This is a genomic window from Pseudomonas sp. FG1 (assembly GCF_034313875.1).
GTDB classification, from domain to species: Bacteria; Pseudomonadota; Gammaproteobacteria; order Pseudomonadales; family Pseudomonadaceae; genus Aquipseudomonas; species Aquipseudomonas veronii.
This window is the reverse complement of the sequence record NZ_JAVIWP010000003.1, coordinates 1-114,322: the sequence shown is the minus strand read 5'-3', so window position 1 is coordinate 114,322 and position 114,322 is coordinate 1. Positions and strand designations below refer to the sequence as shown.

General features: G+C 56.6%; 111 protein-coding genes and 15 pseudogenes (1 of these 126 cut by a window edge). 82 read left to right on the top strand and 44 right to left on the bottom strand.

Annotated elements, in window-relative coordinates; translation table 11 throughout:
• Positions 1-735, bottom strand: the 5' portion of a protein-coding gene (locus tag RGV59_RS31480; protein ID WP_011154372.1) for a replication initiation protein. Its footprint begins 132 nt before the window's first position; 735 of the gene's 867 nt are visible here — the first part of the coding sequence; the start codon lies at positions 733-735; its stop codon lies beyond the left edge, outside the window.
• Between the two features lie 1,046 nt (positions 736-1,781).
• On the opposite strand from RGV59_RS31480, the gene RGV59_RS31475 reads away from it, so the two are divergent.
• The 4 genes from RGV59_RS31475 to RGV59_RS31460 all read left to right on the top strand — a co-directional run bounded on the left by RGV59_RS31475 (position 1,782) and on the right by RGV59_RS31460 (position 5,476).
• Positions 1,782-2,261, top strand: coding sequence for a hypothetical protein (locus RGV59_RS31475; RefSeq protein WP_011600724.1), 480 nt, complete (start codon positions 1,782-1,784; stop codon positions 2,259-2,261).
• A 209-nt stretch (positions 2,262-2,470) separates the two neighbouring features.
• Entirely contained in the window at positions 2,471-3,604 is a 1,134-nt protein-coding gene (locus RGV59_RS31470) for a ParA family protein (protein WP_011600725.1), read from the top strand.
• Between the two features lie 155 nt (positions 3,605-3,759).
• The gene (locus RGV59_RS31465; protein WP_011600726.1) at positions 3,760-4,776 is read left to right on the top strand and encodes a ParB/RepB/Spo0J family partition protein; all 1,017 of its coding nucleotides are present in this window, start codon (positions 3,760-3,762) and stop codon (positions 4,774-4,776) included.
• A gap of 394 nt (positions 4,777-5,170) precedes the next feature.
• Entirely contained in the window at positions 5,171-5,476 is a 306-nt protein-coding gene (locus RGV59_RS31460) for a hypothetical protein (protein WP_011600727.1), read from the top strand.
• Between the two features lie 1,011 nt (positions 5,477-6,487).
• Here the strand turns inward: RGV59_RS31460 and istB are convergent.
• Positions 6,488-7,291, bottom strand: coding sequence for an IS21-like element ISPst3 family helper ATPase IstB (gene istB / locus RGV59_RS31455; RefSeq protein WP_029309271.1), 804 nt, complete (start codon positions 7,289-7,291; stop codon positions 6,488-6,490).
• Positions 7,284-8,783, bottom strand: a complete 1,500-nt coding sequence (gene istA, locus RGV59_RS31450) for an IS21 family transposase (protein WP_102053904.1) — start codon at positions 8,781-8,783, stop codon at positions 7,284-7,286. Before istA ends, istB begins: the two co-directional genes overlap by 8 nt.
• A gap of 176 nt (positions 8,784-8,959) precedes the next feature.
• Between istA and RGV59_RS31445 the strand changes: the two genes are divergently transcribed.
• From RGV59_RS31445 to RGV59_RS31430, 4 genes are all read left to right on the top strand, one after another.
• Entirely contained in the window at positions 8,960-9,865 is a 906-nt protein-coding gene (locus tag RGV59_RS31445) for a TrbC family F-type conjugative pilus assembly protein (RefSeq protein ID WP_322247160.1), read from the top strand.
• 34 nt (positions 9,866-9,899) lie between these two features.
• Entirely contained in the window at positions 9,900-10,904 is a 1,005-nt protein-coding gene (locus RGV59_RS31440; RefSeq protein WP_033050424.1) for a TraU family protein, read from the top strand.
• Between the two features lie 323 nt (positions 10,905-11,227).
• Complete coding sequence (gene iscB / locus RGV59_RS31435) at positions 11,228-12,568, top strand: RNA-guided endonuclease IscB (RefSeq protein WP_322148908.1); 1,341 nt, start codon at positions 11,228-11,230, stop codon at positions 12,566-12,568.
• 52 nt (positions 12,569-12,620) lie between these two features.
• Positions 12,621-13,340, top strand: a complete 720-nt coding sequence (locus RGV59_RS31430) for a nuclease-related domain-containing protein (RefSeq protein WP_231980890.1) — start codon at positions 12,621-12,623, stop codon at positions 13,338-13,340.
• A 232-nt stretch (positions 13,341-13,572) separates the two neighbouring features.
• On the opposite strand, the gene RGV59_RS31425 is transcribed toward RGV59_RS31430, so the two are convergent.
• Positions 13,573-14,259 carry a hypothetical protein gene (locus RGV59_RS31425; RefSeq protein ID WP_013100915.1) on the bottom strand — a complete coding sequence of 229 codons (687 nt, stop codon included), beginning with the start codon at positions 14,257-14,259 and terminating at the stop codon, positions 13,573-13,575.
• A gap of 409 nt (positions 14,260-14,668) precedes the next feature.
• On the opposite strand from RGV59_RS31425, the gene RGV59_RS31420 reads away from it, so the two are divergent.
• From RGV59_RS31420 to RGV59_RS31395, 6 genes are all read left to right on the top strand, one after another.
• The gene (locus tag RGV59_RS31420; protein ID WP_033050417.1) at positions 14,669-14,977 is read left to right on the top strand and encodes a hypothetical protein; all 309 of its coding nucleotides are present in this window, start codon (positions 14,669-14,671) and stop codon (positions 14,975-14,977) included.
• Positions 14,974-15,597, top strand: coding sequence for a hypothetical protein (locus RGV59_RS31415; RefSeq protein ID WP_028621620.1), 624 nt, complete (start codon positions 14,974-14,976; stop codon positions 15,595-15,597). Before RGV59_RS31420 ends, RGV59_RS31415 begins: the two co-directional genes overlap by 4 nt.
• Before the next feature lie 47 nt (positions 15,598-15,644).
• The gene (locus RGV59_RS31410) at positions 15,645-16,760 is read left to right on the top strand and encodes a toprim domain-containing protein (RefSeq protein WP_047297007.1); all 1,116 of its coding nucleotides are present in this window, start codon (positions 15,645-15,647) and stop codon (positions 16,758-16,760) included.
• A 118-nt stretch (positions 16,761-16,878) separates the two neighbouring features.
• Positions 16,879-17,904, top strand: coding sequence for a conjugal transfer protein TraF (gene traF, locus RGV59_RS31405; RefSeq protein WP_047297005.1), 1,026 nt, complete (start codon positions 16,879-16,881; stop codon positions 17,902-17,904).
• Positions 17,901-19,301 carry a conjugal transfer protein TraH gene (locus RGV59_RS31400; RefSeq protein WP_047297003.1) on the top strand — a complete coding sequence of 467 codons (1,401 nt, stop codon included), beginning with the start codon at positions 17,901-17,903 and terminating at the stop codon, positions 19,299-19,301. The genes traF and RGV59_RS31400 overlap by 4 nt, the downstream gene beginning before the upstream one ends.
• A gap of 11 nt (positions 19,302-19,312) precedes the next feature.
• Positions 19,313-22,471, top strand: a complete 3,159-nt coding sequence (locus RGV59_RS31395) for a conjugal transfer protein TraG N-terminal domain-containing protein (RefSeq protein WP_047297001.1) — start codon at positions 19,313-19,315, stop codon at positions 22,469-22,471.
• Between the two features lie 27 nt (positions 22,472-22,498).
• Here RGV59_RS31395 and RGV59_RS31390 read toward each other — a convergent pair whose 3' ends face one another.
• The 7 genes from RGV59_RS31390 to RGV59_RS31360 form a co-directional block, all read right to left on the bottom strand.
• Positions 22,499-22,804, bottom strand: coding sequence for a hypothetical protein (locus tag RGV59_RS31390; protein WP_043859881.1), 306 nt, complete (start codon positions 22,802-22,804; stop codon positions 22,499-22,501).
• Positions 22,805-22,988: 184 nt separating this feature from the next.
• Entirely contained in the window at positions 22,989-23,360 is a 372-nt protein-coding gene (locus tag RGV59_RS31385; protein ID WP_169715582.1) for a hypothetical protein, read from the bottom strand.
• A gap of 18 nt (positions 23,361-23,378) precedes the next feature.
• Positions 23,379-24,680: an RNA-guided endonuclease InsQ/TnpB family protein gene (locus RGV59_RS31380; RefSeq protein ID WP_028621615.1), complete on the bottom strand. Its 1,302-nt coding sequence runs from the start codon at positions 24,678-24,680 to the stop codon at positions 23,379-23,381.
• A gap of 82 nt (positions 24,681-24,762) precedes the next feature.
• Entirely contained in the window at positions 24,763-25,797 is a 1,035-nt protein-coding gene (locus RGV59_RS31375; RefSeq protein WP_013100922.1) for a hypothetical protein, read from the bottom strand.
• 10 nt (positions 25,798-25,807) lie between these two features.
• Positions 25,808-26,377, bottom strand: coding sequence for a transglycosylase SLT domain-containing protein (locus RGV59_RS31370; RefSeq protein ID WP_013100924.1), 570 nt, complete (start codon positions 26,375-26,377; stop codon positions 25,808-25,810).
• Positions 26,370-26,642: a hypothetical protein gene (locus RGV59_RS31365; RefSeq protein WP_080922816.1), complete on the bottom strand. Its 273-nt coding sequence runs from the start codon at positions 26,640-26,642 to the stop codon at positions 26,370-26,372. The genes RGV59_RS31370 and RGV59_RS31365 overlap by 8 nt, the downstream gene beginning before the upstream one ends.
• A 36-nt stretch (positions 26,643-26,678) precedes the next feature.
• Positions 26,679-27,659 (bottom strand): ParM/StbA family protein, encoded by a 981-nt coding sequence (locus RGV59_RS31360; protein ID WP_028621613.1) that lies wholly within the window; start codon positions 27,657-27,659, stop codon positions 26,679-26,681.
• A gap of 260 nt (positions 27,660-27,919) precedes the next feature.
• On the opposite strand from RGV59_RS31360, the gene mobI reads away from it, so the two are divergent.
• Entirely contained in the window at positions 27,920-28,414 is a 495-nt protein-coding gene (gene mobI / locus RGV59_RS31355) for a conjugative transfer protein MobI(A/C) (protein WP_013100926.1), read from the top strand.
• A 782-nt stretch (positions 28,415-29,196) separates the two neighbouring features.
• On the opposite strand, the gene RGV59_RS31350 is transcribed toward mobI, so the two are convergent.
• Positions 29,197-29,457 (bottom strand): hypothetical protein, encoded by a 261-nt coding sequence (locus tag RGV59_RS31350; protein ID WP_169870527.1) that lies wholly within the window; start codon positions 29,455-29,457, stop codon positions 29,197-29,199.
• 555 nt (positions 29,458-30,012) lie between these two features.
• Here RGV59_RS31350 and RGV59_RS31345 point away from each other — a divergent pair.
• From RGV59_RS31345 to RGV59_RS31300, 10 genes are all read left to right on the top strand, one after another.
• Entirely contained in the window at positions 30,013-30,489 is a 477-nt protein-coding gene (locus RGV59_RS31345) for a hypothetical protein (protein WP_028619965.1), read from the top strand.
• Positions 30,490-30,518: 29 nt separating this feature from the next.
• Positions 30,519-31,220, top strand: a complete 702-nt coding sequence (locus RGV59_RS31340; RefSeq protein ID WP_013100929.1) for a DUF2786 domain-containing protein — start codon at positions 30,519-30,521, stop codon at positions 31,218-31,220.
• 373 nt (positions 31,221-31,593) lie between these two features.
• Positions 31,594-32,652: an RNA-guided endonuclease InsQ/TnpB family protein gene (locus RGV59_RS31335; protein ID WP_261754840.1), complete on the top strand. Its 1,059-nt coding sequence runs from the start codon at positions 31,594-31,596 to the stop codon at positions 32,650-32,652.
• A gap of 64 nt (positions 32,653-32,716) precedes the next feature.
• Positions 32,717-33,346, top strand: coding sequence for a hypothetical protein (locus tag RGV59_RS31330; RefSeq protein ID WP_261754841.1), 630 nt, complete (start codon positions 32,717-32,719; stop codon positions 33,344-33,346).
• A 73-nt stretch (positions 33,347-33,419) separates the two neighbouring features.
• The gene (locus tag RGV59_RS31325) at positions 33,420-33,632 is read left to right on the top strand and encodes an exodeoxyribonuclease VII small subunit (protein ID WP_011078018.1); all 213 of its coding nucleotides are present in this window, start codon (positions 33,420-33,422) and stop codon (positions 33,630-33,632) included.
• Complete coding sequence (xseA, locus tag RGV59_RS31320) at positions 33,619-35,010, top strand: exodeoxyribonuclease VII large subunit (RefSeq protein WP_261754842.1); 1,392 nt, start codon at positions 33,619-33,621, stop codon at positions 35,008-35,010. The genes RGV59_RS31325 and xseA overlap by 14 nt, the downstream gene beginning before the upstream one ends.
• 2 nt (positions 35,011-35,012) lie before the next feature.
• Positions 35,013-35,243, top strand: coding sequence for a hypothetical protein (locus RGV59_RS31315; RefSeq protein WP_124097845.1), 231 nt, complete (start codon positions 35,013-35,015; stop codon positions 35,241-35,243).
• 105 nt (positions 35,244-35,348) lie between these two features.
• The gene (locus tag RGV59_RS31310; protein WP_261754843.1) at positions 35,349-37,289 is read left to right on the top strand and encodes an AAA family ATPase; all 1,941 of its coding nucleotides are present in this window, start codon (positions 35,349-35,351) and stop codon (positions 37,287-37,289) included.
• A 107-nt stretch (positions 37,290-37,396) separates the two neighbouring features.
• Positions 37,397-37,993, top strand: coding sequence for a hypothetical protein (locus tag RGV59_RS31305; protein WP_155718476.1), 597 nt, complete (start codon positions 37,397-37,399; stop codon positions 37,991-37,993).
• A gap of 34 nt (positions 37,994-38,027) precedes the next feature.
• Positions 38,028-38,222 carry a hypothetical protein gene (locus RGV59_RS31300; protein ID WP_060765406.1) on the top strand — a complete coding sequence of 65 codons (195 nt, stop codon included), beginning with the start codon at positions 38,028-38,030 and terminating at the stop codon, positions 38,220-38,222.
• Positions 38,223-38,546: 324 nt separating this feature from the next.
• Here the strand turns inward: RGV59_RS31300 and RGV59_RS31295 are convergent, their stop codons facing one another.
• The 13 genes from RGV59_RS31295 to RGV59_RS31235 form a co-directional block, all read right to left on the bottom strand.
• On the bottom strand, positions 38,547-40,322 hold the full coding sequence (locus tag RGV59_RS31295) for a phosphoadenosine phosphosulfate reductase family protein (protein WP_261754844.1): 1,776 nt from the start codon (positions 40,320-40,322) through the stop codon (positions 38,547-38,549).
• Positions 40,323-40,445: 123 nt separating this feature from the next.
• Positions 40,446-40,610 (bottom strand): hypothetical protein, encoded by a 165-nt coding sequence (locus RGV59_RS31290; RefSeq protein WP_261754845.1) that lies wholly within the window; start codon positions 40,608-40,610, stop codon positions 40,446-40,448.
• 111 nt (positions 40,611-40,721) lie between these two features.
• Positions 40,722-41,564 (bottom strand): phosphoadenosine phosphosulfate reductase family protein, encoded by an 843-nt coding sequence (locus RGV59_RS31285; protein ID WP_261754846.1) that lies wholly within the window; start codon positions 41,562-41,564, stop codon positions 40,722-40,724.
• Between the two features lie 201 nt (positions 41,565-41,765).
• Complete coding sequence (locus RGV59_RS31280; protein ID WP_033039631.1) at positions 41,766-41,954, bottom strand: hypothetical protein; 189 nt, start codon at positions 41,952-41,954, stop codon at positions 41,766-41,768.
• Positions 41,955-41,972: 18 nt separating this feature from the next.
• Positions 41,973-42,383, bottom strand: coding sequence for a hypothetical protein (locus RGV59_RS31275; protein WP_033039634.1), 411 nt, complete (start codon positions 42,381-42,383; stop codon positions 41,973-41,975).
• Positions 42,384-42,502: 119 nt separating this feature from the next.
• A complete protein-coding gene (locus RGV59_RS31270) occupies positions 42,503-42,748 on the bottom strand; it encodes a hypothetical protein (protein ID WP_131657989.1) in 246 nt (81 codons plus the stop codon).
• A 249-nt stretch (positions 42,749-42,997) separates the two neighbouring features.
• A complete protein-coding gene (locus tag RGV59_RS31265; protein WP_083377959.1) occupies positions 42,998-43,303 on the bottom strand; it encodes a hypothetical protein in 306 nt (101 codons plus the stop codon).
• A 10-nt stretch (positions 43,304-43,313) separates the two neighbouring features.
• Positions 43,314-43,529: a hypothetical protein gene (locus tag RGV59_RS31260; RefSeq protein ID WP_261754848.1), complete on the bottom strand. Its 216-nt coding sequence runs from the start codon at positions 43,527-43,529 to the stop codon at positions 43,314-43,316.
• Positions 43,526-44,215, bottom strand: coding sequence for a hypothetical protein (locus RGV59_RS31255; RefSeq protein ID WP_261754849.1), 690 nt, complete (start codon positions 44,213-44,215; stop codon positions 43,526-43,528). Before RGV59_RS31255 ends, RGV59_RS31260 begins: the two co-directional genes overlap by 4 nt.
• An 87-nt stretch (positions 44,216-44,302) precedes the next feature.
• A complete protein-coding gene (locus tag RGV59_RS31250; protein ID WP_033039645.1) occupies positions 44,303-44,647 on the bottom strand; it encodes a hypothetical protein in 345 nt (114 codons plus the stop codon).
• Positions 44,648-44,774: 127 nt separating this feature from the next.
• A complete protein-coding gene (locus tag RGV59_RS31245) occupies positions 44,775-45,086 on the bottom strand; it encodes a hypothetical protein (protein WP_033039648.1) in 312 nt (103 codons plus the stop codon).
• A gap of 10 nt (positions 45,087-45,096) precedes the next feature.
• Positions 45,097-45,255 (bottom strand): hypothetical protein, encoded by a 159-nt coding sequence (locus RGV59_RS31240; RefSeq protein WP_156796377.1) that lies wholly within the window; start codon positions 45,253-45,255, stop codon positions 45,097-45,099.
• A gap of 192 nt (positions 45,256-45,447) precedes the next feature.
• Positions 45,448-46,005 carry a hypothetical protein gene (locus tag RGV59_RS31235; RefSeq protein ID WP_047883085.1) on the bottom strand — a complete coding sequence of 186 codons (558 nt, stop codon included), beginning with the start codon at positions 46,003-46,005 and terminating at the stop codon, positions 45,448-45,450.
• A gap of 129 nt (positions 46,006-46,134) precedes the next feature.
• Here RGV59_RS31235 and RGV59_RS31230 point away from each other — a divergent pair, with 129 nt between their 5' ends.
• The gene (locus tag RGV59_RS31230; RefSeq protein WP_011600738.1) at positions 46,135-46,434 is read left to right on the top strand and encodes a helix-turn-helix domain-containing protein; all 300 of its coding nucleotides are present in this window, start codon (positions 46,135-46,137) and stop codon (positions 46,432-46,434) included.
• Between the two features lies 1 nt (position 46,435).
• Here the strand turns inward: RGV59_RS31230 and RGV59_RS31225 are convergent, their stop codons facing one another.
• The 6 genes from RGV59_RS31225 to RGV59_RS31200 form a co-directional block, all read right to left on the bottom strand.
• Positions 46,436-47,209 (bottom strand): PRTRC system ThiF family protein, encoded by a 774-nt coding sequence (locus RGV59_RS31225; RefSeq protein WP_172691830.1) that lies wholly within the window; start codon positions 47,207-47,209, stop codon positions 46,436-46,438.
• The gene (locus tag RGV59_RS31220; RefSeq protein ID WP_261754850.1) at positions 47,206-47,910 is read right to left on the bottom strand and encodes a PRTRC system protein B; all 705 of its coding nucleotides are present in this window, start codon (positions 47,908-47,910) and stop codon (positions 47,206-47,208) included. Before RGV59_RS31220 ends, RGV59_RS31225 begins: the two co-directional genes overlap by 4 nt.
• Positions 47,900-49,174 (bottom strand): hypothetical protein, encoded by a 1,275-nt coding sequence (locus RGV59_RS31215; RefSeq protein WP_176451500.1) that lies wholly within the window; start codon positions 49,172-49,174, stop codon positions 47,900-47,902. The genes RGV59_RS31220 and RGV59_RS31215 overlap by 11 nt, the downstream gene beginning before the upstream one ends.
• 195 nt (positions 49,175-49,369) lie before the next feature.
• Positions 49,370-49,582: a PRTRC system protein C gene (locus RGV59_RS31210; protein ID WP_011600742.1), complete on the bottom strand. Its 213-nt coding sequence runs from the start codon at positions 49,580-49,582 to the stop codon at positions 49,370-49,372.
• Between the two features lie 11 nt (positions 49,583-49,593).
• Positions 49,594-50,067 (bottom strand): hypothetical protein, encoded by a 474-nt coding sequence (locus RGV59_RS31205; protein ID WP_261754851.1) that lies wholly within the window; start codon positions 50,065-50,067, stop codon positions 49,594-49,596.
• Between the two features lie 14 nt (positions 50,068-50,081).
• On the bottom strand, positions 50,082-51,842 hold the full coding sequence (locus RGV59_RS31200; protein ID WP_261754852.1) for a PRTRC system ParB family protein: 1,761 nt from the start codon (positions 51,840-51,842) through the stop codon (positions 50,082-50,084).
• A gap of 179 nt (positions 51,843-52,021) precedes the next feature.
• On the opposite strand from RGV59_RS31200, the gene RGV59_RS31195 reads away from it, so the two are divergent.
• The 3 genes from RGV59_RS31195 to RGV59_RS31185 are packed head-to-tail and all read left to right on the top strand — an operon-like array spanning position 52,022 to position 53,395.
• The gene (locus RGV59_RS31195; protein WP_047882950.1) at positions 52,022-52,303 is read left to right on the top strand and encodes a hypothetical protein; all 282 of its coding nucleotides are present in this window, start codon (positions 52,022-52,024) and stop codon (positions 52,301-52,303) included.
• Positions 52,303-52,962, top strand: coding sequence for a PIN domain-containing protein (locus RGV59_RS31190; protein WP_261754853.1), 660 nt, complete (start codon positions 52,303-52,305; stop codon positions 52,960-52,962). The genes RGV59_RS31195 and RGV59_RS31190 overlap by 1 nt, the downstream gene beginning before the upstream one ends.
• Complete coding sequence (locus RGV59_RS31185; protein WP_322247158.1) at positions 52,952-53,395, top strand: hypothetical protein; 444 nt, start codon at positions 52,952-52,954, stop codon at positions 53,393-53,395. Before RGV59_RS31190 ends, RGV59_RS31185 begins: the two co-directional genes overlap by 11 nt.
• Before the next feature lie 78 nt (positions 53,396-53,473).
• Here the strand turns inward: RGV59_RS31185 and RGV59_RS31180 are convergent, their stop codons facing one another.
• The 3 genes from RGV59_RS31180 to RGV59_RS31170 all read right to left on the bottom strand — a co-directional run bounded on the left by RGV59_RS31180 (position 53,474) and on the right by RGV59_RS31170 (position 54,697).
• A complete protein-coding gene (locus tag RGV59_RS31180; protein WP_261754855.1) occupies positions 53,474-53,812 on the bottom strand; it encodes a hypothetical protein in 339 nt (112 codons plus the stop codon).
• A gap of 96 nt (positions 53,813-53,908) precedes the next feature.
• Entirely contained in the window at positions 53,909-54,178 is a 270-nt protein-coding gene (locus RGV59_RS31175; protein WP_261754856.1) for a nicotinamide mononucleotide transporter, read from the bottom strand.
• 285 nt (positions 54,179-54,463) lie between these two features.
• A complete protein-coding gene (locus tag RGV59_RS31170; protein ID WP_096079078.1) occupies positions 54,464-54,697 on the bottom strand; it encodes a hypothetical protein in 234 nt (77 codons plus the stop codon).
• A 214-nt stretch (positions 54,698-54,911) separates the two neighbouring features.
• Between RGV59_RS31170 and RGV59_RS31165 the strand changes: the two genes are divergently transcribed.
• The 5 genes from RGV59_RS31165 (at position 54,912) to RGV59_RS31145 (ending at position 58,349) form a co-directional block, all read left to right on the top strand.
• Positions 54,912-55,367, top strand: a complete 456-nt coding sequence (locus tag RGV59_RS31165) for an RDD family protein (RefSeq protein ID WP_078459338.1) — start codon at positions 54,912-54,914, stop codon at positions 55,365-55,367.
• Between the two features lie 116 nt (positions 55,368-55,483).
• On the top strand, positions 55,484-55,918 hold the full coding sequence (locus RGV59_RS31160) for a hypothetical protein (RefSeq protein WP_261754858.1): 435 nt from the start codon (positions 55,484-55,486) through the stop codon (positions 55,916-55,918).
• A 56-nt stretch (positions 55,919-55,974) separates the two neighbouring features.
• On the top strand, positions 55,975-56,313 hold the full coding sequence (locus tag RGV59_RS31155) for a hypothetical protein (RefSeq protein ID WP_261754859.1): 339 nt from the start codon (positions 55,975-55,977) through the stop codon (positions 56,311-56,313).
• Positions 56,314-56,427: 114 nt separating this feature from the next.
• Positions 56,428-57,198, top strand: coding sequence for a hypothetical protein (locus RGV59_RS31150; protein ID WP_011600749.1), 771 nt, complete (start codon positions 56,428-56,430; stop codon positions 57,196-57,198).
• 23 nt (positions 57,199-57,221) lie between these two features.
• Positions 57,222-58,349 carry a DUF1173 family protein gene (locus tag RGV59_RS31145; protein WP_322247157.1) on the top strand — a complete coding sequence of 376 codons (1,128 nt, stop codon included), beginning with the start codon at positions 57,222-57,224 and terminating at the stop codon, positions 58,347-58,349.
• 306 nt (positions 58,350-58,655) lie between these two features.
• On the opposite strand, the gene RGV59_RS31140 is transcribed toward RGV59_RS31145, so the two are convergent.
• The 3 genes and pseudogenes from RGV59_RS31140 to RGV59_RS31130 form a co-directional block, all read right to left on the bottom strand.
• Positions 58,656-59,690, bottom strand: coding sequence for an IS110-like element IS1492 family transposase (locus tag RGV59_RS31140; protein ID WP_043095457.1), 1,035 nt, complete (start codon positions 59,688-59,690; stop codon positions 58,656-58,658).
• Between the two features lie 107 nt (positions 59,691-59,797).
• Positions 59,798-62,765: pseudogene (locus tag RGV59_RS31135) on the bottom strand (Tn3 family transposase).
• Between the two features lie 3 nt (positions 62,766-62,768).
• Positions 62,769-63,341, bottom strand: a complete 573-nt coding sequence (locus RGV59_RS31130; RefSeq protein ID WP_011078028.1) for a recombinase family protein — start codon at positions 63,339-63,341, stop codon at positions 62,769-62,771.
• 225 nt (positions 63,342-63,566) lie between these two features.
• Between RGV59_RS31130 and RGV59_RS31925 the strand changes: the two are divergent.
• From RGV59_RS31925 to RGV59_RS31075, 12 genes and pseudogenes are all read left to right on the top strand, one after another.
• Positions 63,567-64,364 (top strand): annotated as a pseudogene (locus tag RGV59_RS31925) (Tar ligand binding domain-containing protein); the annotation flags it as partial.
• The gene (locus RGV59_RS31920; protein WP_370737524.1) at positions 64,362-65,225 is read left to right on the top strand and encodes a methyl-accepting chemotaxis protein; all 864 of its coding nucleotides are present in this window, start codon (positions 64,362-64,364) and stop codon (positions 65,223-65,225) included. The pseudogene RGV59_RS31925 and the gene RGV59_RS31920, both read left to right, overlap by 3 nt.
• A 167-nt stretch (positions 65,226-65,392) precedes the next feature.
• Positions 65,393-66,643, top strand: a pseudogene (locus RGV59_RS31120) (IS256 family transposase).
• A gap of 151 nt (positions 66,644-66,794) precedes the next feature.
• Complete coding sequence (locus RGV59_RS31115; RefSeq protein ID WP_004575900.1) at positions 66,795-67,829, top strand: IS110-like element IS1492 family transposase; 1,035 nt, start codon at positions 66,795-66,797, stop codon at positions 67,827-67,829.
• A gap of 762 nt (positions 67,830-68,591) precedes the next feature.
• The gene (locus RGV59_RS31110) at positions 68,592-68,888 is read left to right on the top strand and encodes a hypothetical protein (protein ID WP_233102398.1); all 297 of its coding nucleotides are present in this window, start codon (positions 68,592-68,594) and stop codon (positions 68,886-68,888) included.
• Between the two features lie 422 nt (positions 68,889-69,310).
• On the top strand, positions 69,311-69,760 hold the full coding sequence (locus RGV59_RS31105; RefSeq protein ID WP_011078033.1) for an antitoxin Xre/MbcA/ParS toxin-binding domain-containing protein: 450 nt from the start codon (positions 69,311-69,313) through the stop codon (positions 69,758-69,760).
• A complete protein-coding gene (locus RGV59_RS31100; RefSeq protein ID WP_011078034.1) occupies positions 69,757-70,194 on the top strand; it encodes an RES family NAD+ phosphorylase in 438 nt (145 codons plus the stop codon). The genes RGV59_RS31105 and RGV59_RS31100 overlap by 4 nt, the downstream gene beginning before the upstream one ends.
• A 352-nt stretch (positions 70,195-70,546) precedes the next feature.
• Complete coding sequence (locus RGV59_RS31095) at positions 70,547-70,906, top strand: hypothetical protein (protein WP_016502323.1); 360 nt, start codon at positions 70,547-70,549, stop codon at positions 70,904-70,906.
• 205 nt (positions 70,907-71,111) lie between these two features.
• Positions 71,112-71,885 (top strand): tellurite resistance protein, encoded by a 774-nt coding sequence (locus RGV59_RS31090; protein ID WP_011600753.1) that lies wholly within the window; start codon positions 71,112-71,114, stop codon positions 71,883-71,885.
• Positions 71,886-71,895: 10 nt separating this feature from the next.
• Positions 71,896-73,014, top strand: a complete 1,119-nt coding sequence (locus RGV59_RS31085; RefSeq protein ID WP_011600754.1) for a toxic anion resistance protein — start codon at positions 71,896-71,898, stop codon at positions 73,012-73,014.
• The gene (locus RGV59_RS31080) at positions 73,014-74,402 is read left to right on the top strand and encodes a hypothetical protein (RefSeq protein ID WP_011600755.1); all 1,389 of its coding nucleotides are present in this window, start codon (positions 73,014-73,016) and stop codon (positions 74,400-74,402) included. Before RGV59_RS31085 ends, RGV59_RS31080 begins: the two co-directional genes overlap by 1 nt.
• Positions 74,403-74,491: 89 nt before the next feature.
• The gene (locus tag RGV59_RS31075; RefSeq protein ID WP_028619973.1) at positions 74,492-74,803 is read left to right on the top strand and encodes an endonuclease; all 312 of its coding nucleotides are present in this window, start codon (positions 74,492-74,494) and stop codon (positions 74,801-74,803) included.
• 306 nt (positions 74,804-75,109) lie between these two features.
• Here RGV59_RS31075 and RGV59_RS31070 read toward each other — a convergent pair whose 3' ends face one another.
• Positions 75,110-76,144 (bottom strand): IS110-like element IS1492 family transposase, encoded by a 1,035-nt coding sequence (locus tag RGV59_RS31070; protein ID WP_043095457.1) that lies wholly within the window; start codon positions 76,142-76,144, stop codon positions 75,110-75,112.
• Between the two features lie 240 nt (positions 76,145-76,384).
• Here RGV59_RS31070 and RGV59_RS31065 point away from each other — a divergent pair, with 240 nt between their 5' ends.
• The 20 genes and pseudogenes from RGV59_RS31065 (at position 76,385) to RGV59_RS30970 (ending at position 93,129) form a co-directional block, all read left to right on the top strand.
• A complete protein-coding gene (locus tag RGV59_RS31065) occupies positions 76,385-77,065 on the top strand; it encodes a cupin domain-containing protein (RefSeq protein WP_009399094.1) in 681 nt (226 codons plus the stop codon).
• The gene (locus tag RGV59_RS31060) at positions 77,062-77,646 is read left to right on the top strand and encodes a TetR/AcrR family transcriptional regulator (RefSeq protein ID WP_009399092.1); all 585 of its coding nucleotides are present in this window, start codon (positions 77,062-77,064) and stop codon (positions 77,644-77,646) included. The genes RGV59_RS31065 and RGV59_RS31060 overlap by 4 nt, the downstream gene beginning before the upstream one ends.
• A gap of 57 nt (positions 77,647-77,703) precedes the next feature.
• Positions 77,704-78,366, top strand: a pseudogene (locus RGV59_RS31055) (SDR family NAD(P)-dependent oxidoreductase); the annotation flags it as partial.
• A 48-nt stretch (positions 78,367-78,414) separates the two neighbouring features.
• Positions 78,415-79,441 (top strand): annotated as a pseudogene (locus tag RGV59_RS31050) (IS30 family transposase).
• A gap of 31 nt (positions 79,442-79,472) precedes the next feature.
• Positions 79,473-80,012, top strand: a pseudogene (locus RGV59_RS31045) (group II intron maturase-specific domain-containing protein); the annotation flags it as partial.
• A gap of 80 nt (positions 80,013-80,092) precedes the next feature.
• Positions 80,093-80,570 (top strand): annotated as a pseudogene (locus RGV59_RS31040) (IS3 family transposase); the annotation flags it as partial.
• A gap of 65 nt (positions 80,571-80,635) precedes the next feature.
• Positions 80,636-81,498, top strand: a pseudogene (locus RGV59_RS31035) (IS5 family transposase).
• 296 nt (positions 81,499-81,794) lie between these two features.
• Positions 81,795-83,150: a benzoate 1,2-dioxygenase large subunit gene (gene benA / locus RGV59_RS31030; RefSeq protein ID WP_029615494.1), complete on the top strand. Its 1,356-nt coding sequence runs from the start codon at positions 81,795-81,797 to the stop codon at positions 83,148-83,150.
• Positions 83,151-83,639 (top strand): benzoate 1,2-dioxygenase small subunit, encoded by a 489-nt coding sequence (gene benB, locus RGV59_RS31025; protein WP_011600760.1) that lies wholly within the window; start codon positions 83,151-83,153, stop codon positions 83,637-83,639.
• 9 nt (positions 83,640-83,648) lie between these two features.
• Positions 83,649-84,659, top strand: a complete 1,011-nt coding sequence (benC, locus tag RGV59_RS31020; RefSeq protein ID WP_011600761.1) for a benzoate 1,2-dioxygenase electron transfer component BenC — start codon at positions 83,649-83,651, stop codon at positions 84,657-84,659.
• Positions 84,660-84,774: 115 nt separating this feature from the next.
• Entirely contained in the window at positions 84,775-85,551 is a 777-nt protein-coding gene (locus tag RGV59_RS31015) for a 1,6-dihydroxycyclohexa-2,4-diene-1-carboxylate dehydrogenase (protein WP_011600762.1), read from the top strand.
• Between the two features lie 147 nt (positions 85,552-85,698).
• Positions 85,699-86,016, top strand: coding sequence for a 2Fe-2S iron-sulfur cluster binding domain-containing protein (locus tag RGV59_RS31010; protein ID WP_004574996.1), 318 nt, complete (start codon positions 85,699-85,701; stop codon positions 86,014-86,016).
• Between the two features lie 16 nt (positions 86,017-86,032).
• Entirely contained in the window at positions 86,033-86,956 is a 924-nt protein-coding gene (locus RGV59_RS31005; RefSeq protein WP_004574997.1) for a catechol 2,3-dioxygenase, read from the top strand.
• A 34-nt stretch (positions 86,957-86,990) separates the two neighbouring features.
• Positions 86,991-88,451, top strand: a complete 1,461-nt coding sequence (locus RGV59_RS31000) for a 2-hydroxymuconic semialdehyde dehydrogenase (RefSeq protein ID WP_011600763.1) — start codon at positions 86,991-86,993, stop codon at positions 88,449-88,451.
• A 10-nt stretch (positions 88,452-88,461) separates the two neighbouring features.
• Positions 88,462-89,310, top strand: a complete 849-nt coding sequence (locus RGV59_RS30995) for an alpha/beta fold hydrolase (protein WP_004575916.1) — start codon at positions 88,462-88,464, stop codon at positions 89,308-89,310.
• An 11-nt stretch (positions 89,311-89,321) separates the two neighbouring features.
• Positions 89,322-90,107 carry a 2-oxopent-4-enoate hydratase gene (gene dmpE, locus RGV59_RS30990; protein WP_004575915.1) on the top strand — a complete coding sequence of 262 codons (786 nt, stop codon included), beginning with the start codon at positions 89,322-89,324 and terminating at the stop codon, positions 90,105-90,107.
• A 14-nt stretch (positions 90,108-90,121) separates the two neighbouring features.
• The gene (locus RGV59_RS30985) at positions 90,122-91,045 is read left to right on the top strand and encodes an acetaldehyde dehydrogenase (acetylating) (protein WP_004575914.1); all 924 of its coding nucleotides are present in this window, start codon (positions 90,122-90,124) and stop codon (positions 91,043-91,045) included.
• Between the two features lie 12 nt (positions 91,046-91,057).
• A complete protein-coding gene (dmpG, locus tag RGV59_RS30980) occupies positions 91,058-92,098 on the top strand; it encodes a 4-hydroxy-2-oxovalerate aldolase (protein WP_003450283.1) in 1,041 nt (346 codons plus the stop codon).
• On the top strand, positions 92,095-92,889 hold the full coding sequence (dmpH, locus tag RGV59_RS30975; protein ID WP_004575913.1) for a 2-oxo-3-hexenedioate decarboxylase: 795 nt from the start codon (positions 92,095-92,097) through the stop codon (positions 92,887-92,889). The genes dmpG and dmpH overlap by 4 nt, the downstream gene beginning before the upstream one ends.
• 48 nt (positions 92,890-92,937) lie before the next feature.
• Entirely contained in the window at positions 92,938-93,129 is a 192-nt protein-coding gene (locus RGV59_RS30970) for a 2-hydroxymuconate tautomerase (protein ID WP_004575912.1), read from the top strand.
• A gap of 186 nt (positions 93,130-93,315) precedes the next feature.
• On the opposite strand, the gene xylS (RGV59_RS30965) is transcribed toward RGV59_RS30970, so the two are convergent.
• Positions 93,316-94,281, bottom strand: coding sequence for a XylDLEGF operon transcriptional activator XylS (xylS, locus tag RGV59_RS30965; protein ID WP_004575911.1), 966 nt, complete (start codon positions 94,279-94,281; stop codon positions 93,316-93,318).
• Between the two features lie 460 nt (positions 94,282-94,741).
• On the opposite strand from xylS (RGV59_RS30965), the gene RGV59_RS30960 reads away from it, so the two are divergent.
• The 12 genes and pseudogenes from RGV59_RS30960 to RGV59_RS30910 all read left to right on the top strand — a co-directional run.
• Positions 94,742-96,442, top strand: coding sequence for a sigma-54-dependent Fis family transcriptional regulator (locus RGV59_RS30960; protein ID WP_004575910.1), 1,701 nt, complete (start codon positions 94,742-94,744; stop codon positions 96,440-96,442).
• A gap of 129 nt (positions 96,443-96,571) precedes the next feature.
• Positions 96,572-97,790 (top strand): annotated as a pseudogene (locus RGV59_RS30955) (ISL3 family transposase).
• Positions 97,791-98,530: 740 nt separating this feature from the next.
• A pseudogene (locus RGV59_RS31915) lies at positions 98,531-98,929 on the top strand (alcohol dehydrogenase catalytic domain-containing protein); the annotation flags it as partial.
• 42 nt (positions 98,930-98,971) lie between these two features.
• Positions 98,972-99,577 (top strand): zinc-binding dehydrogenase, encoded by a 606-nt coding sequence (locus RGV59_RS30950; RefSeq protein ID WP_004575908.1) that lies wholly within the window; start codon positions 98,972-98,974, stop codon positions 99,575-99,577.
• A 31-nt stretch (positions 99,578-99,608) separates the two neighbouring features.
• Positions 99,609-100,253, top strand: coding sequence for an aldehyde dehydrogenase family protein (locus RGV59_RS30945; RefSeq protein WP_322247156.1), 645 nt, complete (start codon positions 99,609-99,611; stop codon positions 100,251-100,253).
• Positions 100,208-101,071 (top strand): aldehyde dehydrogenase family protein, encoded by an 864-nt coding sequence (locus tag RGV59_RS30940; protein WP_322247155.1) that lies wholly within the window; start codon positions 100,208-100,210, stop codon positions 101,069-101,071. Before RGV59_RS30945 ends, RGV59_RS30940 begins: the two co-directional genes overlap by 46 nt.
• Positions 101,072-101,098: 27 nt before the next feature.
• Positions 101,099-102,214, top strand: coding sequence for a xylene monooxygenase subunit XylM (gene xylM, locus RGV59_RS30935; protein WP_011600766.1), 1,116 nt, complete (start codon positions 101,099-101,101; stop codon positions 102,212-102,214).
• Between the two features lie 150 nt (positions 102,215-102,364).
• Complete coding sequence (locus tag RGV59_RS30930) at positions 102,365-103,417, top strand: 2Fe-2S iron-sulfur cluster-binding protein (RefSeq protein WP_011600767.1); 1,053 nt, start codon at positions 102,365-102,367, stop codon at positions 103,415-103,417.
• Between the two features lie 195 nt (positions 103,418-103,612).
• Complete coding sequence (locus tag RGV59_RS30925; RefSeq protein WP_028624483.1) at positions 103,613-104,713, top strand: NAD(P)-dependent alcohol dehydrogenase; 1,101 nt, start codon at positions 103,613-103,615, stop codon at positions 104,711-104,713.
• Positions 104,714-104,846: 133 nt separating this feature from the next.
• Positions 104,847-106,229, top strand: a complete 1,383-nt coding sequence (locus tag RGV59_RS30920) for an OmpP1/FadL family transporter (protein ID WP_236645663.1) — start codon at positions 104,847-104,849, stop codon at positions 106,227-106,229.
• Positions 106,230-106,605: 376 nt separating this feature from the next.
• Positions 106,606-106,959, top strand: coding sequence for a hypothetical protein (locus RGV59_RS30915; protein ID WP_004575902.1), 354 nt, complete (start codon positions 106,606-106,608; stop codon positions 106,957-106,959).
• 168 nt (positions 106,960-107,127) lie between these two features.
• A pseudogene (locus tag RGV59_RS30910) lies at positions 107,128-107,262 on the top strand (IS66 family transposase); the annotation flags it as partial.
• 94 nt (positions 107,263-107,356) lie between these two features.
• Here the strand turns inward: RGV59_RS30910 and RGV59_RS30905 are convergent.
• Positions 107,357-107,630 (bottom strand): annotated as a pseudogene (locus tag RGV59_RS30905) (type II toxin-antitoxin system RelE/ParE family toxin).
• Positions 107,630-107,903: pseudogene (locus tag RGV59_RS30900) on the bottom strand (CopG family ribbon-helix-helix protein). Before RGV59_RS30900 ends, RGV59_RS30905 begins: the two co-directional pseudogenes overlap by 1 nt.
• Before the next feature lie 310 nt (positions 107,904-108,213).
• On the opposite strand from RGV59_RS30900, the gene RGV59_RS30895 reads away from it, so the two are divergent.
• From RGV59_RS30895 to RGV59_RS30880, 4 genes and pseudogenes are all read left to right on the top strand, one after another.
• Positions 108,214-109,248 carry an IS110-like element IS1492 family transposase gene (locus tag RGV59_RS30895; RefSeq protein WP_004575900.1) on the top strand — a complete coding sequence of 345 codons (1,035 nt, stop codon included), beginning with the start codon at positions 108,214-108,216 and terminating at the stop codon, positions 109,246-109,248.
• A gap of 312 nt (positions 109,249-109,560) precedes the next feature.
• A pseudogene (locus RGV59_RS30890) lies at positions 109,561-110,176 on the top strand (IS1595 family transposase); the annotation flags it as partial.
• Positions 110,177-110,523: 347 nt separating this feature from the next.
• The gene (gene xylS, locus RGV59_RS30885) at positions 110,524-111,519 is read left to right on the top strand and encodes a XylDLEGF operon transcriptional activator XylS (RefSeq protein ID WP_011600770.1); all 996 of its coding nucleotides are present in this window, start codon (positions 110,524-110,526) and stop codon (positions 111,517-111,519) included.
• Positions 111,520-111,751: 232 nt separating this feature from the next.
• A pseudogene (locus RGV59_RS30880) lies at positions 111,752-111,906 on the top strand (group II intron reverse transcriptase/maturase); the annotation flags it as partial.
• 23 nt (positions 111,907-111,929) lie between these two features.
• On the opposite strand, the gene RGV59_RS30875 reads toward RGV59_RS30880, so the two are convergent.
• Genes RGV59_RS30875 through RGV59_RS30865 form a run of 3 tightly spaced genes read right to left on the bottom strand, consistent with a single transcriptional unit; the run spans position 111,930 to position 114,293 of the window.
• A complete protein-coding gene (locus RGV59_RS30875) occupies positions 111,930-113,561 on the bottom strand; it encodes a recombinase family protein (RefSeq protein ID WP_004575896.1) in 1,632 nt (543 codons plus the stop codon).
• Positions 113,558-114,136, bottom strand: coding sequence for a recombinase family protein (locus RGV59_RS30870; RefSeq protein ID WP_004575895.1), 579 nt, complete (start codon positions 114,134-114,136; stop codon positions 113,558-113,560). Before RGV59_RS30870 ends, RGV59_RS30875 begins: the two co-directional genes overlap by 4 nt.
• Entirely contained in the window at positions 114,129-114,293 is a 165-nt protein-coding gene (locus RGV59_RS30865) for a hypothetical protein (protein WP_157404863.1), read from the bottom strand. Before RGV59_RS30865 ends, RGV59_RS30870 begins: the two co-directional genes overlap by 8 nt.
• Positions 114,294-114,322 lie beyond the last annotated feature (29 nt).

Sequence of the window (114,322 nt, the reverse complement as noted above, 5' to 3'; positions counted from 1 at the left end):
GGGAAGATCTTCAGGGTCAAGTTCCAGATTAAGCGGGAGCTGTGCGAGGTCACAGAAGGTGAACTTGATTGCGATCACCTTCCGCCCTTCCCTCCTCAACTCGTAGCTGACATCCAGATTGCTCTTAGTCTTCAGCTCCTCAACTGCCGGATCTATGACTCTCTGGCGAAGGTTGTTGAATCGTTGATAGGCATCCGACAAGCCAAGGGCGACCCGCAAGGCTTCAACCTCGATGTAGGCCCATCCAGTCTTCCGAAACTGCATCAGCATCTCGAATAGCCGGAACGAATGGCTTGAGTCCAGGCAGGCAACGCGCCGTAGATCATAGCTGGTCACTTTGCTGTACAGCATCGTGAGATAGGGCATGACATGGATGGTGAACGACAATTCAACGCGACCTTCACCATCCAGATATTTGGCCCGATCAACCCACCGCTTTCGCTCCATTCCAGACCCGTCAAAGGTCTTGATATCGCGCTCGTATAGCTCATCAGCTGCCACTTTCATCTGCTCATAGGCATGCCTGAGCTGGACGCCGTAGATATCCGAATAGTCCACGGCCGACACTGACACCTTTTTCGGCATGGGCCTTCTTGGATCGAGCTTGCTAATAGCCGCGAGGATCAATCGCTGCTCGTTGAGAGTCAGCCGGTACGATGCGGTAATCAGCGTATTGGATTTCGTGACCCGGAGCGGCTTAGGTTCCGGCTTGGTAGGTTTGGGTAAATTGGACATAACTGGCCCTACGATTAGTAACGAAACCCTACAGAGAGTTTCCCCTGTAGTCGATACCCAGGAATTTTTTAATCTCTCGACCCCAGTAACCACGGGCCCCGCAGATCACCGCCTGTTCACTTGGCTCGGCATCGCATGAATCTGTAGTCGATAGATAGCAGCCGTAATTTGTAGTCGATAGGCTTCCGTCCACCCCGTACAACAGCCGTAATCTGTAGTCGATGGTCCGCGGCACCTTCGATCCGCAGCCGTAATCTGTAGTCGATAGCAAAGAATTTGGTGGCACTGCTACGGGCAAAGGCCGTCCAGGCATAGCCGTAATCTGTAGTCGTATCGAGCAAATGGCTGCTATCGCAGCCGTAATCTGTAGTCGATAGGCTCAGGTGAGGACAGGAAAGACTATTTATTGGCGATTCCACGCAGGATTGGGGCAAAACATCGAGAAACGTCAAAGAAACGGCGAATAAACATAAATATCCTTTAAAAACAAGGAGTTACAGAGTTTTTGCCGTAGGCAAAGGCCAGTCTGGCAAATTCAAAGCACAAAATGGCTTGAAATCGAGCCATAAAAACTCAAAATCGTGCTATGTGCACAACCCAACAGCCGGAATCTGTAGTCGTTAGACGCAGCCCAGGGCCTTCATCTGGCCTGTGGATAACGGCCGGAATCTGTAGTCGTCACAGCCGGAATCTGTAGTCGCATCAGCCGTAATCCATAGTCGCATCAGCCGTAATCCATAGTCGCAAAGCCGGAATCTGTAGTCGCAATGCCGTAATTTGTAGTCGATAGTCCTCTGGAGGCCCCGTGGCACAAGGGCTCCAGCCTTCTAAAAACAAGAGAACAACAAGAGAAAAACAATTAAAAGGCTTTTAAAACTGAAAAGCTGATTTTCTGAAGGTTGAGAAGCAAAGGCCAAAACCAAAGCCAAAAGCAGACTCAGAATCCGAGGGCCGTTTTTCCGACGACAATTCGGTTCGAAAGCAGCACACCCACCAGGTCGGCGAGGAGAAAATGATCCCAACCGAACACGACCTGGAGGAACCCAATGAATACTGCCGCTTTCGCGGGCGTCGCAGCTTATCTGCTCAGCATGACTGCTATAGCGCCGGAGCCGGTAAGCCTAGCTGTAGGCGTTACGACGATCGTAGACGTCCAGCAGCACTACACCATCATCGACAAGATTGGTACTTCCTACACCGGCGGGCCGGTACTTAACCTTTCAGAGTGGGAGGTCAACCTCGAGGGTGTCACTGACATTCAGCTGGCCTTCAACGCTGAAGGGGTCCTGGATGTCGCTACGGTAAAAGCTGACAAGCTCCACCTGGAGGAGGTGCTGAATGGCTTGAGGAGCCAGCTGCAAATCAGCACTGATGAATCCAGCCTTGGCTTTGAGAACGTGACTTTCTTGTCTGGCTCCACCGAGGTGGTTGTCGAATCGCATCCCCTGGACACCCAATTCACAGTCAATTACATCAGCGCCGACTTCAAACGCGCACGCACCCAAGCTCAAAAACAGTACGCCTAATTAATTCACAGAACAGCCCTCCTCTTTCCATACAAAAACCAGTTCGCTTCAAACCATAAAAAACAGCCATAAACCCGAACTGATCGGCAGGATACCTAGCCATCAGTTCGGGATAAGCAGCGGAAAAAAGGCCCGTACCATGATTTAGCCTTGAAAATATGGCGTTACGTATTATCATCCCCCTGTATTCAGCAAATGCAGGGATTGTCATGCAGCAGTCAAGCGAGCAGTTTGAAGAAGAAACGGTCAACTACACCGACTTCGACGCCCTCCTCTATCCTCCCCAGTTCGCGGCCGACTGCTTCGGCCTTACCACCCGTCGCCTCAAAGATATTGAAGACGAAAACGGCATCGAGATTCGCCGGGTTCCGCGAGGAACTGTCACCTCAAGGGCTTATACGCTTCGCGATATTTTTGACATCGCTGCGCTTCGCCGAGCGAAAGGCTACGCAAAGGGACTGCCTCGGCAGATTGTTATCTCAACGTTCGTGCAGAAAGGCGGTACCGGAAAGACGACAACCTCAGTCAACTTTGCTGTATTCCTTCAGCTTGCAGGTCTGCGGGTGCTTTGCGTTGATAACGATCCTCAGGGCGATTCGTCCAGCGTGTTTGGCTACGATCCAGATCTCGCACTATCAGATCTCGAGGCGATGGGAATACCAGCAGATCGCTATGTCGCCGGCCATTTTGGCAGCCTCCTGAGTCCCGATCTCCGGGTGAGATGCTTTGATCCGATGACTTTCGAGGAAGTCGTCAAGAAGCCATTCGGTGAGAACGGGCCACACCTGATTCCTGCCGATGCATATCTGGAAGACCTGGCCGTGGCACTCGATGCCGAAAACAATATGGACTTCTGGTATGCAGGGTGGCTTGAGCGGGCGCGTAGCGGAGAAATCCCAGGTGTCGATATCTCCTCCTATGATGTGATTCTGTTCGACAACGCGCCTACCGCCTCCAGGCTCACCAAGAACTCCATTGTTGCCAGCGACTTTGTGCTCTGCCCTGTACGGATGGATAAGTTTTCATTCAGGGCGCTGATGCGGCTAAACGACTGGATGGTTCGATTTGCGAAAGCATATCGCCGCTCTCCGGGAGTGCTCGCTATCCCTACGATGTTCATCCGCAACCGCAAACGCATCCTCAACAACCTGGTCGTCCTGAACGATCTTTTCCCTGGTCGGGTATCTGAAGAAAAACTCTATTACTCCGAGGATTACGGTAAAGCGCTTGATCAAGGCGTTCCCCTGCTGGTCTGGAAAGGTGCCTCTTCCAAGACTATTGACTCGATGCGCAGTGTTTTCGGTGAGGCGTTGAAACGAATACGCGATCTGGCCGCTCAGTGATTTGAGGTGGTGCTCGGAGCACCAGAGCCGTTAGATTTGAGTGGTGCTCGGAGCACCACTCAGCGAGTTCAGAAAATGGTGGTGCTCGGAGCACCACTTATAACTTGAGAATATGAGTGGTGCTCGGAGCACCACCACTAGGTTTCGGAGGAAGTATGGCCAAGTCGGAGGATTACCCAGGTCAAAAAAAGACCCCCCCTCTTTGGGTCACCGGGGTTCGCCCGCCAGCGGAAATTGCTGAGCCGAATCTCAGGGTTTCCGTTGCAGACATGCTCGCAGCGCAAAGGGCGGAACAGGAGGACAGCGCTCCAGTTCCAACCCCGGTTGCAGCTCCAACGCCAGGCCATAGCGATGAATCTCTTGCCGCAAGTGATAGCGGCGTCCTCGCTGAAGTAAGGGTCGAGTCGATTCGGGTATCTCCCTTTCAGCCTCGCCTGACCTTCAGCGAGGCTGCTATTGAGGATCTGGCGAACTCGATCGCCTCTGTTGGGCTGGTAAAGCCGTTGACGGTTCGTCCTATAGGGGAAGGAGCGTATGAGCTGATCGGCGGCGAGCGTCGTTGGCGTGCTCACAAGCTGCTGGGCAGAGAAACCGTCACCGCCTATGTTCGCTCCGTTACGGATGCAATGGCGAAAATCCTGGCCTTGACCGACAACGAGGGACAGGAAGCTCTAACCGAGTATGAGCGCGGTCGTTCCTATGCCGCGATTATGCGAGCTGGGGAAGAAAGTTCGATTCGTGCTCTGGCGCGCAGAGTAGGGGTCAACCATTCGATAGTTAGCAGATGCCTTCTCCTAATGGATCTGCCAGAGGAGGTTCGAGCGATACTCGACACGAATCCAGGGCTTATCGGTGGGAAATGGGCAAAAGACTTCATTGAATTCAGTCGTACCGAGCCGGCGCTGCTTCTGCAAGCAGTTACCTCTATGCGCGATCATCAATGGACGCAGGAACATGCTCTTCGGTGGTTAGCGAAGGAGGTTGCCTCGCGTGATCAGCAGAAAACGCCGAGCAAGTTCACCGACAAAGAGATCAGTGGGATAGGCAAGGTTCGTGTAGATGGGAAAAAGTTCGAGCTTCGATGCGAGAAAACTGTCGACGCGAAGCGGCTGGCTGAACAATTTGAGGCCTTTTTGAAGACCATAGATCGCTCCCTCATTGCAAGCGAATGATTATCAATTATATTGTAATGAATGATTTCAGACGCGAAACTGGTTAGAAAACGTGAACACGAAGGCGAAGTGCCATGACAGAATATGGTTTTTCAGACTTCGAGATAGGGATATATGGCAACCGCAGTCGCGCAACCAGAACTCAGAGTGGTGCAACCGCAGACACGATTCACCGCTCTCGCACAGCTGCCAAAGATTGAGCCTGAGCATTTGCTCGGCCTAAGCCGTATCGAGCTGTTTTCAGTGATTTCAGAGCACTGGCTGAAGTGTTCAGCCCCCGCGCGGATTCACATGTTGAGCAGCGAAGATCGGTTCATCCGCGGCGAGGCGCGGGCTCAAAACAAAGCATTAAGCGTCACGCAAATTTGCGCAGACCAAGCGCCAGGGGTTATCTATGAGCAATTCAACCAAACACCGTATCTCGCTGGCGTATGAGCACGAAGGTGAGGTGCGGCAGGCTTCAGCTGAGTTGAACCTAACGAAGGCGAGCATCATCTTCAGCGGGCTTCCGAGCATAAAATTCCAGGTTTCTCTAAGCGATCCTGAGCAAGTCATATTGCAGTTGCCCACAGACCGCAAAGGAAAAAAGCCAACGGTGTCTTGCGACATCTCCTCGATTCCTGAGCTGGAAGCGGCGATGGGGGAGGTGCGTAGGCAAGGCTGGCTAAGGCCGAAGGTGTCAGTGAGTGAGTGTGAGTGAACCGAGGCCGATGCCATGCTCTGAGGTCGAGGCGCTTGAAATCGATATCCAGGAAGCTCACAAGCGCACCCCTTTGCAGGAATCGCAATTGACCGCCCAGATCATTCGCTACTCTGGTTGCTTGAGTACGCACGGAGAGTAGGCCGAGAGCCGCAGGCCTAGCACAGAAGCTCCAAGGGAGGCTGTCCACGCGCTGTCCCAGGCTCCGGACAGGAAATGATCTACATAGATCTCCGCGATAACCTATGCTTCAACCACAGCCAGCTCACTTTCCTTCTGTAGGAAGGGATCGAGCTTACGGCGGTCAAAAAACTCAAAAAGCATCAAATTAATGAAACTTATCACGCCTTAAATGGTCAGTGATGGCCTAATGTTTGCTGTAGGCATGGCCCTAGCTTATGCTGTGCTATGAGACAACTTTTTTATAGGTGTTGCCGTTCTGCAACCAGTTTACGAGCTGAAAAGATGACGAACTTTTGACGCCGTTTTTTGTGTGGTGGTGCAGAACTGTATATTTATACACTGATTAGCATGCAGCCTTTGCCTTGACAGAAAATACCGAGATTCAGCCATGATCACAAAGATGCCGCCTCATGTAGTCAGAAGCTTTCCCTACTGGGAGACGCCACCGGAGCCGGGCCAGGATTTACATGAATTGAAATGGGGTGTCATGGAAGTCCTTTCAGACAAGTCGCTTAGATTCGTTGACACAAAACCAGATCAAGAAGCTCTCGAGGAATTAATAAGCCAACTTCAAGAGAAGATTTAATATTGATTTAGATTTATTGTCCTGGGCTTCTGTAGATCACAACCCCTGTGTTGGCGCTGATGGAAAATTGACCCACCCTGCCGATTGAAATTTGACCCAGGGCGGATTGCTGATTTTGTTACCAGCAACTGTGGATAAGTCTACCAGCGCAGCTGCTGTTGCCCCCACTCCTTCGCTAGCCCAGTTCAGTTGTTTAAGACCTGCCACACGCAGCCATGTAGCAGGCCGTCGTCGCCATGAAATCAGAACGGCTCATCGTCCTCCGGTTCCTGGCTGCCCTTACGCTTTCGCTCCCGTGATTTGATCTTGGCCTGGGCCGCCAAGCTACTGTGTTGCAGGCGATAGGACTCGTTACCGGTTTCGACGATGTGGCAGTGGTGGGTCAGCCGATCCAGCAGGGCGGTGGTCATCTTGGCGTCGCCGAACACGCTCGACCATTCGGCGAAGCTCAGGTTGGTGGTGATCACCACGCTGGTGTGTTCGTACAGCTTGGACAGCAGGTGAAACAGCAACGCACCGCCAGCCTGGCTGAACGGCAGATAACCCAGTTCGTCGAGGATGACCAGATCCATGCGCAGCAGTGCCTGGGCGATCCGCCCGGCTTTGCCGTCGTGTTTTTCGCGCTCCAGCAGATTGACCAGATCGACCGTGGAGTAGAAGCGCACGCGCTTACCGTGCCGGGTGATGCCGGACACGGCCAGCGCGGTGGCTAGGTGGGTTTTACCGGTGCCTGGCCCACCGATCAGCACCACGTTCTGCGCGGTGTCGGTAAAGCTCAGGTTGGCCAGCTCGCTGATCAAGCGAGCGTCGGCGCTGGAGGCGCTGAAGTCGAAGCCGGCCAGATCGCGGTGCATCGGCAGCTTGGCCATGTTCATCTGGTGGCTAACCGAGCGCATGGCGCGATCTGTGTGCTCTTGTTCCAGCAGGTGTTCGAGCAGCCACTTGGACGAGGCTGTGTTCGACTCACCCTGTGCAGTTAACTCCGCCCAGGCCGTGGCCATGCCGTGCAGGCGCAGCTCCTTGAGTTCCGCCATCAAATCACGCATGACCGACCTCCTCGGCCTGGCCACGCAGGCGGTCGTAGCGCGCCGTGTTAGCGACGGGGGCTTCCTTGAGCGACAAGTGGGTTTCGACGCTGGGTGGTGGTTCGGATGCTGTCAGCCGTGCCACGACATTGAGGATGTGTTCGGCGCTCAGGCTGCCGCTCTCCAGTACCAGCTCAACGGCTACCAGCACGGCATCGAGTCCGGCGACCGGTACGGCAGCCAGGACTTGCGCCATGATCCGGTCACCGCCGGCATGACGCCCCAGGCCGTGCTTAAGCTGACGCAGCGGCACCGGCAGATCAGCAAAGGGCGCTCCGTTGCGCAGCGCGCCGGGCTTGCGCTCAATCAGCGGGATGTAGTGCTGCCAGTCGTAGCTGACCTGGTCGCGATCCAGCAAGCGCGCATGGCTGGCTATCAGCGCATCATCGGCCACCACCTCGATGCGGGTCGGATACAAACGGCTGCTGACCCACTTACCCGCGTACTCACACGGCACCGAGTAGCGGTTGCGCCCGACGCTGACCAGGCAGGTGCTGGAGACCCGCGCAGGCCGCTCGACGTAACCGTCGAATGGCGCTGGCACAGGCATCAGTTCAGCGCGCTCCAACTCCAGCACTTCGGCCACACTCAGCCCGCTGTATTGAGGGTGCGTCAGCTCGTTCCAAAGCGCGCGGCAGCGCTGGCCCAGCCAGGCATTGAGTTCCTCGAAGGAGTGAAACTGGCAGTCCTGGGCGTCTAGCCAGATACGCCTGCGGCTGTCTTGCACGTTCTTTTCAACGATGCCCTTTTCCCAACCAGCGGCGACGTTGCAGAAGTCCGGATCGAACAGGTAATGCGCGCACATCACCGCAAAGCGCGCATTCACCGCCCGGCCTTTGCCCTTATTGACCCTGTCGACGGCGGTCTTCATGTTGTCGTAGATGCCCCGGCGCGGCACGCCGCCCAAGGAGCCGAACGAGCGTGTATGGGCGTCAAATAACATCTCATGGCCCTGGCTCGGATACGCCACAAGCCAGAACGCACGGCTGGCACACAGCTTCAGATGTGCCACCTGCATACGCCGGTAAATGCCGCCGACCAGCAAGCCTTCCTCGCTCCAGTCAAACTGAAACGCCTCGCCAAGAGCAAAGGTCAGCGGCACAAAGGCCTGCGACGCCTTGCCCTGTCCCCCTCGCCAGGCACGGATGAACGCGGTGAGCTGGCTGTAGCCACCGTCATAACCTTCGGCTTTGATTTGCGCCAACAGCGCCTTGGCACTGCGCCGCTGTTGCTTGGGCCGCAGCGAATCGGCTTTTAGCGCCTGCTCCAGCGTGGCGTGAAAAGGGCTGAGTTTGTTGAAGATCGCGCGGCGTTGGTAGACCGGCGGCTTGGCCTCAGGTGCTCTGACCCACTTGCGAATCGTGTTGCGCGCCAACCCGGTGCGCTTGGCTATCTCATGCAGCGACAGCTTGTCGCGGAAATACATCCGGCGGATTTTGCCCATCATTTCCATACTGATCACCCTGTGTTCTCCTGCTCAAAAATTGAGCAGAAGCAGTTGAACACCTGGGTCAGTTTTCAGTCGGCAGAACAGCCTCTACTGGGTCAGTTTTCGGTCAGCGGCAACAAGATGGCTCAGATCGCGAGAAAAAACATCCCCTGGGCGATGGAAACCGCACTCTAATTTTCGTGTCGTGGTCGATGGGGGCTACTGCCCTCAAAGACATACTGCTGTCCTTTGACGGACTGCCTGGTGTTGGCATCGTTTTTCGAGGCATTCCTGATGGTATGTCGATGGGCGATGCTGTGACCAAAATGCACCTCCTCACGCAAGAGACGCAAAGCACTGTGAGTGTTCTGCTCGATCCTCTCGCATTCCAGCGTCATAGCGTTTCAGCCGTCCCCACCGTCGCTCTCGAAGCACCGAATGATGCTTTGATCGCTAAAGCTGCTGGGTCGTCCTCCGTTAGCTATATCGAGGGGGCGGTTAAGGATGGTAAGCGTGGGGATCTAGGCACTATTGGCTCTACACAGGAAATCATCGAGCCAGACCTCATGGAGGTTGCGAAACAGCGCATCGCAGAGCTGGACACCGACGCCATGAAGAAGCGAGCAATCGCTCGGTTTTGGGATAACCACAAAGGGCACCCATTGCCTCCGGTAACGGAGAGTGCGACACGCCTCGTCGACGCATCTGTCATCGTTCCCAATGACATTCTCGATAGCCAAGGAAGGGTTGTTCAGAAGGCGGGGAGGATCAATCCACTCGACATGATGCCTTTTGACCAGAAACTGGTCGTGATTGATCCGACGCAACCTTGGCAGGTTGCCCTGGCGAAGCGTGAATATGCAGACCATGGGGCAAATCTGACCGTCACTGTGATGGCGACTCAGATTCCCACTGCCTCTGGTTGGGATCTGTTCAACAGCGTTCAGGACAGCCTGGATGCGCCCTTGTACCTGCTGCCGCCTGACATGGCGGAGCGCTTCCAAATCTTTCGAGCCCCATCTGTCGTAACAGCCGACACCAAAAACTTTATCGTCCGCGAGGTTGCTCAAACAGCCTTCGAGGAGGCCAATCATGAGCATCAATAAGGTAATAACCGCCGCAATTCTGGTGATTGCAGGCATGTTTTCCCTGCCAGGGATAGCGGCTGAGGCGTCCTCTTCCGGAGAGGTGATGTGTGAGGACTCTGGCCTTTTTGGTCCGAAGTTGTTCACCGACATCTGCTGGGCGTGCCTCTTCCCAATTCGTGTTTCTGGTGTGCAAATAACCCCCGGCACAGCCCCCGCGAAGGCTACAAAAATGGTCTTCTGCATCTGCCAGGAAGGCTCATCCTCGATCTACAAGCCCGGAATCATCACTGCAATGTGGGAGCCGGCACGGATGGTTGAAACTGTCCGTAAGCCAGGCTGCTCGCCAACCCTAGGTGGTGTAACGCTGCCGCTTGGCAACAAGCGCAGCTATGGCCGACTTCGGCAGGACAACAGCACCCAGACAGGTCAGGCTGCCGGGTCGTTCTACCACGCGCATCTGTATGCATTCCCGCTACTTCAGATCCTCGATCTCTATACGCCTACCAAATGCAACCCGGACGGTTATCTCGACCTCGATATCATCTCTTTCACTGAGATCGACCCGACCTGGAACAACGGTACGTTGGCTTTCTTCCAGCACCCCGAGTCCGCGGCCGTGGCAAACCCAATCGCTATTGCGGCCTGTGCTGCCGAATCCGCGCTGGTTACCGCTCGAAAGGAACCTCTTGAGTCGCTTTGGTGGTGTACCGGTACATGGGGGAGCATCTACCCATTTGCCGGCGTAACCGTGGCGCAAGATGCAAACCGGACGACAGCATTGCTGGCTGCGCGAGTGATCGCTCAGCAACACCGCAGGGGCCTCGCTCGACGCACTATGGGTGATGAAAACGTGTGCAAGGCGGGTATCTACCCGACGATTCCGAAAAGCCAGTACAAAGTGACCCAGTTCTGGCCAAAGTCGCAGAACAGCAGAGCAATGTGGCTCGGAGAACCGCCGCAGACTTGGGAGGGTGGGCCTAGTCGGCATGTTCCAGGTACTGGGAACGATGCCATGTACATGTTCTGGCGATGGACAGATTGCTGCTCGAAGCTCTAATGGAGAATCCGCCCGTAAGGGCGGATTTGCGATGGTATGAGTCAACTGCCTCGTCCTGAAAATCGGGGCTTGTGAAAACAAGCTAGGTTGACCAGGGATAGCCGTAACCAACCGGCTACGTTTGCACCAGGTCGAACCGACCCACCCCGGAATGCTTCCTCAGTTCCGGGCACTGGAAGGTCGGGACCATGCTGGCGAAAGGTAAAGCGCCGAAGGTTCCGACCGCCGCGACAGCGGGAGCCGGGTGCAGACATTCCCGAGGGGAGCGAGCCGCAAGGCTCCGTCACCAGGCCCGTAAGGGCACAGTTCAAAGGAGGATCGCCGTGGCGGTCTATGTGTTGGATAAGACAGGCACGCCGTTGATGCCATGCAGCGAGAAGCGAGCGCGATTGTTGCTGGAGCGCGGTCGCGCCCGCATACACCGGCAGGTGCCGTTCGTGATCCGTCTGGTGGATCGGCGGCAGGCCGATAGCGCGCTGCAATCGCTGACGCTCAAGTTCGATCCGGGCAGCAAATTCACTGGCATTGCCTTGGTACGCCAGAAGGGCCAGCGGGTGTCTGTTCTCTCACTGATGGAATTGGCCCATCGGGGCGCAGCGATTCGCCAGGCCATGCAGCAGCGGGCGGCGTTTCGCCGTCGCCGCCGTGGTCAGAACCTGCGCCACCGCGCCCCGCGCTTCGACAACCGCACCCGGCCGGAAGGCTGGCTGCCGCCAAGCTTGCGCCACCGGTTGGACACCACGCTGGGCTGGGTCGGGAGGATGCGTAACTGGGCTCCGATCAGCGATCTGGCAGTCGAGCGGGTCAAGTTCGACATGCAGGCCATACAGAACCCGGAGATCAGCGGCGTCCAATACCAGCAGGGCGAGTTGGCCGGCTACGAGGTGCGTGAATACCTGCTGGAGAAGTGGGGCCGCTGCTGCGCCTACTGCGACGCTGAAAATACGCCGCTGGAGATCGAGCACATCGTTCCGCGCAGTGCCGGCGGCAGCGACCGGGTGCCCAACCTGACCCTGGCCTGCCGGCCCTGTAATCAGCGCAAGGGCAACCAGCCAGTCGAGGTGTTCCTGAAGGCCAGGCCAGAGCTGCTGGCCCGAATCAAGGCGAAAGCCAAAGCTCCACTTCGGGATGCCGCCGCCGTCAACGCCACCCGCAATGCCCTGTTCCGTGGCCTGCTGGATACCGGCCTGTCGGTCACCACGGGCACCGGGGCGCAAACCAAGTACAACCGCCGACGCCTTGATCTTCCGAAAACACATGCCCTTGATGCCGCCTGTGTCGGCGAGATCAGGGCCATCGAGCACTGGCAACGCCCCACGCTGGCGATTAAGGCCACCGGGCGGGGCGACTACCAGCGCACTCGGCTGACCACACATGGCTTTCCGAGGGGTTACCTGACTCGGCAGAAACGCCACTTCGGCTTCCAGACCGGCGATCAGGTGCGCGCCGAGGTGCCGACCGGCAAAAAGGCCGGCACTCACCTGGGGCGAGTCGCCGTGCGCAAGACCGGCAGCTTCAACATCCAGACGTCTGATGGCGTGGTTCAGGGCGTCCACCATCGCCATTTCACCCTGATTCAGCGGGCCGATGGCTACGCCTATTCCCACATCCAAACCGATAGCCCTCAATCCCAAAAGGAGGCAGCGAGAGCAGAGGTACGCTGAGCGTGCCGCGCTATCCCTTGGTCTGAGGGCCGGGATATCTCGTGCAAAATTGATGAATGACTTTCTAATGCTGTACCTGCCCCCGGTTTTGATTCTGGGGGTTCTCGCGGGCATCGCCCACGTTCGTCTACTTGAATTCCCTGCCTACCGAGGGTGGTGGGGGGAGTACAAGGTGAACTTCATGCTCCGCCTATGCCTCAGTGGCGAATACAAGGTGTTCGCCAACGCGATCTATCGTGGCAAGACAAGGGGAGAGTCAACACAGGTTGACCACATCATCGTGTCGCGCTACGGGATCTTTGTCCTGGAAACGAAGTGTTTCAAGGGGAAGATCATTACCTACCCAGAAGCCCCCGAGAGCTGGTTGCAGATCGTCGGCCGAAGGAAATATCGCGTGCAAAACCCGCTGATGCAGAACTACGCGCACGTGAAGGCAGTTCAGAAGGTCACCGGAGTCCACTCTCAGAAAATCCACAGCTACGCAGTGATGGCAGGGCAGGCCAGTTTCACCTATGGAATGCCTGAGCGGGTCTACAGCATTTGGGGCGCGATTCGTAAAATCCAGTCCTACAAAGCCCCGGTTTTTACTCGGGGCCATGTGGTGTCAATTTGTCGGGCGCTGAGCGAGCGCAGAATCAAGGGGGGGTATTGGGCTGCAAGGCGGCATGTCGAAAAGCTGAAGCGCCGAGGCGATGATGGATCTACAACGTGCCATGAAGATAGACCCCGAGAGGAACACCTATCGCCACCCCAACAAGAACAGCAGCAGTGACAGAGATGATCGCGACCGTATCCCAAAATACTGCCTCTGGCGGCGCTTCAAGTGACTCGTCGGTGGCCAGCTCTTCTGTCCACAGTGGGGTGGCTTCGCGTGGAGGAGGCTGATCCGTCGCTTGTCTGCGTCTTCTACTGGTTCTTGCCGGTGTTGACGTAAGATCATCAAGCATAATGACTCTCCTAAGCAAAACGCCCCGCAATGCGGGGCGTTTTCATTACTGGCGCTATCAAGCAACCGCTTCTTCGGGAAGCGAATCGAGAGGGTCTGCATTGCCCTCAGGCTCAATGTGACCCGCAGCCTCGCGCTCCTCCTTCTCGGCGCTCACTTTGGCTTCTGCCTTTTCGATATCTTCTTGGAGCTCTGCAACTTTGCTGGCGTATGCCTTTGCTCGCGCGCTCTGACCGAGGCCAACGAGTGAGCGGATCAGCCGGGCCATTTGGTTGCTCTTGTTTGCACGAAATTCCTCAGCTTCCGAGCTATCGATTTTCTCATGCAGCCAGGCGGTATCGACCTGGATAATCAGGTGGTCAAATGCCTGAAGCAGGCTGCTCATCCGCTTGATTTCTGGGCTGGTGATTTCGAATTCGCGAGTCAGTGGTGAGCTGTACCCTGCAAGCTCTTTGATTCCCAGACTCTTCAAAAGCGTGTCCATCCGCTCAGACTCGTCACGCACGGCTACTTCCATGCGCTCGATTTTCTTCGAGACCGCATCAACCACCGCTTTGTGATCAAAGGTCTTGAGGTTTTTGGCCAGCTTGCGGGACGTAACGTCGATGATAAAAAGAGCCGTCATGAGGCTATCGAAACGGTTGCCGGCGAAGAACTTCGCCTGCTCAGTGTTCAGTACCATCTTTCCTTTGAGGGATGGCTTGGAGTATTGGTATTTCGTCGGTTGTGGTTGAGTGGTCGCCATTAGCGGTTTCTCCGGATGTTGGTGGCCGGACTATTGCACCAGCTTGCGGAGCCTCTGGATTTCGATTTCACGCACGAATAGCGTCGGAATTTGAGGTGCGTTTTTCTGGTTGACGACAGAGTGAAATGGCGGCGAGAATTGCGGCACTCATCGGCCAAGGTCGATTAAGAATTTGCCTCCTGGAGGCCATTGACCCTAAGTGACAGCATGCTGCTGCCACTGGTACCCAAGACGTGTATGCGTCTGGGAGCAAGCCAAGCTGAGCTTATCAGCTTAAAAACCAAGCCTACGTTCGCGTAGCGCCGATCAAAAAAGGAAGCCATTTGGCTTCCTTTTTTTGTGTCAAAAAAACCCTGACGGGGAACTCCCGTTAGGGCGTTCTCCGTTCTAAAAAAATGGAGAACTGAAAATGGCATCTACAACCCTCAAAGTTAAAGTGCTGACCGCGTTTGGCTTCCTCGTTGCTATGTTGGGAGCTGTATACGCACCGCAGTTTGCAAAGCATGTTTTGCCTTTGACACTCTGCGTGTTCCTCGCTGTGGTGATCCTGAATGCTGAGCAGATCCTGCGTGGTGTTCTGAGCTACCTACGCGGTTGTCTGAAGGCTTCGGCTCCTCAAGCAACCAAGACCTTACCCAACGCCCGTTGGTGTAGCAGCGTCGATTATGACAACTACTACATTCCCTCCTACCTGCGTCGCCAGGGAGAAGAGAAATGATCCGTGTTGACTTCGATGTTCCAAGCTATCTCCGACTGCCACAAGGGCTATGCATTGTTTCAGAGCGCCTGGCCCATAAGCTTCCCGAGCCAGAAACCAATGAAACGATGCACCAGGCGCTTGAACCGGTGGTGATCAACAAACTGTACCGGCCGGAAGGCCGCAACCAGGTTGCATCGATCGAGAACCAAGAGCAGGGCGAGATCAAAGGGGAGTTCATCCCTCGCGAATCCCAGCCCGCGCATCAAGAAACAGCTCAAGAGATCCAAGTCGCCCAAAGCGATGAAGATCAAGATGAGCGCGCACCTGAACTCAATTTCCAAGGCGTTGCTGGCAGGTCTGTTACCGGCGAATACCGCGGTTCAGGTTTCGCCCACTATCGGTTTCTCAAGAAGAACGGAAAGTCGTTCTTCTTGCGTATCGGTGAACACCTGGTTTGGGGAATCGAGCTCAACGCTCAGCTACGCAAATCTGGAGCGCAACAAGGTGACAATATCTCGCTGACATTCCTTGGCAAAACCGCCGTGAGTGTGCTCAAAGAGGTCGTTGTCGACGGTAAGAAAGAACAGGAGTGGGTTGATACCTACCGCAACTCCTGGGAAATCAAGATCGTGAAATAGCCAGCAATGCGCCCTTCGGGGCGCATCTCAACCAAACGGAGGTACCCATGTCCAAAGACTCAGAAGGCAATTACGCCCCAGAGAAACAAGATGTGCTGGTAGCCGCTGATGGCCGCTGGCATGACATTTACGCAAGCCTCGCATCTTCATTGGTGCCGGCACACAAAAAAGCAGGACGTGGGGTTCCATGTCCGGTGCATGGTGGGGAAGACGGGTTTAAGATTTTCCGCAAGACGGCTGGATCGTCGAGCGGTGGTATCTGCCGTACCTGCGGAGTCAAGGCTGATGGCATAGCCTTGCTGATGTGGGTCAACCGCTGGAGCTTTCACCATGCTTTACAGGAGGTTGGAGCATTGCTCCGGGTCAAAGACCCGTATGGACGCACCGCTGATGGATTTATCCCAAGCGTTGTAATCCGAAAGGAGCGAGCCCCAGCAAAACCAGAGGCTTCAGACGATTGGCTGCGTGAAGCTATGCGCAACCTGTGGAAGGGAACCGTTCCTCTCACAGACCCATCAGCGGAACCAGCAAGGCTCTATCTTCGCTCCCGAGGCATTCTTGCTTGGGATCGACCAGAGCTGAGCCGCTACGTTCGCTTTCACCCGGAATTGACCTACAAGGACAAAGCCGGCAAGCGTTCTAAGCATCCAGGGATAGTGTGTACGCTCATCGATCCTGAAGGCCAGGCTGTGACCATCAACCGTCACTACCTGACGATGAAGGGTGAGAAAGCCGATCTCGCGGAGCCGAAAAAAATGTTTCCAATTCCCAGCAACCGCAAGCTTCCCGGTTGTGCGGTGCCAACATCGCATCCAGGAGAAGTCTTGGATGTATCCGAAGGATTGGAAACAGCTCTGTCGGTAGAAACAGCCATGGGTATACCAGTATGGCCCTTGGTGAATTCCTACTTGTTGGAGAACTTCGTACCACCAGCCTGCACCAAAGCAGTCCGAATCTGGGCTGACAAGGACCGCAAGGAGGGTGGCCAGAAAGCGGCATTGACCTTGAAAAAACGTCTGTGGGAAATGGGGATCAAGGCACAGATAATGTTGCCCGACATGCCCATCCCTGACGGCTCCAAAGGTGTCGACTGGAATGACGTTCTTCGTGAACGTGGTTCCCTCGGCTTCCTAGGCCACGAGGTCTATCGCGCACAGCGATAGGCCTCTGGCCTTCTCAACTTCCCCCTCTTTTTCCGACCGTAAAAGCGCCTGAAAACGCGCCCCCTCCTGTTGGCCAACGCTCACAATTCGAGCATCCCCATCTTGGCCAGACGGACTCATGACGCCCCTAAAATTTCCCATCTTGTTGCTTGCTGCCGCTATAAGCAGCACTTCCCTTGCGGGAGAGACCAAGCCCGCCGAGTCAAAAACGCCCCAGGTTGCTGGTTCTTCGTTCTACCAGGACAAAGAGCGCGGCTGGTTCTGGTACGAAGATCCGCCTCCTGAACAGGAACCCGAAAAACTCGAGCCCGCGCCGGTTCCAGCGGCCCCACCTCAAGCCGAAAGGGAAGCCTCCGAACCAGCCGCGCCCGAGCTGCCCCCGACCGGCAGCGTGGCGTGGATTCGGGAGATGCTTCCGAAACTGCGTGACGCAGCAATGGATAACCCTACCAAAGAGAACGTGAGTGCATATTTTTGGGCCAACCGAATCATGATGGACAAGGCCGAGCGATTCTCACGCCGCTCAGCTGACGTAATCCGAAATGATCCACTGCTCGATGAGGACATGCGTTATCCGGCTTCCAACGCCGCCTCAGATGCTTTGGCAACTGCGGCCGGCAAGCAGAAAGAAACCCTGTTGAAGCTCATCGCTGGCAGCTCTGCGCTGATGTTCTTCTACAACGGTAACGACTGCATTCTGTGCGAACAGGCCCAGGCAGCGGTCTCTGCTCTCGAGTTCAGGTACGGGTTTACTGTCATGCCCGTCTCGATGGATGGGGCCCCCCTTCCTGGCGGCAAATACCCAAACACACAGTACGACACTGGGCTCGCAGAGCAGCTGGGCATCATCACCTCGCCTGCGCTGGCCCTAGTCATCCCTCCGAATGACGTGAAGATCGTCAGCTTCAGCACCGTCTCAATGGAGACGGCAACCACTCGGATTTTAATGGCAGCGAATGAAGCAGGGCTGATTTCCGATCAGGAATACAACGCTACATCCCGCCTTAACACCATGGGTTTGATCGACGCCACGAAACTGGCTGACGCACCGCCCGACGCAACAAAAAACCCTAACGAATTCGTGAATCGGATGCGCGATGAAGCTCGTCGCGCCTTTCAAAAAGACAACGGAGGTGCCCAGTGAAAATCAAACCGATCGCCCTTGCTGTAGCGCTGATGGTGCCCTTCGGGGCTCACGCGAACATTCAACAGCAGGTCAATGAAATGTTCAGCGGCATGATCAACGTCACCAGTCCAGGGGCATATAAAACAGCCACACGCGGCGTTATTACCGGCGGGTCCGTTGTCCTTCGGAATCGGATATCCACCGCCAACCTCATCAGCATTACCCCGCCAAGCGCAAAGGGTGGATGCGGGGGGATCAACCTTTACAGCGGCTCGTTCTCCTTTATCAACGGCGAAGAGTTTGTAGCGCTCATGAGGAATGTGGCGTCGAACGCGGCTGGCATTGTTTCGGGCTTTGCCTTTGAGTTGGCCCTCGATGCGATGGACGCTCAGACAGGTGGTGTGATCCGCAACCTGGCCAACAAGATCCAGGCGCTCAATCAAATGTTTTCCAACAGCTGCCAGCTGGCGAGTGGGTTGGTTACGAATGCCAAAAAGGCATACGAAGAAAGCACCGACTTCAAATCCGCGATGACGGCCTTCGGGTCGAACGTCTCATCTGACTTCTTTACCGCGAAATCCACCAAAGAAGACTCACCAGCCAACCGGATTGCTGCCTCTGGTAAGGCCGTTCAATGTGAGAACACAGGGAATGTTCTGTGGTGCGCCATGATGAAGTCTGGCCTCCAGTCGCAGATCCTATTCGGCAGCGACGAAAACGCGGAATTCATCATGTCGATGGTCGGCAGCTACAACGTGTCGCTCACCAACGACGCCAGCGGGGGGAAAAACTTCGCTGCGCATCCCATGCCGAAGCTGATCACCGGCGAAGGTCTGAAGATTCTTGTTGAGGGCTCGGCCAACCTTGATGTCAAGGTCTACCAGTGCGACCAGGATGACCCGGACTGCTCAGACCCGAACATCCGAACTCTCACCAGCTTCAAGGGCCTCGAGACTCGAATCCTAGAGGATCTTCAAAACAACGGAATCCTTGAGCGTTTTGCGAACGGCACTGCAACCGCTGCTGACGGAAACCGGATTGCATACCTCGCATCAAGCCGAGTAGGGGTGAATTTGATGAAGATCACCCAGAAGGCAGGGGCTCAATCCGGTTATGACTATCTGAACCAGTTCGCCAAGAAAATTGCTGCTGATGCTTCGATGAGCCTGATTTATCAGCTGCTTGGGCATACAGAGAAAGGCCTGACCAGCCTGAATATGGCGGATGCAGGGAAGGTGATTGAGGACCTGCGGGCTACCAAGGGTGAGCTCATGGATGAATACCGCTCGTACATCGAGGAAGCAATGCAAGGCAAAGATGCCGATGGCCAAGCCGAGAAAATGCTCCAGATGGCCCCTGTGTTTGATAATGGAACCCTGCCACAGGGAACCATCAACGATAACGCAGGCGCGTAACGGAGATATCCATGGACTTCACTATCTACACGACAGGCAGCGCCGAGTTCCTTGAGATCATGCTCAATGCCTGCGCAATGATCACAGGCAGCGGTGACGCAGAAGACCTTGCCCGTATTGGCGCGCTGATAGGCTTATTTCTGTTGGCGTTCCAAGCTGTTTTCAATAACCAGGCCATTACCTTCGGAAAGGCGGGCCTTGTGCTCGTCCTTTACATGATGTTCTACGGCCCTACAGCCACCACTGTTATCGAGGATACGGTGTCGTCGCAGGTGCGGGTGGTGGACAACGTGCCTCTTGGCCCTGCCTTTGTCGGCTCAGTCATCTCAACGGTGGCCTACGGCATTACAAAAACCGCGGAGCAGGCATTTTCTACTCCAAGCATGACCGACTACGGGCTGTTCTCGAGTCTGAGCACATTGTCGAAAGTGCGCGACGCTCTTCGGAACCCGATGGCACTGGACGGCTTCCAAAACTACCGAAAAGCGGACGGGTGGGATCTGCCCCGATCGGTGAACGAGTACATGACATTCTGTTCACTGAACCCCGTGGCGCTGAGAACGGATAAGACCTTGACCGACCTGTACCGATCGCCTGGCTGGGCGGAGGTGCTGTCAAACCAGAACTCATCGATGTTCATCTACGTCTATGACGGTACCGCCGGCACCATGAAAAGCTGTGCAGAGGCGCGGTCGTTTCTCAACGCCCATTTGCAGAACGTCTATACAGACGTGCTAGAGGACATTCTCCAGAAAGGGTTCAGCGAAGAGGCCAAGACCAACCGCATGACCAGCGGTATCCAGGTTCAAGCCGCTACTGACCAAGCTATTCAGAGCCTCGCACTGAGTAGCAAGTCGGCTCAGGACTACGTTTTGACTTCGCTAATTGCGCCGATTTTCAACGATTCCCGTGTCGATGCCATGAACCATTGGCAAGAGCAAAGAGCCGCAATGGCTCTTCGCGAATCGCTCAACCAGCAAGAAATTCAATGGGCGGGGAAGGGCGACAGCTTCAAACACTACATGAGACCGATGATCGCCTTCTTCGAGGGCATGCTCTATGCGATGACGCCGTTCATGGCCTTTGCTTTGCTCCTGGGTGGGCCTGGCCTTTCTATCCTCGGCAAGTATCTCGTGTTGCCGCTGGCGGTGGGTTTGTGGATGCCGCTGTTGAGTATCGTGAATGCTTTTACCCTCTGGTATGCAGGCTCCCAGATGGAAGCCGTATTCAACGGCTACGACCCCACAGGTTCTGGTTTCGCAATGCTCCAACTCATGGACATAGACAAAGCCATCGGCAAGGCACTGGGTATTGGCGGTCTGCTTGCGGCGTCCGTGCCTCCATTGGCACTGTTCATCGTTTCCGGCTCTGCCATGGTTGCCAACAGCGTCATGAGCCAAATGACGGCAGGCGACAAATTCAAGTCCGAAGACGTGAATCCTCGGGCCCAGGATAGCGCACCTGTTCTCAGTCAAAATGCCTCGTTTACTTCCGACCAGGTAAGCTCCGGGGTGAGCAGAACGGGATCGCCGCAGCTTGCTGAGACGATAACCGGCGACCAAGCTGCGAGTGCAGTCCTTCAGAGCGCCCAAACCGCCTCGCAAACGGCCACGAGCCAGTACCAGAGCAACCTCTCAGCGGCAGGCCAGCAACTAGCCTCGACGAGTACGGGGCGCGAAGCGATGACGCAAATGGGCGAAAGCATCAAAGCTAGCGATGCTCTCAAGCAAAGCTCTTCCTATAACCAGGCAGTTGAGAATCTTCGAAGCAGTGGTTTCTCTGAGTCGTCGATAAACATGGCAACCGCAGCCTCAGCGCTTGGTGGGCAAGCCGGCCTGAAAGGCATCATGGCCAACCTCAAAACCAGTGATGGCAAGTCGCTTTCCGAAATGAGCGGCACAGAGCGTCGAACTGCCGAAAAATCTCTCTCGCAGTTAAGTTCTTCCGTGGAGAGCGCTAACACCCGTGACCTGACATTTGCCACCGGTGATGCCTTCCGTGACTCGTCGATGGCCCAAAGTAGTGTTAGCAACACTGATCAGATAAATCAAAGCCGCACTGAAGCTCTACAGGCACAGAATACGTACAGCCAAGCGGCTTCTCAGCAAGACACCATCAGGGCAAGTCAAGGCCTCAATCTTCGCGATGCAGCGATCAAGTCGCTATCGAGAGGCGGGGTATCTCGAGCAGAGTCTGGCTTAGAACTTCAGCGCATGGCTGGTGCAACTGATGAAGGGAAAAAGCTCTTCGCTGAAGCATTTAATAGCCAAAGCATCAAAGATATGTCGTCGAATACGGACGAGCAGAGGGCGATGGCGGCAATCCGGGCGATTAACCAGCAAGGCAGGCTCGGCGAATTGGTCATGAGCCAATTCAATCCATTCGACTTCAACGTAGCTCAGGGTAATGCGGGAGAGTTTGCAAACATAGCAGACAAAGCCGGCGCAGCAACGGCCGGGAACTCAGGTTTGCAAGGCGAGTTCAATTCAAGATGGCAGGGTAACAGTGACGCATATGCAGGTGCTCAGGACATGAACATTTCTGCTAAGGAAGCGGCTGAAGACCAAGGTGCTGAGCTTGTCGGAAACCGTCATGCGGAGAACAGCCTAGCCCCACAACTCGCGCATGCTCGCAACAGTGAGGATGTTAGAGGGGCGGCAGATTCAGAGGCCGCGCAGCAACTATCGACCTTCGGTAAGAACTACGATGATAAGGGCTTGATGATCAAGGCCGCATCGGCGGTTCAGAGCATCCAGTCGGGCGGCAAAACGCTTACGAACTTCCTGGCTGGCAACGAGAACACACAATTCAGCAATGACGTTTCTGAAGGGCAGCAACTGGGGCTGACAGATAGCCAAGCCGCACTTCGAGCAGCTAGCCGGGCAGGCATGCCAACGGACTCTGATATTTATCAGTGGTCCTCCTACCACACCTACTCGGAAGCCATGATCGCGTCTGGCGGGGATGAAGACTATGCGAAGGGCGTCCATGCTTCATTGACGTACCAGGCAGCAGGAAGTGATGGAACATCTGCTGACCGGCCGGTTGTGGAAACTGTCGCTGCGGGCAATCGTCACAATCCCCTGCCCAAAAACTTTAGACCTGCGGCAATTGAAAATGCTGAACAACCCAAACAGGCCAGCGGACCGAGGAGACCGTCAATCGAATGAGTAAAAAAGGGGCTTTATAGCCCCTTTTTAGTTGAAGCCGACAAAGACAAATCGGTAGATCGCCATGACAGCGAAAAAGAGGGCGATTCCACCAATGATAGTCAGCTCCAAAGAAATCGCTCGAAGCCCAAGAATGGCATCACGACGCAAGCGAGCAAGCCCGCTTTTCCGAGGCATCCCATTCCACTCCTCGCTCAAACAGAAGGGGCAGATGCTTTTGAGAGGCTTCTCACCCCCGACCTGCACACCATCGACATAAATCGATCGCTCCATAACCACACGTGGAACCATCATTTTCTTGCAGCATTGGCACTCAGCCTTGTCGTTTCGCATCTCGTTCACCCCTCGAAAGTTCTTACCCTAAGAATCTCACAGCGCGCTGTAAACCCAAGCGAATCTACGTAATGGCAGGAACTGGCTAGGGCAGGCCTCTCCCTGGATGGGTAGACACCTCACCTTCGCGACTGCGGGCGAGCCTGGCGCACAACGAAACCTTTCTCTCTATCGACTGCCCAATTCATCCCTTGAAGAGTTCGGCCAGCCAACCCTTCACCGCGATGGCAATTCGCTCCCGCAACAGGAACATCAAAACAGACAGGCCAAGGCTCACGCCCAACGCCTCGGCACCCAAGCGGGCGAACACGACGATGTTGATCAGAAGCAACACCATGATGCCAAAAAACTCAGCATTCGCTTTTGCTCCAGTGAGAACCTGCTGCTCAGTCAGCATCCACTTGGGCGACAGGCAAAACGGACAAACCGAAGACTCCGGGTCCCGGCCACCAACGGGGACGCCGCTGATGTAGAAGGGGGCGCTAGTGACCACCTTCGGGACCATCATTTTCTTGCAGCACTGGCACTCAACTTTGTCGTTTCGCATCTCGTTCACCAATGAACTCTTCCGCCACTAAACCGCATGTGCGGTTGTCGTCGGAATTTCGCGGGTCGTTGACTTGGGCTTGACCGCTTGCGCGGACAGCGGCTTGAGTCTCGCCGTCACGCCCGTCCCAGGCGTGTCTTGCAGTATCCAGGCGTCGAGCAGTACGACCCTGGCGCTGTTCTGATCCCTCGGCAGCACGCAGCCACAGGCACAGCGGTGCATGCGCTCACTGAGCAGTTTGGGCACGATGGCCCAGCAGGCTGAACAGCGCTGCGAGGGTTTTAATCGGCGCGTATCGGACAGATGCAAAACGGAACCAGCTTCGTGCGCTTTGTAGGTGAGCATCTGATGCGCCATGCTGAAGCCGGCCGAGAGAATTTCCCGGTTCAGTCCAGCCTTTTGCCGCACGCGACGGCCCGGTTTCTCAACCGTGCCCTTAGCGCTGCGGCTCATGTTCTGGGGTTGCAGTTCTTCCGTGGCGATCAGGGCGCAGCGCTGCACCAGGGAAGTCGTTTGTTTATGCAGGAAGTCGCGCCGTCCATCTGCAATGCGCTGGTGCAGACGGATGATTTCCTGGCTTAGCAGCCGATAGCGGTGCGAACCCCGCTTCCTTCTGGCGCGTTGTCGTTGCAGGTTGGCCAACTGGGGCAGCGCCTCGCGCAGCCAGCGGGGGTTTTCGATCTGGCTGCCATCATCAAAGTTGGCCCAGTGACTGACGCCCAGGTCGATACCAATTGCATCGTCGCCTGTTCGCTCACGCCGACAGGCGGACTCGGGCACCCGTAGGGTGATCGAGGCATACCACTGATCTTGGCCGGTGGCGTGATTGCGGCGGCGGCTGAGGGTCAGGTCATTCGGCGTGAAATCGGCGAAACGGTGGCGGCCCCGCAGACGAATCATCATCGCGCCCTTGCCGCTGCCCAGCCGCAACGTGCCGCCGCGCTGGCCGAGCTGCTGGAGCTTCCAGCCGGCTGGATCGGGGTAGGAGAAGCCCGAGTAGCGGGCGCTGGATTTGAAGCGGGGAAATCCCGGTGACTGGCCAGCTTTGACCCGGCGAAAGAACGCCTGAAAGGCTCGATCCAGTCGGCGCAGGGTCTCTTGCAGGGCATGACTACCCAGCTCGACCAGCTCCGGCCGAAACTGTTTTATGACGGGTAACGTGTTCTGTTGGTCGTAGTAGCTGATACTGATACCAGCTTTGCGGTACGCCTCGATGCGCTCCTGAAGCGCAGCGTTGTACAGTTCGGCGTGCAGGCGCACCCAGCCGTCCAGCCGTTCTTGCTGGCTGACATTGGGGTAAAGCCTAAAGGTCACTTTTCGCCTTTGCATGCTTCCGACCCTACAGCATCTCACCCATAACCCAAGTCGTCCGCTTGGCATGCCGCCTGGCTACGGGCCTGGCAGAGGATGTTCAGTGGTTGCACCAGATGCATCGGCCGGGCTTGAGCGCGTAACGAGCATTGATCTCCTTGCACTTGCTGCATGGGGTGAGAGTGATGTCTCCGGTCTTCATTGCGTTGCTGAGCTGGTAGCCATTGGAAGGGGAGATCATATCGCTGGCCTCGACGCCAACCGCTTTACACAGCTCCACATACTCACGATGAGCCGCAACCACCGCGCGAGCATTCGTCCGCCGAAGAGGATTGTCGGCGAGCAGCCTGTACACAGTGAGGTAGAGCAGGCTGTGAAGAGGGCTTTCAGCCAGTGTCTTATTCGGTGCCTGTATGCGCCCGCTTTGGGACTGGACAAGGGGGGTATCCCGTAGCAAGGAGCGCTTCATCCGAACTACCTCGTCTGCATTCAATCCTGTCCATTGCGCGACCAGCTTCGGCTGTAGCTTCTGCTGAAGCAACTCGGTCGCAACCACATCGAGGGGCATCGTAGACGGATAGTCTTTAACCCGGCCTATGCCACTTACGCCAGGCTTCAGGAAGTACCGAAGGTCGCCAAGCAATACGGTGGTCACGTCTCTCAGTTGATCATCTGGCGATGATAAGTTCATCCTCAGCTTCCTGAGGTTGCACCTGGTGCCAATCGAGAACCCGCCGCGGCTCACCAGCATCATGCGAGAGTCGAAAGATCCTGCCTCGAACACCCGATACCCAACATCGTCGAGGCCTACAGCCAGAATAGGGCTTGTTTCGTTGACGCGGGAGAAATGACAAAACTCCATGAACATGACCATCTTGTTGCCAATCTCCCTGAACTCCTCATCGTCCAGGTAGCCCCTGCCGACTTTCAGGGTGTTGTAGTGAACACGGTAGAGAGAAACGGGAAGGGCATCTACAGCGTTCAACTGACGCTGGTTCGCGCTCAAAGACGAAAGCCAAACCATATCGCTTTGAGTCAAGCGCTGCTCGGCGAGAATGACATTGAAATCCCGCAAGCCAGATGTCAGCCAGCGCAGGCCCATTTGTATCATCGATGCGTTGATCTTAACTCGCATGTCCCTGCCCTTACTTTAAACGCTGTAGTGAACGCCAAATGCTGAGCACATTACTCGCATACTCGCGTGCGTCAAGTTCACGCTTTGGGTTTCGTGTATGGTACCCACCAATAGCAAGTTGCATATCGACAGGATATTGAGCAATCGACTCGCAAAGTATCTGAGCACCAACGCGGATGTTCACCTCGGGGTCAAGAAGAAACTCCGGGCGCGCTACTCTATTGCCGTTCCAACGATAGTTTATTTGCATAATCCCTATGTCGGTGAGGATGTCTTCGGCAATATATTTGCCGAGTACAGCCTTGGCATCCATGTAGGTATTAGGGTACAGAGCGCCACTAGGTTCATTGCGAAGCGCAAACGGGTGTGGTGCAATCATCCCTTTTCCGGCAGATGTTTTAGATTCCTTTAGAGCTAGTGAATATAGAAGCAGAGGGTCCGGCTTGCATGCGGAGGCCATTGACGCTCGCTCCCACATCGTTCCTTTTAATGAAAAGCCATTAGCTTTAGCGCTCACTGAAGTACCTATGGCAATGCATGCAGATACTGCAATAAAAGAACTGATACGGATATTAAACATTTGCCCCCCTTATCCAGCTGGCAACTGGACGAGAGGCTGGCTCATTACTGACCTGTTCCTTTTTGTCATCAGCAACAATATTATCTTGCTGAGTATCTGCTTGCTTGCTTTTAGCATCTTCGGTCGCACTAATCATGCTTAGATATAGCGCTGCCATTGCAACAAGTCTTTTACCCCGATAATCGGGGTCAATAGTTTCAAGATGCGCGTGCAATTCTTGTGTCGCTGGCGTGACTCGACATTGTAGTCTCATCGTTTTATCCACATTCCCTCCTTAGCGCGTCCTTGCGCACCCGTTAAATTAAGAGCGTGCGATATGCCAGAAACCTTCGGCATTGCTTTTTACGCTGTTCACGGGCTTGACTACCAATGCATCGGGAAATTCTTTTCTGGCAAATGGCTCATACAATGAGGCTCCCCCGCCGCCGAGGATCACACAGTCGATAGCACGGCCCTTCAGGAATCGAAGTCCTTGCTTAATCTCAGTGAAAACGGATGGGATAACACGTTCGGCAGCACGCTCTAGATATTCTGCAAGTTCAACCTTGCGGCCATAAATCAGGATGTATGACTTACCCGACTGGAGCGCATGTTCAATCTTTTCTACGCCAGGAATACCGCCATGATCCTTCGCAATCTCTTCATTGCACGCTTCAAGTACAACAGACATAGCCTTGAGGCTGCTGCTGCTGGAGTTGACTACCAGCTCGCGATGGTCAAATACGACCCAATCAACACTGAAAAATCCCGGATCGATAATGATCGAAACTGACTCCTCAATAACTTCCGATGCATCTGAGTTGCAGTAGATCTCTGTCAGAGTCCCGATCGGCTGAGCAACAACCTCTACTCGCTTAACGGTAACCTCTCGCTTTGGCGTAATGCGATGCGTCCCAGTCATACGCTTTACTAGGGCTTCCACATAGGCCTTATCGCGAGCCTGCGAGACAGGAAGGCCAGTTACTAAGCAGTCAATCACGTCTTTATCACCCGCAGCATGCAGCAGAGCTCCCTTAAACAGGGCCTCATAGGCGTGCGAAGACGTGTAATCCTCGTGCAGTTCTCGTCCATCCTGAACACGGCCGGGCGCGGCAAATGCCACCCAGGGCGCTCCATCAACCTCCACGATTACTTCACCAGCGCGTAACCCAGAATCCCCAGGCAGAACGCTCAAGGGAGCGGCCTGCGAGGGGCGAATAATCGACTCCGGATGCCCATCCCCACTGCCAAAAACGCCAATCACGTTGCTGTAACCAATATCCAGACCTAAGGCGTTACCCATTCGAATGCCGCTCCCAGCAAAAAATGACAAAAGAAGTGCGTCAGATGACGACGCGAATGACCCCGCAGCACATGAAACCCCACATCCAAAGAATCCCAAGCGCTATATCTGCATCACCCGGTCACCAGATGACGACGCACCGTAATAATCAGCCTTCCTGAAAGCTTTGGGCTTCGTTTTCAGGACGTTTTAGCGTCTGAAAACGATCCACGCCTTCTCTGTCGACCCGCAAAATGCTCCCATCCACAAAGGAGCAACATATGAACTCACCCTCTGAAGCCCCCAAGCACCCAGCAGTAGCGGAGCTTGATCGCGTCTATTCCAGCCTTGTCGGCCGAGCGGAGGAGCTGCGCGACTCTTTCTTCCAGACAGCCCTTTCACTGCACGCAGGTAAGCCAGGGCACATACCGATCGTGATCCGTATCCGGCAATCCAGCCCGAATGCCGTCACCATCGAATGGGCGAAAGTCATTTTGCCGAGGCTCAAGGAAGGCGAAGCCAAGAAACCGCGGGTCATCCGGACAATCAACAAGGGTCAGGGAAGCAAGTATCCGGTCTCGTCGTTCTCATTCGTCAAGGAGCCCTTGAAGAACATCGTTCGGGCCTACGAAATCCAGCTCGCCGAGATCCGGGAAACGTGCTCGGTCATTCAGCGAGTCCGCCGTCAGCTTGTCCCTGCGGTGAAGAAAGCTGGCGTGGTTGACGGCTCGATTTCTGCGTTCATCACTCATGATTACCCCGCAACGTCCGACTAAGCGAGTCGCCTGGGAACTGTGCCGAAAAATGGTGGAGCCCAACAAAATCAAGGGCTCCGACCTACAACACCTCTTCACGACACCCCTTCACGACACCCTTCGACGATGACGACACCTCTTCACAGTACCGTTTGCTGCAAACTGACCCGGCTGAATAGCCGCGACGCCTTAGCGGGCGGGCGTTTCAGGCCAGCAACACCCCTTCACAACACCCCTTCACGACACCCCTTTGGCGATGACGACACCCCTTCGCGGCAACCATCTGACGTGGATATCGCTACACGCCCCGTTGCGCGGGCCTTTCAGAGTGGCGCGCATGAAACTAGCCCCAATGCGATTTTCTCTCTATGTGAGGTGAACCGTCAGACTCCCATAAGCAAGCGAGGTGGTGTGAGGGTGGTTTTCCTGAACCTGTGTCGCGAAGCGGGTGAAGGGGGTGTAACGGAAGTGAGCAAGCACCTGCGGGCAGGGAGAGGGCGGGCAGCGGATTCGGAGCGCACTAAATCCTTGGGATTGATTGCGATGGTGGGAGCATTGGCACAGCGCAAATTTGCGGGCTGGAGTAAGCAGCCAGGATTGAGAGGGAGTAAATCTCATGCTCGGGAGCGAACAACTGGAATTACTGCTTGGATCAATCGGCGCATTGAGTGCCGGGTTAGCAACCGCCTGGCTGACCTACTACGGATCGAGGTATGTACTCAGCGATGCGAAAACCGACTGCGCGAAACTGCGGGCGGCGATGAAAGCCTTGGCTGGCAAATCTGCGAGCGTAAGGGGAGGGCCTAGCGAATGATCTTCGCGAACCTGCCATACCTCGGAGCATGGACATCAGCAATCCACGGGATGATTTTCACTGGCATGTGCATTACCGGCATCGCTTGCTGCGTAAGCTTGTCGATCAAGTCAGCATTGGTTGTCACCAGCGTGATATCGAACATAAAGAGCCGGCGAAACACGGCAATGAACAGGCGGTGACATTTGGAGTTTAGAAAAAGAGATGGCGGCAGGTTATTCCCGCCGGTGCTACCAAACGGCGATTTCATAGGCGTTGCCCATGGGAGCCAACTCCGGCAGGTTCTTTTTTCAGTGCGGGATGACGGCCTGTACGGGGAGGGTGTATTTCTCCTATGGCACGAAATATCCGGCGTATCCATCACTGACGCCAAAGGATTCCAGATTCGGAGCGGAAAATATGCCAGCGGCGGAATTGGATTTTACGCAGGGGCATCTGCTCTGCTCGATTTGACTGGGGAAATCGTTACCCGGATAGATGGATACACTGTCGACTATTGCCTGATGAATCGCATCAGCTACGAGTCAAAACGGCAGGTGTAGGCCAGCTATTAGCAGTGAGTCTTCCTGTCTGCCCTGGGGTAAAGCCCTCGGAGGGACATTTGAAGAGTGGTTTATATGTGCAGAGGTTATTAGCAGTGAGGCGAGAATCCAGCAAGACGACTGGGCCTTAACCGTATTAGCAGTGAAGCGGCTCACTTCCATAAAATAGACATTGGTGGGTGTGGTAGATGCCCCCCTTGTGTCGCGAAGCGGATGAATGCGGGCCGTTACGGTGACCTACAAATTTACGGAGAAAATGTTTTATGTACGGAGTTAATGAGTTGATCGGGGCTGGCGGTAGTTTTTCTCTCGATGGATACAACCTACCTGGGGACGAGGAGTGGTCTGAGGAAATATTAGAGGTTCTGCATGCGGACATTCCTGGCAGTCATGATCTCCTAATTGCAATCGTGCTGACTCAAGAGTGTGCAAAGTTGCGTGAGCGAAGTTCTATGGCGATGGCTGTAGTGCTTAGTGAATACGAGTCAACGCTCGGGCAGGCTGATGCGTTGCGAGCAAGAACGTTTTTTACCGCAGCTATCACAGAGCTGAAGATGGTTCTTGATGAACTTAAAGATCATCCGCAATCAGAGCAGGAAAAAGTATTGTCGCGTTTGGGTGATTATTTCGGGGAGGGCGTCAAAAAGTTGGACACCTCGTTTGAAGGGATGGAGCAAGTATATTTGCTGAGCAACCCGAATACAGGGCGATATTGGATGTCGCTGAAGCGTCATGCTTAATAACGTGTCGCGAAGCGGAGGATTGGCTGGTGAGTGAGTGCGCAATTGCAGACATGGATAAGCGCGCTCGCGCACTAGGCAGAATCAAGAAATGTTTTGCGCTCGCAAAATCCAGCAACCCGCATGAGGCCGAAGCAGCAATGCGGCAAGCCCGCAAACTTATGGACAAGTTCAAGCTGGAAGTAGGCGATGTGCGTGCTACCCAGGCGGAAGAATTCTCCCTGCGGATCGGTAAAGCCAAAAGCGTTCCGCCACAATGGATTCGCATGTTGTCGATGACTGTCTCTAAGGCGTTTGGCTGTGTGAGTTTCTACAGCTATGGGCCTGACGGGCAGTCGCTGATTTTTATTGGAGAAATCGGTAGCGCTGAAATGTCGGCCTATGCGTATGAGGTGCTTATCCGGCAACTGAAAGACTCCAAGAGAAAATACCTCTCAGGGGTCAGCATTCAGGGCACAGTGCAAAGGCGCAGAGCGGGAGTGCTGTATGCAGAAGCGTGGATCATCGGCGTACATAAACGAGTAGAGGAATTTGCCGGCGTTACGGAAGAAGGGGAGCGGGCAATCCACGCTTATACCCAAAGACATTATCCTGGTGTTCCGATCACAAAGATGAAACGCCGAAAACTGGATATGGATGCGTACCGAGCGTACATTCAGGGCAAAATGGATGGTGAAAGCGTCTCTCTGCACAAACCTATGGGCCGTGACGAACACATGCTGTTGGAATGAGGTCGCGCCCAGGAATAAGTCCCGCTTGAGCGGGATTTTTTTCGTCCGAGGTTTGTCCCCTGAAAGTGGGGGTAAGCCTGTGGATAAAGTCCTGGCGTGGCGGTCTGGGAACGCTCCCCCGGCGATGCTCAAATTTCAACCAGCAGGGCGAAATTCGACATCACACTTGACGTTCGCAATCGAGACAGAGATATTCCCCTCGGCACACGGGTAGGTGCCTGCCGTCCACATTGGCAAAGCGAAAGCACTACCGACAAACCAACGGAACACCTATCCAGGCTGTGCGGAAAATCCCGGCGTTCAGCCCGTGAATGAATAGCGTGTGTAGCGCAGCGGCCCTTGGGTTATTCCGATTCTGTGGCACGCTATTGCCATGAAGCACACCAAAACCCTCCAAGTTCGCGTTCGAGACAAGCATGCGCCGCTGCTGCGGCAGATGGCACGCAGCGTGAATTTCGTCTGGAACTACCTGAACGAACTCAGCCATCGCTCAATCCGTGAGCGTGGGGTGTTTCTATCCGCCTTTGATCTGCATCCGTACACCAAGGGAGCAGGTAAGGAACTTGGCCTGCACAGCCAGACTCTGCAATGTGTCGCGGCTGAGTACGTCACCCGGCGCAAGCAGTTTCGTAAGAGGCGGCTGAACTGGCGCAAGTCTGGTGGTGCACGGCGGTCGCTGGGGTGGGTGCCGTTCAACACAGGGGCTGCCAGTTGGAAGAACGGCCAGGTGTTCCACAATGGCAACTGTTTCAAGGTCTGGGACAGCTACGGGTTAGGCCAGTACCGCTTCCGCTCCGGCAGCTTCAGCGAAGACGCTCGAGGCCGCTGGTACTTCAATGTCGTCGTCGAGCTGGATACCCAGCTATTGAATGGCCAAGGGGCAGTTGGCATCGACCTGGGCCTGAAGGACGTTGCCACCTGTAGCGACGGGCAGCGGCTGGAGAATGGCCGTTTCTACCGCGGCCTGGAGTCCAAGCTGGCCATTGCCCAGCGGGCCAGCAAGAAGGCTCGCGTGCGGGCGATCCACGCGAAGATCGCCAACCGGCGCAAGGATGCCTTGCACAAATTCAGCCGCTCGCTGGTCGAGCGCTGCAACACGATCATCGTGGGCGATGTCAGCCCGCAGAAACTCGTCAAAACCAAGATGGCCAAGTCGGTGCTCGATGCCGGCTGGGGTCAACTGAAAACGATGCTGGCCTACAAATGCGCGCACGCAGGCATCGTCTTCAGGGTAGTGAACGAGGCGTACACCACCCAAACCTGTAGCTGTTGCGGTGCATTGCCCGACAGCAGGCCGAGAGGTATCGCAGGGCTTGGAATAAGGGAATGGATCTGTGAGTGCGGTGTCACTCACGACCGCGACGTGAACGCGGCCAGAAACATTCTTGCGCTCGGGCATGAGCGTCCTGGAGAGGGAATCCCCGGCGGTTAAGCCGGGGCGGATGTCAAGGGTGCTCCGAAGTGGACACAGAGCATCAGCCTTTGGAGGCTGCCGTATGCAAAACCCAATCACACTCCGCGATATCGAAAACCTCAAAAAGCTCGCCAAACAGGCAAAGGCCCTTCACCCAGGACTGAGCCATGCGCAGCGCCTCAACCTGATGGCGCAGCATCATCTTCAAGCACGCAGCTATCACGAAGTTCGCAAGTGGATCGCTCGCTCGTTGGAGCAGCACTACGAGCGGAAGGACAGTGGCGTGGTCTACTGCAAGCTCTGCCGTTTTTCTTTCGTCCCCGGTGTAGTCGAGGACTCGACTACTCACGAGAAGCGTCACCTCAATTTTGAGGACGCTCTTTTCTCCCTCGGAGCGTTACCAGCTGCACATGCCACCCGAGAGCAAAGGAAACGCGAGGCGCATAACCTGATCCATTCCGCACCGTCCGCCGGCGAAGAATTGGCTGGAGTCGAGCAACTGGTCAACGCCTGGTATGACCGTTCGCTGGAATCCGCGATCGGCAATGGCGACTGGAAGAAACACCCGAGCCTTGCCGAGTATGCCGCGATGATCGTTCCAACCGTTGAGGCCTGGTTGCGGCAGAGCAGGGTGTTGTACCTGTCCAAATACGGCTGCAATCGGGGCGTGATCCCAGAGGGTCAGACAACGTGGGTTCAGCCTGAAGGCTGATAGGGTTGGGTCTTTTGGGGAAGCTGCGACAATTGGCACGTTGATTGATCTCATCTTCCCCAGGACTTCCCACATGAGCCGAGACACCTACGAAGCCAACATCGCCTTCATCGACCAGACGGTAAAGCGCCTGGAGCGCAATGAGGTGAGCATCGACGAGCTGGAGACCCTTGCTCGCGAATTTGCGGATGCACGTAAGTTCTGCGCCGACCGGCTTACCCGAATCGAGAGCGTTGTTCAGGCAACCTTGGGCGCTGAAGAGGGTCAGTCCGGTGAACGCACCTGATCCGGTTGAGCAGCACCTCACTCTCAGCGCATACCTTACCCAGATCCAAAAGGCTGTCCGTGCTGCGGTACCAGACAGCAGCTGGGTTGTTGCGGAACTCAGCGACTTCAAACGCCGCCCGAACGGCCACTGCTACATGGACATCTTGGAGTCGCGTGAGGGAGCCGAGGTCGCGAAAGCACGGTGCACCATGTTTGCGAACGTCGCCGGCAAGGTACTTGGTGAGTGGCAGCAGGCAACCGGAGGCCTGCCTCAAGCAGGAATGAACGTCCTGCTGAAAGTGAGGGCGGATTTTTCCCCTCAGTTTGGCTTCTCCCTGATGGTCACCGGCATCGACCCGAGCTACACGCTGGGTGACATGCAGGCCAAGATGCAGAAGATCATTGCCTCCCTGAAGGAGCGGCAGTGGTTCGACCTACAGCGGGGACTTCCCTCTCCAGGGGGGTTCTGGCGCGTTGCGGTTGTGGCTCCGCACGAGGCTGCTGGGCTGGCCGATTTTCGGCGTGATGCAGAGCAGTTGGCTGCGGCCGAGGTGTGCGGCTTCGAGTATTTCTCAGCGACGTTCCAGGGGCGTGATGCATCAGACAGCATCCGCTCTGCGTTGCGGACGGTTCATGAGCAACATCAACAGCAGCCATTCGACGCCGTATGCATCATCCGCGGGGGTGGGGCGAAAAGCGATCTGGCCTGGCTCAACGACGCGAACCTTGCGGCTTGGGTCTGCCGGTTGCCTGTTCCGGTATTCACCGGCATTGGGCACGAGATCGACGAATGCGTGCTTGACCTCGTGGCACACCGCCGGTTCGACACACCATCGAAGGTCATCGGGTTCATCAAAACAGCGCTCATGTCTGAGGCCTCAACTGCTCGGGCTCAGGTCGAGCGGGCCAACGGCATGATCTTGCGCCTGGTGTCTGGGCAAGCCCCGCATCTGGATCGCGCTTGGAGCACCTTCAGCCGGCGGGTGACCGAAACGCTCCATGGGGAGCATCGGCAACTGTTGCAACAGCAAAGCAGCCTCGACAAAGGCCGAGACCGCCTCCTCAGTCAACAGCGCATGGCCCTCCAGCTCGCGCAGGATCGATTTTCAAGGCTCGGGGCTGGTCTGTGTGTAGCTGAGCGCCAAAGGGGGCTGTTTGCCGCTTCGAGGGTGGCTTCCCTGAGTAGGGCGCTGATCGCCAAGGAAATTTCGCGCCTGGAGCTTGCATGCACGGTCTACGACAAGACAAATCCGCTTGCACTGCTCGGGAGAGGCTTTGCCTTAGTCCGTGGCCCTGGTGGGGAGATAATCAGCAGTGCCCAGCAGGCTCGCGATGCAGGCAAGCTGGATCTGGCCTTCGCCGATGGCCATGTCATCGCCGCAGTTGAGGATCGCTGAATATGGCTAGTCGCGGCCAACCTTACACTCCATGCAAGCTGTACATCGATGGCGCTGACGACCTGAGCGCTGGCGACTACATCCTCACTTCCGGTGGGTCGGCCTACCTGGTGCAGGCTACTCGGCCCAGCCCGAGCAAACCTGAGCGTCTGTATCTGGATTGCCTGCGCTGGCCACCCGATCAGATTCCCGAGGACGCCAGGTGCTACCAGCTCAACTGGTACCGGCGTTGAGAAAGTGTGACCTTCGGCTGGCCTGGCATACACTGGATAGCTGGGCCCGCCGCCGGCGATAGTGCTGGTGGCGGTCGACGATGTTCATTTCACCGAGATAAAAGTGTGAGCGACCCGGTTCTTTACATCCCACTGCTGGCTTCACAGGCCGACATCTTGGTTGATCCGAGTAGTTCTGCTCGTGTCCTACTGGGGCAGTGGGACGTGCCCCAAGTGGCTTCGGTGGCTGTCATCCAGAATCTACCGGCCCTGGACGGAAAGCCGAAAAGCGAAATGCTCGTTGAGAAGGCCCTGGCCGAGTTGATCTCAGTCGGAACGGAACTGAGCCAAACGCATCCACCTGGTACTTTTTCTAGCCTGATTGCTGGCCGATTTAAGCGAGAGTTGTTTGAGCGAGGGCTGGCGCTTATGCCTCGGCTGCGGCTGCGCTTCCTGGATGAGGAGACGCTGGATGCGAAGCAATTCCTGAATGGTGGCCACTGGGACTTCAACTTCTGTGCGGCGCACACCCAAAAGCTCAACCCGCTCAAGCATTCGTTCGAGACCCCATCAGGGAAAATAATTTCTCTGTCAAACCAGCAGAGCCGGACGTTTCGCGTTATCCACGCCGAACCTGATGAAAGCATCCATATCCAGGGCCTGGCTGGTACCGGCAAAACCCACATGATCGAACGCTTGGTGGACTCGCTTTCATCATGTCGACCACTCGTGCTGGCGTTCACCGCGGTGCAGCTCCAGGCCCTGATGCAGCGAATCGGAGCCGCGAACGTGAGAGGAATGACGTTCGGAGATCTCGCCAACTACGTGCTTGAACGAAGTGTCGGTTATTACAGGCCGGGCAAGCGGGCATCCGCTCGGCACCAGGTTACCCCGGAAGACATCGCTTCCCGGTTAGGCTTCGGGTCGATAAGTAGGCTCAGTCCGGCCCAAGTAGCCACGGCCTGCGCGAGGATGGTTGCCTCCTTTTGCAACAGCACTGACCTTGCCTTATCAGAGCAGCACATCCCCAAAGGGCTTACCCTCGATGCCGTAGATCGCTTGGTGCTGGTAGGGTATGCGCAAAGGCTGTGGGACCAGACCATAGAACCAACCGATCAGCGCCTTCAGCTCCCGCTTCGCGGCTATCACCGAATCAAGCACATGACCCTTCTTCATGAGGCGGTCATAGGGCTGGAATTCACCCACATCATTGTCGATGAAGCTCACGACCTGAGCTGGCCACTCTCGGTATTTCTCGACCGCTGTACCCAGCCCGTGATTACCCTGGGTGACGCATGCCAGCGCCTGGATGGGAGCTACTACCAACGGGCTAGCACACTCCGCAAGCACGAGATCACCCACTCCATTCGCGCCGGCCGGCAGATCGAGGGAGTCATAAACCCCCTCATCGACAAACACCCGATACTGAAATTGGCTTCGCTCGAGGGCAACAACGGCATCGAGACAAAGGTTGTCTACTACGACAAGCCAGAGGTTCCCTCCGGGGCCGTGACGATACTGGTTGATTCCGAGTGGGGATTATTCGAATGGTTTCAGCGCCTGGGGAGCGCTGGCGCGACTTTCAGCTTGCTACCTGGAGCAATCAACACCTTCCGCCGGTTCATTCTCGATTGCATTGGCCTGTTCCATGATCAGGTGCGGCCAACCCACAGCGCGCTCTTCAGGTACACCCACTGGGATGATCTCCGGGCGGACATGGGCAGCAAAAATAGTAGCTTTCAGCGCATCGACCGGATGCTCAGTAAGGGCTATAGCTCATCAGAGTTCGAGGCATCGTTACTCAACCTCGATGCGTCAGGGACAGCCCCACTACAGCTCGGCCGGGTCATGGACGCACGCAATTCAGAGATCGACGCTGTGATGCTCGCACCAGACTTGCTCAGTCAGGTAGGGCCTGGTGACCGCATTGCAGCGAGCAGGGCTTTTGCAGCCCTTTACACGGGGGGATCGAGAGCTCGTCACCAGCTCATCGTCCCTGGTTATCTCCGGGACTGGGCGTCTGATATGTCCACGGCGGCGAAAGCTCAGCCTACTCCATCCCCCTGAAGCCCCCGCCGGCGACCTGGACAGCAGATTGGCCTGGGTCGTACAGGGGCATATCTTCCAAATCCGAGGGAAACGTTTTCTGACCGCTTTGCGACCTGATTACGGCCTTGCTGGCGCTGACGGCGTGGAATAATCGGTCGAAATCAGCGATCAAGGGTTCCCCTCCAATGAATGCTCTATCGAAAGGCCTGCTCGGGTTAGGGGCTATGCCCATCACGCTGCTGGGCTCATTTGCTGTGTTTCCGGTTTTCGATGCGCCCAGCCAGGGAAACTGGATAGTCGCCGGTACCGTCGCTGCTGCTGGCGCTCTCGGGGCCTGGTTTCTTGAATGGACGGAGCGGAAAGTGGTGGCGAATCGCGTCGTCATCGACCTGAAGCCGAATCAGGTGATCGTCAACGGTGTGTCGATCGACTGCGCGTTTTCCTCCATGACTCATTTCTTCAGGAGCCGCGATACGCTTGCCGAGGCTGTTCGTCTCGCCGTCAACGAGGCCATGCTCAAACAGGAGAAATTCCTTGTCGCTCGAAAATCGGCGCTCATCAGGATCTGGCCGGGGAGCTTTCAGGTAACCGACTTCGAGCTGGAGGCGTTATCCGCGGCCATGGGTGCCGAGTTCATCTCACCGGCGTTTGAGCTGATGGGGCAACCGATGGCTCCGCAGGAAAGCCGCAACCTTCCCAGTGCACCGGCAGTGAATCCCTGAGCACACAACACCTTTCGGACGGAGAAGTCGAACAGTGGCCATCAACGAAGAAATTCAGGCGGTACTAAGCAACCCAGGAACCAGTGACTGGCTGAAGAGCAGTTTGGAGAAGGCGATCCACCGCGATTGCGTGGATGCGGCCAATGATGCCGAGCTGCTGCACGACCTGCTGAATCGGCGGTGCGATGCAGTTCTGAACGCCGCAGCCGGGCACGCCATCCCTCGCTGAGAGGGATGGTCAATTACAACAGAATGCCGGGTACTCGCTGGCGATCCATCGACTCGGCTTTCGAGGCAGGTACCAACTCCTGACAGTGCCACCCATCAGCGAGCTGGATGCAACCCGGCGCGATCATCGCAGCCGACCTCACCCCGGCAGGCACCGCCTGGTTTTGTATCGGCGCGCTTGTACAGCCACTGGTGAGAATTGCGAGCAGAGCGAGTAGCAGAGCCTGGCGCGGCATGGGATGTATCCTCTGGGTTGAGTTCGAGCCGAATCATGCCGCTCGGAACGAGAATCCCAAGCTGACCAATGCGTAGCCGAGCGGAACGGTCAGAACAGATCGATCTGACCCAGTGAGCTACCACCCAGGCGGGCAATCAGCGCAGCGCGGTCATGCAGGATGGGCTGAAGATCGCTTCTGAAAATCTGGTTGGACATCCGCATCATCCGATCCCAGTCGCCATGGTCGCCCTTGTAGATCGCGATGGTTCCCAACCCCATCAGGTAATGCAGCCCCGCAGTCGGAGACTGGTCGAAGGTCACGCGGGACAGGGCGTTATCCAGCTCGAAGTTCACGAACAGCTCTGCACCTTCGCGATCGATCTCGAATCCGCTGCTGGTCACCACGTCCATGACCACCATGCCACTGCGTGTTGTGGTCAGGAACTCAGCATCGGCAGCAGCATGGGAAATACTGCGCAGGCCGTTGAACATTCCCTGGTACTGATCATCACAGAACGGCACCTCGACCTCGGGGTAGCGCAGGTCTGCCTCGGTGTACTTTGGCAGCGCCGCGATGTCTGGGATCTCATAGCGAACACCTTGCTCGTAGACCTCCAGGAACACCCTCATTGCGGTAAACGGCTTCTGGTATCCATACCGGCCCCAAAGCGCCTCGACCGCCAGCAGTTGCTGGATATCCAGGAGCGTGAAGCGCGGTTTGATACCGGCTTGCTGGGCGGCGTCAAACTCGTCGAGCTGGATCGTGAGCATGATTCCCAACAGCTCTTTGGTGAATGCCGGCGAGTAGGAATTCGGAGCGATTTTTATCGTCCCCGTTTCCTTATCAATCGTGCGCGCCAGCCAGCATCGAGCGCTCGGATCGAAGTGGCGGGCCTTGATGTAGTTCCGCAAGTCGTTCAGGGGCTTGAGCCAGTCGTACTCGCCGCCTTCCTTGGCAATCATGCTCTCGGCCGACGAGTCTCGAGAGACGCGCGTACATGACCAGCAGCCTGTCCGATGGCCACACGCGGGGCGTTCGGATTGTTTCCCTGCCAGGTAGACGTTCACCATGCAGTCCCCGCCATTCATGTCGCGGTAGATCTCAACCAGCTGATTAAAGCGGTCGTAGCACTCAATCCGACCGGCTATCACCTGGCCGATGTAGCTGAACACGTCCATGGTGGTCATTTCAGCGATTGGGCTGAGTACCCAGTCGTGCCCGCCAGCGCCGGCGGCGAGGTTCACAGCTTCAAAGGCGCTCTCGCCGCGCTCAGACATTTTCCGCTCGCGCTGCACAGACTCATCGAACCGGGTACCGATCAGCGAAACGATATCGTCATCAGCACACTTGCGGCCGAGGCGAGCCGCGACATCCCTGAGGATTGCCTTCTTCACTCGCTTCAGTGGATCTGCTTTGGTCATTTGCTGGCATTTGGCGTTGGAGCCAACGCTGGCGATGATGCGCCCACCGACCAAGCTAACCAGGTAGTCATTGCTCAGGCCCGGCTTCGCTACCCACACCTTCAACTCGATGCCGGCAGCCTTCGCGTAGGCCTGCATTTGCTGCATCTGGCTCTGGTTGTAGCAGTGGATCACCGGGTTTTCCATGCGGGTGTCGGAGTGCATGACGTTCAAGGTCGGCACCGCGAAACCTTCGGTGGCCAGCTCGCGAATTGCAGTGAACGCGATGTTCAGCGTAACGCTTGAGTCCTTGCCGCCACTCCACGCCACAACAGGCTGCTTGCCGGCCCGCACGACGCGCTTCACAGCGTCGACCGCCCCGGCAATCTTCTCGGCCAGGGTCTTCTCAGGCCCACGAACAACATTGGCAGGCATCTCCTGGACGCCAGCGGAAGAGAACAGATCGACATCGAACAGCTGCATGACAAGCTCCGTGCTTGAATCCGGCTCCTCACTGGAGCTGATGGATTCAAGGTACGGCAGGCATCGGAAATCCCAAGGAACTGAGGTCGGCTTCGGTTCAGGAGAAATCCGCGGAGGAGTTTTTTAAACCGATCCGCAGCCTTCGGTTACGAATGCTCCAGCTGGCAACTGCCAGGCTTTGCCCTCTGGCGTGAATATCGGCAGTACGTACTCGCGCTGGCGCGCCTGGGCAAGTGCGTCCAGATCGGTGATATCGAACGCTTCCGCTGTGGCCGACAGATCCACCACGTTGATTTTCTGCCGGCTGATAGTGCACCCAAACTCGTCCTCGTAACCGGCTATCGGGGTAACCCGCTCAGGGAAGTATTTTTTGATGGTGGCCCATACCTTCGGGGAGTCTTAGATGCACGTCATGCAGCTGAAGCGACCCCAGCCCAAGCGATAGGGGACAGGTGCCTCCACTCGGTGACGAGAAAGCAGCTCCCACACCTGTTCTTCGCTGTAGTGCAGCACCGGTCGCCAAGCATCTACGTGCCGGCCGAGGCGACCCTTGCGCCGGTCGACGGCGTGAGGTTCCAGCTGATTGTATTTGCTGCGGTTGCTCGACTCAGCACGGCGCTCACCTGTGACGAACAAGGTCTTGGTACCGAGAAAGCGTTCCTGATTGGTGATGGCCCTACGGCCTACATCGATCTTGGCTGCGGAGCTACACCAGCGTGTTGTCAGGCTGGCGCTTTGCTGAGGAAACCGGCGGCGGGTCGCCGGTGATGTCCGACTGGTATCCCGATCCAAGCAGATAATTCCGCCTGGAGTTTCGACCATGTGAGGCTTGGAGTAGGCGTCCATCTTGAGCATTTCGCCCTCGATGCCACCCTGCAACCAGGAGAAATAGAGCGGCAGATTGAATGCAGCTGCGAACTTCTCGATGAAACTGTCATTGAAAGCCCAGTCCATGAGGGTGCTCCCCTCTGCACCATCCACCCGATGGTGCCAGAGCTCAACACGACGCAGATCCACACCCTGTTCGATCAGTGCCAGCAGGCAAGCGATGCTGTCCTTGCCAGACACACAGACTACAACGTGGTCATAGCTGTCCAGATCCACTGTCGGCGCATCGAAATAGGTTCCCTCTGCCAGCACAGCAGGCTCAGGCTCGAACCCAAGCAGGGTGAGCTGCTGGCCCAGTGCCGGGATAACTACCTGGTCGTCGAACTGGTGTGCGCGGGAGATTGACGGGTGCATTGGCTGTCCTCTGAGCACCTACCTGGTGCCTACAGACTCAGCCTACGGCGGCAACGGGAAATCCCAACTGATGGGCGGTGGAGGCGGCTCCTCCCTGCGACAGGAGGAAGCCGAGGAGAAATCATCTACAGGAAACAGAGCACGATCGGCTGCTACTTGGCTGCGCTTCTCCTGGATGGGATGGCTCTTGCGTGGCCGGGCTCACCAATCCGACCGATTCAGACGGTACGTGCCTGGAAGGCAGTTCTCGGCATGGCTCAACTTCGCTTCGGCTTCGGCCTGATCGTCCGCGCGGTCGATGGCGATCCAGTCGCCGTTCAGCTGGCGCTCCTCCACGAACCACACAGGGTCATCTTGTTGCTGCATCAACTCGCTGGGTGCGTTTGCCATCGTGGTCTCCATTCAGTTTTATTCGTCGATCCAGCCCTTCGCTTTCATGCGTTCAGTTTGCCGGTTCAGCCAATCCAACTGGTCGAAATAATCTCGCTCCGAGCCGTCCGGGTACTCTTTCGGGTTGATCGCACGGTGCTCGGCTAGCTCGGCCAAGTGCTTTCGCCCGCGATCACGACGATCCGCCCAGATGGCCGCGCCGACCTCGAGCAAGTGTGGATCATTCTCGCGGTGCTGGTGGTAGTAGGTGGCCATCTCGACAAAAATTGCGAAGTGCTGTTGGTCGAAGTTGGCCAGGGCGTCACCCCGGAACTGCCCTAGCTGGCCGTTGTAGCAGCTCAGGGCAAAATCTTGGAGCGCGCCAGCGGCGCTGTAGGATTGGTGGAGCAAGATCTCTCGGTGCTTCAGAAACGGAGATTCAGTTGCCATGATGTGTCCTTCTTCATTGTGAGGCCCGAAAGTGGCCCTCTCCTATGACCCCAGCCCCGCTAAGCGGGGCGTGGGCATTAACGGGGTTCGCCCTGCAAAACTCCACTGAAGAATGGGAGTTAGCAATAGGGCTTCTGACCACGAGCGACACGCTCTTTGACAGATTCAGTGGCGGTACGGGTTACTTTTCGACATTGGTACCAGCTATACAGCCAACGTGCCGCAGTCAAAACCACAACTAAGCCACCGAGAGCTATTACCAGTTTTAGGATGCCCAGGAACGGTTCCATCGGTTCGCCTTGACCTGCCGCCTTGACAGAAAATGACACTGCCAGAATTAACAACCCCATAGGTACGTTCATCATTTTTGTTCCCTCTCCGTTGCCCTAGGCGGACTCCCACTCGATCACGTCCCAGTCATAACTCACTTCGCAAAGGTCGCCGGCAGTTCGCCAGGTACAATCGTCCTCGACCACGCGGACTAGGCGATGCTGCTGGACAGTCCCACTGCTGCAATGCCTGAGTTTGCACTGCACGGGCACCCCTGGAGCAGGCATGAGGTCTTTTGTCTTGATCCAGACCAATGTTTTCGCCTCCGCTTTTCGTCAAACAGATCAGTCGTCAGCCTGGCTGCCGGCAATGATCGCGTTCAGAACGGTTTCGTCATCGTCAAACCAGCCGTCTTCAGCCAGGCCCAAGTTCCCGTCGAGAATGACGCAGACCGCCAGAGCGGCTTCCGCAGGATCTGCACCGTATTCACGAATCACGCCCTCGATCTGTTTGCGCAGCAGGTGTGCAGGCTCGACTTGGCCTACGCCATGCTCAGCAGCAGGATCTGCAAGCTCCAGGGGTGTCGGCCCCTCAGCCATAGGATCGGCGGTGACGATGGCACCGGACTGGGTGCGAAATTTCATTTCCATGGATGGGTTCCTAGAACTTGATGCTTGTGGGCGCATAGCAGTCGTCACACAGAAACAGCCGCTCGGCATGGCTGCGTGGGTCGTTCTTGTGAGGGCCGCAATTCATGTTGCAGACCTTCGACGCCGGGTCGAACTTGGCCAGCTCGGCTGGGTCGGCGCGCGGCCACTCAATAGGCATTACATCCGGTGGTTGAGCTGGCTGTGGCTTGCGGGCTTTCGTACTCATAGCGGGGCGGGCTCCTCTGAAAAGTCATCCGCCACTTTCGCTTCGCTTTTGATTTTCAGGATGACATCTGCGAGCTGCTGGCTTGAGCCGTTATCGTTGTGTGGCCATGGGCCGAAAGGCTGCGATGAAAGCCGGTTGAAAACGATCAAACCAGGGCAGCGGTATTCAAATGGGCCAGTGGATTGGAACCGGACAAAGGCAACCGGGCTGGTGCATCCCGGCATATCGGTTATTTCTCCGATTTCCTTCATGAGAGCAACATCTGCCCAGCCAGCTTGATCGTTGTTGAAGAACGTCAGGTGGTCATATGCGGACTTACCACCTACGAAGCATGCCAAAGCAACGAGTGTCAGCTGGCCCATCGGCCAAAAGCCTTTGGAGTCAGCAGCTCTTTTCCACAGCGAGGGGATGTAGAGGAGTAGGGCCACTGAGGCAGCCAAAAGCAGATAGACGGTTAGCCGCGCAGTATCGACGCCAAGAGTTTCCCCCGGAGCGCCATCTGGGCCAAAGAAGAGGTAAAGCAGTGGTGCGCAGTAGGCCATGCCTACAGCATAGGAAGCCAGCACGAGAACCATTTGACGTAGCCGCTGCTCAGGGCCGGGGGAAACCAAGGCCAACGTAGCGCGAGCGACGGTACCAATGACCACGATCAGCAGAACAACGGAGCATAGGAGGATGTAGAGCATTATGATTGACGCCTTTAGCGCTTTTCGGTGGATTTACCGCCGAGTTGGTAGAGATCGAGATTTATGCGAGGGGTGCGTACTCGGTTATCAACTGCCTTCCTTCTTGCTGCCGTTACCCGAGAAAAGCAGCACGAATGGGGTTACAAGTAGCCCGACCCCCATGAAGAACATGAAGAAGATGCCCAGGCCATCGCCCGGCTGTAGCCCGGTTCCAGCAGCGGTCGCCATCGCCCGATAGTGGTCGGCCTGTGCCCCAACGACACGCACAAGAACTATCGTCACGGCGCACACCACCAGAGCTTGCCAACCCTTGCGGATGTCCAGGTGATCGACGAACGTCCACAACCAAGTGAGGGCTGCGCCAATTGCCAGTAGGATCAACAGCCAGTAGAAGAGACCAGCTATATCGGCGATAAATGCAGCTCCCAACATGTTCAGCACTCCTTCAGCGCGTCATACCTTTGATGACCAAGACATCGTTGCGTAACCGAAAATTGGCACCATCTCACGGACTTAGCCCCAATTAAGGGGCTGTGGTCTGCTGCGGGATTTTCTTGTATCAGCTGTACAGCGCGTCGTTATACGGCACAACCTCGTCAATGGCATCCCAAGCGTCCGAACAGCAACTTTTTCCTCGAATGTGCTGGAGAACATCTACAAGCTCGGATTCGCGTGCTTCTGCGTTGGCTTTTGTTGCAGCCAACTCATCAAGCAGATCGTTCACACCTGAACCGCCAAACGGCCCAAGCACACTGGTAGCATCGCACCAGGTATCAGGCTCATGGCCAACGCCTTCGCTCAGGTACTGCCAGCCTTCCTCTGTCTTGCGCAGCTCCAGGGGGCCGAACTGCATCGTTACTTGCTCGCTCATGGGCACTTTCCTACTTCACTTCTTCGTAATGCCACTGGACAAGCTCAAACGCCGCCTGTTTTGCCTCGGCTTCGATCTGTTCAGCAGTAGCGTTGTCATCGACCTCGAATTCAAATTCCACCTCAGATCCTTGTACATCAGTCTTAATTGTGCCGGTGAAAGTGCGCATCGCGGTCTCCTCTATTTGCCTGCGACTAGGATAAAGGCCGGCGCAGATATCCCAAGTCGGGGCAGGCATTTTCCCACACCGATTGAAGAGGAATTTATCTGGGTAAGAGGTACAGGGCGGGCGGAAGCTTTCGAGTGGCCTGCGCCAAGCCCCGAGGTGCATCAGTGGCTGGCGCGGTATTCGTGCGGGGCTTTAGGGGAGCGAGCGTCGGTGCAGGGCCAGCAGTTGAGCCAGAACCCACTGCCAGTATCCAAACTGGGTCTGGTTGTTGCGCACTGCTTGAAGCCACTGGTAATTGGTCAAGAAAGGGTGATCGTTGCCACGCTGTGCATATTTCCCCTCCAGTTGCGCCGGAGTGAGATCGAGATCGGGAAAGTAGGCTTCCGGTAGGTGATTGGGCACCAAAGCGAAGTCTGTGATGGCTCTTCCAATCGAGATGGATATTTCCTGGCCGGTTTCGTCACACCGGAGCGTCCTGATCTCGCCCTCACGGCCAGTCACTCGCCACGCATACCCGGTCGGGGTGGCAGACGCCGGATCATCCGAAGGCACCGTCTCTTCCTCGCTGTAAACAACGAACTCCAGTGGAAAAAATATCTCTGCAATCATGCGATCAAGCTGATCCAGTGTCCGCCGATGGATGCCGGAACCCTCGGCCTCAATCAATGCCAGCAGGGTCGCTCTCGATGCGTTCAGTTCCTGGTAAAGCTCTGCCAAGTGCTGAGGTACGGAGGGGTCAACGTGAGTCATATTTGCTAGTCCTAACCAGGGGAGTGTGCACATAAAACCGCTCCGCTGGCCCTCTGGGCATAGCGTAAATAGCGAAAAGGGTATTCTTAAACGTGGTTTTAATTGTTCCTGCCGATAACGCTTCTGTCTATGGAGAAGCGACCACCTACACGCGGGCGACCGGCAGGAACATCAAGCTTTGACCCTCAGGTGGCAGGAGCTTTTGGCAATGTCGTACGCGAAGAACGCCTAAAATCGGGCCTAGCTCAGGAGAAACTTGCTCTCCTGGCTGGGGTTGAGCGGGCGCACCTGGGGAAAATCGAGCGGGGCGAGAGTCTGCCCACACTTCCCTTGATTATGAGGTTGTCTAAAGCCCTCGAAGTTAAAGCCGCTGACCTGATATCGCAGATGGAGCAGCGGCTGGATCAATGCGAAGACGGGAGTGGTTGAGTTAGGCAGATTGCGGAACAGCAGGGAACGGAAAGGCGTTTTGAGAGCCGGACGCCAGATCCACTGTGATCCAGTGCTTATCGGTTTTCCCCGTCCGCAGCAACTCCCACACAATGCTCATTCCGGCAGTTGTAACTGCCCGGTTGACCAAGCAGTCCTGCGAACGAATGGCTTCCGCAACCGAGCAGGATTTTTTGGTGTCATCTTCGAGCGTTTCGATTTCAGGGTAAGCGTCCATCACGTTGGGGTAGATGCCCCTCTTGTCTACATGCGCAGCGCCGAACACAACCTGTCCATGGCGGGCCTCGTTGCCGAGGTCAAGCCACATGCAGTGTCGGGATAGAAGCGCGCTGCTGGCGATTGCGCGACGGGCCGAAGAAAGGTCAACAGCGGAAATGATCAAGTCGGCGGCGCGCATCGCCTCTATCGTCTCTTGGCTTGGAAATCGGAAGGGCAGGGCCTCCCAGGACGTACCCAGCATGAGATTGTAACGATTCACCAAACTGATTGCTTTGAATTGGCCCAAGTCACACGGCCAGAAACGCTGACGTACGAGGTTCGGCTCGCGGACGATGGCATCGTCAATGACCGTGACCTCCAGACCCTCTGGATGGCCGAGGGAGCGAAGCGCATGGTGGAAGCTGGCCAGCGCATCAACCACCTCACTGCCATTGCCACCGGCCCCGACAACCACAATGCGTGGTGCGCGTTCAACCCACGAGGCTGGCGTCTTGTAGATCGGCGATTGGTGAGCTGTGATCGGATGAACGCTCATCGCGCACCCCCTTTGATAGCTTGCGCTAGCGTTAGCGGGCCACTGTATGACCCTGCTGAAACCAGTTTCGAGGCTGGGAACCGCTTCGATCCTTTCTCGCTCAGTGCTCGATAGAACTCCTTCAAGGCCTCAAACGAGCGGCAACCCGCCACCGGCTCAACCGTACCGCTGTGGGTGTTGTCGCTCTCCAGCACGAAGCTCTCCCAGGCCGGGATGTTCTCACGTCGAACATCGCGGGGAACATTGCCGCTGCCAGTACAGAAGGTTCCGCCTTGGTACACGTTCCCCAACGGGGCATAGAAGAGTTCTGTCTCCGGCGTCGGGCGCTGATTGCCCTTGAACGCAAAGCAACGGAAGGATTGGTTGGCCGCAGCGATGAAGATCAAGCCCGGCAGCGGGGCGCGTATGCGCTCGCCAAGGATCGGAATATCGTGCACACCAGGGCGGCGGTACCACGCCAAGACGGTGCGTGAGCTGAACAGATAACTCTCAGGGAGAAATTCTGCTCCGGCATCCTCATTCAACAGCAGAGCAGCCAGTTCGGATTTGTCGTAGGGACTGAATGCCCTCCCAGCGCCCAGCGTGAAGCCGGCCTTACCATCTTCCAGCGCGATGACGCTGTGACTGGTGACGGTGACCACGCCGGTCTGGCTGTGGTGATGTATCAGCATGGCCTTGCTCGAAATTTTTTCACTCAGCATTACCGCATTCCTCTAAAGCGTCGGCGATTCGCTGCAACAGACCTAGCGTCAGCGATAGCGCATCTAGAACTGGCAGGGTGACGGTGCGCAGTTGATCAGGACTCAGCGGTAACCCAATTGCAGGGAAGCCAGAGCCGCTGACAATGCCGTCAAAACCGTCATAGCTACTCTGCTCTAGATTTGGAAAATCCCTAGTCAGGCACACCAGAATGCTCTCGAAAAGAGAAACCCCATCACCGGCTGTGCCTGGGAAATCATGGGGGTTGAACTCTTTGAGCGATCCACTGGCCTCATGCTCCAGGCAGTGCTGCAAGGCTTCCGCCAGCACTTGAACCAACGGGGCGTGTGCATCATCACGCTCACAGATTTGCCGCGCCTGATCGGACAGCTCCTCGATCTCGCACCGATCTCCCTGGCCAAGGGTGGCTCCAGCTATCTGTTTCAGTTCATCCATCTCATAGATGGCGTCAAGCAAGCTGTTTACAGAATCCTCGTCTTGGCCGTGGCAGTAGAGATATTCGGCGATGTAATCATCATGCTCGACCGAATCGTCCAGCAGGAAGGCGCACAGTTCCTCTCTAGAGTGTGTTGCCAAGCGCGGAGACAGCTCCTCGAAAGCCTCCGAAAGCCCGTGATTCAAGTAGCTGTACGGCCCCAGGAACGTCATTGGCGTATGAAACGGCAGCAGATGGCGTGTCATCGCGTCGAGTGTCTTGAAAAGAAGCACTCGCAGTTCCAGGCTCGCTGGCGCTTGAACTGTGAAAGTAGCGAAGCAGCTCGACTCCAGAATGAAATGACCGTCCTGGATTCCGAAGGAGTAGGCGTCCTCAACGGATGTGGGCAGCTTGACCCGGCCAATCAACGAGCGCTCCAGCTCCGCCATTATCCTGCCTGCCCCATCAGGGCCTGCCTCGATGTGGGGGGCGAGCGCATCAAGTCCGACCAGCCCAGCCTCTACAGCGGCTATTGCATAGGATGCCGTCTCAACTGGATCGACGTATGGGGTATTCAGCCGATTCAGCAGGCTGGTGCGCTGTGGAAAAAGGCCTTCATCACTGATGGCAAAGCACGCACCAAGGCGCTGTACTACCTCGCCCGTAAGGCGATGCAGCCCGTAGCTATTTGGGTACTGCCGAAGCCATTCGATTGAGCTTTCAGCTACCAGACCAGCTTCCAAGGCCTCCCGGCACAGCATGCTATGAGCTTGGTGGTCGACCACCCCTGCATAGTCCCGGCTGAACAGTTGGGCCTGTGCTTCACGCATCACAGGCCCAACATTCGGCAAGCTAAGAGGTGTCAGCGCGGCAGTTGGAAGTCGATAGTGCCGGGATTGGCGGGGGAGGAGAGCAACTTCCATAGCCTTTGTCTCTGCTGGTGGTCTAAACAATCAGGTTCGGTACCGGACGGGAGGTGGCGATCAAGTTCGCCACGCTCCCACGCTTTCAGAACTTCAAGCGGGTCAACCTTTTGCGCCGAATCCGCCGTCTCGGAACTCGTAGACATAGCTGTCATTCTCCACAATGGGGTCGATAATTTTCGCTCCGTTGAGCTTTGGGAACTGACGGGCATAGTGTTTCAGCACGTCAGTCACGGACATTTCGGGCTGCGGGTCGGGGAGGTCGCGACCGGCGTAACGAAAAACGCGGGCAAGAGAGATTTCAACAAGTGCCATGAGTGCAATTCCTAGAAAGAGGCCGCGAGGTTCAGATCGGGTTCATCCGAGCCGCTGTCCACGCCCGAACCACCACCTACCTGCGCAGCGTCACCATCCTCGGCATCGGCATCGGCATCGGCATCGAGGTGAGGCGTTGCAGGCTGCTCAGTAGCTGGCGTGGCGGCTTTCGCCTGCACGGTCGCACCAATCGAGCGGATTTCATCCAGCAGGCTCATCCCCTCATTCAGCGCCTGGACGTGCTGTGTCAGGCGCTTCATCAGCGCCTCCTCGATTTCAACAGCACTCCCTACCAGGATCAGCGGGCGGCACATGGCGGCGCGAAGCTGCACCTCGTGCTCGGATGCCTTCTCAGGTGTAGGGCCGAGGTCAGCGGTAATCATCACTTTCAGCGCGTCGGCGGAGGCGGTTTCGATTGCCACATTGACGCGGTGTTGAGTGCCAGCAAGTGCAGTGGCCATTACGGAAAAAAACGTGGATTGCATGATGATGTTCCCTGTCAGGCTTGGGTCGATTCGGATTGCTGGGGAGCGGGGTTCTTCCCGCCCTGTGCCGATAGTTGTAACGCAGGCGGCAAATAACCCAACCAGCTGAACTCTTTGAAAGCCAAGATGGCGTCGATGAGAGCGCTTGCCTTGCCGGTGGTCAGCCCTTCAAAAGCCTTTTCGCCCTTCGCCTCGTTGTAGGCGGCGGCAAAGCCTGAACGCTTGCAATCTTCGATGATGCCCGCCTTAACCTGGGCCTTGAGGTAGCTCTCGTTCATCACGAACCCTTTGGCCGGATCGACGTTCGCGTACTCCATGAACTTGAGCGACTGAGCACCCGACACGGATTTCTCGAATGCGTCAGCGCTATCCGTGCGGAATAGCGAGGCAGCAGCCATGCTGCCCATGAACGTGAGGAGCTTTTCCTCCCCGAGTTGCGCAAGCCGAATCTCGGCATCGGCGCGAGCCGTGGTCATCAGGGCGCTTGTGACTCCCATGGCCTTTTCCATCTGTGCCCGCAGCTCGCTCTTGAGGTCGCTGCGCATCTCGAAATACATGCTGACGATGGCCACAGCCAACGCTAGCGAGCGGTCATTGAGCACGACTTGCTTGCTCATGCGGGCGTAAAGGTCGAAGGCTTCACGGCGTAGCGACTTCTTCACCTGGGTGGGCTTTGCGCTTGCGGCCTTCGGCTTGACCGGCGCTGATCCAACAGCGCCCCCGGCAACGGTGGCTGGTGCTGTGTTCGTTACGGTGGCCAGGGCGGTTTTGTAGGCGGCGGTTTTCTCCTTGTGGCAAGGCTTGTTGAAGCACATGCCGCCGATCACGTCGCCTTCGCGCCCCCTCGACACCATGACCACTGCGCCGAAGCTTGCACAGGTAGCGCACGCCGCTGCCTGTTGCTCTCCCACACCATCCTCGCCCCGTGCGACGAGCTTCACGTATGAGTCCTTCGCGAGATTCAGCTCGCTATGAACCACCGCGTGCTCCTCCTGCGCCTCGACCAACCGAACAGAAATTAGCTGCTCGGTTTTCCGGTTCCAGCAGACCGAGTTCTGGCAGCGAGACGCCCCAAGGCTTGCCTCGAACAAATCGGCATTCGCACCCGAGTTGTGGATGCAGCTCCGGCATTCGGTGGTGTCAAAGCGTGCAGTCGAGACGTCCCGAGTCAACTCCAGCAGGCGCGCCCTGGTCTGCTCGACGGAATAGTTCTTCTCGATGATCTTCGACAGAATGCCCGCCTGATCGGGGGCGGGGAGACGACACAGCAATTCAGCGTGGCCAATCTTGATCTGCTCCTCCAGCAGGGCATCGGCCACCGCATCACAGGCATGGGCGAGCAGCAGGCGGCTGTCGAGCTTGGTTCTAGACCAGTCCAAGGCCTTCATCACCGCCAAGTGGTCGTTGGCCATGTCCTCCAGCAAAATTACGGCATGCTGGGCTTCTTCGATTGGCGTCAGGTCAGCCCGCACCTGGTTCTCCAGCGCAGCGATCAACCGCGCTTCCTGATCGCTCATAGCGCGGATCAGGGCGGGAACCTCGATCAAGCCCGCATCGTGGGCCGCCGTCCAGCGCCGGTTGCCTGCGACCACCTCATGGTCGTAGTTCGGGTCATCGCTTACTGGCCTGACCAGAATCGGCTGGATGATGCCCTTGGCACTGATCGAACGCACCAGTTGCTCATAAGCGGACTTCTTCCGGCCTTTACGCGGGTCGATTTGCGGGTTGCGGCGGATACGGCCGAGGGGGAGGACTTGGGCTACTTGCTGATTCACTTGGCTAAACTCCGTGTTTGCAATGAGTTCAGCTTCACCCATATCCGGTAAAACCCAAGCGCTGAGTCGTGCCGGATATTTCGGGCGTAAATCGTGCCTGAAAGCAGAAAAACACGCCGGATTTACGAGATATATTTTTTGCTTCACAAGCAGGGGGAGCAGACGGCTGCTCAAATTGAATGAAAATATCCACTCTCGTTTTGGCACTCATTGCCATACCGGCATCGCATGCAATGGCTGATAGCTCGCTTCCACCTTATGCCGTCGCGGCAATCTCCGAACTCAAGATAAAAGTAGTCGTCTTCCTCGGCTGCATGCTGGTCGGTACAGTGCTTGGCGCAGTGCTGGCGCGGCGCATTGGCAAGAAAAATCGAATGCTGCGCGACCTTACTTTCTCGCTTTCAGTGTTGGCTGGCTCTGGGGTCGGGATGCTTATCTTTCTCGGGAAAATGCCGTGGTGATGAAACGTCTGATTTTGGTGGACTACGAGAACATCGGGAAAATCGACCTATCGCTGCTGGACATCTCCTACCGAGCCATCATTTTTGTAGGGGCGATGCAACAGCTACCGAAGGCTGCGCGCAGGGATTCCACAGCGCATAGATTTTCCCGCGTTGATTTTCAGAAGATCGAGGGCGTGGGCAAAAACGCCTTGGATTTTCACATTGCCTTTCATCTCGGGCGCACATTCGAAATCGCGCCAGAGACTGAGTGCATCGTCCTTTCCAAGGATAAAGGCTTCGATCCACTGCTGGCCTACCTGAATAAGCATGGTTTGACCTGCAAGAGGATTGCGGCTCTGGATGAGTTGGTACCACAAAAGATGACAGAGCTGGTGCAACAAGTTCCTGAAAGTACCTGCAATCACTGTGGCAGGGGCAGTTGTATTGAACACTTGGGTGGAAAGTGGTGCAGCTATTGCGGTCAATTTTCTCACTCGCCGGAACAGCAGCAACTCCCCTCCCGCTCGATACCATATTCTGAAAATAGAGATACCAATGGGGGTGGCCCGCGCATGGGTACTTGCGCTTGGTGCTCCCAGCATACCGACATGAGCGACGGATTCTTCGACGAAGGTGAGTGGATGTGTCCCGGCTGTATCATCGAAAATGCCCGATGAAATGGATTGGGAGAGAGCTGCAACCTCTGCTGCCAGCACTTGCCACATCAGCTTTGGGAGAAACAAGGGGACAAATATGGGATTAAGCGACAGGGACTACATGCAGGAGCGTGCGAAACAACGAGCCTGTGGCCAGGATCAAGCAAGGCAGGCAGAGAATGATAAAGTCAAAGATGCTCACTATCACCCGAAGGAATTTCGTGGTGAGCGCCTACGAATCAAGATTCCAAATTGGAGACGCGATGGTTGGGAAGACATCGAGGCCAGCTCCGAAGGGCAGAGTGCCAGCCTGGGAACCCTTTATTTCGTCTTCCTGGTAGGGACTGTGTTTGGCTTTTTTGTAGCCTGCCTATTAGGCCTACTTCGATTTGAGCTATTCGACTGGGGTATCCAGGTTATGAAGCCTATAGCAGTAATGTTCTCGAAAATATAGCGCTGACGAATTGCATATTGCAGGTAGCAAAAAGCCCGGTCTAGAGCCGGGCTTTTTGTTTTCAATCGAAATAGAGGGTCACTGAACAACAAGCACTGCATCGACTGCCGCCAATGCTTGGCGCGCACTCGCCAACTCTGACTGGATCAGCTTTAAGCCCCCGAGATCGTTGCTCATAACCGACACGCAATCCTGAAGCGCTGTTTGGGCCTTTGTGAGAGCCGCCAACAGAGCAGAATCCTTGGATTCCGAAGACTGCGCAGCAGCCTCTACTATGCAAAGGCGCTTGCTGAGGACGAAATATATGTGCGGGAAAACCAGTTCCTGAGCGACACTCGCATTCTTCGCTGCTTTTGCTGACGCCTCTTCGACGATAGAGATCAGTTCTGCCTTGTGGATCGAGTTGAAAACTTGCATGTGGTGGCTCCCATTGACGAATGCCCCCAGCATGTCGACCATCCCGCAAAACCCAAGCCTTAAAGCACGCACCCTCCCGAAGGGCGAGCGAGCGGCTTACCCCTTGACGCGGGCAAGGCTAGTTGAGCGCATGGCCGACACAGCGGGGTACCACCAGCGGATCAACCCGGTGACGTTGGTAGCAACGAAACACCCATTCAGCAGCAACAATCCCCAGGCCTGCGCCAGAACGGCGTAGCAGCAGAGGCTCAAGCTGGACACGAGGAATAGCCACCATCCCCACGGAGAAATACGTGTATTGGTGGAGATCATCAGCGCGCCGAGGACGCCACAGAGGCTTCCGATCCACTCGAAATACAGGGTCATAGGTCAGTCCTTCACATGTTCCAGGGAGATTTCTTCGGCTCGAATTTCATTGATGATCCGATGAGCATTGAGCCGACACTGGACGGGATACGCCAGAGGATCGTGGCCTCGGCGTTCAAAAGCGACGATGAGCTGGGCCTTCCAGGCGATACCAGATGACTTCGGGTCGGGAGCTAAGCCGCGGCCAGCAGCAATGCGGGCTTGCCGGTAGCACCGACTCCAATCAGCCCTGGTCGCGCTGTACCGGCCAAGACTGGGTTTACGAGGGAAACACATAGGCACCCCTCAGATAAGCGCAAATTTGCGGAGGGAGTCACCGAGCGTCCCTGTCCATACAGCGCCCGACTTCGAGCTTTCCCCGTGATAGACGTTGAAGTGCTCGCCCTTCTTGATCGAATTCGGAACACAGGCACGCCGCACCACAGGATGCCCGTCGATATCGAAATCCTGAAAACCGTGATGGGAGTTCACCAAGCGAGCGGTGAAGGTCAGTGGCTCTTTGGAGTTTTTCTGGCTCATGCAAATGACTCGATTGAACTGGATAGCCTTCAGGATGAATGCGTCCGCAGAAAACCCAACTCCAATAGCCGGGCCGAATTTGTCCAACAGGCTGTTGGACGACCTCCATTTCAGGCACAAAACCAGCGTGAAAACGCGCCCGGCCTAGTTCCCAGCCCGATAGCATCAGGCCAAGCCAACGTGGCTTGCCAACCAATCACAGGGAATATTTTTCATGCAGAACGAACAACTTGAATACGCGGGTTTCTGGGCGAGAACAGGGGCGTGCATTGTTGACGGTATCCTTTTCACCCTGGTTTCCCTGCCGCTCCTGATGATGATCTATGGCACGGGCTATTTCAGCAGCGACAAGCTGATCCAAGGGCCAGCGGACTTAGCAATCAACTTTTTCCTGCCAGCGATCCTGACGGTAGTTCTGTGGCGTCGTCTCCAGGCTACGCCGGGGAAGATGGCGCTGAAATTGCGGGTGCTCGACGCTGAAAGCGGCAACACCGCAAGCGTTCGACAGTGCATCGGCCGGTACCTCGGCTATGTAGTGTCGACCCTACCGCTGGGGCTTGGCTTCTTCTGGGCGGCATTCGATCGCCGTAAGCAGGGGTGGCACGACAAGCTCGCCGGAACAGTGGTGGTACGCGAGCTCAGAACACAGCCGGTGAAATTCCGGAGCTGATCACCCTGCTCAGTTGAGCCGGACGTGGCGTTCTGGCTCATCCACAAGCCGTCCGTGGTTGGGAGTTTTTCAACCCATGGGATGCTGGCCACATCAACTGATCAAGGTGAAGCGTAATGAGCAAGCAAACCACCGAAGCCCAACCGGAGCTGGAAGTCGTAGCCACCATCGAAGTGATGAGCTACGACGAAGAAACGACCTACATCGAAACCCGCAGCGATCGGATCAACTTCGACAATGCAGTCAACGATGATGCCCTGGTGTTCAAATCCGACGCCGAGCGCGTAATTTCTGGCCTGAGCTACAAAGCCGAGCTGTACGACGAGGTATGGAGCAAAGCCAAGGCGTTGGGATTCATGAATGTGACTATGGCGTTGGAGGAGGTGGAGAAGCTGCGCGCCAACCCTGCGATTGCCGGGCTGCTCGAGGCCCTGGGGAAAATCGCAACTGGCTCCACAGGCATCATGGATCGCGACTCCGAGCTTGCCCAGATAGCAGCAGACGCCCTCGCCGAGTACAACGAGGGCCTGCCTCCTAAGGGCGGTGCGTAATGTGTACCACACGCCATGTCACCGACCACGCAACAGCAAATCAAGGAAAGCCTCGCATGAAATTGAAGTACATCACTCGAACCGTAGCGGTGGGTTTGTTCGGACTTATAGCGCTTGTCGGTACCCAGTTTTTCACAACATTCAAGGCTGTGGATCAAGCACGTGAGTCTGCGATCCTGGCCTGGTCTAAATCGAATCCAGGCGAGGCTGAGACAGTGGATCGCTATCGGAAAGAGTGCTTGCGCGGCCCGTCTGAAGTCCCGCCAAACCAGGCTCCCGTTCGACCACTGACCATCGCTCAGTGTGCCGAAAAGATTGGCAGCCCTTCATTGGCATCCGCTATTGAGGCAGCTGACGATTCGGTTGAGGTTCCGGCCCCACTGCGCTGGCTCTGACCCGCCTGAGCCCCATCAACAGTAATTCCGACGCTCCAGTGTCCTGAAAACGAAATTTCTACTCCTCATCCCGCGATAGCCTCCTGATCGAATACACCAGGAGGATTCGCTCTCATGAAAATCCGCAGTCTTTGCGCCCTCGGCAAAATGAGGGCGTACTCCGCTGACCGACAAATGGTCACTCTCTCGCCCAAGGCATTCAGCATCCCCGCCGGCGTAGATCCGCTTGAGCACGAGCCTGAAGCGATCCACGACTTCATCCAGAGAAACCGCTGGCTCCATGCAAACTGCATCGTCGGCCTGCACAACAGCCACAACCAGCTACTGGAACCGGGCGAGGTCGTCATGAGCGGTACCCGCTCGTCCCTGATGCGCTGCCTGCTGCGCTGGGAGGCGCTGCGTATCCTCCCTGTATGGGTCGATGGCTTCGACAGCCTTTCTGATGATGAGCGCACTACACGCGCCAAGCAGCTCGAATGCCTTGACCAGGCCCGCCACCAGCTCCTTTCCGTCGATAGCTGGTATCAGACTGACCAGGAACATTACGAGATAGCGCGTGCAGTCATGCGTACTGGTCACTGGGCGCTGGAAAACCTCCCCCCACTTGATGGGCTGGAGTGGCCAACCGGAGAGATCTTCGACCTGAAAAACCCCAGTCTTTCTGCTGAGGCCGTTGAGACCGGATACCTCGAAGGGATATTTTCCATGATCGAGCGAAAGGGACGGTTCCATGGGGAGGGCGGGAGCATTCCAGCAGACGAATTGTTCGGTATTGCGCTCATGAGCCCCAAGTCTGGATACGAGTTGCTGGTGAAGCTGCATATACAGATCGAAGCAAACCGGGCTGAAGCAGCCTATGCCCGCCGGCAGCGGGCAATTGCCTGACCCGAATCAGGAGAGAAAAGATCATGCTCAACCGTCGATATCCCGTACTGATCTCTGGGAAACGTTACTCGCCGGAGTTCCAGACCGATCAGCAGTACGCAAAAAACTGGAAAATCGTTTTGGAGAAGGCCTACGGCACTCATGCAATTTGCCAGTGCCCAAGCAGCGGTTCCCGAAAACTCTCGATCAAGCGACGTGAAGAAAGCGATGGTTTTCATCTGGCGCGGTTCGCCGGTACAGGTCATGAGCACTCAAACGATTGTCGGTACTACGCGCCGGCCCCGGAGCGTTCCGGTATGCAAGGGTATGCCGTTGGCGTAGTCGAGGAGGGCGAAGATGGCAGCATTCGCGTGCGCCTGGCTCGAGGCATTCGAGTCCAGGCCCCTCGATCCGAGGAAAGCGAAAGCACCTCGGTGACAAGATCGCCTGGAAAGAGCAAGCCGGCTATGACGTTGCTTGGGCTTCTGCACCTGCTTTGGTCTGAGTCCCGACTCTCTACCTGGTATCCAGCAATGGAGGGCAAGCGCAATAGCGGCATTGTGAACTACGCGCTTCTACAGGCTGCGGAACGTGTCGCCGCAAGCCGAATGAAGTTGAGCGAAGTGCTGCTGCTGGCTGCTCAAAAGGACAGCAAGGGAGCGGTTCGCAATCAGGCGATCGCCAAGTCTGCAATCACGCGGGATCTGCGACTCGTCGCGATATCGCCGCTGGCACGCTACAACCCTGAGCGCCATTCTGGAGACATCAGCAGATTGCCTCTGGCCGGGCCCTTCGGGATGCCCATGCTGAATTTGCCCCCGGCAGTCTGGGTAACCGCCGCCCGCAGATTCGAGAGAGAACTTTCCGCCTGGAAGCGCGGAAGTCGAGTTATCGCCATCGCTCAGGTTACGCCGAGGAAGGGCGAGTCGTTTTCGCAAGCAGATGTCGTTGAGCTGGCCCTGATGCAGGTCAGTGAGCGTTGGATTCCTGTCGACTCAGATTACGAAGGGGTGATTGAGGCCATGCTCCACGCCGCTGGCCGCAGCTTCGATAAACCTCTTCGCTACGACGCTGATGAAAGTGAGGTTTTCCCTGACTTCTGGCTTTTGGACACGGGTAAGGGGAGCCCGCAGAATTCGGAAAAAATCGTACTACAAGGGCTTCCCCATTGAGCGCAAGCGCAATAGCGATTGTGTTCTGTATTGCTGCACTGCTGCGCGTGCCGGATCGACGTAAGAAGGTGAAGGACTGCGGTACTACAAACGGTCATATTGAGCTGATGGCTCGGACCCTGATGAAAGACGCACGTGAGGACCTCGTTCGCTAACCGGGACTGAATTCCCCATACGATTTTCAGGTATACCCCACGTAGGTCCAACCCGCTTCACATCAACGACGGCAGTGCACATTGATCCTCTTTTTATCTGCTCATGGTTCTACCCTGACGCCTTAAAAGTTGAGCAATAGGAAGCCAGGGCCTACGCACCAGTTGGTTCTACCTGCTCAAGCTTGAACGTGTCGCCGTAATGCAGGACGGCCCAGGCCATCCTTGCATTCTTGGCGGCAATCGCGACGGCCGCACGCCAGTAACCGCGACGTTCAATCAGATTGCGGATCCAGCGACTGAATGTATCTTGTTTATCGCCCAGGTTGGCCATTACAGATCGAGCCCCGAGCACCAGTAGACTCCGTAAATAGGCATCCCCGGCTTTGGTGATACTCCCCAAACGCTGCTTTCCACCGCTACTGTACTGACCTGGCGTCAGTCCGAGCCATGCAGCCACTTGGCGACCATTTCTGAAGTCGTGCCCATCCCCAATACTGGCAACCAAGGCACTCGCCGTGGTCGAGCCAACCCCGCGCAATTGCAGCAACCTACGGCTACGATCATCTTCACGAGCAATCTGGCTGATTGCTCGATCAAGCTCTACCAAGCGGTCCTCGATATGGCTGGTGTGCTCTAACAGTTCACTCATGCACCGTTTTGCCCAGCCAGGCAAGCTGTCCAGATAAGGGCCAATCTCTCTTCTCAATCGCTCTGGGCTTTGCGGCAGGACCACCCCAAATTCAGAAAGTAATCCCCGCAGTCGGTTGTAAGTAGCTGTGCGCTCTTCGATAAATCCCTGCCGAGTGCGATGAAGGCAAAGAGTCGCCTGTTGATGCTCGTCCTTGACGGGTACGAACCGCATGCTGGGTCGGGTCACTGCCTCACAGATTGCAGCAGCATCTGCTGCATCATTCTTACCGCGCTTACCTGACATCCGATAAGGAGCAACGAGTTTAGGAGCCATCAACCTGACAGTATGTCCGTGCTGAACAAACACCCTCGCCCAGTGGTGCGCCCCTGAGCAAGCCTCCATACCAATCAAACACGGCGGTAACTGCGCGATCAATGGCACCAACTGATCACGCGCAACCTTCGGTTTCACCAATATGGCTTTGCCAGCCTCATTGACGCCGTGAACGGCGAACACCGTCTTGGCTAAATCGATTCCCACCGTGATAACTGACATTGGCTTCCCCTCCAGTAATTGATGCAGTTATGAAACTTCATCATGGCACCTTGATGCCGCCTCGCGACTTTCGCCGCGGACTTGGACGGGGAAGTCCCTTTCATTCGCTAAGGTTTTCCAGGCAACCGTAGCGGCCTGAACTTCCCGTCTTCCAGCCTGCGGCTCTGCCGCCAGCCGTAATCGCAGGTCAGGTTGATGTGCTCCCAGCCCAGCGGCGACAGGTATTGCAGCAGCTCGCCGTCCACCGGCTTGCCGGCTTCGACCAGTCCCTGGGTGGCGCGCTCCAGGTACACCGTGTTCCACAGCACGATGGCGGCCGTCACCAGGTTGAGGCCGCTGGCCCGGTAGCGCTGCTGCTCGAAGCTCCGATCCCTGATTTCCCCAAGGCGGTTGAAGAACACCGCCCTAGCCAGCAAGTTGCGAGCCTCACCTTTGTTCAGGCCGGCATGCACGCGGCGGCGCAGCTCAACACTTTGCAACCAGTCCAGGGTGAACAGCGTGCGTTCGATCCGGCCCAGTTCGCGCAGGGCGACGGCCAGGCCATTCTGGCGCGGATAGCTGCCGAGCTTGCGCAGCATCAGCGAGGCGGTGACGGTGCCCTGCTTGATCGAGCTGGCCAGGCGCAGGATGTCATCCCAATGGGCACGGACGTGCTTGATGTTCAGGGTGCCTCCTATCAGCGGGCGCAGCGCCGGGTAGGCATGCACGCCCTGCGGCACATACAGTTTGGTTTCGCCGAGGTCGCGGATGCGTGGTGCGAAGCGGAAGCCCAGCAGGTGCATTAGGGCGAAGACGTGATGGGTGAAGCCGGCCGTGTCGGTGTAGTGCTCCTCGATCCGCAAGTCGGACTCGTGGTACAGCAGGCCATCGAGCACGTAGGTGGAATCGCGCACGCCGACATTCACCACGCGGGTGCTGAATGGCGCGTACTGGTCGGAGATGTGGGTGTAGAACAGCCGGCCCGGCTCGCTGCCGTACTTCGGGTTGACGTGCCGGGTGCTTTCGCCCCGGCCGCCCGCCCGGAAGCGCTGGCCATCGGACGAAGAGGTCGTGCCGTCGCCCCAGTGAGCGGCGAAGGTATGACGGAACTGGTGGTTGACCAGCTCGGCCAGGGCCGCCCAGTAGGTTTCGTCTCGGATGTGCCAGGCTTGCAGCCAGGACAGCTTGGCGTAGGTCAGGCCGGGGCTCGACTCGGCCATCTTGGTCAGCCCGAGGTTGATTGCATCACCGAGGATCGCGGACAGCAGCAACGTCCGGTCTTTGGCCTCGGCCCCGTCCTTCAAGTGGGTAAAGTGGCGGCTGAAGCCCGTCCAGTCGTCAACGTCCATCAGCAGTTCGGTGATCTTGATGCGCGGCAGTAACTGGCTGGTCTGGTCGATCAGCGCCTGCGCACGATCTGGCACCGCTGAATCCAGCGGGGTGATCTTCAGCCCGGACTCGGTGAGGATGGCCTCGGGCATCTCGTTGTCCTTGGCCAGGCGGATGACGGTGGCCAACTGCTCGTCCAGCAGCGGCAATCGCTCTTCCAGATACTGGTCGCTGTTGGGATTGATCGTCAGGGGCAGGGCCTGTTCCCGCTTGAGCGTGGCGAACTTCTCTGCCGGCAGCAGGAAGTCGTCGAAGTCACGGAACTGCCGCGAGCCCTTGACCCAGATGTCGCCGGAGCGCAGGGCGTTCTTCAGCTCGGAAAGCGCGCAGATTTCATAGAAGCGCCGGTCGTTGCCTTCCAGGGTGATCACCAGCGGCTTCCAGCGGGGCTTGATGAAGGCCGTTGGTGCATCGGCCGCCACCTTGCGCAGGCTGTCGGCGTTCATCTCGCGCAGGGTCTGCACGGCTGCCAGCACGCCTTGCGCGGCCGGCGCAGCGCGCAGTTCCAGCACCTCCAGCAAGGCCGGCGTGTAACGGCGCAGAGTGGCGAAGTTCTCGCCGACCAGGTGCAGATGGTCAAAGCCTTCCGGCCGGGCAAGCAGCTCGGCCTCGCTGACGCTCTCGGTGAACTCGTCCCAAGGTATCACCGCTTCGATGGCTGCATAGGGGTCGCTGCCGCTTTCCTTGGCCTCCAGCAGCGCCTGGCCGATCTTCGAATACAGGCGCACCTTGTCGTTGATCGCCTTGCCCTGTTTCTGGAACTGCTGCTGATGCTTGTGCTTCGCGCTGCTGAACAGCTTGACCAGGATACGGTCGTGCAGATCGACCAACTCATCAATCACAGTCGCGGTGCTCTCCAGCACCACCGCGGCCAGGGTCGCGTAGCGTCGCTGAGGCTCGAACTTGCCGAGGTCCTTGGGTGTCATCTGCCCACCCTCGCGGGCCAGCTTGAGCAGGCGGTTCTGATGGATGTGCCGGCCCAGGCCTTCGGGCAAGTCCACCAGCTGAAATGTCTTCAGCCGCTCGATGTGTTCAAGCATGTGCCGGGAGTTGGGTTTCAGCGGTGCCTGTCGCAGCCAGGTCAACCAGGTGATGCTGCTGCCGGCCTTGAGCGTCAACAGCTCGTCCAGCTTGGCCCGATGCGAGTCCGTAAGTGGATCGACCAGGGCGCGGTAGACCCGCCGATTGGCCCGCGCAATGGCCTCCGAGCAAGCCCGGTCGATCACGCTCAACGCCGGCAGGATGCGTCGCCTCTGCCGCAGGCTCTCCAGCGCCTGACCGGCCAGCAGCAAGCCCTTGTCGGTCTGCTGGGCCAGTTCGGTCAGCTCGCGCACCAGGGCGCGGAAGTCGGACAGGCCGAACGGGGCCAGTTGCAGGTAGGTGCGCAGTTCCTGGGCGTGCTCGCGACGGGTCACGTCGCGCTCGCCGTACTTCTCCCAACTCGCCGGATCGGTCTGGACTTGCTTGGCCACCCACAGGATCACCGGCTCGGGCCGCTCGCTGTCGGTGCCCAACGCATAGCCGGGGAAGCGCAGCAGGCAGAGTTGCACCGCAAAGCCCAGACGGTTGGCGTCGCCAGCGCCGCTGGCGGATCAGCGACAGGTCGGAATCGTTGAAGGTGTAGTAGCGGATCAGGTCATCCTGGCTTTCCGGCAGCGCGAGCAGGGTGTCCCGCTCCGTGGCCGAGAGGATCAAGCGACGCGGCATGTATCAGTCGTCCGTGCGGAGGTACTGGTAGAGGGTTTCCCGGCTGATGTTGAATTCACGGGCGAGCTGCGCCTTGGGCTCGCCGGCCGTCGCTCGCTGCCGCAGGGTAGCAGCCTGCTCATCGGACAGGGCTTTCTTGCGGCCTCGGTACGCGCCGCGCTGCTTGGCCAAGGCGATGCCCTCGCGCTGCCGCTCACGGATCAAGGCGCGCTCGAACTCAGCGAAGGCCCCCATCACAGATAGCATCAGGTTGGCCATCGGGGAGTCCTCGCCCGTGAACACCAAGCCCTCCTTCAGGAACTCGATGCGCACGCCGCGCTGGGTCAGCTTCTGCACCAGGCGGCGCAGGTCATCGAGGTTGCGCGCCAGACGATCCATGCTATGCACCACCACGGTGTCGCCCTCACGGACGAAGCTCAGCAACGCCTCCAGTTGCGGGCGCTGATTATCCTTGCCCGAGGCCTTGTCGGTGAACAGCTTGCTCACCTGGGTCTGTTCCAGTTGGCGTTCCGGGTTCTGGTCGTAACTGCTGAATTTGTCAGGCTGAAATCTATGACTTTGGCAAGCAGAGGTCAAAAAATTAATGATGGACTCTATCTGACGGCGTAGCGCTGGGCTGCCTGACATCCGGTTAGGGTATAGCCCAACCTGACGGCCTTTAGGTCTTGTATTTGATTTGAGTACTAATATTTCCCCCGGCCATATGGCGAGAAGCCTTGAGGGGGAGCCTGACTCAAGATTTCAAATGAACCAGCCGATACAATGAAGGCACATTGAAATATCTAATAATGAGGTGACACGATGAGTGGTTGGCTAGCCCGTTTCTCAATAAAAACCCGTCTCATCGGCTTGCTCGTGCTTCTAGCATCTATGGCTGTCGGCTTGCCAATGGCTGGTCTTAATGGAATGCGCACCAGCAATGCAGTGATTGATCGGCTGTACAACAACATGTTGCTACCGATCGACAAGCTTGGCGACATCAATAACCACATGCACAACGCGCGTGCTCAGCTTTTGCTTGCCCTTCAGCATGAGCCCGGAAGTGCCTTCGAGAAGGCGCATGATCATCCATCGAGTATGCATTTCGATAGAGTGGATAAAAGCGTAAGCATCATCCGTGAGCGCCTTTCTGACTACCAGCGTATACCAATGAGCAAAGAACAGCAGCGCCTTAGCACTGAGCTGCAGAACAAATTGTCTGATTACTTGGATAATGGTGTTCTGCCGACGCTCAATGCGATGCGCCAAGGCGACTATGCGGGAGGGAACCAAATCCTGCTAACCCGCCTTGATCCTGCTTTTATGACTACCTATGCCAGCTTGCGCACTCTTATTGAGTCGGAGGCGTCGGCAGCTGAATTAAGCTTTCAAAACGCGGATAAGCAATTCGAGCGTCTTGTGGCGATGATAGGACTGGCGCTGGTAGTGGCTCTGTCTCTGGTCACAGTCACGGCTCTGGCCACTGTGCCAAGTATCACCAAAGGCGTTCGGGAGCTTCAAGTCGGCGGTCAGCAGCTCGCTGATGGCAATTTGGGCTATCGAGTTACCTATCAGGGGCGTGATGAGCTGGGCGAAATATCTAGCGCATTCAATGAAATGGCTTCGCGTTTTCACCACACCTTTCAAGAGTTGGCAGGTGCCGTGGAGCAACTGGCAGCTGCAGCTGAGCAGACGGCCCAGGCAAGTAGTCAAACCAGTGACGGTATCCGCCGCCAGCAGCTGGAGACAGACCTGATAGCTACTGCGATGAACGAAATGTCCGCTACTGTTCAGGACGTAGCGGGGAACGCTGCCAGTGCGGCACGGGCGGCACAGGAGGCCGATCAGCAGTCTGAAAGCGGCATGCGCGTGGTTCATCAAACAATCGCTTCTATTGACAGCCTCGCCAGTGAAGTTGAACACGCTGCCACTGTGATTCATGAGCTTGAGGCAGACAGTGCTGGTATTAGCTCTGTAGTGGATGTCATTCGAAGCATTACCGAACAAACCAACCTGCTTGCCCTTAACGCGGCTATTGAAGCTGCACATGCTGGTGAGCACGGACGAGGCTTTGCTGTTGTCGCGGATGAGGTGCGCTCGCTTGCTTCGCGCACGCAACAGTCAGCCAACGAAATTCAGGCCATGATTGAAAAGCTGCAGAGCGGCGCAAATCGTGCTGTTGCTGTCATGGAAAGCAGTTGCAGCAAAGCACAAGCTGGTAAGCAGCAGGTTGCCAGTGCAGGCCATATGCTGGAGCAAATCAGTAATGCTGTGGCGACCATTAATGACATGAATGCCATGATTGCTTCTGCAGCTGAGGAGCAAAGCTCTGTCGCGGAGGAGATCAGCCGTAACGTTACCAACGTAAGCCAGATTGCCGAAAAAACTAGCGAAGCCTCACGTCAGAATGTTGCCACCAGTACGCAATTGGCTTCTCTGGCAAGCCAACTTCAGCGTCTGATGCACATGTTCCGTCTTTAGGGAAACTCTGAAAAGCCCCAGCTTCGCGGAATTGATGCGCTGTAACCCGCTCGGCTGCTGGGCTCTTTTTCCCGAGAAAGGACTTCCTCAGGCCATCCTGAGGAGGGTGTTTTTAACTTTGTGTAAACGGTCATTTGGCAGGAGACTGCCAGCCTCAAGGAGTACCCATGACCGTAGTAAAACGCACCAAGCGAGCGAAGCCCGACCCTGAACTCGTTAAGCTCGCCGACAGCCTGCTGGTCAATTACAAGAAACCGGAAGATTTGATTGGCGAAAACGGCCTGCTCAAGCCAGCTCACCAAGATGCTGGTCGAGCGTGCGCTGGAAGCCGAGATGACCGAGCACCTGGGCATGGCAAGAGTGGATCGATCTTCAACGCCGGCGGTAATGCCCGTAACGGTCACAGCGACAAAACCCTCAAGGGCGATTTCGGCGAACTGCCGCTGGCCATCCCTCGTGACCGCCAGGCGCTGTTCGAGCCGCAGCTGGTGGCCAAGCAGCAAACCCGCTGGACGGGCTTCGACGACAAGATCATCTCGCTGTACGCCCGCGGCCTGAGCGTACGAGAGATCCAGGGGCACCTGGAGGAGATGTACGGCACCGAGGTCTCCCCAACCCTCATCTCGACCGTCACGGACGCGGTAAGCGACGAGGTGAAGCTCTGGCAGGGCCGTCCACTCGATCCGCTGTACCCGATCCTTTATCTGGACTGCATCCACGTCAAAGTGCGCGATGCCGGCGCGGTGCGGACCAAGGCGGTGTACCTGGCTATCGGGGTCAATATGGACGGGCACAAGGAAGTGCTGGGGCTGTGGATCGCCCAAACCGAGGGTGCCAAGTTCTGGTTGCAGGTAGTCACCGAGCTGAAGAACCGTGGCGTGCAGGACATTTTTATCGCCTGCGTGGACGGCCTCAAGGGCTTCCCCGAGGCGATCGAAACGGTCTATCCGAAAGCCTGCGTGCAGTTGTGTATCGTGCACATGGTGCGCAACAGCCTGAACTTCGTGTCCTGGAAAGCGCGCAAGGAAGTGGCCGCCGATCTGAAGCTGGTCTACACCTCGGCGACGGTCGAACTGGCCGAGCAACGGCTGACGGAGTTTGAAGAAAAGTGGGGTGGTCAGTACCAGTCAATCGGCCTGTCCTGGCGGCGTAACTGGGCACGGGTTATCCCGTTCTTCGACCATCCGGCCGAGATCCGCAAGGTGATCTACACCACCAACGCCATCGAATCGATCAACATGAGTTTGCGCAAGGTGATCAAGACCCGGGCCTCGTTCCCAACTGACGAGGCCGTGAGCAAGCTGTTTTATCTGGCGCTGAACAACATCAGCAAGAAGTGGACGATGCCGATACGGGACTGGAAAGCGGCTCTGAATCGCTTCAGTATCCAGTTCGAAGATCGATTGATGCAGGATTAATAGAAATCCCGTTTACACATAATCCGGGACACCCTCATCCTTAGCGAATGAAAGGGACTTCCCCGTCCAAGTCCGCGGCGAAAGTCGCGAGGCGGCATCAAGGTGCCATGATGAAGTTTCATAACTGCATCAATTACTGGAGGGGAAGCCAATGTCAGTTATCACGGTGGGAATCGATTTAGCCAAGACGGTGTTCGCCGTTCACGGCGTCAATGAGGCTGGCAAAGCCATATTGGTGAAACCGAAGGTTGCGCGTGATCAGTTGGTGCCATTGATCGCGCAGTTACCGCCGTGTTTGATTGGTATGGAGGCTTGCTCAGGGGCGCACCACTGGGCGAGGGTGTTTGTTCAGCACGGACATACTGTCAGGTTGATGGCTCCTAAACTCGTTGCTCCTTATCGGATGTCAGGTAAGCGCGGTAAGAATGATGCAGCAGATGCTGCTGCAATCTGTGAGGCAGTGACCCGACCCAGCATGCGGTTCGTACCCGTCAAGGACGAGCATCAACAGGCGACTCTTTGCCTTCATCGCACTCGGCAGGGATTTATCGAAGAGCGCACAGCTTCTTACAACCGACTGCGGGGATTACTTTCTGAATTTGGGGTGGTCCTGCCGCAAAGCCCAGAGCGATTGAGAAGAGAGATTGGCCCTTATCTGGACAGCTTGCCTGGCTGGGCAAAACGGTGCATGAGTGAACTGTTAGAGCACACCAGCCATATCGAGGACCGCTTGGTAGAGCTTGATAGAGCAATCAGCCAGATTGCTCGTGAAGATGATCGTAGCCGTAGATTGCTGCAATTGCGCGGGGTTGGCTCGACCACGGCGAGTGCCTTGGTTGCCAGTATTGGGGATGGGCACGACTTCAGAAATGGTCGCCAAGTGGCTGCATGGCTCGGACTGACGCCGGGTCAGTACAGTAGCGGTGGAAAGCAGCGTTTGGGGAGTATCACCAAAGCCGGGGATGCCTATTTACGGAGTCTACTGGTGCTCGGGGCTCGATCTGTAATGGCCAACCTGGGCGATAAACAAGATCCATTTAGTCGCTGGATCCGCAATCTGATTGAACGTCGCGGTTACTGGCGTGCGGCCGTCGCGATTGCCGCCAAGAATGCAAGGATGGCCTGGGCCGTCCTGCATTACGGCGACACGTTCAAGCTTGAGCAGGTAGAACCAACTGGTGCGTAGGCCCTGGCTTCCTATTGCTCAACTTTTAAGGCGTCACGGTGGAACCATGAGCAGATAAAAAGAAGATCAATGTGCACTGCCGTCGTTGATGTGAAGCGGGTTGGACCTACGTGGGGTATACCTGAAAATCGTATGGGGAATTCAGTCCCGGTTAGCGAACGAGGTCCTCACGTGCGTCTTTCATCAGGGTCCGAGCCATCAGCTCAATATGACCGTTTGTAGTACCGCAGTCCTTCACCTTCTTACGTCGATCCGGCACGCGCAGCAGTAGACAACTAAATCGCTATTGCGCTTGCGCTCAATGGGGAAGCCCTTGTAGTACGTTATTTTCCGGATTCTGCGGGCTCCCCGGTAAGGACTGCCCCCTGGAAGTGTTCGGCATGAGCACACCTGCCTACCTGGAACGGAAGGCCGTCAAAACGGCTTGGTACAATCGGGAGTACGGCGGGGCAGGGTGGTGGTCGTGGAATGCCGCGGCTGACCCGAAAGGAAAAAATATCCCTCCTTTCCCTGCCAAGTCCTGATCACAACGCATCGCTGAACAGGGATGTACTTGGGTTTCCGAGGCCTCGTGAGATGCTGAGGCCATCGCCAAATTGAACGAGGAAATCAGCCATGAGCAACGTTGAGAAGAAGGAACGCATACCATCCTGCATCGGGCAGAAGCCGCTAGAGGGGAGCTACTATGCCTCCGAGTGCACTCTCTGCGGGTGGGTCGGTAGTTCGGAAGCACTTACCGACGATTGCCAATGTACTCAGGAGGTGGGCGACCGCTACTGCCTGGGCGATACCGATGAAATTGGCACCGATCGCTTGCTCGAAATCGTCCAGGCCATGGCCCGGCGCCATGTTGAGTCGCAACAGGCTCACCAACGGCTCATTGAGCACACCAACGAAACCGAGAAGTACCTGGACGACGCGGCCGAGCTGCTGGGCGAAATCGTCCAGAGCGGCCAAGCCTACCGCGAGTGCACCGACAAGGGCAGTGCGACGGGCCTGCGGGTTGCTGCCGTGCTCGGCTACGTCGCTCAGTTTCAGCCTGAGGCGCATCAGCCGTGACAGCTGAGGGAAAGGGCATGTCCTGGGCAGATCGAGCAGCACCGATTGTTGGGGAGGTAATTCGCCGCATAGGGCGAAGCGACAAGCAGGCCCTCCGAAAGGCGCTGGCCGAGGCATACCCTTGGGGAGCACGAAAAAATACCCCCTACAAGGCGTGGCTCGCCGAGGTGCGCCGGCAGCTAGGCCACCCGCTGAACACGCCGAAAACAGATCCAGCGAACCAACAAGCAGACATGTTTGGCCAACGCAGCCAGTAGACCGACCCACCTAAGGCGCTCCTCGAGCATCATCCTGGATGGGTTGAAAGTGACCGCCACATCCCCACCGGCAGGCGACCGCCAGCCGGGCCACCCAAACGGTAAGCTTGCATCCTCCGGCGTTTCCCGCATACTAACCGGGAAACGCCGGATAGGAGAACCATCATGCTTGCTGAAGTCCTACGCGACCACGGGTATTCAGCTTACCGTGCGCGCTTACAAATACTGCTGGAGATCCCAGAGTCTGCCAGCGACTTCGAGATTCACACCAGAATCAGCCATGGCTTTTCCGCAGCGCGGTTAATGAGGCTCACTGAAGAGGGTGTGGTTACCCCGCTGGAGCGAGACCAGATTATCCCGCTGCGCACCCTGAAAAACCGGATCGAGCGCGATCAGCCCCTCACTGTCGAGGAAAGCGACCGGCTCTTCCGATCGGCGCACATCACCGCGATGGCCGAGGCTATCTTTGGGGACGCCGACAAGGCCAAGCGATGGCTCTCCAAGCCCAAGGAACGATTCTCTGGGTTGACGCCCATGCAACTGCTCACAACTCAGCAAGGCACAAGCCAGGTTGAAGAGATGCTGCTGCAAATCGCCGAAGGCTTCGCTCTGTGATTCTGTGGCGGATCAGCTCATATGCTGACTTGAGCGGGACAGGCGGCTTGCGCGTGAGCGGCCGTTGGCACCAGGCCGGCAGACCGGTCGTCTACACCGCGACCAGCCCGCCGGGAGCAATGCTCGAGGTGCTTGTTCATCTGGAAATTGATCCAGAGGATTTTCCCGCGACGATGCAGCTTCTCCGTATCGAAGTGCCTGACTCTGTATCACAAGCCCAGATGCCCACTTTGCCGGCTGGTTGGTCGGCAGAGACCGAGCTCACCAGAGGCATTGGTAACCAGTTCCTTGATGAGTGCAACGCACTGCTACTGCCAGTGCCCAGCGCTATCATACCGAGCACGGTGAACTACCTGTTCAACCCTCGGCACCCAGAAGCACAGAGCGCGACTATTCAGGTTGAGCTTTTCACCCCTGATTCGAGGTTGTTCTAGCAAGCGCCCCTGAACAGCAAAAAGCCCAGCAGAAGTGCTGGGCTTTTTGCTGTCTTGCCGCGATGAGCAAGTCACCGTCTTGACGATGCAGCCCTTGATTTCGAGGCCCGCGGCCTGCCTCGTCCGGGGTATGCAGGCTTCTTCCCTTCCAGGAAGAGCTGGCTCAGGGCACACCCACAGTCCGCTGACGCAAAACCAAAACTCATCTGTCCGCAAAACTCGCAGGTCGCAGCCAGTTGCTTGCGGGTGCTCGCGCGGCAGGGCATTGGTGGAAATGTCTCGTCTTCTCGCATGCTTGGGATTCTTGAAGTCTCCGGTAAAACCGATTTCGAACAAGTCAAAGGAGACAGCTATGCCAGACACCAACGATCCCCAGCAAGACGAGTCGCGATTGATCGACCGCATGATGACCGACCTGCTTTCCACGATGGATCAAGACGACTCAGACATGCGCTCGACGCTGATTGAGAACGGTGACGACATCCGGGCCCTGGCCGAAATCTGCCGGCAGACCGGCGTTTTCGAGCATAGCCACGCAAAGTTCGCCGAATTCAAGCAGCACCTGGAGGATTCAACACCTCCTGAAGAACGGCTCGTCAAATCGTGGGCGTGGCTGCTTGACCGGATTGTCCATTCGCCGACCACTCTGCACATGCGGGGAGCCGTTCGCCTATGCGTGCCACTGGTTGCGCTCTACCTACCCCCTGAATGACTTCAGGTCGAAACTCGCATAGCTAGGGAAATGAGGCGATTATTCGCGCCATTTTGAAGCGACTCGGGGAGGTTTGGGTTATTTCGAGATCGCGATACAAAGACTTCGAGCTGCGCTTTCAGTCGGTAAAAGCGTCTGAAATAACAACCCGCCAAGGAATACGGCAGGTACGATCTCCAACAAATCCAAGGAGAAATTTTCCGCCATGACTCATTCAGTGGTCAACATCGACCACCTCAAACAGCAGGTACTCCCTGAGTTGTTTGCTTTCCCGGCTCGCCTCGGCGAGTACGGGGGCGTAGCGGATAGCTCTGCCAAAATCGATCAACTATCAGATCTCATGGAGAGCGGGTCGGCGGCAGCGCTTGCGGCCAAAATCGCAGAAATCCTCTCGAAAATGGCCGACGCCTCGCCGGAGCAGATTACCCGGAAGCCGACCTGGTTCGAGAAGGTTCTGGGCGGAGCCGTGGAAAAGCAGGTTCGCTATCAAGTCGCCCGGTCAACACTGGAACAGCTACTGGCCGAAGCTGAAGGACACGCCCAAGGTGTACGCGATACGGTCAGTGCCATCAGCAGAATGATCGTTGCCCACGCCGAAGAGGCGGAAGCACTGAAAGTGTTCATCCAGGCCGGGCGCGAATTCCTCGAAGAGAACCCTCTCATCGGGACGGTAGCGGAGGGGGAGATCGAGTTTGATCGGCCGCGAGAGCGGCTGGCGCGAAAGCTCGCCAACTTGGCAACACTTCTGGCCTCACACGAACTGAGCGTTAGCCAGATGAAGCTGAGCCGCGCCCAAGCCCTCGACATGCTCGATCGCTTCCGAGAGACAGTCACCGTACTGGTTCCAGTATGGCGGCAACACACCCTTACCCTGATCACCACCAAACACATGAGCCCGGCGATGGTCGAGGCTGCCAGCAAGGCGCATCAGGCGCTGATGGCCAGCCTGTCTGAAAGCCTGAATGGCGTGAAGCACTGAGGAGCAAAACATGCAGCAGGAAATTACCGTGACAGATCTCGCCACTACCAACACCGAGCTTACCCCAGCTGGGCTTCAGGCTCTCGGTCTCCAGGAACAGGACATCCCCCAGATCAAGGCTGTAGCGGCACTGATCCAGGCAGAAAACCCGCTCTCGGTTTCTCAGTTCGGCAGGGAAGTGGCAGAACACACGTCCTCCTACGCCGACAGCTTGCTCGACCAGGTTCGTAACAGCGACCTGGACGATGCCGGCGCAAAGCTGAGCGAGGTGGTTGCCGTCGCGCAGTCGCTCAATGTCAGCGCGCTTTCCAATCGCCGTTCGCGCATCCCTGTCATCGGCCCGCTGATTGACAAAGTAACCCTGCGCGGCAAGTCCGTCATGGGTCAGTTCGACACCACGCGAGAGCAAATTGAAAAGCTCGTTGCTGAAGTCGACCAAACACAAGCGGGCATTTCTGCTCGGAATACCGGCCTCGAGTCCATGTTCGTTGCGGTACGCGAGGAGCATCGCCTGCTTGGCATCCACATTGCCGCCGGTAAGCAGCGCCTTGCGGAGCTACAGATGCAGGTTTCTCAGCTTCGGGCGAACATCGGGAACGACCCAGCCCGCTTGCAGCAAGTTGCGGATCTGGATGCACTGATCTCCAACCTCGACAAGCGTATTGGCGACCTCACGGCGCTCCAGCAGTCCGCGATGCAGAGCCTCCCGACGATTCGGATGATTCAAGCGAATAACCAGATGCTGGTGGACAAGTTCCACACCATCCGGGAAATCACTGTGCCGGCTTGGAAGCGCCAATTCATGCTGGCTTTGACGCTGAACGAGCAGCGGAACGCCGTCCAGCTGGCCACCAAAATCGACGACACCACCAACGATCTCCTCAAACGCAACGCCGAGCTGCTGCACCGCAACTCCGTAGAGACGGCCAAAGCTAACCAGCGGTTGGTAATCGACGTGGACACCTTGCAGAAGGTCCAGGCCACGCTGATCCAGACCGTCGAAGACGTAATCAAAATCCAGCGTGAGGGCGTAGCTCAACGCAAGGCCGCAGAGAAAGAGATCCAGGGCATGCGTCTCGATCTCCAGAAGCGCCTGGGCAGGACTGATGAAGTGAAGGAGCTTCACTGATGACCGAACCAGTCCAACTTTTCCGGTTGCGGGTCGACGGCCTCGTTTCGAAGGAAAACATTCCCTTAGCGCAGCTATCGAGTCTCTTGAATGACTATGGCGTCGTGGAGGACAGTACCTTGAATAGGCTGATGGCTGGCCAGACCGAGCGCGTTCTCGGTCAAGAGCTGGAACTGTCCAGGCAGACTCCAGAGGTTGACCCGCAGTTGTACACGCTGCTTGTTGATGGAAAAGTCGCCGCGAAGGACGTTCCTGATGCAGAGCTCGACAAGCTCCTCGCTAATTACGGTGCTCGTAGAAAGGAAATATCTCGTGGTCTCGTTGCAGGCAAGACACAGCGTGTGCTCGGTCAGGATCTGAAGCTATTACGGCAGCCGGTTGGGCAAACGGTACATGTCACCGCCAAGCACGAACAAGCCTCAAACGAAGCGAAAGCAGAGCCGACAGCGCAGAAGACACATCGAGCCCAACCCGAACCAGCTTTGCCGGCAAAAGCGCCGACGCCTTTTGACGCGCCCCTCCAGGAACTGATCTCGCGGGCGAAGAAGCTACGCAAAGGCACGCTCATCTACGGTGGTACCGCCCTGGGTTTGGCGGTATTCGGGGGCGTATTTTACGCGCTGGGTATCGCCGCAGAGCCAACAACGGCTATTGACCAGATCCTGGTTCCTGATGCGATCGCCAAGGCCTTCCAAGCATCGGGCCACGAGGGCGGCGGTATTGGCGGGTTGATGGGGGTCGAATCAGCCGTCGACTCGATCCTCAATAGCACAGCTCTCAAAATGATCAGCGCGGTTGCAATGATTGCGGGTGTAGGCCTTGCGGTTATTACCGGACGCTTGTTCAACATCGTTCCCGCCGTCATGGTCGGCATGATGCCGCACATCATGGGAGCGTTTCTGGGGATACTAGATCCGGGCACGGCAAGCACGGCAAGCAAGCCCAGCGAGTTTTATTCCGCGGTTGAGTCTAAGAACCTACCGACGCTTCAGCGTCTGCTCAGCTCCAGAGAGGATCTGGACGAGGTGGCCAGGGCGTATGTGCTAGCCCAAGCATCTGTTGCCGGCGGCAGCTCCTCGAAGTGGGTTGTTCTGACAGCGAAAAATCTGCGAGAGGGAAAAATTAAGGGCGACTTTTCCGTGCCGGCCGGCATTGCCTACGCCATCGAGGCAACTGCGCTTGGCCCAGAAAGCCCGTCTCTTTCTGATCGAGCCGAACAGCATCGCCAGAGTGCCTTGGCCGAGGCAAGCGACTGGAAGCGCAACAGCTTCTGGGCACTTCTCCTGGCAGGGTTGTTTGGTGTCATTGCCACGGGCCATGAATCGATCGCGCAAATTATCTTTCGCAGGGTTCGTCGCATTGGCGAGCTTCTTACCCCGCTGCGGTAGCTACTGCGAGCAGCGCTCAAACCCAAGCCTTGCTTGGGTTTTTTTTCCCCTGAATAGCCTGGAATCACCCTTGTTTTAAGGAAAAGACCGTGAAATCGATCCTCATGATGTTTTTGGCCATGCAGATGGCCACGTCTCACTTCGCTCTTGCCTCCGCACCTACGACCTTCGAGCAGGCCAAGGTTGAGCTACGCCAGAAGGTCTACTACGACCGCAACACCAGCGAAGCCGGCGATCTTTACTGTGGGTGCGACTGGAAGTGGGTAGGGCGATCCGGAGGCCGTGTGGACTTCGCCTCGTGCGGGTACGAAGTCCGCGCTCAGGAGAATCGCGCGCAGCGCATCGAATGGGGGCGAATAGAGAAAACGGAAATTTTCGTACTACAAGGGCTTCCCCATTGAGCGCAAGCGCAATAGCGATTGTGTTCTGTATTGCTGCACTGCTGCGCGTGCCGGATCGACGTAAGAAGGTGAAGGACTGCGGTACTACAAACGGTCATATTGAGCTGATGGCTCGGACCCTGATGAAAGACGCACGTGAGGACCTCGTTCGCTAACCGGGACTGAATTCCCCATACGATTTTCAGGTATACCCCACGTAGGTCCAACCCGCTTCACATCAACGACGGCAGTGCACATTGATCCTCTTTTTATCTGCTCATGGTTCTACCCTGACGCCTTAAAAGTTGAGCAATAGGAAGCCAGGGCCTACGCACCAGTTGGTTCTACCTGCTCAAGCTTGAACGTGTCGCCGTAATGCAGGACGGCCCAGGCCATCCTTGCATTCTTGGCGGCAATCGCGACGGCCGCACGCCAGTAACCGCGACGTTCAATCAGATTGCGGATCCAGCGACTGAATGTATCTTGTTTATCGCCCAGGTTGGCCATTACAGATCGAGCCCCGAGCACCAGTAGACTCCGTAAATAGGCATCCCCGGCTTTGGTGATACTCCCCAAACGCTGCTTTCCACCGCTACTGTACTGACCTGGCGTCAGTCCGAGCCATGCAGCCACTTGGCGACCATTTCTGAAGTCGTGCCCATCCCCAATACTGGCAACCAAGGCACTCGCCGTGGTCGAGCCAACCCCGCGCAATTGCAGCAACCTACGGCTACGATCATCTTCACGAGCAATCTGGCTGATTGCTCGATCAAGCTCTACCAAGCGGTCCTCGATATGGCTGGTGTGCTCTAACAGTTCACTCATGCACCGTTTTGCCCAGCCAGGCAAGCTGTCCAGATAAGGGCCAATCTCTCTTCTCAATCGCTCTGGGCTTTGCGGCAGGACCACCCCAAATTCAGAAAGTAATCCCCGCAGTCGGTTGTAAGTAGCTGTGCGCTCTTCGATAAATCCCTGCCGAGTGCGATGAAGGCAAAGAGTCGCCTGTTGATGCTCGTCCTTGACGGGTACGAACCGCATGCTGGGTCGGGTCACTGCCTCACAGATTGCAGCAGCATCTGCTGCATCATTCTTACCGCGCTTACCTGACATCCGATAAGGAGCAACGAGTTTAGGAGCCATCAACCTGACAGTATGTCCGTGCTGAACAAACACCCTCGCCCAGTGGTGCGCCCCTGAGCAAGCCTCCATACCAATCAAACACGGCGGTAACTGCGCGATCAATGGCACCAACTGATCACGCGCAACCTTCGGTTTCACCAATATGGCTTTGCCAGCCTCATTGACGCCGTGAACGGCGAACACCGTCTTGGCTAAATCGATTCCCACCGTGATAACTGACATTGGCTTCCCCTCCAGTAATTGATGCAGTTATGAAACTTCATCATGGCACCTTGATGCCGCCTCGCGACTTTCGCCGCGGACTTGGACGGGGAAGTCCCTTTCATTCGCTAAGCTTCGCGAGTTCTCGTAACCAATTCACTGTTTTTCAATGTGTGAAAGAAAATGGCGAAAGCTGCTTGACAAGCGAACCGGGGACTTCCATTCTACCTACCAATTAGTCGGTATATGAAAATAAAAGCCATGAAACTTAATTCAGATCTTTCGCAGCGTGTTGTCGTCGAGCCTTCAAGCTTACAGTGGGTCGATTCGCCAGCGACTGGGATTCAACGCCAGTTACTGGAGCGTGATGGCGACGAAGTGGCGAGGGCCACCTCGTTCGTGCGATATGCGCCAGGATCGAGGTTCAAGCGCCATGTTCATCACCTGGGCGAAGAAATCCTCGTTCTTGATGGTATGTTCACCGATGAGTCCGGAACCTTCGGGCCTGGGACTTACATCAAGAATCCACCAGGTTCTTCGCATGCACCAAGCTCCGCGACGGGTTGCACGTTGTTCGTCAAGCTGCGCCATCTTGATCTAGCCGACAGCCAACGCACCGTGGTCGACACTCGTAACGGACCCTGGTTTCCAGGCCTCGTGCCGGGTCTGTCGGTGATGCCACTTTCTGAGTTCGACACCCAACATACGGCTTTGGTGCGCTGGGCTCCGGGGACACGATTCAATTCGCATCGTCACTACGGCGGTGAAGAAATCTATGTGTTGGAAGGCGTCTTTGAGGATGAGTTCGGAAGCTACCCTGCCGGCACATGGATGCGCAGTCCGCATTTGAGTGCTCACCGCCCCTTCAGCAATGAAGGCTGCACTATCCTGGTCAAGACAGGCCATCTGCCAGTCGCTGAATCAAATGAGGCACTTGCATGAAGCATTTCTCCGAAATCTCGCCGACCGCCGAGCGCGTGGTCGATGCCGCTGAAGGCTTGGTACAGCGGCATGGCTACAACGGCTTCTCATACGACGACGTGGCCCAGTTGGTAGGCATCAAAAAACCAAGCATCCACCACCACTTCCCCAAGAAGGGAGAACTCGTGGCCGTGGTCGCACAGCGCTACACGCACCGGTTTCGTGAGGAGTTGCTGAGCATCGAAGGGCAGCATGCGAAAGCGCCTGATAGGCTAACTGCGTATGCGGCACTTTTCGAACGCACCTTCGCCAAGGACCGGCGCCTTTGTGTCTGCGGCATGTTGGGTGCCGAGTCGGACTCGCTGCCGGACGCCGTTGTGAGCGAGGTCAAGCGATTCTTTAAAGTCAATCTCGACTGGTTGACTCTTGTCGTTGCCGACGGTCAGCGTGCCGCGCTGATCACCTCAAATTCCGCCGCAGAGGCTCTCGCAGAGGCGTTCTTGTGCGCGTTGGAGGGCTCGATGGTGGTGGGCCGTGGCATGCGATCGCCACGCGGACCGGCCGATGTTGGAAACACTTTTCTTTCTACCGTGTTGACCTAAGGTCGGCACTTTTTGCAACATGATCCTACCATTTAGTTGGTAGTTTAAGAGGTTATTATGAACACTGAATTTAATGGCAAGAAGCTGTTGGTCATCGGCGGCACTAGTGGGATGGGATTGCAAACTGCCCGCATGGTTCTCGAGCAAGGCGGAAGCGTCGTCATCGTCGGTCACCGCGAAGACAAAGCCGAAGAGGCCCGCAAGGAGCTGTCGTCGTTGGGCGCTGTGACAGCCCTGACTGCCGATCTCTCGCGAGTCGAAGATGTGAAGCGACTCCTGCATACCATCGATGAGAACCACAAGGACATCAATCTTCTGGTCAACGCTGCTGGGGTGTTCTTCCCGAAGGCGTTTCTTGAGCACACGGAAAGTGATTACGAGCAATATTTGTCGTTGAATAAAGCGTTCTTCTTCATCACACAAAAGGTCGTGGCCAACCTCGTGGCCAGCGAGCGTCCCGGCGCCATCGTGAACATCGGCTCGATGTGGGGCAAACAGGCGATCGCGGCTACGCCGTCGTCCGCGTATTCGATGGCAAAAGCAGGTTTGCATTCGCTGACCCAGCACCTTGCGATGGAGTTGGCATCCAAACAAATCAGGGTCAATGCCGTTTCTCCGGTGGTTGTCGAAACGCCGATTTACGAGGGCTTCATACCCAAGGTCGAGGTTCATGGCGCCTTACAGGGATTCAACAGCTTCCACCCAATCGGAAGGGCGGCCGCGGAAACTGAGTGCAACACCTGACCTTTCCGGTAAGGTGCTGCCCCCATGTCATATGAAGAACTCAGCATAGAAGAACGCGCCACGATTCAGGTAAGCCGCTTGCATGGCATGGGCCGGCGAGAGATTGCCCGGTTGCTTGGCCGAAGCCCCTCCACGAAGTCGTGAACTGCGGCGCAACACGGGCGCCAACGGCATCTATCACGCACCTACGGCCCAGGGCCACATGCGTCAACGTCGAGAGGTCTGTCGCCCGCAAAAGAAGCTGGTGCTGGGCAGCGAACTGCTTGAGTTGGTGGTGGTGTTGCTGCGAAAAAACTTCTCTCCCGAGCAGATTGCCGGCAAGCTGCGCAGCATGGATATTCCCAGTTTTGAAGACGTTTACGTTTGTCGCGAGACGATCTATAGCGCGGTCTATGCCCTGCCTGTGGGTGAGCTGCGCAAGGAGCTGATCCGGTGCCTGCGCCAGGGCAAGAGTACGCGCCGGCCACGTGCAGGAGGCGTTGATCGGCGCAACCAGATCCCGGAGATGGTGAGCATTCATGTGCGTCCGCCGGAGATTGAAGACCGCCTGATGCCGGGGCATTGGGAGGGTGACCTGATCAAAGGCAAGGCCAACGCCTCTGCCGTGGGCACGCTGAACGAACGCACCAGCGGCTACCTGATGCTGATCAAGCTGAACGATGCCACGGCGACTTCGGCCGTAGAGGGCTTCAGTGCGGCCCTCAACCGGATGCCGCTGGCGGTGCGCAAGAGCATGACCTATGACCAAGGCCGGGAGATGACCCGGCATGCCGAGATCACCCAGAAGACGGGGGTGGCCATCTACTTCTGTGACCCGCACAGCCCCTGGCAGCGCGGCAGCAACGAGAACATCAATGGCTTGATCCGCCAGTACCTGCCCAAGGGCACAGACTTGTCTGTATACAGCCAGGAACAGCTGGATGCCATTGCCTACGAGCTGAACATTCGGCCACGCAAACGCTTTAACTGGAAATGTCCGATTGAAGTGATGACCGAGGTGATGGAAAAAGCAATGGCGATGCAGCATGATGCACCCGCTTCAATTCAATAACCGTGTTGCACTTAGCTCCTGCAACCGCCATGGATTTGTTTTTCTGGGCCATCGGATCATCCGCAAGCGTAGCCGCTACGGCGACATGCGTGTGGTAACGACGATTCCACGAGACAAAGCCAGAAGCTTCGCAGCCTCACTGACGGCACTGCTCTCAGGTAACCACAGTGAAAGTAAGATCGACATGGTTGAATCGATCAACCGAAAGCTGGAAGGCTGGGCCGCGTTTTATCAATTCGTTGATTTCAAAGCCAAAGCATTCAGCTATATCGATCGTATCGTGTTTTGGAAACTGGCCCATTGGCTGGCTCACAAATACCGCTCCCGTATCAAACCCCTGATGCGCCAATGGTGCAAAGCACCTAAGCCCAGCCAAAGTAAGACCTGGGTTTTATTTGGCAAGACTAATAACGGCAAACTCAGCGGTGAAATACTGTATCGGTTAGTTGGGCAAGGCAAGAAGCAGTTCCGGTGGCGCCTGCCCGAAGGTAATCCCTACCTGAGGTCGGAACTCAGGAACACATGGACCTCGCGTTTCACTGAAGTGGCTATGGCGTTCGCCAGCGTTTAAACGGAGAGCCGGATGCATTGAAAGGTGCACGTCCGGTTCGGTGAGGAGAGGCAGGGAAATAGTCCGACTACGCCCTGCCTCTTACTCAACTCCGCACCTACGAAGGGTGGCTGTACTTGGCAGTAGTGCTGGATCTGTTTTCTCGCCAAGTGATCGGTTGGTCAATGAAGCCCAGGATGAGCAGCGACCTGGCTATCGACGCCATGCTGATGGCGGTGTGGCGGCGTAAACCGAAGCAAGAAGTGATGATTCACTCAGATCAAGGTAGTCAGTTCAGCAGCTCAGACTGGCAAAGCTTCCTGAAGGCTAACAATGTGGTCAGCAGCATGAGCCGGCGAGGAAACTGCCACGACAATGCCGTTGCAGAGAGCTTTTTCCAGCTGTTAAAGCGGGAGCGAATCCGACGAAAGATCTACGGAACACGCGAAGAAGCCCGGAGTGATATTTTCGATTACATTCGAGATGTTTTATAACCCTAAACGCCGGCACGGCAGTGCTATGCAGTTATCGCCAGTAGAGTATGAGAAACGCTATTTCCTGAGCTTGGAGAGTGTCTAGGGAAACTCTGAAAAAGACTTCCTGATTTTGGCAAAATAGCCGGACACCACCCGCCGAGTTTTCCGATGAAGCAGATCTCCTTCGCCGATGCTGAGTATGCCGGCAAGCGTAAACAAACCCGACGTGAGCGTTTTCTGATCGAGATGGATCGGGTGGTGCCGTGGAAGGGCTTGATTGCCTTGATCGAACCGCATTACCCGAAGGGTGAAGGCGACCGGCCGTCATACCCGTTGATGGCCATCTTGCGTGTGCACCTGATGCAGAACTGGTTCGGCTACAGCGATCCGGCGATGGAAGAGTCGCTCTAAGACCACAATTTTGCGCCAGTTTGCTGGGCTGGGACTGGAGCGCATCCCGGATGAAACCACCATCCTCAATGATTATCCATGCGCCCAGTTCGACCAAGAATAAGGAAGGTAAGCGCGATCCTGAGATGCACCAAACCAAGAAAGGTAACCAGTACTTTTTTGGCATGAAGGCGCACATTGGTGTGGATGCCGATTCGGGCCTGGTGCACAGCGTGGTGGGTACCGCCGCCAATGTGGCCGACGTGACTCAGGTCGACCCATTACTGCATGGTGAGGAAACCCATGTTGCCGGAGATGCTGGCTACACCGGTGTCCACAAGCGCCCCGAACATGAAAGTCGAAAAGTGATCTGGTCGATTTCCGCCCGGCCCAGTTCGCACAAAAAGCACGGCAAAAAAAGCCTGACTGGCCGAATGAAGCGCAAGATCGAATACGCCAAGTCGCAGGTGCGCGCTAAGGTCGAGCATCCGTTCCGTGTGATCAAGCGCCAGTTTGGATACACCAAGGTGCGGTTTCGCGGCTTGGTGAAAAACACAGCCCAGCAGGTCACGCTGTTTGCGCTGTCGAACCTGTGGATGGTGCGCAAACAGTTAATGATCACGGGAGAGATGCGTCCGTGATGCAGGGAATCAACCCTGCGAAGCGCCTCACAAGGGCGAAACCCTGTATTTGAAGGTGAAAAATGACCTGATTTTCGATTGAGACGCTGTTTTTTAAAAATCATTGAGAAAATCAGCTCGGAAAACGGGACTACTTCAGACCTTCCTTAACGGGCTGCAGTGTCCGGTTTGATAGGGATAAGTCCAGTCTTGCAAGAAGCGGATACAGGAGTGCAAAAAATGGCTATCTCTAGAAAGGCCTAGCTCTTAGGCTCTTATGCAACAGAAACAATAATAATGGAGGCATGACCATGACAATGCACCTGGGGCTCGACTATATAGATAGTCTCGTTGAAGAAGATGAGAACGAGGGCATCTACCGCTGCAAGCGCGAGATGTTCACCGACCCTCGGCTGTTCGATTTAGAGATGAAACACATCTTTGAGGGCAACTGGATTTATCTCGCCCACGAGAGCCAGATTCCAGAGAAGAACGACTATTACACCACGCAGATGGGCCGGCAGCCGATATTCATCACACGCAACAAAGATGGTGAGCTCAATGCCTTCATCAATGCCTGCAGTCACCGCGGCGCCACGCTCTGTCGCTTTAGGAGTGGAAACAAGGCCACCCATACCTGCTCGTTCCACGGCTGGACCTTCAGCAATTCGGGCAAGCTGCTCAAGGTCAAAGACCCCAAGGGCGCCGGCTATCCGGACAGCTTCGACTGTGACGGCTCGCACGACCTGAAGAAAGTTGCGCGCTTTGCTTCCTACCGCGGATTTCTATTCGGCAGCCTGCGCGAGGACGTCGCCCCGTTGGAAGAGTTCCTCGGCGAGTCGAGGAAGGTCATCGACATGGTCGTCGACCAGTCGCCCGAAGGTCTGGAAGTGCTGCGCGGTTCCAGTACCTATGTTTACGAAGGCAACTGGAAAGTGCAGGTCGAGAACGGTGCCGACGGCTACCATGTCAGTACTGTTCACTGGAACTACGCCGCCACCCAGCAGCAGCGCAAGCTGAGAGAAGCGGGCGATGATATTCGCGCCATGAGCGCCAGTAGCTGGGGCGGGGATGGCGGCGGTTTCTACTCCTTTGAAAATGGCCACCAGATGGTCTGGGCACGCTGGGGCGACCCGAAAAACCGCCCGCTGTTCGCCGAGCGAGATCGCTTAGCCAGCGAGTTTGGTGAAGCCCGTGCCGACTGGATGATCGGCGTCTCCCGCAACCTCTGCCTCTACCCGAACCTCTACCTGATGGACCAGTTCGGCTCGCAGTTGCGTATCACCCGTCCGCTGTCGGTGGATAGAACCGAAATCACCATCTACTGCATCGCGCCGAAAGGCGAAAGCGCCGAGGCACGTGCCCGCCGTGTCCGTCAGTACGAGGACTTCTTCAATGTCAGCGGCATGGCCACCCCGGACGACCTGGAGGAATTCCGCGCCTGCCAGGAGGGCTTCGCCGGCGGGGGGATGAACGACATGTCCCGTGGCGCCAAACACTGGATCGAGGGGCCGGACGAGGGCGCGAAGGAGATCGATCTGTATCCGAAGCTGAGCGGTGTCCGCTCGGAAGACGAAGGCCTGTTCGTCATGCAGCACAAGTACTGGCAACAGCAGATGATCAAGGCCGTCAAGGCAGAACAGGATCGGCTGATCCACGCGGAGGGCGCGTAAATGACAATCTCCTACGAAGCTGTGCGCGATTTCCTTTACCGCGAAGCACGCTACCTCGACGACAAGCAGTGGGATAGTTGGCTGGAAATGTACGCGCCGGACGCCACTTTCTGGATGCCGGCCTGGGACGACCGCGACCAATTGACCGAAGACCCGCAGAGCCAGATCTCGCTGATTTGGTACGGCAATCGCGGTGGCCTAGAGGATCGGGTGTTCCGCATCAAGACCGAGCGCTCCAGTGCCACCATTCCGGACACCCGAACCAGCCACAACATCAGCAATGTGGAGCTGCTCGAACAGTCCGGCGGCTTCTGTAAGCTGCGCTACAACTGGCACACCATGAGTTATCGGTACAAGACGGTGGACCACTTCTTTGGCACCAGCTTCTGCACCCTCGACACATGTGGCGAGACCCCGCTGATTAAGGCCAAGAAGGTCGTGCTGAAGAACGACTACATCCGCCAAGTTATCGATGTATACCACGTCTGAGGTGCCGCCATGACACACAAGGTTGCACTGAACTTCGAAGACGGCGTCACTCGTTTCATCGATGCTAATACTGGCGAGACTGTTGCTGATGCTGCCTACCGCCAAGGCATCAATTTACCCCTGGACTGCCGAGACGGTGCATGCGGCGCCTGCAAATGCTTCGCCGAGAGCGGCCGCTACGGCCTCGGCGAGGAGTACATCGAGGATGCACTTAGCGAAGCCGAAGCCGAGCAGGGCTACGTGCTGACCTGCCAGATGCGCGCCGAAAGCGACTGCGTGATTCGCGTTCCGGCCGCATCGGACGTCTGCAAGACCCTGCAGGCCAGCTATCAGGCAGCGATCAGCAACGTGCGTCAGCTGTCCGAGAGCACCATCTCGCTGTCGATCAAAAGCGCATCGCTGAACCAGTTGGCGTTCCTGCCGGGCCAGTACGTCAATCTGCAAGTGCCGGGCAGCGACCAGACCCGCGCCTATTCCTTCAGCTCGCTGCAAAAGGATGGTGAGGTCAGCTTCCTGATCCGCAACGTGCCGGGCGGGCTGATGAGCAGCTTCCTGACCAGCCTCGCCAAGGTCGGCGATAGCGTCAGTCTGGCTGGTCCGCTGGGCGCGTTCTATCTGCGCGAGATCAAGCGGCCGCTGCTGTTGCTGGCGGGCGGTACCGGCCTAGCACCGTTCACCGCGATGCTGGAGAAGATCGCCGAGCAGGGCAGCGAGCACCCGCTCCATCTGATCTACGGCGTCACCCATGACTACGATCTGGTTGAAATGGACAAGCTAGAGGCATTCGCCGCGCGCATTCCCAACTTCAGCTACACCGCCTGCGTCGCCAGCCCAGACAGCGCCTATCCGCAAAAGGGCTATGTGACCCAGTACATCGAGCCCAAACACCTCAACGGCGGTGAGGTAGATGTCTACCTTTGCGGTCCGCCACCGATGGTCGAGGCGGTCAGTCAGTACATTCGCGCACAGGGCATCCAGCCGGCCAATTTCTATTATGAGAAGTTCGCCGCCAGCGCCTAGAGGCTCCTTTGGTCCGCTTACTAGGTGAGCGGGCCTGTTTTATTCGTTCAGTAGGCCCCAGGTTCCCTGCGAACTTTCCCAAAATTGCATCTGGGCTACACAACCGAGGTGGTTCATGAACAAACGTTTCCAGGACAAGACTGCCGTTATCACCGGCGCTGCCCAGGGCATCGGTCGCCGTGTGGCCGAACGGATGGCGGCCGAAGGCGGTCGGCTGCTGCTAGTCGACCGTTCCGAGCTAATACATGAGCTGGCCGACGAACTGGTCGGAGTCGCTGAGGTGCTGACCCTGACCGCCGACCTTGAGCAGTTCGCCGAGTGCCAACGGGTGATGGCGGCGGCGCTCGAGCGCTTCGGTCGGCTGGACATTCTGATCAACAACGTTGGCGGCACCATTTGGGCTAAGCCATTCGAGCATTACCAGGAACACGAGATCGAGGCCGAAGTGCGGCGTTCACTGTTCCCTACCCTATGGTGCTGCCACGCCGCGCTGCCGCTAATGCTCGAGCAGGGCAGTGGCGCCATCGTAAATGTTTCCTCCGTTGCCACGCGCGGGATCCATCGCGTGCCTTACGGCGCGGCGAAGGGTGGCGTCAACGCCCTGACCGCCTGTCTGGCCTTTGAAACCGCCGAGCGCGGCATCCGCGTCAACGCCACCGCACCGGGTGGCACCGAGGCGCCGCCACGGCGGATTCCGCGCAATAGCGCCGAGCCGAGTGAGCAGGAGAAGGTCTGGTACCAGCAGATCGTCGACCAGTCCCTCGACAGCAGCCTTATGAAACGCTACGGAAGCATTGACGAGCAGGTCGAGGCAATTCTGTTCCTTGCTTCTGACGCCGCCTCCTACATCACCGGTATAACTCTTCCGGTGGCAGGGGGAGACCTGGGTTGACCCTTATGTCTGGTTAAGAAGAGAAATCGACATGCGAAGAAGCAACGTACATAAGATCCCTGACGCTCATTTTCGGGGGGGTTATGCCGGCATCACGCAGAGCTGTTGGGGGATACTTCCGTCATGTTTAGTGTATCTGGGATGAATATGAACAGTGCCGGCTACGAGGTGTTCGAAGTGCTAAGCGGCCAGTCATTCCGCTGTGCGGAGGGCCAGTCGGTACTGCGCGCCATGGAAGCCCAGCACAAACGCTGCATTCCGGTGGGCTGTCGCGGCGGCGGTTGCGGGCTGTGCAAGGTCCATGTGCTGCATGGCAATTACCGTCGCGGTCGCATGAGCTGCCATCACGTGCCGCCCGAGTTGGAGAGCCAAGGCTTGGCGCTGGCATGCCAGGTATTTCCGCAGTCCGATCTGAGCATCGAATGCCTTCGCCCTAATAGCGAAGGCGACAAAAACAACAGATGAAACAAGAGGTGCCGTCATGAAAAAAGGCGTTATGCGACCCGGCCACATCCAGCTGCGCGTACTCAATCTAGAGAGTGCCCTGGCCCACTACCGCGACCTGCTCGGCCTGATCGAAGTGGACCGTGATGACTTCGGGCGCGCCTATTTGAAGGCATGGACCGAAGTGGATAAGTTTTCCCTGGTGCTGCGTGAAGCGGATGAGCCGGGCATGGATTTCATGGGTTTCAAGGTTGTGGATGAGGATGCTCTCCGGCAACTGGAGCGGGATCTGACGGCATATGGCTGTGCCGTTGAGCAGCTACCCGCAGGTGAACTGAACAGTTGTGGCCGGCGCGTGCGCTTCCAGGCCCCCTCCGGGCATCACTTCGAGTTGTATGCAGACAAGGAATATACTGGAAAGTGGGGTGTGAATGAGGTCAATCCCGAGGCATGGCCGCGCGATTTGAAAGGTATGGCGGCTGTGCGTTTCGACCACGCCCTCATGTATGGCGACGAATTGCCGGCGACCTATGACCTGTTCACCAAGGTGCTCGGCTTCTATCTGGCCGAACAGGTGCTGGACGAAAATGGCACGCGCGTCGCCCAGTTCCTCAGTCTGTCGACCAAGGCCCACGACGTGGCCTTCATTCACCATCCGGAAAAAGGCCGCCTCCATCATGTGTCCTTCCACCTCGAAACCTGGGAAGACTTGCTTCGCGCCGCCGACCTGATCTCCATGACCGACACATCTATCGACATCGGCCCAACCCGCCACGGCCTCACTCACGGCAAGACCATCTACTTCTTCGACCCGTCCGGTAACCGCAACGAAGTGTTCTGCGGGGGAGATTACAACTACCCGGACCACAAACCGGTGACCTGGACCACTGACCAGCTGGGCAAGGCGATCTTTTACCACGACCGCATTCTCAACGAACGATTCATGACCGTGCTGACCTGATGGTCCGGTTCGACTTATTGCAGAGACTGCGCAGATGAAAGAAATCAAGCATTTCATTAGCGGTGCCTTCGTCGGTTCGGCCAGCGGCAAGCTGTTCGACAATGTCAGCCCGGCCAACGGCCAGGTGATCGGCCGCGTCCACGAGGCCGGCCGCGCCGAGGTCGACGCTGCGGTCAAAGCTGCCCGTGCCGCGCTCAAGGGACCCTGGGGGAAGATGACGGTGGCCGAGCGCGCTGAGATTCTGCATCGCGTGGCCGATGGCATCACGGCGCGCTTCGACGAGTTTCTCGAGGCCGAATGCCTCGACACCGGCAAGCCGAAGTCGCTGGCCAGCCACATCGACATTCCGCGCGGCGCGGCCAATTTCAAGGTATTCGCCGACCTGCTCAAGAATGTTGCCAATGACGCCTTCGAGATGGCCACCCCGGACGGCGCCGGTGCACTCAACTACGGCGTGCGCCGGCCCAAGGGGGTGATCGGGGTGATCAGCCCGTGGAACCTGCCGCTGCTGCTGATGACCTGGAAAGTCGGCCCGGCGCTGGCCTGCGGCAACTGCGTGGTGGTCAAGCCATCCGAGGAAACCCCGCTGACCGCCACCCTGCTCGGCGAGGTGATGCAGGCCGCTGGCGTGCCGGCCGGCGTGTACAACGTGGTGCACGGTTTCGGCGGCGATTCGGCCGGGGCCTTCCTCACCGAGCACCCGGACGTCGACGCCTACACCTTCACCGGCGAGACCGGCACCGGCGAAACCATCATGCGCGCCGCGGCCAAGGGCGTGCGCCAGGTGTCGCTGGAGCTGGGCGGCAAGAACGCCGGCATCGTCTTCGCCGACTGTGACCTGGACAAGGCCATCGAGGGCACCCTGCGCTCGGCCTTCGCCAACTGCGGCCAGGTCTGCCTGGGCACCGAGCGGGTGTATGTCGAGCGGCCGATCTTCGACGCGTTCGTCGCCCGCCTGAAGGCCGGCGCCGAAGCGTTGAAGATCGGCGAACCGAACGATCCAGAGGCCAATTTCGGCCCGCTGATCAGCCACAAGCACCGTGAAAAAGTCCTCAGTTACTACCAGCAGGCAGTCGACGACGGCGCCACCGTTGTCACCGGCGGCGGCGTGCCGGAGATGCCGGCGCACCTCGCCGGCGGCGCCTGGGTGCAGCCGACTATCTGGACCGGCCTGGCCGACGATTCGGCGGTGGTCACCGAGGAAATCTTCGGCCCGTGCTGCCATATCCGCCCGTTCGACCGCGAGGAGGAAGCCATTGAACTGGCCAACAGCCTGCCTTACGGCCTGGCCTCGGCGATCTGGACCGAGAACGCTTCGCGCGCCCACCGCGTCGCCGGGCAGATTGAGGCCGGCATCGTCTGGGTCAACAGCTGGTTCCTGCGCGACCTGCGCACTGCCTTCGGCGGCAGCAAGCAGTCGGGTATTGGCCGCGAAGGGGGTGTGCACTCGCTGGAGTTCTACACCGAGCTGAAAAACATCTGTGTGAAACTCTGAGGACCTGGCCATGAACGCACCGCAGCAAAGCCCTGAAATCGGTCGCGAAATCCTCGCCGCCGGCTACCGCACCAACCTGCATGATCAGGGCGAAGGCTTCCCGGTCCTGCTGATCCACGGTTCCGGCCCCGGCGTCACCGCCTGGGCCAACTGGCGCGGGATCATTCCGCAGCTGGCGCAGACGCGCCGGGTGATCGCCCCGGACATGCTCGGCTTCGGCTACAGCGAACGTCCGGCCGATGGCCAATACAGCCAGGCGCGCTGGGTCGAGCATGCCATCGGCGTGCTCGACGCCCTCGGCATCCAGCAGGCCGACATCGTCGGCAACTCGTTCGGCGGCGGGCTGGCGCTGGCACTGGCCATCCGTCACCCCGAGCGTGTGCGCCGGCTGGTGCTGATGGGCAGCGTCGGTGTGTCTTTCCCCATCACCGCAGGACTGGAAACAGCCTGGGGCTACACGCCGTCGCTGGCCAACATGCGCAGGCTGCTCGATCTGTTCGCCCACGACCGCACCCTGGTCAACGACGAGCTGGCCGAGCTGCGCTACCAGGCCAGCATCCGCCCCGGCTTTCAGGAGTCGTTCGCCGCGATGTTCCCGCCGCCACGGCAGAACGGAGTCGACGATCTGGCCAGCAACGAGACCGATATCCGCGCTCTGCCCCACGAAACCCTGGTCATCCACGGCCGCGAGGATCGGATCATCCCGCTGCAGGCTTCGCTGACCCTCGCGCAGTGGATTCCCAACGCCCAGCTACACGTGTTCGGCCAGTGCGGCCACTGGACTCAGATCGAACACGCCGAGCGTTTCGCCCGCCTGGTCGAGAATTTCCTCGCCGAGGCCGACGCACTCCATTCCTGAGAGAGACCGATATGGACAAGACATTGATCAACAAACTCGGCGACGAGCTCTACCAGGCGATGGTCCAGCGCGAGACCGTCACGCCGCTGACCAGCCGCGGCTTCGACATCAGCGTCGAGGACGCCTACCACATCTCCCTGCGCATGCTGGAACGGCGCCTCGCCGCTGGCGAGCGAGTGATCGGCAAGAAGATCGGCGTCACCAGCAAGGCCGTGCAGAACATGCTCGGCGTGCACCAGCCGGACTTCGGCTACCTCACCGACGCGATGGTCTACAACAGCGGCGAGGCGATGCCGATCAGCGAGAAGCTGATCCAGCCACGCGCCGAGGGCGAGATCGCCTTCATCCTCAAGAAGGATTTGATGGGTCCGGGCGTGACCAATGCCGACGTGCTGGCCGCCACCGAATGCGTGATTCCCTGCTTCGAAGTGGTCGATTCGCGCATCCAGGACTGGAAGATCAAGATCCAGGACACCGTGGCAGACAACGCCTCCTGCGGGCTGTTCGTGCTCGGCGACCAGGCCGTCTCACCGCGCCAGGTCGATCTGGTCACCTGCGGCATGGTGGTCGAGAAAAACGGCCAGCTGCTCTCCACCGGCGCTGGAGCGGCTGCGCTCGGCTCGCCGGTCAACTGCGTGGCCTGGCTGGCCAACACCCTCGGCCACTTCGGCATCGGCCTGAAGGCCGGCGAAGTGATCCTGTCCGGCTCGCTGGTTCCGCTGGAACCGGTCAAGGCCGGTGATTTCATGCGCGTCGATATCGGCGGCATCGGCAGCGCCTCCGTGCGCTTCATCTGATCGAGGACAGCCTGATGAGCAAGAAACTGAAAGCGGCGATTATCGGCCCGGGCAACATCGGCACGGACCTGGTGATGAAGATGCTGCGCTCCGAATGGATCGAGCCGGTCTGGATGGTCGGCATCGACCCCAACTCCGATGGCCTCAAGCGCGCCCGCGAGTTCGGCCTGAAGACCACCGCCGAAGGCGTCGACGGCCTGCTGCCGCACGTGCTCGACGACGATATCCGCATCGCCTTCGATGCCACTTCCGCCTATGTACATGCCGAGAACAGCCGCAAGCTCAACGAACTGGGCGTGCTGATGGTCGACCTGACCCCGGCCGCCATCGGCCCGTACTGCGTGCCGCCGGTGAACCTCAAGCAGCACGTCGGCACGCTGGAAATGAACGTCAACATGGTCACCTGCGGTGGCCAGGCCACCATCCCGATGGTCGCCGCGGTATCGCGCGTGCAGCCGGTGGCCTACGGCGAGATCGTCGCCACGGTGTCCTCGCGCTCCATCGGCCCGGGCACCCGCAAGAACATCGACGAGTTCACCCGCACCACCGCCGGTGCCATCGAGCAGGTCGGCGGGGCCAAGGAAGGCAAGGCGATCATCGTCGTCAACCCGGCCGAGCCGCCGCTGATGATGCGCGACACCATCCACTGCCTGACCGAAACCGAGCCGGACCAGGATGCGATCACCGCATCGGTCCACGCGATGATCGCCGAGGTGCAGAAGTACGTGCCCGGCTACCGGCTGAAGAATGGCCCGGTATTCGACGGCAACCGCGTCTCGATCTTCATGGAGGTCGAGGGCCTGGGCGACTACCTGCCCAAGTACGCCGGCAACCTCGACATCATGACCGCCGCCGCGCTGCGCACCGGCGAGATGTTCGCCGAGGAAATCGCCAGCGGCACCATTCAACTGCCACGTCGTGAAGCGGCACTGGCCTAAAGGAGTCGCACCATGAATCTGCAAGGCAAGAACGTCACCCTGCACGACATGAGCCTGCGCGACGGCATGCACGCCAAGCGCCACCAGATCAGCCTCGAGCAGATGATCGCGGTCGCCACCGGCCTCGACGCCGCCGGCATGCCGCTGATCGAGATCACCCACGGCGACGGCCTCGGCGGTCGCTCGATCAACTACGGTTTCCCCGCGCACAGCGACGAGGAATACCTGCGTGCGGTGATCCCGCGCCTCAAGCAGGCCAAGGTATCCGCCCTGCTGCTGCCGGGCATCGGCACGGTCGACCACCTGAAGATGGCGCTCGACTGTGGCGTCTCCACCATTCGTGTGGCCACGCATTGCACCGAGGCCGACGTCTCCGAACAGCACATCGGCATGTCGCGCAAGCTGGGCGCCGATACCGTCGGCTTTCTGATGATGGCGCACATGATCAGCGCGGAAAAAGTGCTGGAGCAGGCCAGGCTGATGGAAAGCTACGGCGCCAACTGCATCTACTGCACCGACTCGGCCGGCTACATGCTGCCCGATGAAGTCAGCGAGAAGATCGGCCTGCTGCGCGCCGAGCTGAACCCCGCCACCGAGATCGGCTTCCACGGCCACCACAACATGGGCATGGCCATCGCCAACTCGCTGGCCGCCATCGAAGCTGGCGCCTCGCGTATCGACGGCTCGGTCGCCGGCCTCGGCGCCGGTGCCGGCAACACCCCGCTGGAAGTCTTCGTCGCGGTGTGCAAGCGCATGGGCGTGGAAACCGGCATCGACCTCTACAAGATCATGGATGTGGCCGAAGACCTCGTCGTGCCAATGATGGACCAGCCGATTCGCGTCGACCGCGATGCGCTGACCCTGGGCTATGCCGGGGTGTACAGCTCGTTCCTGTTGTTTGCCCAGCGCGCCGAGAAGAAATACGGCGTACCGGCCCGCGACATTCTGGTCGAGCTGGGCCGGCGCGGCACCGTCGGTGGCCAGGAAGACATGATCGAAGACCTCGCCCTGGATATGTCCCGGGCCCGCCAGAACCAGAAGGTGAGCGCATGAACCGTACCCTCAACCGCGAGCAGGTGCTGGCACTGGCCGAGCACATCGAGAACGCCGAACTGCAGGCCCATGACATCCACAAGGTCACCAATGATTATCCGGAGATGACCTTTGCCGATGCCTACGACATCCAGTGGGAAATCCGCCGCCGCAAGGAGGAGCGCGGCAACAAGATCGTCGGCCTGAAGATGGGCCTGACCTCCTGGGCGAAGATGGCACAGATGGGCGTGGAGACGCCGATCTACGGCTTTCTCGCCGACTACTTCAGCGTGCCCGACGGTGGCGTGGTGGATTGCTCCAAGCTGATCCATCCGAAGATCGAGGCGGAAATCGCGGTGGTCACCAAGGCACCGCTGGTGGGGCCTGGTTGCCATATCGGCGACGTGATCGCCGCGGTCGACTACGTGATCCCCACTGTCGAGGTAATCGACTCGCGCTATGAGAATTTCAAGTTCGACCTGATCAGCGTGGTGGCCGACAACGCCTCGTCGACCCGCTACATCACCGGAGGCCGCATGGCCAACCTCGAGGATGTCGACCTGCGCACTCTCGGCGTGGTGATGGAGAAGAACGGCGAGGTGGTGGAACTTGGTGCCGGCGCCGCAGTGCTCGGCCATCCGCTGTCCAGCGTGGCCATGCTGGCCAACCTGCTGGCAGAGCGCGACGAACACATACCGGCCGGCACCTTCATCATGACCGGTGGCATCACGGCTGCGGTATCGGTGGCGCCGGGTGACAACATCACCGTGCGCTGTCAGGGGCTTGGCAGCGTCTCCGCGCGCTTCATCTGAGCCATTCGGCCGCCCTGCCCGGGCGGCCTCTTCTTCAGGAGGTGCACCATGCCTATTGCCCAGATTCACATCCTTGAGGGCCGCAGCGACGAGCAGAAGGAAACCCTCATTCGCGAAGTCAGCGAGGCCATCTCGCGCTCCCTGGATGCGCCGCTGACCAGCGTGCGAGTGATCATAACCGAGATGCCCAAAGGCCACTTCGGCATCGGCGGCGAACTGGCCAGCAAGGTCAGACGCTGAAGTGGAGATGCCCAAGGGCACTTCGGGTTGAGGAACCCGACCTGCATTGGGACGCGGCCACGGAGAGCGCGGGCAAACGCCGGCACTATAGCCAGTGGAGTTTGTAAAACGATATTTCAGAGCTTGGAGAGTGTCTAAGAAAGCCGGGGCGATGCCAACCCATCCCTTCTTCGGCTACGTTCGTAATCAAGCCACTTCCTTTTTGCATTGACGCAGGGTGTCGGAAGGCAACTCGCCGAACGCGCTCCTATAGTTTTCAGCGAAGCGTCCCAAATGTAAGAAGCCGTAGTCTAGGGCTATCTCAGTTATACTACGCACATTGGCACTGGGATCGTTCAAGCAGGCGCGGATGCTTTCGAGCTTGCGGTTGCGGATGTAGTTCTTCGGCGTGGTGCCGGCATGCTTCTCGAACAAATTGTAGAGCGAGCGTGGACTCATCATCGCCAGCTCCGCTAACCGCTCAAGGCTGATATTCCGTTTGAGATTCTCCTCAATGAATTGAACGACTCGCTCGAAAGACGGGTTACCTTTGCTGAAAATTTCGCGGCTGACATTGCTGCCCAGCATTTCGAGCAGCTTGGAAGCGATGATCCCCGCATAGTGCTCTTGGACCCGAGGCATCGACTTTGTATGTTCCGCTTCGTCACAAACTAACCCGAGTAGATTGATAAAGCCATCGAGTTGCTGGAGATTGTGTCGCGCGGCGAAACGGATACCCTCCCTCGGCTTGTGCCAATTGTTCTCACTGCATGCCCGATCAAGGACCACTGAGGGCAATTTAACGATAAATTTCTCGCAATCTTCTGAATAGGTCAGGTCGGCTTGGTCATCCGGATTGAGCAGCAATAGTTCGCCCGGCGCAAAATAGTGCTCCTGGCCATGGTCACGCCACAGGCAATGGCCTTTGAGTATTATTTGCAGATGATAACAGGTCTCCAATCCAGGCGAGATCACCCTCACGCTACCGCCGTAGCTGATTCGACACAGGTCGAGGCCTCCGAAGATTCTGTGGTGCAGCCTGCCTGCCGGGCGCCCGCCCTTGGGCAGGCGAATAGAGTGCGTACCGACATACTGGTTAACATAGTCGGAGACTGCATAGGGCTCGGCATGGACGAAGATCTGACTTTTCTCGTTCAATAAGCGAAAATCCATAGCTCACGGTTCTCTTATTTTAATGTGGGCTGCTTGGTGTGATGAAGAAAGGCGCCAGGTCGATGAAAATGCATCTCGACGTGATGCGTATACGGGTTACCCCCATTGCCACGTTGCGCCATCCTTTTTGCAATCAGTGACCACTTTGCCAAGCAAAAATAATGCCAAGCAGAACGAAAACGTTCTTTTTAAGAAGCGAGAACACCAGAAAACATTCAGTTCGTGCTGTCGGGGCATACGGCGACGAATTGGCGGATAAAGGGATCGGCGTTGAGGTGGATTTCAGTTAATCAATTGGTTAATTTTTCAGGACCACCTAAGCAAATGCTAAAGTGGCAAATGGAATGCTGAGCCGGCAAGCCGGCAAGCACAGGCCTTGACGTTGCAAGGTAGTCATGACCGCAGTGAGCCACTGATGTGCTGCGGGGCGGATCATCCCGATAAAAACAAGAGAAAAACAATGTCGCTTATATACAAACCCAAGATGCAGCATGAGGATATGCAAGACCTTATCAGCCAGATCCGTTTCGTTGCCGCCGAAGGCAAGATCTGGCTGGGAGAGCAGCGCATGCTGCTAATGCAGCTATCTACGCTGGCCAGCTTCCGCCGCGAAATTATCAGCTTGATCGGCATCGAGCGGGCCAAGGGTTTCTTCCTGCGGTTGGGCTATCAGTCCGGCCTGATGGATGCCGAGCTGGCACGCAAGCTGCGGCCGGCCATGCGCGAGGAGGAGGTGTTCCTGGCTGGGCCTCAATTGTACGCGCTCAAGGGGATGGTCAAAGTACGCTTGCTGACGATGGATATCGCCATCCGGGACGGACGTTTCAACGTGGAGGCCGAGTGGATTGATTCCTTTGAAGTGGATATCTGCCGAACTGAGCTGGGCCTGATGAATGAGCCCGTCTGCTGGACGGTGCTAGGCTATGCTAGCGGCTATGGTTCGGCATTCATGGGCCGCAGAATCATTTTCCAGGAAACTAGCTGTCGCGGGTGCGGTGACGATAAATGCCTTATCGTAGGCAAGACCGCAGAAGAGTGGGGCGATGTCAGCAGTTTCGAAGCCTACTTCAAAAGCGACCCGATCGTAGACGAGCGCTACGAGCTGCAGACCCAGGTTGCCAACCTGCGCAACCGCCTGAAGCAGTACGATGGGCAGTATTACGGCATTGGCCATTCGCCAGCCTACAAGCGCATCTGTGAGACCATCGACAAGGCTGCACGCGGCAAGGTTTCGGTTCTGCTACTGGGTGAGACTGGGGTGGGCAAGGAGGTAATCGCGCGCAGCGTGCATTTGCGCAGTGAGCGCGCAGAGCAACCCTTCGTCGCGGTGAACTGTGCGGCAATTCCGCCGGATCTGATCGAGTCGGAACTGTTTGGTGTCGATAAGGGCGCCTATACGGGCGCGGTCAATGCACGCGCTGGACGTTTTGAACGGGCCAACGGCGGCACCATCTTTCTTGATGAGGTGATCGAATTGACGCCGAGGGCTCAGGCCACCCTGCTACGGGTATTGCAGGAAGGAGAGCTAGAGCGGGTCGGCGGCGACCGCACGCGAAAGGTCGACGTGAGGTTAATCACCGCAACAAACGAGAACCTGGAAGAGGCGGTCAAGATGGGGCGCTTTCGCGCAGACCTGTTCTTTCGGCTGAATGTTTTTCCCGTGCAGATCCCGCCGTTGCGCGAGCGCGTGGAAGACATCCCGCTGCTGGTCGAGCATTTTCTCAGAAGGCACCATAAGGAATACGGCAAGAAGACTCTTGGCCTGTCTGATCGAGCGATGGAGGCCTGCCTCCACTACCAATGGCCAGGCAATATCCGCGAGCTGGAGAACGCCCTTGAGCGCGGGGTGATTCTCACCGAGAGCAACGAAAGCATCAATGTCGAGTCGCTGTTCCCCGGGTTGGCGATGGCTACCGAAGGCGACAGGCTATCAAGCGAGGGCCGGTTGGAGGAGGAGTCCGGTGACAGTTGGTTTAGGCAAATTATCGACCAGGGCGTCAGTCTCGAGGATCTCGAGGCGGGTTTAATGCGCACGGCCATGGACCGTTGTGGGCAGAATATCTCACAGGCGGCGCGGTTGCTGGGATTGACCCGCCCGGCAATGGCCTATCGACTTAAGAAGCTTGACCCCAGCCTATCTGTGAAAGCAACGGGCCGATAGCTGCCTTGCGCCAGGTTTGGGCCTTTCTAAGGTCCTTCGCGGATTCTGGGGAAAGAGCGAGTTGACAGGCAGGGGAGTGGGTAAATTGGCAGTCGCTCAACATCCCAACCCCCACACCTTGCTGTCGCCGTGCATCCTATTGATCTTGCCGCTTTCTGGCCAGGCTACGACGTTGTCGCCTCTCGCCCCGTAGCTGAAAATACCCTGCTGATCGGGCTCGAACCCCAGGCCACGCGAGTGCCCCGGTGTGGGCGCTGTCTAGAGCCCTGTCCGTTGATTCACGAACGGCGTCTACGCCACGTGCGTGACAGCGACCTGCTGGATCAGCGGGTGCTGCTCCAATTCAATTATTCAATTGCCCGTGCGTCGCGTCGACTGCCTGCGTTGTTGTGGGCGGGTGACCGAACGGATCCATTGGCTGGAGCCGGCTTCCCGCCTGACTCGACGTTTGCAAACCTGGCTCGAGGGCTTGTTGCGGATACTGCCCATGAGCCACGTCAGCAAATTCACCGGCGTGCATTGGCACACCCTCAAGGCCCTCGACAAACGCCGCCTGGAAGCGGAGGCAGGCGCCATCGAGCCGGGCGACGTCCGGCGCCTGGGGATGGACGAGTTCGCCCTGGACAAGCGCCATCGCTACGCCACGGTGATCATGGATGCGGAGCGAACACGCGTGCTGTGGGTCGGCCACGGCACCAGTCGCCAGGCGATTCGCCCATTCTTCGAGTGGCCCGGTGAGCATTGCCAGTACATCGAGGCGGTCGCCATGGACATGAACACCGCTTTCGACCTGGAAGTGAAGCGGCACTGCCCTCAAGCCGAAGTGGTGTACGACCTGTTCCATGTGGTGGCGCGCTACGGTCGTGAGGTGATCGACCGTATCCGCGTCGACCAGGCCAACCTCCTGCGCGATAACAAACCAGCGCGCAAGGTGGTCAAGCGCAGCCGCTGGCTGCTGCTGCGCAACGCTGCGAACCTCAAGGACGGCCAAGCCGTGCAGTTGCAGGAATTGCTCGTCGCCAACCAGCCGTTGGCGACGGTCTATCTGCTCAAGGACGCACTGAAGGAAGTCTGGTACGCCCCGAGCGTATGGGAAGGCTGGCAACGCTGGCGGGCCTGGCTACGGCATGCCCGTGACAGTGGCTTGGCACCGCTACAGCGCTTCGCCAAAAACCTCAGGCGCTATATACGCGGCATCCTCGCCAGCGCTCGTTTTCCCATGCATACCAGCCTGCTGGAGGGCCTGAACAACCGTATCAAGGTGATCAAGCGCATGGCCTATGGTTTCCGGGACTCGGACTACTTCTTACTGAAAATCAAGGCCGCCTTCCCCGGGAAAGCGCGATGAACCTTTTTTATCGCTGTCTTGATCAAATCGACAGGTGATTATGCGCGATTGATGATTTGCTCAAATACAGCCAGCGTGCTGGAGATTTCTCTCATACCCCCCCCTTTTTTTTTTACGAAGCAAATCAATGATCTAGATGCGATAAGCGGATCGGTATAAGCAATGGCATGGCGGTTGCTAGCTATACGAGACTTAAAATAAAAATAGTGGTGACCCTTCAATGTTGTATTTTCTCAACTCTGCTCAGATTGGTTGCTTTCGCCATGTATATCCTCAAAGCGGGCCAGCCGTAGCCGTTACGCTTGGAGTCTGTGACGCTGGCCTAGAGCTTTCTGAGGGCGAGCCCAAGCAGGCTAGCCCGACCACCAATTTTTGTGAGCCCAAGGTCATTGGCGTGCGTGCGACTTTGCGCACCATTTGCGTCGCAGTTATCGGCTTCATCTCTCGTAATAGGGTTATAGATGCCAGTCCCACGGTGCGGCTGCATCAATCTTCAATCTCATCGCTAACCTCAACCGACTATATGCCCAGGTCTGCAACGATATATCCAGCCTGTCGCGCATTCGCTCGAGCCTTAGTCATCTACCGCAGTCACAGCTGCAGCGACATTACTAACTAGTCGTGTCGATCTCGGAAGCTGTGCGTTTGTTGCCGAGAACTTGGCTGCATGTGATGCATTAAGTGATTTGATATCGCCGTCCTCGCTACCTATAACATTTGACGTCTACATAGGTGATTCAATGCTCGCGATAAGGAAAACTAAAGCAGGGCCAGGAGGGCTATCTGTCGATGATGTGGCCGCCCCTAAAGAGGCCCACAGTACTGACGTGCTGGTGAAAGTTGAAGCGGCCGGTATCTGTGGTACTGACTTGTTGATCTATAAATGGGGCGAGTTCGCCAAAAGAATGAAACTCCCCACTATCTTGGGTCATGAAGTTAGCGGGGTGATTGAACAGGTCGGATCTGACGTTAAAGGTCTAAGGCCTGGGATGCGCGTCAGTCTGGAGAGTCATCTCCCTTGTGGAACGTGCTACACGTGTCGACGCGGTTGGGCGCATGTTTGTCCTAATACGCGGTATCCGGGGGTCGACTTTGATGGAGGCTTCGCGTCTTTCGTCGTGGTTCCGGAGAGCGTGTGTTGGCCGGTGCCGTGCGGAATTCCTCCGCTCCAGGCGGCAATGATGGAGCCGTTCGGGCTTGCGGTGCATGCAAGTCTGGAAGGTTCTGGGGTTTCGGGATTGAATGTTCTTGTTTCTGGTTGCGGTCCGATCGGACTTATGAACATTGCAGCCGCCAAAGCACTGGGAGCAAGCAAGGTCATTGCAACTGACATTCATCCTCTGCGCCTCACTGCAGCAGCCAAAATGGGGGCGGATGAATGCATTAATGCAACTGAAGAGAGCGTTTATAAGACTGTGCGTTCGCTGCTCGGTGAGAGGGGAGTAGATGTTGCAATTGACTATTCCGGGCAAGCAGCGGCGTTAAAGGAGCTTATTCAATCCATCACCCATGGTGGTGAGTTGCGACTGATGGGCGTCCCGTCACATGATATTTTGCTCAACCTAGAGGAGTGGCTTTTTAAAGGCCTTATTGTACGTGGCCTGCATGGCAGGCGTCTGTTTGAAACATGGGAGCGTTCAACTAGCTTACTGGTTACAGGGCGTGTTGATTTGTCTTCGCTCGTATCGCATCGATTGCCACTATCGGCGGCAGAGGATGCGTTCGAAATGGCCTTAAATGGTCAGTCCTTGAAAATCCTGTTTGAGCCCAATGGCACATGTATCTAATTTATAATTTTGAAGTTAAGGAGGCATAATTATGCGGGAAACAAAAGAGCAGCCTATCTGGTACGGGAAGGTGTTTAGTTCTAATTGGGTGGAGGCGCGGGGAGGTGTTGCCAATGTTGTCGACCCGTCCAATGGAGATATTCTTGGCATTACGGGCGTTGCTAACGGCGAAGATGTCGATGCTGCTGTGAACGCAGCTAAGAGAGCGCAAAAGGAATGGGCCGCAATACCATTTAGTGAAAGAGCCGCCATTGTCCGCAAGGCTGCCGAAAAACTAAAGGAGCGCGAACATGAGTTCGCCGATTGGAACGTGCGGGAATGCGGCGCAATTCGTCCGAAGGGCTTATGGGAGGCCGGAATTGCGTATGAGCAAATGCATCAAGCTGCGGGTTTAGCTTATTTGTCTAACGGTACGTTGTTTCCATCGGCAGTTCCAGGGCGCATGAATCTTTGTCAGCGCGTTCCAGTTGGCGTGGTCGGTGTAATTGCACCTTGGAATTTCCCGTTGTTTTTAGCAATGCGTTCGGTAGCACCAGCCTTAGCGTTGGGTAATGCGGTGATCTTAAAGCCCGACCTTCAGACTGCTGTCACCGGGGGGCGCTCATTGCCGAGATCTTTTCCGACGCTGGCATGCCGGACGGTGTTCTTCACGTTCTTCCTGGTGGAGCGGACGTAGGAGAGTCAATGGTTGCGAACTCCGGAATTAACATGATTTCTTTTACCGGGTCCACACAGGTGGGCCGGTTGATCGGAGAGAAATGCGGGAGAATGCTGAAAAAGGTTGCGCTTGAACTGGGTGGTAACAATGTCCACATCGTGTTGCCTGACGCCGATTTAGATGGGGCTGTCAGCTGCGCTGCTTGGGGTACGTTCTTGCATCAGGGCCAAGTGTGCATGGCCGCCGGACGTCATTTAGTACATAGGGACGTTGCCCAGCAATATGCAGAGAAACTGGCGCTACGTGCGAAGAACTTAGTGGTGGGGGATCCAAACTCGGATCGAGTGCATCTCGGCCCACTTATCAATGATAAACAGGTAGTTCGCGTCCACGCGCTCGTCGAATCTGCACAAAGCGCCGGTGCTAAGGTTTTGGCGGGAGGTACATATCAAGATCGCTACTACCAAGCTACCGTAATCATGGACGTGAAGCCGGAGATGGAGGTTTTCAAATCTGAAATTTTCGGCCCGGTGGCTCCGATCACTGTATTTGACAGTATTGAAGAGGCGATTGAATTAGCAAACTGTTCGGAGTATGGCTTGGCCGCATCTATCCATACTAGGGCGTTGGCGACTGGTCTAGACATCGCAAAGCGTCTAAATACCGGTATGGTCCATATTAATGACCAGCCAATTAACTGTGAGCCGCATGTTCCCTTCGGAGGAATGGGTGCCTCGGGTAGCGGAGGCCGGTTTGGCGGACCTGCAAGTATTGAAGAATTTACTCAATCTCAATGGATTAGTATGGTTGAGAAGCCAGCTAATTACCCATTCTGAGTCGACAATAATAAAGTAGGAGGATATATGGACACGCTTCGTTATTACCTGATTCCTGTTGTTACTGCTTGCGGGCTGATCGGATTTTACTATGGTGGCTATTGGGTTTGGCTTGGGGCGGCAACATTCCCTGTACTGATGGTGCTTGATGTCATTTTACCGAAGGATTTTTCGGCCAGAAAGGTAAGTCCCTTTTTCGCAGACCTTACCCAGTATTTGCAGTTACCATTAATGATCGGTCTATATGGGCTCCTTGTCTTTGGAGTTGAAAACGGGCGTATCGAACTTAGTGAGCCGTTACAAGTGGCAGGGTGCATTCTTTCTTTGGCTTGGCTTAGTGGTGTGCCAACTCTTCCGGTTTCGCATGAGTTGATGCATCGTCGCCACTGGTTGCCTCGGAAAATGGCGCAGCTATTGGCTATGTTTTATGGTGATCCGAACCGAGACATTGCCCATGTCAACACGCATCACCTTTACCTAGATACGCCCCTCGATAGCGACACCGCGTATCGTGGACAGACAATTTACAGTTTCGTGATCAGTGCGACAGTTGGTTCCGTCAAAGATGCGATAAAGATTGAGGCTGAAACTTTACGTAGAAAAGGACAGTCACCGTGGAATTTGTCCAACAAAACATATCAATATGTCGCACTCCTGCTCGCTCTGCCTGGCCTGGTTGCTTATCTGGGCGGGCCAGCATTAGGGTTGGTTACGATTGCTTCGATGATTATTGCGAAAGGGATAGTCGAGGGTTTTAATTACTTTCAACACTATGGTTTAGTACGCGATCTAGATAAGCCTATCCTCCTGCACCACGCGTGGAATCATATGGGAACAATTGTGCGCCCGCTGGGTTGCGAAATTACTAACCATATCAATCATCATATTGACGGCTATACACGGTTCTATGAGTTGCGTCCGGAAAAAGAAGCCCCGCAGATGCCTTCGCTCTTTGTGTGTTTCCTTCTAGGGCTTATTCCGCCTCTTTGGTTCGCTCTCATTGCAAAACCAAAGTTGAAAGATTGGGACCAGCGGTACGCAACTCCAGGTGAGCGCGAACTGGCTATGGCTGCTAATAAAAAAGCGGGATGGCCACTGTGGTGTGAAAGTGAACTGGGGCGGGGCGGGCTAGCTAGCATTTGATAATACAGGCAGTCTAAATCGTTTCGACTGAGACCGTAGATAAGCGAAGAGCGAACGAAATCTACGGTCTCTTTTTGAAAAAAAACGTTCCAAATCGGACAAATTTTCCGTTTTTTATAATTAACGGGCGTCTAACTGAGCGATGGGTTTATGAATGAGTTTTTTAAGAAAATCTCTGGTTTATTTGTGCCGCCTCGGGAATCTACCGTTTCAGTTAGAGGGCAGGGGTTTCAGTTTAAGGTGCCACGCGGGCAAACCATTCTGGAAAGCGCTCTGCATCAAGGAATTGCCTTTCCGCATGATTGCAAAGTCGGATCTTGTGGGACATGTAAATATAAACTGATATCTGGCAGGGTGAATGAGTTGACTTCTTCTGCTATGGGTCTGAGTGGCGATCTGTATCAGTCCGGCTATCGCTTGGGTTGTCAATGCATACCGAAAGAAGATCTCGAGATAGAGCTAGATACAGTGCTTGGGCAGGCGTTGGTTCCAATAGAAACGAGTGCATTGATTAGAAAGCAGAAAAGGCTGGCGCACGATATAGTCGAGCTGGAATTAGTATCCGATAAGCAGATAGCCTTCTACCCCGGCCAGTATGCAGACGTGGAATGTGCAGAGTGCTCTGCTGTAAGGAGCTATTCTTTTGCCACTCCGCCCCAACCTGATGGCTCCCTGAGCTTCCATGTTCGCCTTGTCCCAGGTGGAATTTTCAGTGGTTGGCTATTTGGTGGCGATCGTACGGGGGCAACACTAACCCTGCGAGCGCCTTATGGGCAGTTCGGACTCCATGAGAGCAATGCGACAATGGTCTGCGTAGCCGGCGGAACGGGGCTTGCTCCAATTAAATGTGTTTTGCAGAGCATGACCCAGGCCCAGCGAAAGCGTGATGTGTTGTTGTTCTTTGGAGCTCGTCAACAACGTGACCTATATTGCCTCGACGAAATAGAAGCGCTGCAGTTCGATTGGGGTGGGCGCTTCGAGTTAATTCCAGTTTTGTCCGAAGAGTCTTCTACGTCGTCATGGAAAGGGAAGCGGGGCATGGTGACCGAGTATTTTAAGGAATACCTCACGGGGCAGGCTTATGAAGGATACCTTTGCGGGCCGCCGCCTATGGTGGACGCTGCCGAGACCGAGCTCGTTCGACTTGGTGTTGCGCGGGAATTAGTGTTTGCGGACCGTTTTTATAATAGACCTCCTTGCTAGCAGTAGCAGAAGCTTACAAGTTTAACTGTGGTTCGATGCATAGTCTAGCTTACGGTATTCGAGCTAATCGGTGAGTTAATGATTGGAATCGTCTTGCGGCCAAAAATTGATGGCAGTGAGATAAATAGGTTGTTGTCCAAAAGGTTGGTAAAGATCGGTTTATAACTTTAGTCTAAAATAAAGAGGGAGATGGAAATGGAAATCAAAGCAGCAATAGTTCGCCAAAAAAATGGCCCGTTCTTACTTGAGCATGTAGCTCTTAATGAGCCAGCTGAAGATCAGGTTCTCGTTAGATTGGTTGCAACCGGGCTGTGTCATACGGATCTGGTTTGTCGCGATCAGCATTATCCGGTTCCACTACCGATGGTATTTGGGCATGAAGGGGCTGGTGTGGTTGAGCGGGTTGGGTCCGCGGTCAAAAAGGTTCAGCCGGGCGACCATGTTGTTTTGACATTTTATACCTGCGGGAGTTGTGATGCTTGTCTTTCCGGAGACCCTACCAGTTGTGCAAACTCATTTGGCCCTAACTTTATGGGGCGCTCGGTAACCGGGGAGTGCACCATCCACGATCACCAAGGGGCAGAGGTGGGAGCAAGCTTTTTTGGGCAGTCCTCCTTTGCGACATATGCGCTATCTTATGAACGTAACACTGTGAAGGTTACAAAAGACGTACCGCTTGAGTTGCTTGGGCCTCTTGGTTGTGGCATTCAAACTGGCGCAGGGTCTGTTTTGAATGCGCTTAATCCGCCAGCGGGTTCTTCTATCGCGATCTTTGGTGCCGGGGCCGTAGGCCTTTCGGCAGTTATGGCTGCCGTTGTGGCGGGGTGTACGAAAATCATCGTTGTCGATGTCAAAGAGAATCGCCTTAAATTGGCCGATGAGCTTGGGGCGACGCATGTGATTAATGCAGCAAGTTCTGATCCAGTTGAGAAGATTAAGGAAATTTGTGCTGGCGGCGTTCCGTATGTGCTCGAAACTAGCGGTTTGCCTTCGGTTCTTCAGCAGGCGATCCTCAGCTCCGCCATAGGTGGTGAGATAGGTATTGTAGGTGCACCACCGATGGGTGCCACAATTCCCGTTGATATTAATTTTTTACTGTTTAATCGTAAGCTTCGAGGTATTGTTGAGGGGCAATCTATTTCGGATATATTTATTCCAAGATTGGTGGAACTATATCGTCAAGGGAAGTTTCCATTTGATAAATTGTTAAAGTTCTATTCCTTTGATGAAATTAATCAGGCAGCGGAGGACTCGGAAAATGGAATAACCCTTAAGCCAGTGCTTCGAATATCCTAAAATTAGTATTATTAAATTATCATTGGCGCGCCGTTCTCATATACGGCGCAGCTAAATTCCAGAGCGGTATTTCATCCTCCCCCCTTCTTTCTAGGGAAGGGCAGTATAATTATAATAGATGGTGAGTGCTAAGATGATGAGAAAAATTACGGTCGGTTCGATTTTAAGTTGTCTATCATGCTATGCGCTAGCGACGGACGGGTTGTTTTTAGAGGGCTTTGGGCCAATTTCGAGAGGCATGGGAGGGACAGCTGTTTCTAATTACGTCGGGCCTGCATCAATGATGGTTAACCCAGCGACAATGGGTTTGTCAGATGCTACAGATGAAGTTCTACTCGGTTTCGACCTTATTACAACAGATATAAGTGCCTCGAATCTTGCTACGGACGAAAAAGTGTCATCAAGCACGCACTCTCAGAATAGAGGGCCTTATGTTGCCCCTCAGCTAGCGTTTACCCATAAGATTTCAAACTGGACCATTGGCGCAGGCATGTTTGCACAAGCTGGCGTAGGTGTTGAATATGGGAGGTCTAGCTTTTTGTCTCGCGGTGACGTTGGTGGGAAGGGTTATGCTACCGGCGCTGAGACGGGGCTTGAGAACTCGAGTCGTTTGTTTATTCTTGACGTGCCTTTCGCCGTAAGTTTTCAAGTTAATGATCGTCTTGCTGTCGGCGGATCGCTTGATGCAAAATGGACCGGTTTAAATCTTGATTATTTGCTTGGGATGAACCAGTTGGGTAGTCTGGCGAAAAATGGGCGAGCGTCTGGTTCCTTACTGGGATTGATAGGTACGTTGCCTGATCCGCAGGGCGTACATTTAAGCGTTAGCAAAAATAAAGCAATTGCGAGTGGTGCAGATGGTTGGGGGATCTCAGGTAAGTTAGGCTTGCTGTACAAGGTAACTCCCATAACAAATTTTGGTGCTTCCTATATGTTCAAAAGTCATATGAATGATTTAGAGGGGCGAGGGACTGTTACTGCTGTGGATGGTATCATTGGGAATGTGCCGATTGAAGGGGACGTTCGTTTTTTGAACTTTAATTCCCCTGCCAAGCTTGATCTAGGGCTGAGCCATCAGTTTACGGATAAATTTTTGGTCGCTTTTGATGTTTCTCGTGTTTTCTGGAAGGATGCTTTGAAGGATATTAAGGTGGGGTTTTCCAGTGACGTCGGAGGGGTTGATCTTAAATTACCTCAAAACGCTAAGGATCAAACGATAGTGGCGATCGGAACTTCGTATGCCGCTACCCAGAATTTAACTTTGCGAGCAGGATACCGTCAGGCTACTCAGCCATTCAACGACGAGGGTTTGCTTGCCCTAATACCAGCAGTTCTACAGAAGCATGCCTCCTTAGGTTTTAGCTATAATTTCTCTCAATCGAGCAGATTTGATGCTGCATATTCGCACGCCTTCGAGAGCAGCATGACCAATAGATCGGCTTACAACACTTCGTCACCTGTCAGGTCGTCCATGGCACAAGATAATTTCGTCATTGGCTATAATTATTCATTCTGATAGTAGAATTGAAATCGCCCATAGCGAAGAACCTGAAGTTCCGGGTTAGGGAAGCGCTGATATATTCACATTACGCTTGGTCGTCCCCACGGAAACCGTGGTTTCCAGGCCTGCTGTCCGGCTATAGCATGAATACTTCAGCGTTTTCCTAGTTATGATGTAATTCGCTATCTTTGTTGGCTTGATCTTCCGTTACTAAAAGCGGGTTGGTTGAAGTAGCGGAGTAGGCATACTTGGAATCTGAGATACGCTCCGCGCAAATCGGGCTGTGGACGATAGGCCATGCTGTTGGCGACGATCCGGGCACTTAGGGACGTTTGGGGCGCGGTGACTGTTGACCGTCATTCTTAAAACATATTAAGTTGGGTATAAATCGATGGTACTTATTCAGTGGGCTTTCTGGGTGTTGGCTGCGGCTGCTGCGGGCGGGTTGTTCTTAGGGTTGCTGTCGAAAAGGAAAGTGCGTTATCCCTCTTGGTTCGGCTTGGGGCATGGCGGGCTGGGCTTGGCGGGTCTCATGACGCTGGTCTATGCTTTGTATACCGCCGGACCAGAAGCCGCGTTCCCGCAGGCCGCGTTCTGGGCACTCGGTCTGTTGGGAGCAGCGTTTCTGGGGGGGGCGCTGTTTTTCGGCATACTGTTCCGCCAAGCCAAACCTTGGTGGGCGATCGTGGGTCACGGTGGCTTGGCGCTGGCCGGCGTCGTCGTGCTGTTTTTTGCCGCCTACTGAGGCTGGCGGGGCCCTACCTGGGGCCCTTCACATCATTGATGTCTCCGGCCCCCCCCCCCGATGTCAAACTTCAGACTAGTTATCGCCCGAGCCGATTTATCAAAACGATAGATCGGGGGGCGTCAAAAAGAGCTGAAATGTCGAGTTATCCTACTTAACGTAAAGCTGCTGATCAAGAAAAGCCCTCTAGTCCCCGCGCGGGCCATGCTGCTGACCACCAAGTATGTCGACCGTCTGCCGCTGCATCGATTCGAAAAGGTGCTCAATCGTTACGGCATCGAGCTCTCCAGCCAGACCCTGGCATGATTGGTGATCCGGTGCGGTGAGCAGTTCCATAGCAACAACGCGTCGTAATTAGCTGCGCATGTGGGGAGGTGCCCTTGTGCCTCCTGCAAGGCTATGGATCCTCACGGGTGTGCCACAGGCGCAGCAGATAGATAGTTGAATTCACTACCTCGTAACGCATCTTGTACTGGCCGATCTGAATTTGGCTCACATTCTCGGCTCAAATTCTTCCAGGCGCTCGCCGATGCGCGGGCTGGCCAACAGCGTATTCGGCGCTGCTGTGAGTTGCTGTAGGGCTCGTGCAGCGGCAGGTTGATTCACCGCTGCCAGAAACTAGTACAGCCGTGCAATGTCGGACAGCGCCTTGCTTGCAACTTCAATTCCATCAGCGCGGTACCGGCAACGGCGTGTCGGTGCTAAGGCTATTAGCCCAGGCCTGCACGGCGTGGTGGTCAATTACTCGGCCAGCATCAACATCAGCTAAGGCTTCGCGGGTCAGGCGACTACGTTCCACTTCCTGGTCGATCCAAGCGGACAGAGCCTGTTTGACGATCCAGTTTTTTGGAGCGTTCCAGACGCTCTGCCATCAAATCGACCTTTTCGGCAAGTTGCACAAGGACGTGAGCCGTGACAAATCGGGTTTTTGCGGTAGTTGCCATGATGAGATACTCCTAATTGTGTATTGATTCAAAGTTAATCATAGTGATTAGTTATGCGTCGTCAAACGCCGTCAGGTTGGGCTATACCCCAACCGGGCGTAAGGCCGACCATTCAGGCCGCGTCAGAGTAGGATGGCTTTCTGAATTTCCTGACGTTCCAGCGTCCACCTCTACGACCTCAACCTGACAGACAGAGCGCTTAGCGAATGAAAGGGACTTCCCCGTCCAAGTCCGCGGCGAAAGTCGCGAGGCGGCATCAAGGTGCCATGATGAAGTTTCATAACTGCATCAATTACTGGAGGGGAAGCCAATGTCAGTTATCACGGTGGGAATCGATTTAGCCAAGACGGTGTTCGCCGTTCACGGCGTCAATGAGGCTGGCAAAGCCATATTGGTGAAACCGAAGGTTGCGCGTGATCAGTTGGTGCCATTGATCGCGCAGTTACCGCCGTGTTTGATTGGTATGGAGGCTTGCTCAGGGGCGCACCACTGGGCGAGGGTGTTTGTTCAGCACGGACATACTGTCAGGTTGATGGCTCCTAAACTCGTTGCTCCTTATCGGATGTCAGGTAAGCGCGGTAAGAATGATGCAGCAGATGCTGCTGCAATCTGTGAGGCAGTGACCCGACCCAGCATGCGGTTCGTACCCGTCAAGGACGAGCATCAACAGGCGACTCTTTGCCTTCATCGCACTCGGCAGGGATTTATCGAAGAGCGCACAGCTTCTTACAACCGACTGCGGGGATTACTTTCTGAATTTGGGGTGGTCCTGCCGCAAAGCCCAGAGCGATTGAGAAGAGAGATTGGCCCTTATCTGGACAGCTTGCCTGGCTGGGCAAAACGGTGCATGAGTGAACTGTTAGAGCACACCAGCCATATCGAGGACCGCTTGGTAGAGCTTGATAGAGCAATCAGCCAGATTGCTCGTGAAGATGATCGTAGCCGTAGATTGCTGCAATTGCGCGGGGTTGGCTCGACCACGGCGAGTGCCTTGGTTGCCAGTATTGGGGATGGGCACGACTTCAGAAATGGTCGCCAAGTGGCTGCATGGCTCGGACTGACGCCGGGTCAGTACAGTAGCGGTGGAAAGCAGCGTTTGGGGAGTATCACCAAAGCCGGGGATGCCTATTTACGGAGTCTACTGGTGCTCGGGGCTCGATCTGTAATGGCCAACCTGGGCGATAAACAAGATCCATTTAGTCGCTGGATCCGCAATCTGATTGAACGTCGCGGTTACTGGCGTGCGGCCGTCGCGATTGCCGCCAAGAATGCAAGGATGGCCTGGGCCGTCCTGCATTACGGCGACACGTTCAAGCTTGAGCAGGTAGAACCAACTGGTGCGTAGGCCCTGGCTTCCTATTGCTCAACTTTTAAGGCGTCACGGTGGAACCATGAGCAGATAAAAAGAAGATCAATGTGCACTGCCGTCGTTGATGTGAAGCGGGTTGGACCTACGTGGGGTATACCTGAAAATCGTATGGGGAATTCAGTCCCGGTTAGCGAACGAGGTCCTCACGTGCGTCTTTCATCAGGGTCCGAGCCATCAGCTCAATATGACCGTTTGTAGTACCGCAGTCCTTCACCTTCTTACGTCGATCCGGCACGCGCAGCAGTAGACAACTAAATCGCTATTGCGCTTGCGCTCAATGGGGAAGCCCTTGTAGTACGTAAGGCTGCTCGGGAGTCTGGAGTGGATCGCACCACCTCATTCTGCTGACGCCACCGGGATGTTGGCGCTTCCAGCCAGCGAAAACGATACCGAACTGGAGAATATCGTCGAGGCTGACGAGACCTACTTCTTGGAGTCCTTCAAAGGTCAGCGTGAGCTGCCACGCCAGGCCCGACATCGTGGCGGATGAGCCAAAAAACGCGGCCTGTCTGTCGAGCAAATCCCGGTGCTGGTCGTCCAGGATCGGCAAGGCAAGCATTATGATGCTGTCCTTCCTAAGGTTGATAAACAGACGCTAGGGAGCCTGCTGCCGCAATTGCTGCCCCCTGAGTCGGTGCTATGCACCGATGGTGCTGGCGTATATCTCGCAGTTACCAAGGCAGAAGCAATCGCGCATGAGCCGTTGAACCTGGCGCAGGGTGCGCGGGTCAGGCAACGCGTCTTTCATATCCAGCATGTGAACGCCTACGACTCGCGCTTGAAGCAGTGAATGCGCCGCTTCAATGGCGTAGCCACCTGCTATTTACCCAATTACTTGGGCTGGCGGCGATTACTGGAACGTGCTGGCAAAGATCTCAGTGCCGAGACCTGGCTCCGGCATGCCCCATGGGATAGCCCACGGCGAACGCGAACAGAGCCTAAATTTATTGGGTCAGTGAGAAAGATCAACCGTGACATAGGACAGTGGTAGAGAAAAATTTAGGTGATTATAGAGCGTCGGAGTGCTCCTTCTTAGTCGCTTTCCTAACGCTGGCCGCTATATTATTCTACGCAGCCGATTTGACCGGGCACTATGGTGCTTCGATGGCGGGGGCTGGTCATTGGCTGACCGTTGATCGGCTCGCGTCATGGCTTGGGCATATTGCGAGTATCAATGGAGTGTGCGAGGTGGGCAGCCTAGGCCTTGAGTTCCTCGTAACCCACATAAAAAATATAAGAGCACCGTGAGTTATGGATTGTCGCTTGTTGAACGAGAAAAGTCGGATCTTCGTCAATGCCGACCCCTACTTCGTCTCCGACTACGTTAACCAACATGTCGGTTCGCACTGTATTCGCCTGCCCAAGAGTGGGTGCCCGGAAGCCAGCCTGAACCACAGCACTTTCGGCAGCCTTGATCTGTGTCGAATCAGCTATGGCGGTAGCGTAAGGGTGACCTCGCCAGGCTTGGAAACCTGCTATCACCTGCAGGTACTGCTCAAGGGCCATTGCCTGTGGCGTGGCTATGGCCTGGAGCACTATTTTTCGCCGGGTGAACTATTGCTGATCAATCCGGATGACCGAGCGGACCTGACTTATTCGGAGGATTGTGAGAAATTCATCGTCAAATTACCCTCAGTGGTCCTCGATCGGGCATGCAGTGAGAGCTATTGGCACAAGCCGAGTGAGGGTATCCGCTTCACCACGCGACACAACCTGCAGCAACTCGATGGCTTTATCAATCTGCTTGGGCTGGTTTGTGACGAAGCGGAGCATACAAATTCGATGCCTCGGGTCCAGGAATACTATACGGGGATCATTGCTACCAAGCTGCTCGAGATGCTGAGCAGCAATGTCAGCCGCGAGACCTTCAGCGAAGGTTGCCCGTCCTTCGAGCGAGTCGTTCAGTTCATTGAGGACAATCTCAAACAGAGCATCAGCCTTGAGCGACTGGCGGAGCTGGCGCTGATGAGCCCACGCTCGCTCTACACTTTGTTCGAGAAGCATGCTGGCACCACGCCGAAGAACTACATCCGCAACCGCAAGCTCGAGTGCATACGCGCCCGCTTGAGCGATCCCAATGCAAATGTGCGTAGTGTCACCGAGATGGCCCTAGACTACGGCTTCTTTCATACGGGACGTTTCGCCGAGAACTATAGGAGCACTTTCGGCGAGCTGCCTTCCGACACCCTGCGTCGGCGCAAAATGAAGTGGCTTGATCCCGAGGAGAGCCTGCCCCCACTCCCTTGACTGGGCGTTACTACAGGCGAGGTTCTGATCCCTACGCTAAGGGCAACAACTGGTGCTGAAAATGATGATGGAATTGCGTCAAACGCTCGCGCAGGGCAGTATTCATTCGGCGGGTGTGGTTGTTGATTTGAGACCACAATCATGCCTTCGATGGCGACCCCCGCTCCACTCTTTTTGCGCCGTTGCTAGCAGGCAGAAATTCACTCGCGCTGGGGTGTTTTGCAAGAGCCTCGTTCTGAATGCGATTTATGAAGAATACTTTCTAGGGTTCTCGTATGGGTTTCGACCGGGACGTAGCCAGCACGATGCGCTGGATGCGTTAACGGTCGCGCTCAAGGCCAGAAGGTGAACTGGATATTGGATGCGGATATCACGTCGTTCTTGGATCCTGCATAACAATGCCCTTTGGTTTATGAGGTGTGTTCGAAGAGGTCAGGCTGATCGTCGACCGCCTTGATGCGCAAGCCTTTGCGGCGTCCGTGGCAGACCAGGACAGCGTCGAGTTCGCCGCGCTTTACACGCTGCAACACGGTTTGGCGGGTGACGCCGAGTAGCCTGGTTGCATCCTGCATCACGACGTAGCCTTCTGGGCTGTGCTCGACGAAGCGGCTTCGCAACGCGTCAGTGATGCGAATACGCCAGGGTGCGCCAGGCGTCGTTTGCTCCCCGGCGATGAAGCCGTCGTTGACCCAGCGGTGCAGCGTGGACGGCTCTGTACCCAGTACACGGGCGGCCTGGCGAATTCTGAGCAGCTCACCGTCGGGAAGCTCGGCGGATCGTTCGAAACAGGGAATCTTCCAATGACGCCGCAGGTTGCCCACGAGGTTCTGGTTGAAACGCAGGCCCCGCGCGGTCACACGGCCTTGGGTGTTGAGGATGCCCGCGATGGTCGCATCGGGATAGTGCTGCGCCAGTCGACGTACCAGGGCGATGGTGTCTTCGTCGGTGCGAATGGTGGCCGGTCGCGAGCGCGGCAACGCAACGTCGCATTCGGTGAGCTTGCCGCCGCGCCAGCGTAGCTTCAGCTGCGCTCGGTATTGTTCGCGATGCACGGTAATCGAAATCTCCTCGAGCAGCGTGCGCAGCAATTGCTTCCTGTCGCGCACGGTGAGGGTCGGAGCATGCCACAGGCGTTGGAGATCCTGGCCGAGCGCGAGCAGGCGGTGTCGTTCCTCCGCGCCCAAGGTGCGGGGACGCAGTTGTTCGCGCCGGGCAAGTTCCTGCTGCGCTTGTTCGAGTTCACGCAGCTGTGTCTCCCATTGTGTTTCAAGTCCGCGCGCCACCAAACGGTTCTCAGGATCCACGGCACGGTAGCGTCGCTCGGCAAGCAACGCTTCGTAGTGCGCCCGTTCCACGGTCAGTCGCCACTGCGCGAGCGCGGCGTCGTGGTCGGCTTCGAGGCGTTCGGCGGCGCGTACAGCCGCTGCAACGCCCGCCGGCTCAACGGCCTGCAGGAAGGCCTGCGCAACGGCGGCGTCAATCTGCAGGCCACCAATATTGAGGCAGTAGACGCCACGACCATTCTCGATGCCTTTGTTCGAACAATGGTAACCCGGCGTCTGATTCGTGCCGCGGTAGTGGGTTTTAAGCGACCGGCCGCAGTGGCCGCAGATGGCCAGGCCTTGCAGCAAGGCGGCACCTTCCCTCACGGCTCCCCCTGCTTCATGGGGCCGGGGCTTGGTATTTGCAGCCAGACGCACTTGGTTGGCCTCATAGGTTGCCCAATCGATATAACCTTCATGGTGCTCACGGATGAGCACGGCCCATTGCGATTGAGGTAGACGCCGCAAGCGTGTCTTGAGCGTGCCGTGCTCATCGACATAGCGTTCCGTACGCGTCTTGCCATAGCAGTAGGCTCCCGCATAAACCGGGTTGGTGAGCACATTGTAAATGGCGTTGTAGGTCGGTGCGACCCAGCGGATTTGCTCGTTGCGGTTGAATTGCAGAGGGAACGATAAGTTCTCGGTACGCAACCACAGCCAAACACGGCGGGCCGAGCCAAACTCGTTAAAACGTGCAAACACGGCATGTAGTACGCTCACGACGGCTTCATCGGGATGCAACCTGACTTCGCCGTCGGCCTCGCCCCACACCAGTCCGGTCGGCAGACCCCGGCGCAACTCACCTCGAGCAGTCTTGTTGCGAATGCCGCCGTCCAGACGCGCGCGCAGAATGTGCAGTTCGGCCTCGTGCCCTTGAGTCCAAGCAACAGGCGATCGTTGAACAGCGCGGGGTTGTACACGCCGTCGGCATCGCCGATCAGCGTGTCGGTCATGGTGCACAGGTCGAGCAGTCGGTACCAGTCAGCGTTATTACGCGCCAGACGGAAGACCTCCAATCCTAGAATAATGCCGACGTGACCGAGCGCGACTTCGGCGGTCATCCGCGCGAAACCGCCCCGGCGAGCGGTGCTGGCCCCCGAGAGTCCCAAATCATCGTCGACAACATTGATCTGCTGCTGGGACCAGCCGAGGCCAGTCGCCCGTTGTGCGAGCGCGTACTGGCGTTGCGTCGATTCCCGGTTGTGCTCTACCTGACTGGCGCTGGACTGTCGAATGTAGACGAACGCCGCACGCTGCAAATGGCTGGAACCGATCTTGTTGGCAGTGTCACTCATCAGCGCTCTCCCTGTGGGTCGGCTCGTTGCCCGTCACGACCTTCGCGATCGCTTGAGCCAGCCTGTCGATCACCGCTTGGCGTGTTGTTTCGTCGAGTTGTTCCCACAGACTGTCGTCGTCCGGGGGCAGGTCTGCGAGGGTTAGGTTCAGTTGCATCGTTGCTCTCCTGTTCCGTCTGGCGCAGC

Coding starts and splice junctions, on each gene's coding strand:
- RGV59_RS31475 (WP_011600724.1), top strand. CDS start 1,782: ATGAATACTGCCGCTTTCGCGGGCGTCGCAGCTTATCTGCTCAGCATG.
- RGV59_RS31470 (WP_011600725.1), top strand. CDS start 2,471: ATGCAGCAGTCAAGCGAGCAGTTTGAAGAAGAAACGGTCAACTACACC.
- RGV59_RS31465 (WP_011600726.1), top strand. CDS start 3,760: ATGGCCAAGTCGGAGGATTACCCAGGTCAAAAAAAGACCCCCCCTCTT.
- RGV59_RS31460 (WP_011600727.1), top strand. CDS start 5,171: ATGAGCAATTCAACCAAACACCGTATCTCGCTGGCGTATGAGCACGAA.
- istB (WP_029309271.1), bottom strand. CDS start 7,291: ATGCGTGATTTGATGGCGGAACTCAAGGAGCTGCGCCTGCACGGCATG.
- istA (WP_102053904.1), bottom strand. CDS start 8,783: ATGGAAATGATGGGCAAAATCCGCCGGATGTATTTCCGCGACAAGCTG.
- RGV59_RS31440 (WP_033050424.1), top strand. CDS start 9,900: ATGTTTTCCCTGCCAGGGATAGCGGCTGAGGCGTCCTCTTCCGGAGAG.
- RGV59_RS31430 (WP_231980890.1), top strand. CDS start 12,621: ATGAATGACTTTCTAATGCTGTACCTGCCCCCGGTTTTGATTCTGGGG.
- RGV59_RS31425 (WP_013100915.1), bottom strand. CDS start 14,259: ATGGCGACCACTCAACCACAACCGACGAAATACCAATACTCCAAGCCA.
- RGV59_RS31420 (WP_033050417.1), top strand. CDS start 14,669: ATGGCATCTACAACCCTCAAAGTTAAAGTGCTGACCGCGTTTGGCTTC.
- RGV59_RS31415 (WP_028621620.1), top strand. CDS start 14,974: ATGATCCGTGTTGACTTCGATGTTCCAAGCTATCTCCGACTGCCACAA.
- RGV59_RS31410 (WP_047297007.1), top strand. CDS start 15,645: ATGTCCAAAGACTCAGAAGGCAATTACGCCCCAGAGAAACAAGATGTG.
- traF (WP_047297005.1), top strand. CDS start 16,879: ATGACGCCCCTAAAATTTCCCATCTTGTTGCTTGCTGCCGCTATAAGC.
- RGV59_RS31395 (WP_047297001.1), top strand. CDS start 19,313: ATGGACTTCACTATCTACACGACAGGCAGCGCCGAGTTCCTTGAGATC.
- RGV59_RS31390 (WP_043859881.1), bottom strand. CDS start 22,804: ATGCGAAACGACAAGGCTGAGTGCCAATGCTGCAAGAAAATGATGGTT.
- RGV59_RS31380 (WP_028621615.1), bottom strand. CDS start 24,680: ATGCAAAGGCGAAAAGTGACCTTTAGGCTTTACCCCAATGTCAGCCAG.
- RGV59_RS31375 (WP_013100922.1), bottom strand. CDS start 25,797: ATGCGAGTTAAGATCAACGCATCGATGATACAAATGGGCCTGCGCTGG.
- RGV59_RS31370 (WP_013100924.1), bottom strand. CDS start 26,377: ATGTTTAATATCCGTATCAGTTCTTTTATTGCAGTATCTGCATGCATT.
- RGV59_RS31360 (WP_028621613.1), bottom strand. CDS start 27,659: ATGGGTAACGCCTTAGGTCTGGATATTGGTTACAGCAACGTGATTGGC.
- mobI (WP_013100926.1), top strand. CDS start 27,920: ATGAACTCACCCTCTGAAGCCCCCAAGCACCCAGCAGTAGCGGAGCTT.
- RGV59_RS31350 (WP_169870527.1), bottom strand. CDS start 29,457: ATGAAATCGCCGTTTGGTAGCACCGGCGGGAATAACCTGCCGCCATCT.
- RGV59_RS31345 (WP_028619965.1), top strand. CDS start 30,013: ATGTACGGAGTTAATGAGTTGATCGGGGCTGGCGGTAGTTTTTCTCTC.
- RGV59_RS31335 (WP_261754840.1), top strand. CDS start 31,594: ATGAAGCACACCAAAACCCTCCAAGTTCGCGTTCGAGACAAGCATGCG.
- RGV59_RS31330 (WP_261754841.1), top strand. CDS start 32,717: ATGCAAAACCCAATCACACTCCGCGATATCGAAAACCTCAAAAAGCTC.
- RGV59_RS31325 (WP_011078018.1), top strand. CDS start 33,420: ATGAGCCGAGACACCTACGAAGCCAACATCGCCTTCATCGACCAGACG.
- RGV59_RS31315 (WP_124097845.1), top strand. CDS start 35,013: ATGGCTAGTCGCGGCCAACCTTACACTCCATGCAAGCTGTACATCGAT.
- RGV59_RS31295 (WP_261754844.1), bottom strand. CDS start 40,322: ATGCAGCTGTTCGATGTCGATCTGTTCTCTTCCGCTGGCGTCCAGGAG.
- RGV59_RS31285 (WP_261754846.1), bottom strand. CDS start 41,564: ATGCACCCGTCAATCTCCCGCGCACACCAGTTCGACGACCAGGTAGTT.
- RGV59_RS31280 (WP_033039631.1), bottom strand. CDS start 41,954: ATGGCAAACGCACCCAGCGAGTTGATGCAGCAACAAGATGACCCTGTG.
- RGV59_RS31275 (WP_033039634.1), bottom strand. CDS start 42,383: ATGGCAACTGAATCTCCGTTTCTGAAGCACCGAGAGATCTTGCTCCAC.
- RGV59_RS31270 (WP_131657989.1), bottom strand. CDS start 42,748: ATGATGAACGTACCTATGGGGTTGTTAATTCTGGCAGTGTCATTTTCT.
- RGV59_RS31265 (WP_083377959.1), bottom strand. CDS start 43,303: ATGGAAATGAAATTTCGCACCCAGTCCGGTGCCATCGTCACCGCCGAT.
- RGV59_RS31260 (WP_261754848.1), bottom strand. CDS start 43,529: ATGAGTACGAAAGCCCGCAAGCCACAGCCAGCTCAACCACCGGATGTA.
- RGV59_RS31255 (WP_261754849.1), bottom strand. CDS start 44,215: ATGCTCTACATCCTCCTATGCTCCGTTGTTCTGCTGATCGTGGTCATT.
- RGV59_RS31250 (WP_033039645.1), bottom strand. CDS start 44,647: ATGTTGGGAGCTGCATTTATCGCCGATATAGCTGGTCTCTTCTACTGG.
- RGV59_RS31245 (WP_033039648.1), bottom strand. CDS start 45,086: ATGAGCGAGCAAGTAACGATGCAGTTCGGCCCCCTGGAGCTGCGCAAG.
- RGV59_RS31240 (WP_156796377.1), bottom strand. CDS start 45,255: ATGCGCACTTTCACCGGCACAATTAAGACTGATGTACAAGGATCTGAG.
- RGV59_RS31235 (WP_047883085.1), bottom strand. CDS start 46,005: ATGACTCACGTTGACCCCTCCGTACCTCAGCACTTGGCAGAGCTTTAC.
- RGV59_RS31230 (WP_011600738.1), top strand. CDS start 46,135: ATGGAGAAGCGACCACCTACACGCGGGCGACCGGCAGGAACATCAAGC.
- RGV59_RS31225 (WP_172691830.1), bottom strand. CDS start 47,209: ATGAGCGTTCATCCGATCACAGCTCACCAATCGCCGATCTACAAGACG.
- RGV59_RS31220 (WP_261754850.1), bottom strand. CDS start 47,910: ATGCTGAGTGAAAAAATTTCGAGCAAGGCCATGCTGATACATCACCAC.
- RGV59_RS31215 (WP_176451500.1), bottom strand. CDS start 49,174: ATGCGTGAAGCACAGGCCCAACTGTTCAGCCGGGACTATGCAGGGGTG.
- RGV59_RS31210 (WP_011600742.1), bottom strand. CDS start 49,582: ATGGCACTTGTTGAAATCTCTCTTGCCCGCGTTTTTCGTTACGCCGGT.
- RGV59_RS31205 (WP_261754851.1), bottom strand. CDS start 50,067: ATGCAATCCACGTTTTTTTCCGTAATGGCCACTGCACTTGCTGGCACT.
- RGV59_RS31195 (WP_047882950.1), top strand. CDS start 52,022: ATGAAAATATCCACTCTCGTTTTGGCACTCATTGCCATACCGGCATCG.
- RGV59_RS31190 (WP_261754853.1), top strand. CDS start 52,303: ATGAAACGTCTGATTTTGGTGGACTACGAGAACATCGGGAAAATCGAC.
- RGV59_RS31185 (WP_322247158.1), top strand. CDS start 52,952: ATGCCCGATGAAATGGATTGGGAGAGAGCTGCAACCTCTGCTGCCAGC.
- RGV59_RS31180 (WP_261754855.1), bottom strand. CDS start 53,812: ATGCAAGTTTTCAACTCGATCCACAAGGCAGAACTGATCTCTATCGTC.
- RGV59_RS31175 (WP_261754856.1), bottom strand. CDS start 54,178: ATGACCCTGTATTTCGAGTGGATCGGAAGCCTCTGTGGCGTCCTCGGC.
- RGV59_RS31170 (WP_096079078.1), bottom strand. CDS start 54,697: ATGAGCCAGAAAAACTCCAAAGAGCCACTGACCTTCACCGCTCGCTTG.
- RGV59_RS31165 (WP_078459338.1), top strand. CDS start 54,912: ATGCAGAACGAACAACTTGAATACGCGGGTTTCTGGGCGAGAACAGGG.
- RGV59_RS31160 (WP_261754858.1), top strand. CDS start 55,484: ATGAGCAAGCAAACCACCGAAGCCCAACCGGAGCTGGAAGTCGTAGCC.
- RGV59_RS31155 (WP_261754859.1), top strand. CDS start 55,975: ATGAAATTGAAGTACATCACTCGAACCGTAGCGGTGGGTTTGTTCGGA.
- RGV59_RS31150 (WP_011600749.1), top strand. CDS start 56,428: ATGAAAATCCGCAGTCTTTGCGCCCTCGGCAAAATGAGGGCGTACTCC.
- RGV59_RS31145 (WP_322247157.1), top strand. CDS start 57,222: ATGCTCAACCGTCGATATCCCGTACTGATCTCTGGGAAACGTTACTCG.
- RGV59_RS31140 (WP_043095457.1), bottom strand. CDS start 59,690: ATGTCAGTTATCACGGTGGGAATCGATTTAGCCAAGACGGTGTTCGCC.
- RGV59_RS31920 (WP_370737524.1), top strand. CDS start 64,362: ATGGCTTCGCGTTTTCACCACACCTTTCAAGAGTTGGCAGGTGCCGTG.
- RGV59_RS31115 (WP_004575900.1), top strand. CDS start 66,795: ATGTCAGTTATCACGGTGGGAATCGATTTAGCCAAGACGGTGTTCGCC.
- RGV59_RS31105 (WP_011078033.1), top strand. CDS start 69,311: ATGCTTGCTGAAGTCCTACGCGACCACGGGTATTCAGCTTACCGTGCG.
- RGV59_RS31095 (WP_016502323.1), top strand. CDS start 70,547: ATGCCAGACACCAACGATCCCCAGCAAGACGAGTCGCGATTGATCGAC.
- RGV59_RS31090 (WP_011600753.1), top strand. CDS start 71,112: ATGACTCATTCAGTGGTCAACATCGACCACCTCAAACAGCAGGTACTC.
- RGV59_RS31085 (WP_011600754.1), top strand. CDS start 71,896: ATGCAGCAGGAAATTACCGTGACAGATCTCGCCACTACCAACACCGAG.
- RGV59_RS31080 (WP_011600755.1), top strand. CDS start 73,014: ATGACCGAACCAGTCCAACTTTTCCGGTTGCGGGTCGACGGCCTCGTT.
- RGV59_RS31070 (WP_043095457.1), bottom strand. CDS start 76,144: ATGTCAGTTATCACGGTGGGAATCGATTTAGCCAAGACGGTGTTCGCC.
- RGV59_RS31065 (WP_009399094.1), top strand. CDS start 76,385: ATGAAACTTAATTCAGATCTTTCGCAGCGTGTTGTCGTCGAGCCTTCA.
- RGV59_RS31060 (WP_009399092.1), top strand. CDS start 77,062: ATGAAGCATTTCTCCGAAATCTCGCCGACCGCCGAGCGCGTGGTCGAT.
- benA (WP_029615494.1), top strand. CDS start 81,795: ATGCACCTGGGGCTCGACTATATAGATAGTCTCGTTGAAGAAGATGAG.
- benB (WP_011600760.1), top strand. CDS start 83,151: ATGACAATCTCCTACGAAGCTGTGCGCGATTTCCTTTACCGCGAAGCA.
- benC (WP_011600761.1), top strand. CDS start 83,649: ATGACACACAAGGTTGCACTGAACTTCGAAGACGGCGTCACTCGTTTC.
- RGV59_RS31015 (WP_011600762.1), top strand. CDS start 84,775: ATGAACAAACGTTTCCAGGACAAGACTGCCGTTATCACCGGCGCTGCC.
- RGV59_RS31010 (WP_004574996.1), top strand. CDS start 85,699: ATGAACAGTGCCGGCTACGAGGTGTTCGAAGTGCTAAGCGGCCAGTCA.
- RGV59_RS31005 (WP_004574997.1), top strand. CDS start 86,033: ATGAAAAAAGGCGTTATGCGACCCGGCCACATCCAGCTGCGCGTACTC.
- RGV59_RS31000 (WP_011600763.1), top strand. CDS start 86,991: ATGAAAGAAATCAAGCATTTCATTAGCGGTGCCTTCGTCGGTTCGGCC.
- RGV59_RS30995 (WP_004575916.1), top strand. CDS start 88,462: ATGAACGCACCGCAGCAAAGCCCTGAAATCGGTCGCGAAATCCTCGCC.
- dmpE (WP_004575915.1), top strand. CDS start 89,322: ATGGACAAGACATTGATCAACAAACTCGGCGACGAGCTCTACCAGGCG.
- RGV59_RS30985 (WP_004575914.1), top strand. CDS start 90,122: ATGAGCAAGAAACTGAAAGCGGCGATTATCGGCCCGGGCAACATCGGC.
- dmpG (WP_003450283.1), top strand. CDS start 91,058: ATGAATCTGCAAGGCAAGAACGTCACCCTGCACGACATGAGCCTGCGC.
- dmpH (WP_004575913.1), top strand. CDS start 92,095: ATGAACCGTACCCTCAACCGCGAGCAGGTGCTGGCACTGGCCGAGCAC.
- RGV59_RS30970 (WP_004575912.1), top strand. CDS start 92,938: ATGCCTATTGCCCAGATTCACATCCTTGAGGGCCGCAGCGACGAGCAG.
- xylS (WP_004575911.1), bottom strand. CDS start 94,281: ATGGATTTTCGCTTATTGAACGAGAAAAGTCAGATCTTCGTCCATGCC.
- RGV59_RS30960 (WP_004575910.1), top strand. CDS start 94,742: ATGTCGCTTATATACAAACCCAAGATGCAGCATGAGGATATGCAAGAC.
- RGV59_RS30950 (WP_004575908.1), top strand. CDS start 98,972: ATGGAGCCGTTCGGGCTTGCGGTGCATGCAAGTCTGGAAGGTTCTGGG.
- RGV59_RS30945 (WP_322247156.1), top strand. CDS start 99,609: ATGCGGGAAACAAAAGAGCAGCCTATCTGGTACGGGAAGGTGTTTAGT.
- RGV59_RS30940 (WP_322247155.1), top strand. CDS start 100,208: ATGCCGGACGGTGTTCTTCACGTTCTTCCTGGTGGAGCGGACGTAGGA.
- xylM (WP_011600766.1), top strand. CDS start 101,099: ATGGACACGCTTCGTTATTACCTGATTCCTGTTGTTACTGCTTGCGGG.
- RGV59_RS30930 (WP_011600767.1), top strand. CDS start 102,365: ATGAATGAGTTTTTTAAGAAAATCTCTGGTTTATTTGTGCCGCCTCGG.
- RGV59_RS30925 (WP_028624483.1), top strand. CDS start 103,613: ATGGAAATCAAAGCAGCAATAGTTCGCCAAAAAAATGGCCCGTTCTTA.
- RGV59_RS30920 (WP_236645663.1), top strand. CDS start 104,847: ATGATGAGAAAAATTACGGTCGGTTCGATTTTAAGTTGTCTATCATGC.
- RGV59_RS30915 (WP_004575902.1), top strand. CDS start 106,606: ATGGTACTTATTCAGTGGGCTTTCTGGGTGTTGGCTGCGGCTGCTGCG.
- RGV59_RS30895 (WP_004575900.1), top strand. CDS start 108,214: ATGTCAGTTATCACGGTGGGAATCGATTTAGCCAAGACGGTGTTCGCC.
- xylS (WP_011600770.1), top strand. CDS start 110,524: ATGGATTGTCGCTTGTTGAACGAGAAAAGTCGGATCTTCGTCAATGCC.
- RGV59_RS30870 (WP_004575895.1), bottom strand. CDS start 114,136: ATGAGTGACACTGCCAACAAGATCGGTTCCAGCCATTTGCAGCGTGCG.
- RGV59_RS30865 (WP_157404863.1), bottom strand. CDS start 114,293: ATGCAACTGAACCTAACCCTCGCAGACCTGCCCCCGGACGACGACAGT.